Origin of the sequence: Gimesia aquarii, from assembly GCF_007748195.1 — a bacterium.
Lineage (GTDB): Bacteria > Planctomycetota > Planctomycetia > Planctomycetales > Planctomycetaceae > Gimesia > Gimesia aquarii.
In genome coordinates, this window is record NZ_CP037920.1 from 865,073 (window position 1) to 980,415 (window position 115,343).

At 45.5% G+C, this 115,343-nt stretch carries 92 protein-coding genes and 1 riboswitch (1 of these 93 cut by a window edge); of the genes, 55 read left to right on the forward strand and 37 right to left on the reverse strand.

All coding sequences use genetic code 11. From position 1 onward, the window contains the following. Both V144x_RS03575 and V144x_RS03580 read right to left on the reverse strand, forming a co-directional pair. Positions 1–1,729 carry the 5' portion of a redoxin family protein gene (locus V144x_RS03575; RefSeq protein ID WP_144981488.1) on the reverse strand. It extends 1,379 nt beyond the left edge of the window, so only the first 1,729 of its 3,108 coding nucleotides appear in the window; its start codon is at positions 1,727–1,729; the stop codon falls past the left edge of the window. Between the two features lie 376 nt (positions 1,730–2,105). Continuing rightward, on the reverse strand, positions 2,106–5,411 hold the full coding sequence (locus V144x_RS03580; RefSeq protein WP_197998740.1) for a DUF4838 domain-containing protein: 3,306 nt from the start codon (positions 5,409–5,411) through the stop codon (positions 2,106–2,108). A gap of 402 nt (positions 5,412–5,813) precedes the next feature. On the opposite strand from V144x_RS03580, the gene V144x_RS03585 reads away from it, so the two are divergent. The 3 genes from V144x_RS03585 (at position 5,814) to V144x_RS03595 (ending at position 10,587) form a co-directional block, all read left to right on the forward strand. Then, the gene (locus V144x_RS03585; RefSeq protein WP_144981494.1) at positions 5,814–6,896 is read left to right on the forward strand and encodes a class I SAM-dependent methyltransferase; all 1,083 of its coding nucleotides are present in this window, start codon (positions 5,814–5,816) and stop codon (positions 6,894–6,896) included. 737 nt (positions 6,897–7,633) lie between these two features. After that, a complete protein-coding gene (locus V144x_RS03590; protein ID WP_144981497.1) occupies positions 7,634–9,505 on the forward strand; it encodes a 2-oxoacid:acceptor oxidoreductase subunit alpha in 1,872 nt (623 codons plus the stop codon). Positions 9,506–9,564: 59 nt separating this feature from the next. Beyond that, a complete protein-coding gene (locus V144x_RS03595; protein WP_144981500.1) occupies positions 9,565–10,587 on the forward strand; it encodes a 2-oxoacid:ferredoxin oxidoreductase subunit beta in 1,023 nt (340 codons plus the stop codon). 135 nt (positions 10,588–10,722) lie between these two features. On the opposite strand, the gene dcd is transcribed toward V144x_RS03595, so the two are convergent. Both dcd and nth read right to left on the reverse strand, forming a co-directional pair. Then, entirely contained in the window at positions 10,723–11,295 is a 573-nt protein-coding gene (dcd, locus tag V144x_RS03600; protein ID WP_144981504.1) for a dCTP deaminase, read from the reverse strand. Between the two features lie 143 nt (positions 11,296–11,438). Then, entirely contained in the window at positions 11,439–12,134 is a 696-nt protein-coding gene (nth, locus tag V144x_RS03605; protein WP_144981507.1) for an endonuclease III, read from the reverse strand. Between the two features lie 136 nt (positions 12,135–12,270). On the opposite strand from nth, the gene V144x_RS03610 reads away from it, so the two are divergent. Both V144x_RS03610 and V144x_RS03615 read left to right on the forward strand, forming a co-directional pair. Next, the gene (locus tag V144x_RS03610) at positions 12,271–12,978 is read left to right on the forward strand and encodes an LON peptidase substrate-binding domain-containing protein (RefSeq protein WP_144981510.1); all 708 of its coding nucleotides are present in this window, start codon (positions 12,271–12,273) and stop codon (positions 12,976–12,978) included. A 271-nt stretch (positions 12,979–13,249) separates the two neighbouring features. Further along, a complete protein-coding gene (locus V144x_RS03615) occupies positions 13,250–14,845 on the forward strand; it encodes a sulfatase family protein (protein ID WP_144981513.1) in 1,596 nt (531 codons plus the stop codon). Between the two features lie 19 nt (positions 14,846–14,864). On the opposite strand, the gene V144x_RS03620 is transcribed toward V144x_RS03615, so the two are convergent. After that, the gene (locus V144x_RS03620; protein ID WP_144981516.1) at positions 14,865–15,290 is read right to left on the reverse strand and encodes an anti-sigma factor; all 426 of its coding nucleotides are present in this window, start codon (positions 15,288–15,290) and stop codon (positions 14,865–14,867) included. Positions 15,291–15,756: 466 nt separating this feature from the next. Here V144x_RS03620 and V144x_RS03625 point away from each other — a divergent pair, with 466 nt between their 5' ends. From V144x_RS03625 to V144x_RS03640, 4 genes are all read left to right on the forward strand, one after another. Further along, positions 15,757–16,599: a transketolase gene (locus tag V144x_RS03625; protein WP_144981519.1), complete on the forward strand. Its 843-nt coding sequence runs from the start codon at positions 15,757–15,759 to the stop codon at positions 16,597–16,599. Between the two features lie 105 nt (positions 16,600–16,704). Then, the gene (locus V144x_RS03630; protein WP_144981522.1) at positions 16,705–17,658 is read left to right on the forward strand and encodes a transketolase family protein; all 954 of its coding nucleotides are present in this window, start codon (positions 16,705–16,707) and stop codon (positions 17,656–17,658) included. Positions 17,659–17,759: 101 nt separating this feature from the next. Beyond that, entirely contained in the window at positions 17,760–18,716 is a 957-nt protein-coding gene (locus V144x_RS03635; RefSeq protein ID WP_144981524.1) for a GNAT family N-acetyltransferase, read from the forward strand. Positions 18,717–18,814: 98 nt separating this feature from the next. Next, positions 18,815–19,771, forward strand: a complete 957-nt coding sequence (locus V144x_RS03640; protein WP_144981527.1) for an ornithine cyclodeaminase family protein — start codon at positions 18,815–18,817, stop codon at positions 19,769–19,771. Positions 19,772–19,797: 26 nt separating this feature from the next. Here V144x_RS03640 and mazG read toward each other — a convergent pair whose 3' ends face one another. Then, positions 19,798–20,838: a nucleoside triphosphate pyrophosphohydrolase gene (gene mazG / locus V144x_RS03645; protein WP_232102703.1), complete on the reverse strand. Its 1,041-nt coding sequence runs from the start codon at positions 20,836–20,838 to the stop codon at positions 19,798–19,800. A gap of 29 nt (positions 20,839–20,867) precedes the next feature. On the opposite strand from mazG, the gene V144x_RS03650 reads away from it, so the two are divergent. The 21 genes from V144x_RS03650 (at position 20,868) to V144x_RS03750 (ending at position 50,801) form a co-directional block, all read left to right on the forward strand. Then, entirely contained in the window at positions 20,868–21,335 is a 468-nt protein-coding gene (locus tag V144x_RS03650; protein ID WP_144990663.1) for a hypothetical protein, read from the forward strand. A gap of 36 nt (positions 21,336–21,371) precedes the next feature. After that, positions 21,372–22,403, forward strand: a complete 1,032-nt coding sequence (locus tag V144x_RS03655; RefSeq protein ID WP_144981530.1) for an alpha/beta hydrolase family protein — start codon at positions 21,372–21,374, stop codon at positions 22,401–22,403. Between the two features lie 296 nt (positions 22,404–22,699). Continuing rightward, entirely contained in the window at positions 22,700–25,684 is a 2,985-nt protein-coding gene (locus tag V144x_RS03660; RefSeq protein WP_144981534.1) for an anaerobic glycerol-3-phosphate dehydrogenase subunit C, read from the forward strand. Then, on the forward strand, positions 25,681–25,935 hold the full coding sequence (locus V144x_RS03665) for a MoaD/ThiS family protein (RefSeq protein WP_144981537.1): 255 nt from the start codon (positions 25,681–25,683) through the stop codon (positions 25,933–25,935). The genes V144x_RS03660 and V144x_RS03665 overlap by 4 nt, the downstream gene beginning before the upstream one ends. A gap of 41 nt (positions 25,936–25,976) precedes the next feature. Next, on the forward strand, positions 25,977–26,411 hold the full coding sequence (locus V144x_RS03670) for a molybdenum cofactor biosynthesis protein MoaE (RefSeq protein ID WP_144990665.1): 435 nt from the start codon (positions 25,977–25,979) through the stop codon (positions 26,409–26,411). Between the two features lie 99 nt (positions 26,412–26,510). Further along, the gene (moaA, locus tag V144x_RS03675) at positions 26,511–27,512 is read left to right on the forward strand and encodes a GTP 3',8-cyclase MoaA (RefSeq protein WP_144981540.1); all 1,002 of its coding nucleotides are present in this window, start codon (positions 26,511–26,513) and stop codon (positions 27,510–27,512) included. A 130-nt stretch (positions 27,513–27,642) separates the two neighbouring features. After that, positions 27,643–28,818: an aminotransferase class V-fold PLP-dependent enzyme gene (locus tag V144x_RS03680; protein WP_144981543.1), complete on the forward strand. Its 1,176-nt coding sequence runs from the start codon at positions 27,643–27,645 to the stop codon at positions 28,816–28,818. 394 nt (positions 28,819–29,212) lie between these two features. Continuing rightward, a complete protein-coding gene (locus tag V144x_RS03685; protein ID WP_144981546.1) occupies positions 29,213–30,910 on the forward strand; it encodes a GspE/PulE family protein in 1,698 nt (565 codons plus the stop codon). Positions 30,911–31,317: 407 nt separating this feature from the next. Then, on the forward strand, positions 31,318–32,433 hold the full coding sequence (locus tag V144x_RS03690) for a type IV pilus twitching motility protein PilT (RefSeq protein ID WP_144981549.1): 1,116 nt from the start codon (positions 31,318–31,320) through the stop codon (positions 32,431–32,433). 80 nt (positions 32,434–32,513) lie between these two features. Further along, the gene (locus tag V144x_RS03695) at positions 32,514–34,220 is read left to right on the forward strand and encodes a GspE/PulE family protein (RefSeq protein WP_144981552.1); all 1,707 of its coding nucleotides are present in this window, start codon (positions 32,514–32,516) and stop codon (positions 34,218–34,220) included. Between the two features lie 67 nt (positions 34,221–34,287). Continuing rightward, positions 34,288–35,547: a type II secretion system F family protein gene (locus V144x_RS03700; RefSeq protein ID WP_144981554.1), complete on the forward strand. Its 1,260-nt coding sequence runs from the start codon at positions 34,288–34,290 to the stop codon at positions 35,545–35,547. Between the two features lie 239 nt (positions 35,548–35,786). Next, positions 35,787–36,662, forward strand: a complete 876-nt coding sequence (locus V144x_RS03705; protein ID WP_144981557.1) for a type II secretion system protein — start codon at positions 35,787–35,789, stop codon at positions 36,660–36,662. Positions 36,663–36,699: 37 nt separating this feature from the next. After that, a complete protein-coding gene (locus V144x_RS03710; RefSeq protein ID WP_144981560.1) occupies positions 36,700–37,770 on the forward strand; it encodes a type II secretion system protein in 1,071 nt (356 codons plus the stop codon). A 4-nt stretch (positions 37,771–37,774) separates the two neighbouring features. Next, positions 37,775–39,103, forward strand: coding sequence for a pilus assembly FimT family protein (locus V144x_RS03715; RefSeq protein ID WP_144981562.1), 1,329 nt, complete (start codon positions 37,775–37,777; stop codon positions 39,101–39,103). Beyond that, on the forward strand, positions 39,100–40,428 hold the full coding sequence (locus tag V144x_RS03720; RefSeq protein ID WP_144981565.1) for a type IV pilus modification PilV family protein: 1,329 nt from the start codon (positions 39,100–39,102) through the stop codon (positions 40,426–40,428). The genes V144x_RS03715 and V144x_RS03720 overlap by 4 nt, the downstream gene beginning before the upstream one ends. Before the next feature lie 59 nt (positions 40,429–40,487). Continuing rightward, the gene (locus V144x_RS03725) at positions 40,488–41,948 is read left to right on the forward strand and encodes a prepilin-type N-terminal cleavage/methylation domain-containing protein (RefSeq protein WP_144981567.1); all 1,461 of its coding nucleotides are present in this window, start codon (positions 40,488–40,490) and stop codon (positions 41,946–41,948) included. An 82-nt stretch (positions 41,949–42,030) separates the two neighbouring features. Beyond that, the gene (locus V144x_RS03730; protein WP_144981570.1) at positions 42,031–46,734 is read left to right on the forward strand and encodes a hypothetical protein; all 4,704 of its coding nucleotides are present in this window, start codon (positions 42,031–42,033) and stop codon (positions 46,732–46,734) included. Between the two features lie 299 nt (positions 46,735–47,033). Then, positions 47,034–48,122, forward strand: coding sequence for a DUF1559 family PulG-like putative transporter (locus tag V144x_RS03735; RefSeq protein WP_232102705.1), 1,089 nt, complete (start codon positions 47,034–47,036; stop codon positions 48,120–48,122). Between the two features lie 474 nt (positions 48,123–48,596). Then, positions 48,597–49,238 (forward strand): ClpP family protease, encoded by a 642-nt coding sequence (locus V144x_RS03740; protein ID WP_144981576.1) that lies wholly within the window; start codon positions 48,597–48,599, stop codon positions 49,236–49,238. Positions 49,239–49,318: 80 nt separating this feature from the next. Further along, on the forward strand, positions 49,319–49,930 hold the full coding sequence (clpP, locus tag V144x_RS03745) for an ATP-dependent Clp endopeptidase proteolytic subunit ClpP (RefSeq protein WP_144981579.1): 612 nt from the start codon (positions 49,319–49,321) through the stop codon (positions 49,928–49,930). 52 nt (positions 49,931–49,982) lie between these two features. Beyond that, positions 49,983–50,801 carry a hypothetical protein gene (locus tag V144x_RS03750; protein ID WP_144981582.1) on the forward strand — a complete coding sequence of 273 codons (819 nt, stop codon included), beginning with the start codon at positions 49,983–49,985 and terminating at the stop codon, positions 50,799–50,801. Between the two features lie 92 nt (positions 50,802–50,893). Here V144x_RS03750 and V144x_RS03755 read toward each other — a convergent pair whose 3' ends face one another. Next, on the reverse strand, positions 50,894–51,211 hold the full coding sequence (locus tag V144x_RS03755; protein ID WP_144981585.1) for a tetratricopeptide repeat protein: 318 nt from the start codon (positions 51,209–51,211) through the stop codon (positions 50,894–50,896). Positions 51,212–51,482: 271 nt separating this feature from the next. Between V144x_RS03755 and V144x_RS03760 the strand changes: the two genes are divergently transcribed. Together V144x_RS03760 and V144x_RS03765 are read left to right on the forward strand one after the other, a co-directional pair. Beyond that, positions 51,483–53,279 (forward strand): glycosyltransferase family 39 protein, encoded by a 1,797-nt coding sequence (locus tag V144x_RS03760; protein ID WP_144981588.1) that lies wholly within the window; start codon positions 51,483–51,485, stop codon positions 53,277–53,279. 163 nt (positions 53,280–53,442) lie between these two features. Then, a complete protein-coding gene (locus V144x_RS03765; protein ID WP_144981593.1) occupies positions 53,443–54,429 on the forward strand; it encodes a ParB/RepB/Spo0J family partition protein in 987 nt (328 codons plus the stop codon). A 48-nt stretch (positions 54,430–54,477) separates the two neighbouring features. On the opposite strand, the gene V144x_RS03770 is transcribed toward V144x_RS03765, so the two are convergent. From V144x_RS03770 to V144x_RS03790, 5 genes are all read right to left on the reverse strand, one after another. Further along, positions 54,478–56,664, reverse strand: coding sequence for a tetratricopeptide repeat protein (locus V144x_RS03770; protein WP_144981596.1), 2,187 nt, complete (start codon positions 56,662–56,664; stop codon positions 54,478–54,480). A gap of 124 nt (positions 56,665–56,788) precedes the next feature. Then, entirely contained in the window at positions 56,789–58,141 is a 1,353-nt protein-coding gene (gene hflX / locus V144x_RS03775; protein WP_144981600.1) for a GTPase HflX, read from the reverse strand. A 203-nt stretch (positions 58,142–58,344) separates the two neighbouring features. Next, complete coding sequence (locus V144x_RS03780; protein WP_144981603.1) at positions 58,345–60,246, reverse strand: transglutaminase domain-containing protein; 1,902 nt, start codon at positions 60,244–60,246, stop codon at positions 58,345–58,347. A gap of 239 nt (positions 60,247–60,485) precedes the next feature. Next, entirely contained in the window at positions 60,486–60,728 is a 243-nt protein-coding gene (locus V144x_RS03785) for a hypothetical protein (protein WP_197998742.1), read from the reverse strand. Positions 60,729–61,283: 555 nt separating this feature from the next. Beyond that, a complete protein-coding gene (locus V144x_RS03790; protein WP_144981606.1) occupies positions 61,284–62,105 on the reverse strand; it encodes a sugar phosphate isomerase/epimerase family protein in 822 nt (273 codons plus the stop codon). 391 nt (positions 62,106–62,496) lie between these two features. Between V144x_RS03790 and V144x_RS03795 the strand changes: the two genes are divergently transcribed. Then, positions 62,497–63,858 carry a hypothetical protein gene (locus tag V144x_RS03795; protein WP_144981609.1) on the forward strand — a complete coding sequence of 454 codons (1,362 nt, stop codon included), beginning with the start codon at positions 62,497–62,499 and terminating at the stop codon, positions 63,856–63,858. Positions 63,859–64,128: 270 nt separating this feature from the next. Here the strand turns inward: V144x_RS03795 and V144x_RS03800 are convergent, their stop codons facing one another. From V144x_RS03800 to V144x_RS03840, 9 genes are all read right to left on the reverse strand, one after another. Further along, a complete protein-coding gene (locus V144x_RS03800; protein ID WP_144981612.1) occupies positions 64,129–64,554 on the reverse strand; it encodes a transthyretin-like family protein in 426 nt (141 codons plus the stop codon). Positions 64,555–64,734: 180 nt separating this feature from the next. Further along, a complete protein-coding gene (locus V144x_RS03805) occupies positions 64,735–65,733 on the reverse strand; it encodes a DUF1559 domain-containing protein (protein WP_144981615.1) in 999 nt (332 codons plus the stop codon). Between the two features lie 123 nt (positions 65,734–65,856). Next, positions 65,857–67,224 (reverse strand): FecR domain-containing protein, encoded by a 1,368-nt coding sequence (locus V144x_RS03810; protein WP_144981618.1) that lies wholly within the window; start codon positions 67,222–67,224, stop codon positions 65,857–65,859. After that, positions 67,224–67,751: a sigma-70 family RNA polymerase sigma factor gene (locus V144x_RS03815; protein WP_144981622.1), complete on the reverse strand. Its 528-nt coding sequence runs from the start codon at positions 67,749–67,751 to the stop codon at positions 67,224–67,226. Before V144x_RS03815 ends, V144x_RS03810 begins: the two co-directional genes overlap by 1 nt. A gap of 531 nt (positions 67,752–68,282) precedes the next feature. Beyond that, entirely contained in the window at positions 68,283–68,720 is a 438-nt protein-coding gene (locus tag V144x_RS03820) for a hypothetical protein (RefSeq protein WP_197998743.1), read from the reverse strand. Between the two features lie 112 nt (positions 68,721–68,832). Further along, entirely contained in the window at positions 68,833–69,894 is a 1,062-nt protein-coding gene (locus V144x_RS03825; protein ID WP_144981625.1) for a BPSS1187 family protein, read from the reverse strand. 233 nt (positions 69,895–70,127) lie between these two features. Next, positions 70,128–71,630, reverse strand: a complete 1,503-nt coding sequence (locus V144x_RS03830; RefSeq protein ID WP_144981628.1) for a hypothetical protein — start codon at positions 71,628–71,630, stop codon at positions 70,128–70,130. A 443-nt stretch (positions 71,631–72,073) separates the two neighbouring features. After that, on the reverse strand, positions 72,074–72,631 hold the full coding sequence (locus V144x_RS03835) for a PspA/IM30 family protein (RefSeq protein WP_197998744.1): 558 nt from the start codon (positions 72,629–72,631) through the stop codon (positions 72,074–72,076). Positions 72,632–72,747: 116 nt separating this feature from the next. Further along, positions 72,748–73,341, reverse strand: a complete 594-nt coding sequence (locus V144x_RS03840) for an RNA polymerase sigma factor (protein WP_144981634.1) — start codon at positions 73,339–73,341, stop codon at positions 72,748–72,750. Between the two features lie 298 nt (positions 73,342–73,639). Here V144x_RS03840 and V144x_RS03845 point away from each other — a divergent pair, with 298 nt between their 5' ends. Then, a complete protein-coding gene (locus tag V144x_RS03845) occupies positions 73,640–74,881 on the forward strand; it encodes a lactate racemase domain-containing protein (RefSeq protein ID WP_197998745.1) in 1,242 nt (413 codons plus the stop codon). A 23-nt stretch (positions 74,882–74,904) separates the two neighbouring features. Here the strand turns inward: V144x_RS03845 and V144x_RS03850 are convergent, their stop codons facing one another. Then, positions 74,905–75,888, reverse strand: coding sequence for a Gfo/Idh/MocA family protein (locus tag V144x_RS03850; protein WP_144981640.1), 984 nt, complete (start codon positions 75,886–75,888; stop codon positions 74,905–74,907). Positions 75,889–76,088: 200 nt separating this feature from the next. Here V144x_RS03850 and V144x_RS03855 point away from each other — a divergent pair, with 200 nt between their 5' ends. Continuing rightward, positions 76,089–77,489, forward strand: coding sequence for a sulfatase (locus V144x_RS03855; RefSeq protein ID WP_144981643.1), 1,401 nt, complete (start codon positions 76,089–76,091; stop codon positions 77,487–77,489). Between the two features lie 37 nt (positions 77,490–77,526). Continuing rightward, positions 77,527–78,150, forward strand: coding sequence for a MarC family protein (locus V144x_RS03860; protein WP_144981646.1), 624 nt, complete (start codon positions 77,527–77,529; stop codon positions 78,148–78,150). Between the two features lie 27 nt (positions 78,151–78,177). Here the strand turns inward: V144x_RS03860 and V144x_RS03865 are convergent, their stop codons facing one another. Together V144x_RS03865 and V144x_RS28935 are read right to left on the reverse strand one after the other, a co-directional pair. Further along, positions 78,178–79,014, reverse strand: a complete 837-nt coding sequence (locus V144x_RS03865; RefSeq protein WP_144981649.1) for an OmpA/MotB family protein — start codon at positions 79,012–79,014, stop codon at positions 78,178–78,180. Between the two features lie 496 nt (positions 79,015–79,510). Next, positions 79,511–80,017: a type II secretion system protein gene (locus tag V144x_RS28935; protein ID WP_315852410.1), complete on the reverse strand. Its 507-nt coding sequence runs from the start codon at positions 80,015–80,017 to the stop codon at positions 79,511–79,513. Positions 80,018–80,602: 585 nt separating this feature from the next. Between V144x_RS28935 and V144x_RS03875 the strand changes: the two genes are divergently transcribed. The 5 genes from V144x_RS03875 (at position 80,603) to V144x_RS03895 (ending at position 86,450) form a co-directional block, all read left to right on the forward strand. Continuing rightward, a complete protein-coding gene (locus V144x_RS03875) occupies positions 80,603–81,736 on the forward strand; it encodes an HlyD family secretion protein (RefSeq protein WP_144981655.1) in 1,134 nt (377 codons plus the stop codon). Next, entirely contained in the window at positions 81,733–83,952 is a 2,220-nt protein-coding gene (locus V144x_RS03880) for an ABC transporter permease (protein WP_144981658.1), read from the forward strand. The genes V144x_RS03875 and V144x_RS03880 overlap by 4 nt, the downstream gene beginning before the upstream one ends. Positions 83,953–84,053: 101 nt before the next feature. Continuing rightward, positions 84,054–84,986 (forward strand): fumarylacetoacetate hydrolase family protein, encoded by a 933-nt coding sequence (locus V144x_RS03885; protein WP_144981661.1) that lies wholly within the window; start codon positions 84,054–84,056, stop codon positions 84,984–84,986. A gap of 321 nt (positions 84,987–85,307) precedes the next feature. Further along, the gene (locus tag V144x_RS03890) at positions 85,308–85,586 is read left to right on the forward strand and encodes a hypothetical protein (protein WP_144981664.1); all 279 of its coding nucleotides are present in this window, start codon (positions 85,308–85,310) and stop codon (positions 85,584–85,586) included. A 486-nt stretch (positions 85,587–86,072) separates the two neighbouring features. Then, positions 86,073–86,450, forward strand: a complete 378-nt coding sequence (locus V144x_RS03895) for a hypothetical protein (RefSeq protein ID WP_144981666.1) — start codon at positions 86,073–86,075, stop codon at positions 86,448–86,450. Between the two features lie 95 nt (positions 86,451–86,545). Here the strand turns inward: V144x_RS03895 and V144x_RS03900 are convergent, their stop codons facing one another. The 3 genes from V144x_RS03900 to V144x_RS03910 form a co-directional block, all read right to left on the reverse strand. Next, positions 86,546–87,757: a multidrug effflux MFS transporter gene (locus tag V144x_RS03900; RefSeq protein ID WP_232102706.1), complete on the reverse strand. Its 1,212-nt coding sequence runs from the start codon at positions 87,755–87,757 to the stop codon at positions 86,546–86,548. Positions 87,758–87,947: 190 nt separating this feature from the next. Next, a complete protein-coding gene (locus V144x_RS03905; protein WP_144981674.1) occupies positions 87,948–89,627 on the reverse strand; it encodes an SPFH domain-containing protein in 1,680 nt (559 codons plus the stop codon). 46 nt (positions 89,628–89,673) lie between these two features. Then, a complete protein-coding gene (locus tag V144x_RS03910) occupies positions 89,674–91,299 on the reverse strand; it encodes an SPFH domain-containing protein (protein WP_144981679.1) in 1,626 nt (541 codons plus the stop codon). Between the two features lie 304 nt (positions 91,300–91,603). Between V144x_RS03910 and V144x_RS03915 the strand changes: the two genes are divergently transcribed. Beyond that, the gene (locus tag V144x_RS03915) at positions 91,604–92,098 is read left to right on the forward strand and encodes a hypothetical protein (protein ID WP_144981682.1); all 495 of its coding nucleotides are present in this window, start codon (positions 91,604–91,606) and stop codon (positions 92,096–92,098) included. Positions 92,099–92,402: 304 nt separating this feature from the next. Next, complete coding sequence (locus V144x_RS03920) at positions 92,403–92,894, forward strand: hypothetical protein (RefSeq protein WP_144981685.1); 492 nt, start codon at positions 92,403–92,405, stop codon at positions 92,892–92,894. On the opposite strand, the gene V144x_RS03925 is transcribed toward V144x_RS03920, so the two are convergent. From V144x_RS03925 to V144x_RS03935, 3 genes are all read right to left on the reverse strand, one after another. Next, positions 92,877–93,158, reverse strand: coding sequence for a hypothetical protein (locus V144x_RS03925; RefSeq protein ID WP_144981689.1), 282 nt, complete (start codon positions 93,156–93,158; stop codon positions 92,877–92,879). The genes V144x_RS03920 and V144x_RS03925 overlap by 18 nt on opposite strands. 181 nt (positions 93,159–93,339) lie before the next feature. Further along, the gene (locus V144x_RS03930; protein ID WP_144981691.1) at positions 93,340–93,786 is read right to left on the reverse strand and encodes a RusA family crossover junction endodeoxyribonuclease; all 447 of its coding nucleotides are present in this window, start codon (positions 93,784–93,786) and stop codon (positions 93,340–93,342) included. Further along, entirely contained in the window at positions 93,783–94,652 is an 870-nt protein-coding gene (locus V144x_RS03935; protein ID WP_144981697.1) for an HNH endonuclease, read from the reverse strand. The genes V144x_RS03930 and V144x_RS03935 overlap by 4 nt, the downstream gene beginning before the upstream one ends. Positions 94,653–94,907: 255 nt before the next feature. Here V144x_RS03935 and V144x_RS03940 point away from each other — a divergent pair, with 255 nt between their 5' ends. Both V144x_RS03940 and V144x_RS03945 read left to right on the forward strand, forming a co-directional pair. After that, on the forward strand, positions 94,908–95,690 hold the full coding sequence (locus V144x_RS03940; RefSeq protein WP_144981700.1) for a hypothetical protein: 783 nt from the start codon (positions 94,908–94,910) through the stop codon (positions 95,688–95,690). Between the two features lie 104 nt (positions 95,691–95,794). Continuing rightward, on the forward strand, positions 95,795–96,697 hold the full coding sequence (locus V144x_RS03945; RefSeq protein WP_144981703.1) for a hypothetical protein: 903 nt from the start codon (positions 95,795–95,797) through the stop codon (positions 96,695–96,697). 139 nt (positions 96,698–96,836) lie between these two features. Here V144x_RS03945 and V144x_RS03950 read toward each other — a convergent pair whose 3' ends face one another. Next, complete coding sequence (locus V144x_RS03950) at positions 96,837–97,184, reverse strand: hypothetical protein (protein ID WP_144981706.1); 348 nt, start codon at positions 97,182–97,184, stop codon at positions 96,837–96,839. A 710-nt stretch (positions 97,185–97,894) separates the two neighbouring features. On the opposite strand from V144x_RS03950, the gene V144x_RS03955 reads away from it, so the two are divergent. Together V144x_RS03955 and V144x_RS03960 are read left to right on the forward strand one after the other, a co-directional pair. Then, a complete protein-coding gene (locus tag V144x_RS03955; protein WP_144981709.1) occupies positions 97,895–98,551 on the forward strand; it encodes an FMN-dependent NADH-azoreductase in 657 nt (218 codons plus the stop codon). 516 nt (positions 98,552–99,067) lie between these two features. Continuing rightward, a complete protein-coding gene (locus V144x_RS03960) occupies positions 99,068–99,463 on the forward strand; it encodes a hypothetical protein (protein ID WP_144981711.1) in 396 nt (131 codons plus the stop codon). Between the two features lie 15 nt (positions 99,464–99,478). Here V144x_RS03960 and V144x_RS03965 read toward each other — a convergent pair whose 3' ends face one another. Further along, entirely contained in the window at positions 99,479–100,192 is a 714-nt protein-coding gene (locus V144x_RS03965; RefSeq protein ID WP_144981714.1) for a hypothetical protein, read from the reverse strand. A 408-nt stretch (positions 100,193–100,600) separates the two neighbouring features. On the opposite strand from V144x_RS03965, the gene V144x_RS03970 reads away from it, so the two are divergent. Then, positions 100,601–101,440 (forward strand): hypothetical protein, encoded by an 840-nt coding sequence (locus V144x_RS03970; RefSeq protein ID WP_144981717.1) that lies wholly within the window; start codon positions 100,601–100,603, stop codon positions 101,438–101,440. A 247-nt stretch (positions 101,441–101,687) separates the two neighbouring features. On the opposite strand, the gene V144x_RS03975 is transcribed toward V144x_RS03970, so the two are convergent. The 4 genes from V144x_RS03975 to V144x_RS03990 form a co-directional block, all read right to left on the reverse strand. Then, the gene (locus tag V144x_RS03975; RefSeq protein WP_144981721.1) at positions 101,688–102,869 is read right to left on the reverse strand and encodes an acyl-CoA dehydrogenase family protein; all 1,182 of its coding nucleotides are present in this window, start codon (positions 102,867–102,869) and stop codon (positions 101,688–101,690) included. Positions 102,870–103,168: 299 nt separating this feature from the next. Next, positions 103,169–104,176 carry a DUF4003 family protein gene (locus tag V144x_RS03980; RefSeq protein WP_144981723.1) on the reverse strand — a complete coding sequence of 336 codons (1,008 nt, stop codon included), beginning with the start codon at positions 104,174–104,176 and terminating at the stop codon, positions 103,169–103,171. 382 nt (positions 104,177–104,558) lie between these two features. Next, a complete protein-coding gene (locus V144x_RS03985; protein WP_144981726.1) occupies positions 104,559–106,151 on the reverse strand; it encodes a TlpA family protein disulfide reductase in 1,593 nt (530 codons plus the stop codon). 334 nt (positions 106,152–106,485) lie between these two features. Further along, on the reverse strand, positions 106,486–107,487 hold the full coding sequence (locus tag V144x_RS03990; RefSeq protein ID WP_144981729.1) for a DUF1559 domain-containing protein: 1,002 nt from the start codon (positions 107,485–107,487) through the stop codon (positions 106,486–106,488). Positions 107,488–107,592: 105 nt separating this feature from the next. After that, a riboswitch (cobalamin riboswitch) is annotated at positions 107,593–107,781 on the reverse strand. Positions 107,782–108,106: 325 nt separating this feature from the next. On the opposite strand from V144x_RS03990, the gene V144x_RS03995 reads away from it, so the two are divergent. From V144x_RS03995 to V144x_RS04020, 7 genes are all read left to right on the forward strand, one after another. Further along, the gene (locus V144x_RS03995) at positions 108,107–108,520 is read left to right on the forward strand and encodes a hypothetical protein (RefSeq protein WP_144981732.1); all 414 of its coding nucleotides are present in this window, start codon (positions 108,107–108,109) and stop codon (positions 108,518–108,520) included. 50 nt (positions 108,521–108,570) lie between these two features. Then, complete coding sequence (locus V144x_RS04000; RefSeq protein WP_144981735.1) at positions 108,571–109,662, forward strand: hypothetical protein; 1,092 nt, start codon at positions 108,571–108,573, stop codon at positions 109,660–109,662. 208 nt (positions 109,663–109,870) lie between these two features. Then, positions 109,871–110,416, forward strand: coding sequence for a DUF6924 domain-containing protein (locus tag V144x_RS04005; RefSeq protein WP_144981738.1), 546 nt, complete (start codon positions 109,871–109,873; stop codon positions 110,414–110,416). A 62-nt stretch (positions 110,417–110,478) separates the two neighbouring features. Then, entirely contained in the window at positions 110,479–111,054 is a 576-nt protein-coding gene (locus V144x_RS04010) for a hypothetical protein (RefSeq protein WP_144981741.1), read from the forward strand. A 55-nt stretch (positions 111,055–111,109) separates the two neighbouring features. Beyond that, on the forward strand, positions 111,110–111,274 hold the full coding sequence (locus V144x_RS28265; RefSeq protein WP_197998746.1) for a hypothetical protein: 165 nt from the start codon (positions 111,110–111,112) through the stop codon (positions 111,272–111,274). A gap of 225 nt (positions 111,275–111,499) precedes the next feature. Beyond that, entirely contained in the window at positions 111,500–113,335 is a 1,836-nt protein-coding gene (locus tag V144x_RS04015; RefSeq protein WP_144981744.1) for a M48 family metallopeptidase, read from the forward strand. A gap of 309 nt (positions 113,336–113,644) precedes the next feature. Then, the gene (locus V144x_RS04020; RefSeq protein ID WP_144981747.1) at positions 113,645–114,133 is read left to right on the forward strand and encodes a hypothetical protein; all 489 of its coding nucleotides are present in this window, start codon (positions 113,645–113,647) and stop codon (positions 114,131–114,133) included. Between the two features lie 38 nt (positions 114,134–114,171). Here the strand turns inward: V144x_RS04020 and V144x_RS04025 are convergent, their stop codons facing one another. Next, entirely contained in the window at positions 114,172–115,020 is an 849-nt protein-coding gene (locus V144x_RS04025; protein ID WP_144981750.1) for a class I SAM-dependent methyltransferase, read from the reverse strand. Positions 115,021–115,343 lie beyond the last annotated feature (323 nt).

Consider the following 115,343-nt stretch of genomic DNA (forward strand, 5'->3'; position numbering starts at 1 on the left):
TGAGTTGTAGCTCTTCGGGATAGATTGATGATTTATCTGGTTGCAGGTTATCAGTTTTAATCTCAGCAGGTAAAAATTGCGGTTTCGAGAGTCGAAACAGAATTTCGGCAGTCTGGCCTCCCGACAACTTGACCAGCTTACCCCGACTGGAATCGGCGTATGCTAAATTCTGTGGTTCGGTGACGATGAATCGGCGCATGCCCGGTTCCATGAATATCTGCAGTTCGCCAGCAGTATTTGTTTTGGGATAGTCGACATAGACTGTCTGAGTCGAAACCGGAATTTGTCTGCTTGATGTATCGGTTTCGTAGTCAAATCGCACACCAGAAATTGGTTTATTGGTATCTGCATCGACCACTTTCAATTTCACGACCGCAGCCGGGCTAAGTTTAAGAGTGACCGCTACATCGTCTTTCGTTTGAGGTATCGTCTGCTTTTGACTCAAAAACACAAACGGTTGATCGGGCGTTGGTTCTGCCTTCAAGGTGTATTTACCAGGTAACAGTTTTAACATCGCATTTCCCTGACTGTCGGAACGCGCTTGGATCCCTCCGCGCCGAATCTTGCGGCTGTCTTCAGCCGTAATCAGTACATTAGGAACAGGTCGATCTGATTTACTTTGCACAACGCGGACCCTCACATTCCGCGGTGCAATAAATTCACGATCGAGCTTACCATCATAGCCTACTCTGACAATCCTTTTATTCTTCTTAGCGGAGTTTGTCGTCTCTAACCTGAATTGCCAGGGATCATACTCCGGACCTGGATCGATGTTAGCAAGATAACTGGTATCACGGCGGAGATGATTAAATTCATAGTAACCATTGGGGTCAGTCCGCGTTTCACGGAACTCAGCAGGTAGTGATAATATTCCATCGAAGGCAACTGGCTTGAGGACAGAGTTAGATTTATTTCCCAGAAAAAGACATGAGTATAATCCCCAACCTCCTGGGTCTCGAAGATTGTCAACCAGGCCAAATTGTACTTTTGCCCCCGCGAGCGGCTGCCCTAAATCGTCTGTGATGTGGCCACGTAATTTCACTGCGGGTTCAAACATCAGATCCACGCTAATTGGTTCACTTTGGTAAAAGGCACGTGCTGTGATTTGCTCATTTTTGTCCCCCTTGTCGATTCCTGTGGGGCGTTTGTAAGGGCGGTAATTGCGAGTAGGATGCCAGGTAAAGCCATACTTATCCTTGGTTCCAAAAATAATAAAACCGCCCTCGACTGGTTTGGGCAAGGGGTTGGCTCGCTGTCGAATGACGAGCAGTTGAATGTCCTTTAATTCGAAACGCCCGCTGGCATCACTTTTCGTTCGGCTACGTAAGCGTTCAAAATTTCCGGGCATACGACTTGCATAACTGGCTACATAAATGTCTGCATCTTTAACAGGATCCCCGGCTGTTGTGCGCGCGATACCTTTAATCGTCACACGATGTAACTCCTTTCCATAGCCTCCTCCTTCCTTCACCGTACTGAGAATTTTGATTTCAGGAGGCCGCTTTGATGGTATTTGATGCTTTTCTGGCTTTGCCGTATTGGGCTTCTTTTTATCGGATGCTTGAGCGAGTTGATTTGATGCATGCGGTGTTTTGTTTTGTTGCGTTTCCGTAGCCCATAATTGAGTCTGCCAGAGATTGGCCGCGAGCATGCTCAATAAAAGAATCAAGAGTTGAACGCTCTGTGAAAAATTCAGAGTCGACTTCCATGCGATACAATTACAACTCATTGATCTCTCCCGGGACAATCTTGATTTAACACTATTTTTGTGATGCACTTCCCATGGTCTAATTTGAGTATGGGGATGATAGGCTGGTTGTGTGCATAGGGGCGTCAGAGAATTAGTATACAATGATGAACTTTAGAGATGCAAAGACGTTCCGCGTAACAACAGAAAAAACTGGAAACGTTGATGTGAAGTAATCATTACAAATAAGGTTTGAATATTCTGAACACAGATATTGAATATGAAGGCTAAGTAAGGGCATATTCTCTGGATGAGTTTGTTTTTGCATAGATTGAAACCCATTCCCTGCTCATAATTCGCCTGTCTGATCAGCCTGCATGAATTCAAAAGTAATGATATAAAAAAACATAATTGAAAGCTATTTCTTTTTCAGTCGCTCAATCTGCTTCTGAGCTTCACGCCGATGTCCTGCCGAAATTGATTCTTCTTGCAACACTTTTTCATACGTTTGCAGAGCCTGTTTCTTTTGATCGTTAGCTGCCAAAGTATCGCCGAGCGCTAACAGCATCGAATGACGCCAGAATCCGTTGAGTTTTTCGATATTCGTTCGGCGTAGTGTTTTCAGGGCTTCATCGAATTTGCCTTGTCGTGTCAGAATTCGTGCCGCGGCCTGAACTGACTGAAATTGATCTGCAGAACCAATTCTTGTGACAGACTCGAAGTTTTGTCGATAGGCTTCTAGTGCAGTAGCATCGTTCTGTAAATTCGTTTCACGATTGCCACCCATTGTGAGCAGGATTCTCGTCAGCATGCGACTGTCAGATGTTAATTCCAGAGCGGTTTTCAGATCTGATTCTGCTTTGTCTCCCGCTTTCGTGCTGACAAAAGCTCTCGCACGCGCAAAAGCACCTGCACCCGTTTGCCAGAATGGCCACTTGTGAAAATTCTCTTCGCTAAACTGATTAATGATTTCACCAAATTTTCGTTGGGCTAGAAGATTCTCCATCCGGACCGTTTTCGCTACGGCCTCAAGAGGAATCTGATTTGCAATTTCTTCAGCTTGATCAAAATTTTTGAGTCTTCGCGTGCAATTCGCTGCACGCTGCAGAGTGTCTGATTTCTGGAAGTCAGTGAGTCGCTCATCCATTGCCAGTGCGAGAAAGGCAGACAACGCCTCTGTTATTTTTCTCTGGCGCAATAACTTTTCTGCGGCCCGGCTCGCAATCAGGTAGTCAGTGACTGTAGAGTCAGCTTCAAATTGATGAGACAGTCCACGATAAAAGTGTGCGAACTTCAAGGGCTCATGGAAGCCCGGCTTTCCTGTTGGGGAAAATGCGGAATACTCTGAACCATTTTCTCGGATTCGTTGGCGGCAGACATTGATGAACCAGGGAAGACTGACGGTTGGTTTATGCCCGATTACTTGATGCAAGGGGTCATTTTTATCTTGGATGATGGGAATACGGATTTCCGCTGTCCAATGATCGTCGGCGATGTGTGTGGCAACTTCAGCTTGTGAGTCCCAGCGGAACCAGTTGTTCTTGTCAGTGCCACGATCGAGGTCGACCAGTGCACCAGCCGGGTTGACGACGATCTGGTAATAACTGTGAGACTCTGTTTCCAGCAGAATTTCGATTGCATCACCGTACCATATCGCCTGATCTTCATTTTTTGTCGACGTAATATTCGGTTTTTCACCAGGCGCTTCATCACAGCGGATTGCGAAATAAAGATTCCCGCCGACCCAGGTGGATTTGATCGAGGTACCATAGATAGGCTGTCGACCGGTTTGCAGCTCTCGCAGTTGACCGGTCGAAGCGGTGGGGCACTTCTGCCAGATGAGATCGTCGAGCTTCCCATCTACTACGATTTTGCCCCGGGGATCACCCACAAGCCGCAGAGTGGGAACCGGCCCCCGTTTCTGTGCCAGCTGCTTACTCTTGTTGCGTAGTCCATTGAGGTAGTTGTCGATCAATTGTACCCGCCGGCCGTAAACCGAGCCCTTGCTGACTTTGGTCTTGGCGATAGTAAACAATTTCAGTGCGCGATTGGCTTTGTCACCGTCTTTTTCCATTTCGCGCCAGTGTTCCTCGCAGTATTGGAAAAAAGCCCGCATCTCTTTCGCGGCAGGACCATAAAAAAGCTGACAGTACTCATCGAACATCTCGACTGCGTTTTGCTTTGTTCCACCCCAATACATTCGCGCGGTGAAGTAAATTAAGAAGTGATTATATCCAATGGCATTCTCTCGTAAGTTCATTGTGAGCCAGATGTCTTCACCACGCGAAGTTCCCTTGGTCGCGTTGATGCTCTCACCCAGAACATGTGGAATATAGGCTGGCAGATAGAAGCCACGACCCGTAAAAGGATAGTTTTCGAAAACGATAATGGGGTTGTCGGTCTTCTGACTCCAGTTCTCACGCAGCTTACGAATTTCGTCCCGTGCTTCGCTGGTAGGACGACGGCCACCTACGATAATCACTTGCACATTTGGCTCCAGCTTATCAATGGTTTCTGGAGGCTGAGTATAAGTTCCGTAGGCACAGTTGGAAATTTTCTTGTCGGGGTGTGTTTTACGTACTTCTTTCGCAACACGGTTAACAAATTCCCAGACATAATCAGAAAGTGCCCCACGATAACCTCGTTGCGGTGTGTCCTTTCCTTCACAGAGTTGGCACTGACAAATTGCCGTGTAACCATCGGGGGGCATCACAGAAACCACGTCCATGTCAAAATGATCAAACTGTGCGCGAACATAGCGAACTGTTTCCTGAAATAGTTGCTCGTTCGAATAACAGAGTTGGTTGAGTCGCTTCCCGAGTTGGGTATCTCGTTTACCACCATAGAGCGCAAACCAGTCAGGGTGTTTTTTCAAAGTCTGCTCATTATGAGTCATGTGGTCCAGTCCATGCGCAGCTTGTCTGCCATAAGGCTGGCGTACACCCAGTCGCATCGCCCACATCGCTGCATCTCGTCCATATACCCTGAAACGAAAATTAATGGTTCGCAATGGAAAGTCAGGATGAACGATTTGATCAATTTTTGGTAGAGCGATCGTTTTCATCTTTGGAACGATCTCCCCCAGATCACCCGGCAGATACCAGCGAACACCCAGGCTGCGCAAAAAACCACATACCCCATTGAATGATCCACGTTCGTCAAAACCCCACGTATTCACATTGCCATTCTTGTCGACGTGTTGTTCGTTCGGAGTTCCGAACAGTCCAGTGGAACCTGTGTAATGCTTGTATAATTGGGAATGTGGATATCCCCAGTGCTCCCCGGTAATTGCATCCCAGGCCTTTTGCATTTTTCCGCTTGCAATATCATTATTGCTTCGTGGCCAAGGTTCGATGGGGACAAAATCTGTGTCGTCGCCGATTAGCACGAGCCAGTTCTCACCAGAAACTATACGATATGCGCCATACTTCAGCCCCAGATCGGTGATGCCCCGTTTGTCAGTATGCGAACTTCGACCAATGAAAATACTGACGGGAACCTTACCACTCGGTTCGGTTACAATGGGCAACTTTGTACCTGAAATTTTTTCAATATAGTTCTGCAGCTCCTGTGCCGCGAGTCGCGTAGTTCGTGGAGATTTTGGGGCAATGACAATTTCAGAACGGGCTTGTCCTTCCTCAACAAGAAAGTGGTCTTCAGCAAAGGTCTGAACTACCTGGAGACAAAAACAACAAAGGATGCTGGCCAGCAGAGTGTTTTTCATGATGGTGTACCTCATTCCTGTTGCGGAAAGCTTTTGGGGAGGAGGAAAATTTGTGCCGTTTATTTTGAAGAACAGCCAGGATAAACACAAGATATGAGTTGAGAAAAGAGTCTTCCAGTCTGGTGAGCATCTTCTGAAATCGATTCCCAAAGCGATGAAGGTGTTAGCATCCTACAGCACTGGGGCTGACCTGCTTGCATAGGGAAGTGCAGCTGACCCTGATGTCTTAAGTATTATACAATCCATCGTTTATGGTGTTTCTTTCAGCGTGCTTCGAATTTTTTTCAAAAAAAATGGTAACATTTGGGCGCGTTTTTCGCTCTGAAGTTCAGATAGGGGCCAAATCGTTTTTGAAAATGAAAATTGCAGTATTAACACAAAGTAGGGAGAAAAGCTTGAGCCATGTGTAACAATTGTAATCTAAATATTGATGCGGAACAGACGGATGAATTTGGCCAGAAGTTGCTGGAGATTGTCAACCATAGTAGCCTTTCTTTGATGATATCGATCGGCCATCGCGCTCGATTGTTTGACATCATGAGTGACATGGAACACGCCAGCAGTAGTGAAATTGCTGAGCAGACCAGCTTAAACGAACGCTATGTCAGGGAATGGCTGGGCGCGATGGTGACTGGGGGGATCATTCAATATGACCCTGCTTTGAAGACCTATTTCTTGCCCGCTGAACATGCGGCTTTGCTGACACGTGCTGCCGGATCAAATAATTTTGCCACTACGATGCAATGGTTTTCGGTACTAGGCTCGGTAGAAGACAAAATTGTCGATTGTTTTCGAGAAGGAGGGGGTGTTCCTTATACTGAATTTTCTCGTTTTCACGAAGTCATGGCAGAAGAGAGTTATAACTCAGTCGTCTGTGGATTATTTGAACATATTCTGCCTCTCGTACCAGGTTTGGAGGAAAAATTGAAAGCCAGTATTGATGTATTGGATATCGGTTGTGGAAGTGGTCTGGCGCTGATAGAGATGGCTGCCGCTTATCCCGAAAGTCGTTTTACAGGATATGATTTTTCGCAGGAGTCCATCGGACGGGCAAAACAGACTGCTGAGGAACGCGGTATCTCTAATGTATCTTTCAAGGTTCAGGATGTTTCACAAATGAACTCTGCCAATTCGTTCGATTTGATTACTGCATTCGATGTCATTCACGATCAGGCTAACCCAACTCAGGTTTTGAGTGAAGTGAATGCCGCCTTGCGAACGGGGGGAACATTCCTGATGCAGGACATAGCAGCTTCAAGCAATGTAGAAATGAATATTTCCAATCCTCTGGGACCGATGTTTTATACGATTTCAACGATGCACTGCATGACCGTTTCGCTGGCTCAGGGGGGGGCTGGTTTGGGAACCTGTTGGGGAAAAGAACTGGCATGCCAGATGCTGAAAGAGGCAGGCTTTAATGACATCGATGTACATGAGCTGCCTCATGACATCATGAATTACTTTTATATCATGACAAAAACGTAATATTCGAAGCGTTTTAGTTCATGCTGTATCAGAGAGCAGAAATCACCTGATTTTTGCTCTCTGACTTTATTATAAATGTGTCAAAAATCCCTGTGATGATTGATGTTACCAGCTTCTTTGAGGTCAAATTAGATGTTTTTGTGGACTTTAGATAGGATAGCCGCAATTGCTGCCTATAATTTTTTAAGGCAGGAACGATTTTACATCAATAGCGAAAAATCTTAAGAATCACAGAAGAATGTGTTGTTTAAGACCTTTCCCTGTGTCGAAATTGGTGTAAGAATGCCGATTGTAAGGAATAATTCTATTGCGTAGAGTTTACCGCTTGACGGAGCGATGGTGAACAGGCTTTGATTGAAAGTATGGATGTCTGAAGCCAGAACTTCAATGCTCTAAAGGTATTGAAAGGGGTCGCCTCCCAAACTGAATGTTTCATGGAATTATGAAAACCAAGCGAGAAAACCTCCGTCTTTCCCTCCTTGTGGGCAATGTAAGTCGGCCCGATTCATGCCAGAGAGACCCAATAATGTTATTCCATTAACTCGGTATTATCTGTGATTGATGGATCAGATTTCCCGTTATAAGTAATACGATCCAGCCGTTGGTTGTGACCTGGAATTTGATTTATGGTTGCTACCATCTGGAATATAAAATATTAACCAACTATCAATTATTTTCTCACACAACAAAGACGCTACCGCCTGACCTAAGGCGATAACTGGGGAGTAAAAATCAGAATGGCGACCACAGACGTGCCCGGTTCAAATGGCAAAATCAGTGAACAACTCGATGCTGTTGTTATCCGATTTTGCGGAGACAGTGGTGATGGAATGCAGTTGGCAGGCACACAATTTACAAACGTGTCAGCTGTCTTTGGGAATGATGTCAGTACTTTGCCTGACTTTCCCGCTGAAATTCGCGCACCCGCCGGGACCTTGGGCGGTGTAAGTGGATTCCAGATCTGTTTCTCCAGTTCTGATATTTTTACGCCCGGTGATGAAGTCGATACTTTGATCGCGATGAATCCCGCAGCTTTGAAGACGAATGTGGCTGACTTAAGACGGGGCGGTACGCTGATCGTCAATGAAGACGCATTTGAAAAGAGTAATCTTTCCAAAGCAGGCTATGAAGGCAATCCACTGGAAGATGATGTTTCACTGGCCGCTTATCAGGTTCAGAGAGTTCCAATGACCAGCCTCACGCGCGATGCTGTGGCAGACTTAGGGCTTTCACCTCGTGAAGCGGAACGCTGCAAAAACTTTTTCGCGATGGGGCTTGTCTACTGGCTCTATCAACGCGATGCAACACCAACTGAAGAGTGGGTGAAATCCAAGTTCGCCAAGAAACCTGAGCTGGTGGAAGCAAACCTGAAAGCCTTACAGGCTGGTTATAATTATGGCATCACGACTGAAGCGATCACTGTACATTATCGAGTTGATCCAGCGGAACTTCCTCCCGGCAAGTATCGAAAGGTCACAGGCAACGAAGCACTGGCGTTTGGCTTTGTGACAGCCGCGAAACTCTCTGGCAAACAATTGTTCTACGGCGGTTATCCGATTACCCCCGCCAGCGATATTTTGCATGAACTTTCCAAACTGAAGAATTTCAACGTCGTTACATTCCAGGCTGAAGACGAAATTGCGGCGATCACAAGTGTGGTTGGTGCTGCCTACGCAGGAGACCTGGCGATTACCGCCAGTAGTGGTCCCGGAATTGCCCTCAAGGGGGAAGGGATGGGATTGGCTGCAATTACCGAACTGCCTCTGGTTGTGATTGACGTACAGCGCGGCGGTCCCAGTACAGGACTACCAACAAAAACAGAACAGTCTGATTTATATATGTGTATGTATGGCCGTAACGGAGATTGCCCGCTTCCTTTGGTGGCACCCGCTTCACCGGCTGATTGTTTTGAGATGGCACAGGAAGCGATGCGAATTGCCGTGGAGTTTATGACTCCCGTTATTCTGCTCAGCGATGGTTATATCGCTAACGGAGCAGAGCCGTGGCAGATTCCCGATGTTTCTCAACTGAAGCCATTCAATGTTTCAAACGAGAATACCCAGGATGGCGATGAATTTATGCCTTACCTGAGGAATGAAAAGAAAACGCGTCCCTGGGTTCTTCCGGGAACTCCCGGTTGTGAACACCGTGTCGGTGGACTGGAAAAATCAGATGTCACCGGAAACGTGGACTATTCTCCAGAGAACCATCAGTTTATGACCACTCTTCGTGCCAATAAAATTGCCGGTATCGCGGACTACATTCCCGAACAGACTGTGGAAGGACCCGAATCAGGAGATTTGCTGGTGATTAGCTGGGGTGGGACGTATGGTGCGGTTCGAACTGCGGTGAAGCAGTCTGTTCAGGAAGGTTTGTCAGTAGCACATGCCCATATTCGCTACCTGAATCCCTTCCCTAAAAACCTGGGTGATGTCATCAAGCGATATAAGAAGGTCTTGATTCCTGAATTAAACACGGGACAATTGAGAATGATCATTCGAGGTACTTATTTGGCTGACGCTGTTGGTTTGAATAAGGTCCAGGGAAAGCCGTTCTTGATCAGTGAAGTCAAACACAAAATTAAAGAACTGATTAACGAAGAAAACTAGTTCATCAACTTAATTTAATCATATTAGAAATAAGCAATAGCGTTTAAGGATAGAAAATAATGAGCGTCGATGTCACCCTGCCTGTCCTCTCGCCGAAAGACTTTGCCAGCGATCAGGAAATTCGCTGGTGTCCACGTTGCGGCGATTATTCGATTCTGGCTCAGATGAAAAAAGTACTGCCGACTCTGGGCATTCCCAAAGAGAAATTTGTATTTGTCTCGGGGATTGGGTGTTCAAGCCGTTTTCCGTATTACATGGATACGTATGGCATGCACAGTATTCATGGCCGGGCGCCAGCTGTGGCTACAGGTGTGAAACTTGCCAATCCTGATCTGCAGGTCTGGGTGATCACAGGTGATGGTGATTCCCTCTCAATTGGCGGAAATCATTTCATGCACGTGCTCAGACGCAACGTGGACCTGAAAGTGATTATGTTCAATAATCAGATTTACGGATTAACCAAAGGCCAATATTCACCGACTAGCCCTACAGGAACCAAAACCAAGAGTACTCCTTTCGGATCGGTTGATCGTCCCTTGAATCCTCTGTCTGTGGCGATTGGTGCGCGAGCGACTTTTGCTGCCCGCTCGGTTGATGTTGATATTAAGCATCTTTGTAGCGTGCTCGAGCGAGCAGCCAATCATAAAGGGGCTGCCTTTGTCGAAGTCTATCAAGACTGCAATGTCTTTAATTCAGGTGCATTTGAATTTGCTTCTAAAAAGGGCAAAAAAGAAGAGAATGTAATCTATCTCGAACATGGTAAGCCGTTAATCTTTGGGAAGGATCGCGATAAAGGAGTTCGCTTGAATAGCCATGGTCAACCAGAAGTGGTGGAATTGGGCAAAGGAGTTACGGCGGACGATCTCCTGTTCCACGATGAAAAGGCAGAGGATATGAATCTGGCGTTCCTACTGGCGAGCATGCGACATCCTGAAATGCCAGAGCCAATGGGAGTCTTCCGTTGTGTCGACCATCCCACGTACAACGATGCCGTCTATCAGCAGGTGGAATCAGCGACAGAACGAAGTGGAGAAGGCGACCTCGAAGCGTTGTTTAATACCGGTGATACCTGGAACGTTTAGTCTTTCGCTAGCTGAAGAACCAAAAACCAAAGGCGTTACAGATCAGACTGTAACGCCTTTTTATTTGCGCGAAGATTGCTGTCAACGTAATTGAAATTTGACCGAAACATATTCTCTTTGACTGTGTTTTTAATTCTATTGATTAGTTTCGTCTTCGCCGAAGGAAAGTCGCATCTGTCGCGTTTCAGCAGGGTCCAGTTCCTTAAACAGCAGACTGGGCTGAATGCCTTTGTTATTCTGATATTTATCACTGTTGTATTCGACGATCTCACCGACGACAGTATTGTAGATGATCTGGCAGATTGCGACCCCTGCATAAATGCGTACCGGTTGCGCTACGGTAATTTCCAGGGTCCAGTAACCACAAAACCCGATATCGCCAACCCCGGCAGTTGCATGTACAGAAATTCCCAGTCGTCCAATAGAGGAACGTCCCTCTAGTAGAGGGACAAGATTATGTGTTTCCGTTCGTTCGACGGTGCGTCCAAGATAGAGTTGACCGGGATAAAGCACCATCCCTTCTTCGGGAATGACATATTTTCCCAGGCGATTTGGTCGCGCCATATCCAGCACGATTTCTTCATAGACCATTAACTCGTCATGCAGGCAGAGGTTATAGCTGTTGGGGTTCAGATATTTCTCATGATAGGGTTCAATGATAATATCTTCTCCCAAGCGTGCTTTGATTTCTTTACCAGTAAGAATCATGGGCGTCTCATTAACTTGGATTTGGGGAAGAGAACTCTGTTACACGAAACATAAACCGCTGAGATGCGGCTTTCAACAGTCATGACTTGAGTTTTCTGAAACAGTACCAAGTACCACAATGTGCCTGAACAGAAAATGTATGATTATAGGGGTTTCAGTCCGATGCGAGGGCAAATTTTTAAGAGACTGCATTCTGTGCACTGGGGACGGCGGGCAATGCATGTGGCGCGGCCATGCAGAATCACGCGATGTGAAAATGTGATCCATTCTTTTTTGGGCAGGACTTCGATTAAATCGCGTTCGATAATGTCCGGATTTTTGCTTGTGGTAAAACCAAAGATGTTCGTGATGCGTTTGACGTGTGTGTCGACGACCACCCCGCTGGGAATTCCAAACGCCGTTCCTAGCACGACATTCGCTGTTTTTCTGCCCACGCCGGGCAGTGCCACCAGCTCTTTCAGTGTTTGAGGAACTTCCCCAGCATATTGTTCGGATAAGGTTTGTGCCATCTTGCGGATATTCGTTGCCTTGGCACGAAAGAAACCGAGCGGATGCACAATCTTTTCTACATCAGCCTGCTTGCTGGCTGCCAGTTTCTCAGCGGTTGGATATTTCTTGAACAGCGTTGGCGTTGTTGCATTGACACGCTCGTCCGTGCATTGAGCAGACAATATGGTGGCGACCAGTAACTGGAATGGTGAATCGTGTGTTAATGCACACTCCGGATCGGGAAACAGACGGGCAAGTCCGCGTACAATTTTGCGGGCATGTTTCTTTTTGTCATCAAGCGAGGCGTCATAATTGGAAGTCTTTGCGGGCTTTGATTGTTTTTTCGCCATGTTTTTCGTGACATTTCCCAAAATGTGGTGCTAATCTGAGTGACATAAATTGCGCCATTCGGCGATGGTCTCACAAGCGTTTCAGTATGCGAGACCGAGAATTGTTTTTCAATAGATTTGGGTCTAGAAATATACAATGTCTTCTCACAGTGATCTGACAGAACAGCATCTTAAGGACTTTTCCGGAGTCGCTCCGATTTTGAAATTGGAAGATCATGTTCTTCTGCCTCATTCTCTGTTACAGATACGAGTGACCTCTGTCGCTGATTGCCAGTTAATTACTGCTGCCTTAGCTGAGAACACTTTAGTGGCTGTGTTATTCAAAACATCTCATCTGGACCCTGGTGAGGATCGCCATCGCAATGCGAACATGGACTCTGTTTGCCTGGCATCGATTGTGACTTCTTATGAACTGGAATCAGGGGGATATTCGATACTGTTGTGCGGTGTCTGTCGCGCGCATGCTGTTATGTTGAAAGAATCAGATCAACTATATGGCATGGCGACACTCGAATTGAAACGCGATTATTACGCGAGCCAACCTATGATTCATCGTGAACATCGTCATCTCGAATTATTAAACTTCTATTCCAGAATTTTCTCTCCACATGTTTCTGATCCGATTCATTACAATGTGCTACATCAGGAAATATCTTTAGGTCATCTTTGTGATACTCTGGCGAGCACAAGCAGCCTGGAACCAACTTTATGTCAGTTGATTTTAGAAGAGTACGATGTTGATCTTCGTAGCGATCTCTTATTGAAGTTTCTCAAAAGCAAACAGCATGATCTTCGCAGTAAGCCTTCTCCATACGCTCAGCCAATCGAGTTCAGCCAGAACTAGACTGTATCCGAGTTTATTGTAACACCTGCAAGGTCATTGGGGACGTGTCTAATTGTGTTGTAGTCGCTAAAGTGGCATTGGCTCCGCTCTAGAGGATATCTCTGTTTACGTAACACTCCATTTTGTTTGACGGATCTTGAATCTGTCCGGTTGAAACTTCTTGTGGCTGATCACTGTGTGTCCTAAGATAAAGTTCTATGTTGAGTTGTCCCTTTGACTCTCAACCGGAAAATGCTTTCGTCTGCGAGCTCTTTTATGGAGACGTGTGGAAATGGATCAGCGTGATATTCGTGTACTTTTTTTTGTATTTTTATGCTTAATTATTGCGGGAAGCGTTACTGCTGAAGTGGCTGAAGCACAGCAGAGCCGTCCCAATATTCTGTTTTGTATTGCCGATGATGCCTCGTTTCCTCACATGGGAGCCTATGGTTGTTCGTGGGTGAAGACACCAGGATTTGACCGCGTGGCGCGGGAAGGTTTGTTGTTTACGAATGCGTATACGCCCAATGCCAAGTGTGCTCCCTCACGTGCTTGCATTCTAACGGGCAGGAATTCGTGGCAATTGAAACAGGCTGGGAATCATATGGCCTTTTTTCCGCCAGAATTCAAAACGTACGTCGAAGCGTTAACTGATACAGGATATTTTGTAGGCAGGACGGCGAAAGGCTGGGCGCCGGGGGTCGCCGTCGATGCCACAGGCAAACGTCGCAATCCTGCGGGACCCGCTTATAATCGTTCAAAGGCTAAGCCGCCAGCGAAAGGGATTTCGGCCATTGATTATGCCGCGAACTTCGAACAGTTTCTTGAAGATTGTCCCAAAGAAAAATCGTGGTGTTTCTGGTACGGCGGGCTGGAACCACATCGACGATATGAATATGGCTCCGGTGTCAGCAAGGCGGGTAAAAAATTAACAGACATCGACCGGGTTCCCGCATATTGGCCCGACACGGAAGTGATTCGAAATGACATGCTCGACTATGCCTATGAAATTGAACACTTTGACCGGCACCTTGTGCGTATGTTGGAAGTGTTGGAGCAACAGAATCAATTAGAGAATACAATTGTGGTGGTCACTGCAGATAACGGAATGCCGTTTCCCCGTGTGAAAGGACAGGAGTACGAACGTTCGAATCATTTGCCATTAGCGATCATGTGGAAAAAAGGAATCAATGGTAAAAATCGGACGGTTGACGACTATGTGAGTTTCATTGACTTTGCCCCTACTTTTATTGAGGCAGCAGGGTTACAGTGGGAACAGACGGGAATGCAACCTACGGCAGGTCGATCTCTTTCGGATATTTTTCATTCAAATCAATCGGGAGTGATTAACCCCAGGCGTGACCACGTATTGATTGGTAAAGAGCGGCACGATATCGGTAGGCCCTTTGATCAAGGGTATCCGATTCGTGGTATTGTGAAGGGAGGCATGCTCTATCTCAAGAATGATGAACCTGGACGTTGGCCCGCCGGTAATCCGGAAACGGGATACCTCAACTGTGACGGGAGTCCGACGAAGACTGCGATTTTAAACCTACGCAGAACAGGGAAACAGGAATCGTTCTGGACGTGGGCCTTTGGCAGACGAAAAGCAGAAGAACTCTATTCCATTCAGGATGACCCGGAGTGTTTGCAGAATCTAGCTGCTTTGCCAAAATTCCAGGATATCAAAAATGCCTTGAAGCAACAGTTGCAGGAAGAGTTGATCGCGCAAAAGGATCCTCGTGCTTTGGGGAAAGGGGCTGTATTCGAAGGTTATCAATATTCGGATGCGCGTACCCGTAACTTTTATCAACGGTTTATGAAAGGTGAAAAAGTCAAAGCGGGTTGGGTCAACGAAACTGATTTTGAGGCTGGGCCCCTTGATTGAATCTGATCAGATTCTGTTTCTATGATTTGTCTTCACTTTTGGCAGAGAGATATCCGGCTGAAGACTGAAAATATTTTTGTCTTCTGCGCTCTGTCTCGGCTGTAGCTGCTGACATACTTGATTTGAGGTCTTCGAGATTCGCTCCGCAGTAGCGACAACCTGTCTGATTCAAGTGGAATTCCACATAGCTTTGATAATCAGGCGGGAGTGTTTCGAGTAAATAGCCTCCCAATTGACTGCGCGAAGGGCAGCTCAGGCGATTTCTTCTCCAAATTTCTCCAACAGAATGCGCACCGTGATCACGTTGCTGAGAGAGTTGAGCCAGACGAACACGTAGTGAATCAGATTGCCTTAATGCAGTTTCAACCTGAGACATCAGTTCGACCGAAAGGGATTCATCCAGATATGCCAGCAATTCCTGGTCTGTAAATAGGCTGTCAGCCATTACTGGGGAGCCTCTGTAAAATTTGAGAAGAAATCATGTTCATTTTGAATCAGCGTGTTCTATTATTGTCAAAGAATGACAGGCTTTAAAGACTTTTCGGGTAAACAGTTGTGTATTTTACATAGATAACGTGAAATGCCCGATCATGTATGAAAATTTTTTGATTGATTTATGAAATTAAGAAAAATAGACAATCTAATGACCGCGGCTTTTCCTGTTCCGCAAAATGGTTTCTATTGCTTACATGGTTGTCGCTGAACGCTTTGCTCGTTAGCATACCTTTATTAAATTGATGCGCTTAGTTTGCGCCTCGTGGCGCCTGAATGCTGTCACTGCTCGAATCAAACATACCAGATCGGTAACTCACTTCTTCCAATCATGCGAAGTCAGCGGGGCAAATGTAATTGATGGATGATGTTTCAGAGCGTGGCGAGTTTGTTTGTTTAGAAGAATTGAAGGAAACAACGTGGCTGCTCAAGCAAATGCCTTATCGATTGAAGAGTTGAAGGAAAAAGGGAAAGTCCTTCGTCGTCTGATTATCCGAATGACAACCGAAGCTGGTAGCGGACACCCCAGCAGTAGCTTGTCTGCTGTTGAAGTGGTAAATGCACTCTGGTTCGGTGGTTTTATGAAATACGATCCACAGAATCCGACTTGGGATGCACGGGATCGTTTCATTTTAAGTAAAGGCCATGCGGTACCTGTACTGTATGCCGCCATGGCCGAAGCGGGTTACTTCTCAACCGACGATGTTATGACACTCCGAAAATTGGGGAGTCCCTTTGAAGGCCATCCCAATATGAAACGCCTTCCTGGAATCGAAGCTTCAACAGGTTCGCTCGGACAGGGGCTGTCACTGGGTATTGGGCAAGCTTTGGGAGCGCGTTTGAATAAGAACGGGTCCAATGTGTTTGTCGTGATTGGTGATGGCGAAATGGGAGAAGGTCAGGTCTGGGAAGCATTAGCTGCTGCTGAAAAGTACAAGTTGGGTAACCTGACTGCGATTATCGACCAGAACACCTACCAGCAGACCGGCGCTACGAAAGATGTGCTCGATCTGGGTTCCTTTGAAGAAAAGATCGCAGCCTTTGGCTGGCATACGCAGACGATCGATGGCAACTGCCAGAAATCCGTTGTTGAAGCTCTGGAAGTTGCGTCCAAAGTAACGGATCGCCCCAAGGCCATCATTTCGAAGACAAAGAAAGGGTTTGGGATTCTACCCGTGCTGGAAGAAACGGGAGATTTAAACTATCACGGTAAACCGCTTTCACCAGAGTTGGCAGAAAAAGCACTGGCATTTATTGCTTAGGGTCAGAGCTTTCTGATTTTCTATGAACGGAATCAGATCCAAAACAGAAAATTCCTGATAGCAGTTCGAATCAAATCAACATACAAATAAAAGAGACGTATTATTATGTATTTAGGTGAAATTAGTGGATTGAAAGTAGGACAAGCCACCCGCGATGCATTTGGAGATGCTTTAAAAGATCTGGGTGATAAGCATCCTGAAATTGTGACCGTGGATGGCGACGTCGGGAACTCGACTCGCACGGAAGTCTTTGCGAAAGCTTTTCCTGAACGTGGTTTTAATGTTGGTATTGCAGAAAGTAATATGGTCAGCGTTGCAGGAGGTCTGGCCTCCACCGGACATATTCCGGTTGTTGCCAGCTTTGCCGCATTTCTCTTATGCAACGCCTATGACCAAATCAGAATGTCAATTGCGTTCCCTGGCATGAATGTGAAGATGGTCGGAACACATGCGGGGATTTCCATCGGCGAAGATGGTCCTTCACAGATGGGAATAGAAGATGTCTCATTAGCCTGTAGTCTCCCTGGTGTGGTTGTGATGGTTACCGCTGATGCCGTTTCTACCAAAGCAGCAACAGCAGCGATGGTTGAACATGATGGTCCCGTCTATCTAAGACTCGGTCGACCGAATGTGGCAGAAATTTATTCAGAAGGTGATACATTTGAGATCGGCAAAGCAAACACAATTCGTGAAGGTGACGATGTAACCATTATCGCCAATGGTCTGATGGTAGCAGGTGCCGTTGATGCCGCGACCAAACTGGCAGAAGAAGGAATTTCAGCACGTGTGATCGATATGCATACTGTAAAACCAATTGATGTGGATGCGATCCAAAAAGCAGCCCGAGAAACCGGTGCGATTGTTGTTGCAGAAGAGCATCTGGCGCATGGTGGATTAGGCTCGGCCGTATCTATGGTTGTTTCACAATCAACTCCGGTTCCCATGGCCTATGTCAATGTTGGCGACTGTTTTGCAGAAAGTGGTGACCCTCAGGGACTCCTCGATAAATATGGTTTGACTGCAGAAGCGATTGTAGAAGCTGTCAAGAAAGTAAAATAGTGGATCTGATAAGGCCCTCTTCTACTCCAGAGAGGGCTTTATTTATTGTTGCTTTAGAAAACTAATTTTTAAGTCCCATTCACATGTTGTGAGAAAACTTTGTGACTGAGTTTCGCGCCTTTCATAATGCTGACCCACCGCAGTTGCTGAGATTATGGCATTCTGCAGGACTGGGAAGAGGAGCAGCGGAATGCCTTAACAATGACGCCTTTGAAGTATTGATCTTTTCTCAGCCTTATTTCGATCCAAATGGATTGATCGTTGCTGAAGACAATGGTGAAATTGTTGGTTTTGTTCTGGCGGGATTTGGTACGAATGCAGAAAGTTCTGCGCTCGATTATTCCAAAGGTGTGATCTGCGCGGTGATTGTACATCCTAATGACCGCCGAAAAGGGATTGGTCGTGAACTGGTCCGCCGGGCAGAAGAATATCTTCGGTCAAAAGGTGCAACCGAAATTACCGCAGGGGCTTCTGGTTTACTATCGCCATTTTTGGTGGGCCTCTATGGTGGAACCCGTCCTTCAGGTTTCCTGTTGTCTGATCCAATCGCAGGTCCGTTTTTTGAAGCGATTGGCTACGAAGCTAAGGGGTCGATTCGAATTTATCAACGCGACCTGCTCGGGCAGAAGCCTAAAATCAAGTTTCATCTGGTAAATATACGTCGCAAGATGCAATTGATGATTTCCGATGACTATCAGGCTCCAAATTGGTGGTGGCTGACTCGCATGGGAAGACTGGAAACGCTACATTTTGAACTCGTTCCCAAATCGGGAGATGCAGCAGTCGCCTCTGCAACAGTTGTTGGACTGGATTTATACATTCCTAAGTGGGAAGAGCGGGTGATTGGACTGACTGATGTCTTTGTCAAAGAAGAGATACGCTCCCAAGGCTATGGACAGTCACTGTTATTGGAAATCGCGCGTCGTCTACAGGATGAGCTGATTACCAAGCTGGAATGGCATGTAGAAGAGTCCAACATTGTTGCCAGGCACGTTGCCGAAGCCGTCGGTTACCATCAGATCGATACTGGTATTGTATATCAGCCGGTTTCACGTTAGCGTGTAAAAAATAAGAGAATGATTTTCTCTTCCGAAGAATCGTTTCCTCTCACTACTAGTCATTAATCCTGATTCAATGATGAAATAGGCAATCATTTATGGCCGCATTATATATCACTGAAGATGATGTTCGTTCTGTAATGGATATGGAAAAATCCTTACTGATTATCCATAAAGTCTTCAAAGAAATGGCCTCTGAGAGAGCCACCAATTTGCCGCGTCAGCGCGTTCGCGCACCAGGAATTATGCTACATACTATGTCAGCCGCCAATGAATACCTGGGTTATGTTGGTTGGAAAGCATATACGTCAACTAAAGAAGGGGCTCAGTTTCACGTTGCTATTTACGATCAGGAAACGGGTCAGATGCGCGCCTTGATTGAGGGTGATTTTCTTGGTCAATTGCGAACAGGTGCAGCCAGTGGCGTGGCGACAGAGTACATGGCGAGACCAGATTCAAAAGTGGTTGGTTTATTCGGCTCCGGATTGCAGGCACGCACGCAATTGCAAGCGGTTTGTCAAACACGAAAAATTGAGTTTGTGTCGGTTTACTCCCGCAATCATGAAAACTGCAGTGAATTTGCCGAAGAAATGACGGAGCTTTGTAATGTGGAAGTCAAAGCCTCCCATTCTCCAGATGAAACAGCAGCTGAGAAAGATATTGTCATTTGTGCTTCCACAAGTAAAACTCCTTTGTTTGATGGTCGTGTCCTCGATGAGGGAACACATTTGAATGTAATTGGCTCGAACCACCGTTCAAAGCGGGAAATAGATCGTACTACAATCAAACGTGCTGACGTGATTGTCTGTGATGATATAACGCAGTGCAGGCAAGAAGCAGGAGATTTCATTCAGCCTGTAGAGGAAGGGATTACCGATTGGCGATTGATGCATAATTTGTGTGAAATCGTGGCAGAACGCCAGACAGGACGCGCGACCGACGACCAGGTGACATTATTCAAATCAGTGGGTTTGGCTGTAGAAGATGTGGCAATGGGAGCTGAGATTTACCAATTGGCGCTCGAAGAAGGTCTGGGTGTCGAATTACCTTTTTAAGATCAGGAGAGAGATACAAAATCCTTCTATGAAGTTTGCTTTTCCTGTACTTTAATATTTTGGTAGATGGTTTCCATTTCCTGCAATGAAGCGCTTTGAATCGAGCGGCCCGCTTTTTCCAGTTCCTGTTCAATTTTTTGTACGCGTTGTTGAAATTTACGATTACTTATACGCAGTGCTTCTTCGGGATTGATCTTCCAGCGTCGCGAGATGTTGGCCACTACGAATAAGATATCGCCTAACTCGCCTTCAACCCGCTCGCGTAGTTTTGGATCATCAATTTGCGTGTCTGTGATAATTTCTGCTTCGACCGTTGCAGGGGTATCGGGTATTTTTCCCTCAGGATAAATTTCGTCTGCCAATTCCTGAATCTCTTCACGAAGTTTATCAAACAACATATCCCGATGGGGAAAATCATATCCGACTTTTGCTGCTTTCTCTGCTATCCGTGCTGCGCGTGCGAGCGCAGGTAAATCTTGAGGCAGGCCATCAAAAATAGATCGGCGCTGTTTTTCCTGTTCTTTGATTTGATCCCAGTTCTTGCGGACCTCTGCTGGGGATTCTGCAGTCACATCACCGAATACATGAGGGTGGCGATCGATCATCTTTTGAGTCAGACGATTGACAACATGTGTCAAATCAAAGCGGCCTTCATCAGCGGCGATCTGAGCATCGAGCACGATTTGCAACAGAAGATCTCCCAGTTCTTCAATAATATGCTGATCGTTGCCAGAATCGATGGCTTCTAAAAGCTCGTAGGTTTCTTCCAATGTATACGGTTTGATGGATTCCAGTGTCTGTTCACGATCCCAGGGACAACCCTCGGGTGACCGTAGGCGGGCAATCACATCACAAAGCTTTTCAAAAGCAGGGGTTAATACATTATAATCAGGGGGAACGCCGGAAGCGCGGGCTGAATCAGATTCAGATGGTTCAGAAAGAGATTGATGATCAGAGTCTGTCATTGTACTACCGTATGATTCACCTGTAAGCAATAATGGTGTAGGATAGTTGTATCGTAGCGAATTCAATTCGCTCTGAAAATTCACACGTAATTCATGAGGCATAAAAGATGAGTTTTCTAAAGAAAAGTTTAATGTGCAGTATGGTCTTATTGTTGTCCCTGGGCTCGGGAATGGCTGCGGATTCCACTCAACGGGAAATGCTCGAAAAGAAATTTGAACAGCAAATGTCTGGTGCCACTCTGGTAGGACATTTTTCCGTTGATGGCAAAAATAATGGGAAGCCACCACGTGAGGAACGTTATGAGATTGCCTCAGCAAAAAAAATATCCGGCGATCAATGGATGATTACCGCACGCATTAAATATGGCGAACATGACGTCAGTGTACCAATGCCTTTAAATGTGTATTGGGCGGGAGACACACCAGTTATTTCATTGACAAATTTAACCATTCCTGGATTGGGAAATGCCTTTACTTCTCGTGTGATGTTTTTTGAAGGACGTTATGCAGGTACCTGGCAGCACGGTAAAGTGGGCGGAAACCTCTGGGGAAAAATTGAATATGCAAAGCAGAAGACCGATGAGTCTCCAGAAAAGTAAGAGATAATCAGTATTTAAAATTTGCGGAGTAGATTTATGAGTCAGAGATTAAATGTCAGTCTATGTTGCCTCATTTTGTGTATTGCAAACAATGGAGATCTCATTGCATCTGAGAAGATTTCTCAAATCAAGAAACCACAGACAATCAAAAGACCTCCACTGAGTTTAATCAAAGTCAAAAGCACTCTGGATCAAAGTCTGCAGCCTTCCTTGATCTGGGTACCGGATTCGGCAAAGACAACTCCGACTCCCCTCTTCGTGTTTCTACACTCCTGGAGCGGAAACTATAAGCAGAGTAATACGAAATGGCAGGATGAAGCCGTGAAGCGCGGTTGGATTTATCTGCATCCCAATTTCCGAGGTGTAAATCAACAGCCGGAAGCCTGTGGTTCTAAATTGGCACGACAGGATATTCTGGATGCAATTGATTATATGATTGAGCATTACCAAGTCGATCAATCGCGGATTTATCTGGCGGGGTCGTCAGGAGGGGGCCACATGACGATGTTAATGGCAGGGCATCATCCTGGTCGGTTTTCAGCAGCTTCGGCTTGGGTTGGTATCAGCGATTTATCAGACTGGTACCATTTTCATGTTAAGGAGGGAGTTCCTCAGAACTACGCGCGCATGATTTTGAAGTCGCTTACTGCTAAACCGGGCACTTCGTCTGAAATTGATGCAGAGTACCGCGATCGTTCTCCCCTGTATTGGATTGAGAACGCAACGGACTTGCCTCTTGATCTGAACGCAGGAGTTACTGATGGCAAGACCGGCTCTGTACCCTTTGCACATACCTTGCGTGCGTTTAATGCGATTGCAAAAAGAAATCGAACGACACTGATTACAAAAGAGGAGATGCAACAACTTTGGGACTATAGTAAATTGAAAACTCCTCAGCCTACTGATCAGGCGACAGATAAAACCTATGGTCGAGACATTCATTTAAGAAGGAATTCCGGTTTAGCACGTGTCACCATCTTCGAGGGAGGACACGAAGGTTTGCCTCAACCTGCCTGCGAATGGTTATCGAAACAGAGACGTGATACTTCAGATTTTCAAAAAAAATAGAGGGTCAGAAATCTATCGATGAAGCGTTGAATCGGTCGATATGTTGAGTGTGTTTTGGATTCCCAGGATCTCAGAGATTCGCTTTGTGGTCAAATTGAGCTGAAATGGCAGTTTTGGGGAAGATTATCGAATTCTCATATTATAGGGGTTCTTTCATAGGAGTTCCTGATTTCCTTATACAAAGCCTGATTCGGTGAATTGACAGTTCAAACCATGTACTTTGATCGCATAGAATAGAATCAAAGCCAAGCCTCACCAATACGCGTGCAAGAAATTCAACCCGAGAGTGAATCACTTTGGACCGCCAACAGCAAAGAATTGCAGAAGATCTTTCCAGCCTGATTACAGGTGATGTGCGATGCGATCCGGTGGCGTTGTCTATTTATGCCAGTGATGCAAGTCTCTATCAGGTTCCTCCTTTATGTATTACTTATCCCCGCGAGCGCGACGATATCATTGCGATCGCCAGATATGCTAATGAGATGAATGTTCCTCTCATTCCGCGAGGAGCAGGAACAGGATTAGTTGGTGACGCCATAGGCAGTGGTATTGTTGTCGATTGTTCACGCTATCTGACAGGCTTTGAGTTGATGGATGATAACCTGGTGCGTGTTCAACCGGGAGTCGTACATGCGCAACTCAATCGATTTTTAAAACCACTTGGATTGTATTTTCCACCAGATCCTTCCAACACGGAAGTCACAACCATTGGCAGTATGTTGGCGATTGATGCCGCTGGTTCGCGTGCCATACGTGTTGGTTCCACCCGTGATCATGTTAACCAACTAGAGGTAGTGCTTTCAGATGGAACTTGTTTTGAAGCAGGAAATGAAAGTCTCTCAATTCTCAATCAGCCTCTCACGACTTCTTTAACGAGTACCCCTTTATTGGGTGAAGTACCCGCTGAAGCGCGTGCAGAGCAAGTCAAACGAACGATTTTGAGTAAGCTTTCCCAACTCCTGACTGAAAATCGACATTTGATACAGGAAAAACAAAATTCCGGTATTCCTAATTGCAGTGGGTATTTTTTAAAAGGAATCAAGACACGAAATCATCTGAATCTGGCGCGCTTACTGGTCGGCTCAGAAGGTACATTGGGATTTTTTTCTTCTGCGGTATTGCATGTTTCGCCTTTACCTGCACATCGTGGTGTTGCGCTGTTGTTATTTGGAGATTTGGCATCAGCAATTCGTGCCGTGCAAACGATTACTTACTTACAGCCTTCCGCCTGTGATTTGCTGGATCGACGCTTGTTGTCATTAGCAAGAGATGCCGACCCTCGTTTTACCTCACTAATTTCAACGGCAGCAGAAGCCGCTTTATTAGTGGAGCAGGTAGGCTTTAGTGATTCACAAGTCCAGAGTCGATTGCATAACGTGGTCCTGGCTGTGAAAAACGTGAACTCGCGCGTTGTTGTAGCGATGGAGACACATCAGGCTGATGAAGTGGAATTTCTCTGGTCATTACCTCAAAAGGTAGTGCCTTCACTGAGTCGATTACCGGGCGAAGCGCGTCCTCAGCCCTTTGTCGAAGATATCGCTGTTCCTCCAGATTGCCTTTATGAGTTTTCGCAGAAGGCGCAGAAAGTATTTCAACGTCACCAGGTCACAGCCACGTTATATGCACACGCGGCTTCAGGGCAAATTCATCTACGACCTTTTCTTCCCGCGTTGACTCAGCAGAACGCACCGATCCTGGAGAGTATTGCCCGTGACTTATATCAGACTGTCTTTTCTGTAAATGGTACAATCAGCGGAGAGCACGGAGACGGTTTGGCCAGAACCGCCTTTATTCGTTCTCAGTATGGCGATTTGTATCGAGTATTTCGCCAAGTCAAAGATACATTCGACCCACATAATCTCCTCAATCCCGGAAAAGTCATCAATGATGATCCGCATGTGACAATTCGAAATCTCAGGCCAGTTCCTGAAACGCTTCCGGAACTGCTTGATTTACAATTGGATTGGTCACCACAAGAACTACAAATTGAGGCTTCCCGTTGCAACGGTTGTGGATCATGTCGCAGACAGGATCCCGGATCTCGCATGTGCCCGGTTTTTCGTATTGAACCGTTAGAAGAAGCGTCGCCTCGCGCGAAGGCGAATTTGTTTCGAGGCTTGTTATCTGGCGAAATTCAACCCAATCAGCTCTCTTCCACAGAAACCAAGAGGCTGGCCGATACCTGTTTTAACTGCAAACAGTGCCAGCTGGATTGTCCTTCCACAGTCAATATTCCTCAGATGGCGATTGAAGCAAAAGCAGCCTACGTGTCAACCAACGGCTTGGATCGAACCGATTGGATTTTATCACGTGCACATTCCTTTGGAGCCTTAGGCAGTACGCTGTCGATGGCAGCGAACTGGGCCATCAATAATTCCACGGCACGCTGGGTGATGGAAAAAATGATGGGCATTCATCGTGATCGAAAGTTGCCTTTATTTTCGAGACGTTCATTCTTGCGATCCGTGCCGAAAAGATTCACAAAACGTCCCCGGCCCGGTGGAGACCCTGATTTAGTAATCTTTTTTGTTGACTATTTTGCCAATTATCATGATCCCGAATTAGCGCATGCGTTATTGGCAATCTTGCAACATAATCAAATTTCCGTTTATGTGCCCTTGGATCAATTGGCTTCCGGCATGGCAATGGTTTCTGCCGGGGATTTGATAGCGGCTCGTAGTCTGGCGAGGGAAAATATTCAAATTCTGAATGAATTTGCCAAGGAAGGGCATCAAATTATCTGTTCGGAGCCAGCTGCTGCCATATGCCTCAAGCAGGAATATCCGATGTTAGTTCGGAATGAAGAAAGCACAGCCATTGCATCGCAAGTGACAGAAGCAGGAGACTTCTTGCTGCAATTGCATAAATCGGGGCGTTTACGGACGGATTTTGGGCCGCTCGATTTTGAATTGGACTATCATACACCCTGTCACACCAAAGCATTATCGTCCCGATCCCCGCTTATGGATCTACTCGCTTTGATTCCTGAGCTCAGGGTGAATACAATTGAGAAAGGTTGTTCGGGAATGGCAGGAACTTATGGTCTTGCCAGGGACACCTTTGAAACATCAAAGCAGATCGGTCGGGAGTTGATCGATCATATGAAGACAACAAGAGTGAGAGCGGGTGCTACTGAGTGTAGTAGTTGCAAAATGCAGATGGAGCAGGAAACCCGGATTCCGACCATTCATCCAATCAAGCTGCTGGCACTTTCGTATGGCCTGATGCCGGAAATTGAGCGGAAGCTGCACCCACAGAAGAAAAAACTGGTCGTTTCATGACAGTGCAACAGATTCACGTTAAGTTATTTGCCCGTGCTAAGGAGTTGGTAAACAGCGAATTAATATCCGTGACGATTTCCGAAGGAATGACCGTTGAAGAGTTGCGGCTGGCGATTGCAAAGCAATATCCAGAGTTGCAATCATTGAGCAACCAGTTACTGATTGCCATCGATAATGCCTATGCAGGGGAAGGTCAGATTCTGAATCCAGAGCAGGAAGTCGCCTGTTTTCCTCCGGTTAGTGGTGGTTGAACTCTCTAATTACTGACTCCAGATTAGTAAATTCAAAAATGATGACTCCAGATTATATTTCCATTTCAGATCAGCCTATCGATTATACCGCGACGACCGAACGGGTTCGTTCCAATGAGTGTGGGGCTGTGGTGTTATTCCTGGGCACAGTCCGTGAAATGACAGCCGGTCGTCAGACGGTTGCTCTGGATTATGAGGCTTATCCCGAAATGGCGCAAAAGACCATGCAACAATTAATTACAGAAGCACGCGCACAATGGCCCGTGCATGCGGTTGCCATCGAACATCGAGTCGGTCACCTGCCTTTAGGAGAGATCAGTGTGGCGATTGCCGTTAGTTCGGCTCATCGAAAACAGGCGTTTGAAGCAGGTCGCTTCTTGATTGATCGTTTGAAGGAAATCGTACCTATTTGGAAGAAAGAAAACTGGTCAGATGGAACATCTGAATGGGAACATCGAGAATTCAAGACGAATTAGGCAGTGAAGATACCTTCAACTGGCTATAATAAATATGAGAGCTGGCTGAAAGTAGAGATTTGAGAGACGTAGTGAGTGCGTTTAGTTTGTGAGGCTTTAATGGAAAACCAAAATCAGCTTATCGATTCGTTCGGGCGCGTGCATAATAATTTGCGAATTAGCGTCACGGATCGTTGTAATATTCGCTGTTTTTACTGTATGCCCTCTGAAAATGTTCAATTTGTGCATCGGAGCAAGATTTTATCATTTGAAGAGATTATCAGATTTGTACGTCTCGTCGTCCCCATGGGAGTGAATAAAATACGTTTAACTGGCGGCGAACCTCTAGTCAGAAGACAGATTCCCGAACTGGTTAAAATGCTTTCAGAAATCCCGGGTATCGATGATATCGGGATTACGACAAACGGAATTCTTCTGCCACAATACGCACAGGAATTATACGATGCTGGATTAAGGCGCATTAATATTAGCTTGGACGCCTTGAATGCGAAGAAATTCGAAGAGATTACTCGTCGTGACGACTTTGAGAAGGTAATAGAGGGGATTCAATCAGCTCACGCAGCTGGCTTTGATCCAGTAAAAATCAACGCGGTTTCGATTCGTAATATGTCGGAAGAGGAAATTGTTCCGTTTGGACGTTTGGCACGTGAAACCGGTGCAGAAATTCGTTTTATTGAATTTATGCCCCTGGATGCAGACAATCAGTGGGAGCGGGAAAAGGTCTTATTTGCACATGAGATTCAAGAAATTCTCACACAGGGAATTATGCCTCTGGTTGCAGAGAAGCAGTCCGACCAAAGTGCACCCGCTTCTAATTTCGTCTTTGAAGATGGAGTGGGACGAATTGGTTTTATTGCCTCCATCAGTAATCCCTTCTGCATGAGTTGTAATCGTTTTCGTTTGACCGCCGATGGTAAGCTTCGGAATTGTTTATTCAGCCTGGAAGAGACAGATATACGGGAGTTATTCCAATCGAATGCTTCGGATGAACAAATAATTGAAGCGGTACGAAATAGCATTGCGGCTAAAAAAGAAGGGCATGAGATCAATACGGCACGATTTATTCAGCCAGATCGCCCAATGTACTCTATCGGCGGTTAAGCTCTATATCACGTCCAATTTGAGCATAGCAGCTTCAAAGGGTGATACGAGGTTCAAACAGTCCTGGAGACGCTACAATAAACCTGGTACAGGCTAACGCGTAGTTTAGAGTCTGGTTGGTAAAAGTAAAATGAGTGAGCAGCAGTCGATTTATTTAGATAACGCAGCAACCAGCTTTCCCAAACCGGAATCTGTCTATTCAGCCGTAGATCACTATAACCGGTGTGTGGGAGCCCCCGTTGGTCGTGGTGCTTATCGGACTTCAATCGAGTTACAGTCCTCGATTGATCAGTGTCGAAAGCTAGCAGCCCAGATATTGGGAGCATCTCGGCCTGAAGAAGTGGCGTTCAGTTTTAATGGGACGGACAGTCTGAATATCATTATTCATGGAGTTCTCAAGCCCGGCGATCATGTGATTACGTCAGATGTGGAACACAATTCTGTTTTCAGACCTCTGCAGACGCTCAAAGAACGATGGGGGTTGGAAACGACCTATGTTCCGGCAAATCAGCAAGGCATAGTGGATGCGGTTTCTTTTCGTGAAGCGATTCGAGAGAACACGCGGTTGATGATTCTGAATCATGCCTCTAATGTGACCGGTTCCATACAACCGGTATGCGAAGTCGGAGAGCTCGCTCAAAAAGCAGGAGTTTTATTTCTTGTAGATGCCGCACAAACGGCAGGGCATCTGCCAATGGACGTTTCCCGGATGCCGATTGATTTTCTAGCTTGCTCGGGCCATAAGGGGCTGATGGGGCCATTAGGAACAGGGTTAATTTATCTTCGTTCCGAGAGTGCTGAGCGAGTGAGGAGCTTCCGCCAGGGAGGTACGGGAACTCGTAGCGAGGAAGAAACACAACCACTTAGTTTACCTGATAAATTTGAATCAGGAAATCATAATGCCCCCGGTCTGGTCGGATTAAAGGCCGCTCTCGAATACATTCTGGAAAAAGGTGTCGTACAACTACGCCAGCATGAACAAGAATTAACGTCTCGCCTTCTGGAAGGTTTTCGCCAGCTTCCTGACTTCGAGGTGCCGGGGCCTGAACAGGTTGAGTCGCGAGTTGGAGTCGTCAGTTTAGTGAGTCAAATGGTTGAACCACAGATACTGGCATCAGTCCTGGACGAAAATTTTGGTATCCAGACGAGAGCAGGTTTACACTGTGCACCACGGATCCATCGTGCAATTCAGTCGTTAGATTATGGAGGGACTTTACGGTTCAGTCCTGGGGCTTTTAATTCTCTCTCACAAATTGAATCCACCATTTCTGCTATGGAAGATTTGCTTCATTCCTTTCGACTTTGAACAATGCTCATGTTCTGAGGTCTTGATCTCGTTACCGGGGGCATTTTCCTTTGATCAGAGAAAACTCTCTCAAGTATTTTTTGTATATCGATTTACATCCTTGACACTCTTTGAGATCTACCTCAAAATTAAAAATAGGCAATTCTTGCTCTACATATCTTAAGTCTCTTTCACTAATGATTATTTGAAAATTCGGAGATCAGTCAACTCAATAGAGATAGGAGTAACAAGTATTTTCATTAGGCAGGAGGAGCTTACTGAAGGTCTGCCAACAGCCCTCAGTTCCTATTAATTTTATCAACCAGATTTAACCTGAGAATTGATTCCCTGGCTTTGATATGGGAAAACAGATTCTCTTGAGGTTGAAACTGATTCTATTCCGTGGAGAAATTGAATGTCCGATGATTGGATGCAACAGTTAGTAGATGATGGGTTTCTAGGTCCAGCTCAGTTGGATGAAGCCTCAAGTCTAGCCAGCTCAATGGGAATTTCTCCCGGTGAAGCTCTGGTCAAGCTGGGATACGTCGGTGCGGAGGTCATTGCGCAGGCACAAGCCTCCCTGTATGGATACGAATTTGTCGATTTGGAGTCAGTTGAGATTCCCCAATCAGTGATCGAATTGGTTCCCGAATCAATGGCACGGGAAAATACAGTCATTCCAGTTGGAATGAAGGGAGATTCGCTGCAAATAGCGCTGCATGATCCTATGAAATACGAGGTTTTGGATAAGCTGCGTTTTATCATTAATCGTGACATCGATGTTGTGATGGCTCCCATCGAGTCGATTCAGGCAGCGATCAACAGACACTACGGTCAAAGTGAAACTGAGTCTGTTGATACAATGTTGAAAGAGTTTACAGAAACGGCCATTGATATTACAGCTACAGAGTTGGCCACCTCTGCCAATGTAGAGGAAGAAGATGATAGCGCCCCTGTAATTCGGCTGGCGAATCTGATTATCAGCGAAGCGGTAAACATGCGGGCCAGTGATATCCACGTTGAACCGTTCGAAGATCGCATCCGCATTCGATATCGAATCGATGGAGTTCTGATTGAGCGGGATAGTCCTCCTCGACGATTGTTGATGGCATTAGTTTCACGTTTCAAGATCATGGCTTCCATGGATATCGCTGAAAAACGTCGTCCACAGGACGGTCGAATTAAAACGTCCTTTGGAGGAAAAGACTTTGACTTGCGTGTGAGTATTCTTCCCACGAATCACGGGCAGGCAGTCGTGATGCGTATTTTGGATCGAGATAATATTAAAGTGGGGATTCGGAACCTCGGATTTTCAGAAGAGAACTATCGACGATTCCAAACCATCATTCGCAGGCCCAATGGTATCTTCCTGGTCACAGGCCCGACGGGAAGTGGGAAAACTACAACTTTGTATAGTGCTTTGGGTGAGTTAAACAGGCCTGACCGAAAGATTATTACAGCGGAAGACCCAGTAGAATACTATTTACCTGGGATCAATCAGGTGGAAGTAAAGCATAATATTGGCTTGGATTTTTCCCGAATTATTCGTGCAATGTTGCGTCAGGCACCCAATGTGATTCTAGTGGGAGAGATTCGGGATGTTGAAACAGCTGAGATGGCGATTCAAGCTTCTTTGACAGGACACTTGGTATTCAGTACTCTTCATACGAACGATGCGCCCGGTTCTATTACACGATTGATCGACATGGGGGTACAACCGTTCCTCGTCGCATCGAGTGTCATGGCGGTCATGGCTCAGCGTTTGGTTCGTGTTGTCTGTGGTAAATGTGTGGAGACTTATACGCCAGATCCGGGGGAATTGGAGTACCTTGGTTTGGGACCCAGTCAGCTCGAATCCGCGATCTTCAATCGAGGCAAAGGTTGTAACACGTGTTCACATACTGGCTACAAAGGTCGAAAGGCAGTCTTTGAGCTGATGATGATGAATTCCGCTATACGTGAAATGACTTTTCGAAGTGAGCCTTCACAAAATATTCGAAGGCAGGCACGTTTGTTCGGTATGAAATCGTTAGCAGAAGATGCTGCAGAAAAGGCACTTTTGGGAATTACCACGCTTTCCGAAGCGATGAAATTAGCTAAGGGATTGGAGTGATCAACTTAGTGCCATGGCTTCAAAATTCGCTGGATAGATTGGGGCATTTTATCGGTTTTTCGTTTGAAAAGCTCACCAGCTTTCATGCGAAGAATTTGATCTATTTTAAAGGCTTTTGTTGAGTTTTGAGTTTGTTTACCGGATAATTCAATAACGTTCGCTGATTTGGCGTGCGATTTCATTTTACATATCTAAACTGTCTTATCTAAAGTTTAATCGTTTTAATTTTCAGATTCCTAATTCGGGCCATTTGTATCACAAAAGAAGACTCAGAAGTTAATGATTGTTCAAGGAGAGGGAACAAAGTAAATCAAAGGATGATCAATACTTCTGTGTCAGACTTCAGTTTGGATCGCAATTGGTTCTAGCTCACTTTTCAGACAAAAAGTTTTCAGAAAGTACTTTGGATGGCAACAGTTCAGATTGATAAGCTGCTGGAGACGGTAGTTAAAGAGAGAGTGAGCGACTTACATATCACGACAGGCCAGCCACCCGTTGTTCGAGTTGGAGGACGTATGGTCCGACTCGAAACAAAAAGCCTGGAGCCAGATGATACTGTTGCATTAATGAAGAGTATCACGCCCGAGCGAAATCAGCAGGAACTGCAGGAGGTTGGAGGGACCGACTTCGGATTTGCGTTTGGTGACAAAGCACGATTCCGTGTGTCTGTATTCAAGCAGCGTGGCCATATTGCGATGGTACTGAGGCGTATTCCGAATGAGTTCCTCACTTTTGAGCAGCTCGGACTGCCCACAGTCATTGGCGATCTGCTAGAACGCCCCCGTGGTCTTTTTCTGGTGACAGGTCCTACTGGTAGCGGTAAAACGACCAGTCTGGCCAGTATGATCAATCATATGAATGATACGATGGATCACCACATCATCACGATGGAAGATCCCATTGAATATTATCATGACCATAAAAAATCGACCATTAATCAACGTGAAATTGGGGTTGATGTTCCTACTTTCCCCGAAGCATTGCGGCGTGCCTTACGGCAAGATCCCGATGTGATTCTGGTGGGGGAAATGCGTGACCTCGAAACAATTTCTGCTGCGATTACAGCTGCGGAAACAGGGCATGTTGTCTTTGGAACATTGCATACGACAGGGGCTCAAGGAACCGTGGATCGAATTATCGATGTGTTTCCTACCAACCAGCAAGACCAGATTCGAACCCAGTTGTCAACGTCCATTATCGGTATTCTCAGTCAGGCACTAATGCCTAAAAAGCCAAAAGGTCTGGTTGCCGCTTATGAGATGCTGGTGGTTACGCCGGCGATTGCCAACTTGATTCGTGAGGCCAAGACCTATCGAATTAATTCTAGTATTCAGACCGGGCGAAAATTTGGAATGCAATTATTGGATGATGCTCTATTCAATCTTTGGCGTGACGGACTTTGTGAGGAAAAAGACGTTGTCATGCGATCTAACAATCCGGGTGAACTCAAAGCCAAGATTGCGATGGCCAAGAAAGGCTTGTTGGAAGACGAAGATGAAGATGAAGATGATTTTGAAGATTAGCCAGGAAATGTTACTTCAGGAATAATAATTGATCCTTCATTTTAGAAGGAAATGAAAGCGTAAATCAAAGGTAGGCACACATGGCAGCAAGACGCCTTGGTCAAATTATGGTCGATCTGGGATACATCTCAGAAGATCAGTTATGGGATATTCTGGAAGAACAAAAACAGAGTCCGGGTGAAGTCATTGGCCAGGTCGGGATTCGGATGGGACTGGTTACCGATGAGCAAGTTACGCAGGCTCTGGCCGAGCAGTGGGGCATGCCGGTCGTCGAGTTGGCCGAAACCAATATCTCACCCAAAGTACTTGAACTTGTTCCCGAAACGATGGCATCGATTTACAAAATTATGCCTGTTTCGTTGAAAGATGATGTGCTGACGGTCGCTATGGCTGACCCTCAAAATGTGGCAGCACTGGATGACCTGAGAAACTTCCTGGGGTACGACGTACGTGGGGCGGTTTCGAATCTGCAAGATGTTGAAGAAGCAATCGCCCGCCACTATTCGGAGCATGAAGATAGCATCGAAGATGTGATTGGAACTATTGAAGATGAACTAGGTGAAGATAATAGTAAGAACGTTTATGACCTTTCGTCTTCTGAAGAAATTGCCGATGCCGCGCCTATTCGGAAACTGCTGAATATGGTCATGTTGCTGGCCATTAAAGACCAGGCGAGTGACATTCATTTGGAACCGTTTGAGGATGAATTCAAGATCCGTGTTCGCGCAGATGGTGTCTTGTATGAAATGGTGCCTCCCCCTCGTCACTTGGCGAACGCAATCGTCTCACGTGTCAAAATTATGGCGGATCTGGATATTGCAGAACGACGTTTGCCTCAGGATGGTCGTATTGAACTAAACGTGGGCGGGAATCCCGTCGACTTGCGCGTGAGTGTGCTACCCACGCTGTTTGGTGAGGCCGTAGTTATGCGGGTTCTTGACCGAACTGTCGTGCAGTTGGACTTAAATAAGATCGGTATGGACCCTGTTACGCTCACACGTTTTCGTGAAATGATCCACCGACCCAATGGAATTGTGCTGGTTACCGGGCCGACTGGAAGTGGAAAAACGACGACTTTGTATTCGGCTTTGAACGAACTGAACGTGATCGAAGAAAAAATCATCACAACCGAAGATCCGATCGAATATGACATTGATGGTCTGATTCAGGTTCCCGTAAATCCTGATATCGAAGTCACGTTCGCTTCGGTATTGCGGGCAATCTTGCGTCACGACCCTGATCAGATTCTGATTGGCGAAATTCGCGATTACGAGACAGCTGAAATTGCTGTGCAGAGTGCACTGACCGGTCACCTGGTGTTTAGCACGTTGCATACTAACGATGCACCTTCGGCGATCACACGTTTGCGTGATATGGGGGTTCCAACCTTCCTGATTACGGCGACAGTGGAAGCCATTCAGGCGCAACGTCTGGTACGAACGATTTGCAAGGAATGTCGTACAGAGTTTGAACCTAGTGACGAATTGTTAATGGAATTGCAGCTCCCCATAGAACAGGCCCGCCAATACAGCTTCTATTACGGGAAAGGTTGTGCGACCTGTAATAACTCGGGGTATAAGGGGCGAACTGGTCTCTATGAATTAATGGATGTAACTGATGAAATTCGCGATTTGATTACCGCAGATGCTTCAACGGATGACATTCGAAATGTGGCCCGTAGTCAGGGGATGACCACATTGCGAGAAGCAGGATTGAAATTGATTTTTGACGGAGTTACCACGATCGACGAAGTCGTTCGCGAAACTGTGATGGAAGATATTGAGTAACGTCGAGCTTTAAGGCTTGCTACAGAATACAAACACTTTTTTAGATGATTTTTGATGGAGTAACGCCATGCCGGTTTATCAATATGAGGCAATGGATAATACAGGACTCGAGGTGAAAGACACCATCGAAGCGCCTACTGAAGCAGATGCCCAGACTCTCATTAAAGAGAAGGGGTTTTTCGTTACGAAAATCGCCGAAAAAGGCCGTGGCAAGAAACAGAAAAAAGGTGCCGCCGCAAAGGGTGGAGGGGGCAAGAAAGCCAGTCCCAAAAAAGGTGGTTTTTCCATTGGTGGGGTTCGTCCGAAGCAGTTGACTACCTTTACTCGACAGCTTTCTACTCTCCAGGATGCAGGTCTGCCGATTTTGAGAAGTCTTCGTATTCTGGAAGCGCAGGCAAAACCGGGGCCCTTAAAAGCATCTCTGGATGGAGTGATTGAAGACATTGAATCTGGTAATACTCTTTCCGAAGCGATGGGCAAACAACCTAAGTGTTTTGACAACCTTTATGTCAACATGGTGAAAGCCGGTGAAGCCGGTGGTGCTTTGGAAGTCATCCTCCAACGACTGGCTGAGTTTAAAGAACGCGCCCAAAGTTTAAAGAAGAAAGTCCAGGGAGCCATGATCTACCCGGTGGCGGTGATCACCGTTGCCAGTTTGATCGTCGGTTTCATTATGTACTGGATTATTCCGAAGTTCAAAAAGATCTTCCTCGACTTCGGTACAGAATTGCCTGGTATTACGCTTTTGTTGATGAGCATCAGTGATATCGTGGTTTCCTACTTTTACCTCTTTCCGGCGATTCCTCTTGCTTTGTGGATCTTTATCAAAATTGTCAAGAAGAACAAGAAAGGGGCGTTTGTCGTCGACTGGATATCCCTGCGCATACCGTTATTAGGGAAGATTATCAGTAAGTCGGTGACCGCTCGGACGTGTCGTACCTTGGGAACACTCATTGCCTCCGGGGTGCCGATTCTAGAGGCGATTATCATCGCCCGTGATACAGCCGGGAACATGGTATTTCAAAGAGCATTCGACACGATTTATGCAGCGATCCGCGAAGGGGAAACAATGGCGGTTCCTTTAAGAGAAGCACGGATTGTGGATGATATCGTGGTCAATATGGTAGATGTGGGTGAAGAAACAGGGGCACTCGATAATATGCTCTACAAAGTTGCCGACGTCTATGATGAAGAGGTTGCCGTTCTCGTGGATGCTTTAGTGAGTTTGCTGGAACCTCTAATGGTGATCGTTCTTGGTTTAATCGTGGGCTTTATTGTGATTGCGCTCTTTATGCCCTTGATTAAACTATTGAATGACCTTTCGTAGTATTTTAGAGGGAGTGTAGCAAAATAATACAGTTTTTCTCTCTTATTTAAGTGGGTATTTCAAGTTTAAAAAATCGTAAAGCATTTGATATAATAGTGTTACAGTTTTACGAGATTTCCGGGCACGAAATTTGCCCTTATAATTAGTTAGAGAATTCTCTCTCGATTTTATGCTCCGCACAAAGTGAAGAGGCTTCTCTATATTCAAACTGTTATTTCGAAAAGAGTTAGGAGTTAACAATGAAACGTCGGTCGCCAATAGCCCTTACGGCGTCACAACGAAACAGACGTGCTTTCACGCTGATCGAACTCATGGTCGCCATTGTGATTATCCTGATTCTACTTGGGTTACTAATTCCTGCCATAGGTGCTGTGCGGCTGCGAGCACAACAAGCACAAGTTCGTACGGAAATTACCAACTTGGAAGCGGCAATCACTGCTTTCAAGGCAGATTTCGGCATGGATCCTCCGAGTTTTATCAATTTGTATGAGGATGGTAGCGCTACCTGGGATCAGCACAGCAAGTCGTTGATTCGCAAGATGTGGCCTCAGTTTCAATTCGGTATCAACAGAGATATTAACAATGATGGTGACACCTCAGACACATTCGAGCTCAGTGCTGGTGAATGTCTGGTGTTTTTCCTGGGAGGGGTCTTTGATTCAACGGGTAAGGCTCCGAATGGATTCTCAAAAAACCCTGCCAACCCATTTTCGATTGCTTCGGGTGGGACAAATCGACAGGGGCCTTACTTTGAATTTGATACATCACGTTTCACGGATATCGATTCAGATAACGCCGCTGAATATAAAGATGCATTCCCCAGTCAGCAGTTGCCCTATTTGTATCTCAGCAGTTATGGCGGACGTGGTTATCGTACTGCTGAATTACCATCCATTCCTGCTTTAGGCGTAAATGTCACTAATGTGTATCATCAGGGTACGCCTGGCGATCCACTCGGTCCAGCTTACAAACCCAAATCATTCCAGATTATTTCTCCAGGCGCAGACTCTCAGTATGGCAGCGGTGGAAATTATGACCCAGATAAAAACTTTCCGTCGGGACGCACCGTAGAGGCGGATAACATGACCAATTTTACTAACGGATCACTCAAGTAATTCAGTCGGGCCTTGTTTTTCAGAAGTCAGGTTTTTTATGCGTCGTTTACAAACACATCAAGCTATTCGAGCCATACGAGGCGGTTTTACGATCGTGGAATTGATGATGGTTGTTGGCATCTTGCTGTTTTTGATCGCGACATCAGCATTCGTGGTGCGTAACATCGGTAATAAAGGCCGTGAAAAAGCCACGATGGCGACGATTGTCAAAGTGAATGGCTTGCTTAGCCAGCGGATTCAGTCTTTTCAGAAACTCCTGGAATCCAAGCGATCTGAGAAACTGATTCAGCCCCGGTTGAGCAGTAAACGGGGGCAGCTGGTTTCAGAACTGGGGAATAAAAAATATTACTCCTTGACAGACCCTATCGTAGAAATTTTGGTAAAGAAGGATCTCTTTCGGGAAAGCTTCCCGCAGTTTATTGGAGATAGTCAAACAATCAACAATGCCATGGATGCGATCACAGCGCCTGGCACGGCTGGAAATCTGGGCGCTGATGGTGGTATCAGCATCAGTTCCGAATATCTTTATTTTGTACTGACAAAATATAATGGCCTTGGTATTGCTCCGGTGGGAGAAGATGTTTTTTCCGCTTCCGAAGTGAAAGACACCGATGGTGATGGGTTGAAAGAATTTGTCGATGGCTGGGGCAGGCCTCTGCGGTTCTATCGCTGGCCGACACGTCTATTTCGTCCTTACGGTATTGGCACAATTCGTCGCGATGTTGCAGGTCCCTTTTTCAGTGGTCTGTCTCCGTTACCTACTTCAACAAATGAACGGGATCCTCTGACTGTAGATGCAGACGATCCTCTGGGGCGGTTGGCTAACGAGGACACCCGCTCGGGTGGTCTGGTTGGTACGCTCTTTAATGACTCAGCTAATTACTATTATGACTCTGATCCGCTCACTCTCTTCCCCTGTGAATACGGGGTAATGGATACATACTGGCTGCCTCTGATTGTTTCCGCTGGGGAGGATGGAATCTTGGGGCTATACGAACCTTATGACTTCACCAACAATGGTGTACTAGCACAACCTATTGCTGTGCCCGTTGTGGAAGGAGTTTTTGATAATATTACCAATCACAATCAACGAGCCGGAGGAAGGTAAGCCGATGCCAGCCTTTCACAGGAACAATCAGTTTACACTGCAGTCTTCAACACGAGCTGGTTTTACGCTTGTGGAGTTACTGGTCGTGATCTCCATCCTGGCGATCTTGGTTGTGATGACGGTAACATCGATTAATTTCGCGCTTTCCACCGATCTAACTCGTAGCGCTTCCCGTCAGGTACAGTCCTACCTTGCGGGAGCCCGTGATCGGGCCATCTATGCCAAGGCACCCCGTGGTGTCCGCTTTATACTCGATCCCAATAATCCGACCGCCGTCACCAGCATGGTCTATATCGCTCCCAGTCCCCACTGGGAACAGGGGATTATTCGGATGGAACGCACTGACAGTAGTCCTTCGGATGGTGTCGCTGATTCTCCGGAAATCTTTTATGTGCGTGGCGATGGAACCGACTGGGCTACGCTGTATTTGCGTGGGATGATTCAAGAAAATGCACGCATCAAGATTCCCGGTGATGACAGCGGGACTTGGTATGTGATTGATGTGAATGGTTCGGGCGTTTCTGGCGGAACAGAACTCTTCAGGCTGACAACCGCCTATCGTGATGCCGGAACTTCGGAACCGGATGAAGTTGTCGCTTTCTCGCCCGGCAGTGGTCCATCCACTTATCTTCTGGAGCTGCCCCCGGTAGTACTCTCAGGCGTAGAGCCGACTCTGTTGCCAAACAACACAGGGATTGACCTGGATCGTTCCCTTCTGCCTGCCAGCTGGCGGCCTCCTGTTGATGTTGACCACGTAGATTTGGGCCCCGATGGGAGTCCCGGGAAACATTCGATTGACGATGATTCCAGCGGTGGTGCTGACGATAACGGCGAACTGCTCTGGCCGGGAACCGACGACTATCGTCTCTATTCCAGCCAACTGGATTTGATGTTTTCACCCCGTGGTTCGATACTTGGTAGCGAAGCTGGCAGTGGAAAAATTCATTTTGTCATTGATACTCTTGAAAACATTCAGTCTTCCTGGCAGAGGAATACCGACTATGCCGAGGGCGCTGTGGTACAGCTTCCCGCGCGTGGCATTTATGAATATATGCCTTACGACAGGACCTATATTTGTACCACTGCAGGAACCAGTGGTGGCAATGCTGCAGTATTTACAAGTACGGCGCCAGGCGAAGCACGGGATACGGGTTCAAAATTTACGACCGATGGTACGGTCGAGTGGGAAGTCCTTTTAAATACGACTCCATCGCTACTGACGATATTTACTCGTACGGGGAGTGTCAATGCGTACCCGATGGCCTTTGATGTCAGAACGAATACTCCACCAAATGTCTTTCATTATGCGGAAACCGGGGAGACAGCCAAATGAGATCGCTTAATCCAACAACCGGTCAAAACGCTGTTAAGACTGTCGTCAGTAGCCGCCGTGGTGCAACTTTGATGGAAGTCTTGATGTCTGTGATGATCATGGGATTAGGAGTGATTCCACTCGCAACATTGTTCCCGATCTCCGTGAAGCGGAGTGCGCAGGCTACCCAACTGACGAATGCGACAATTTTACGTTATAACGCCGAAGCCATGCTGGATGCGTTTCCAGGTCGGCTGTTACATGATCCGGACAACGACGGAAATCGCAACGAGCACCGTTATACTAACCGGAAATATGTCGTCGATCCTATCGGCTATCTACTGGCTGATGCACCCGCTTATCAGGGGCGTTTTGGAAACGATGGTCAGGGGGCTGCCCACGGGAGTGTACTACGTTTTGATGCCGGCTTTAGTGCGATGGGAACCGGTCCGAATTTCTTTGCACAGCAGGACAGTTGGCGTCTCCAGTTTGAAGGGATCCCGACTTCGAATACGCTGACCGAGCTCTTTTTTGATCCGGCAGACCTGTCAACCGAACTGTTGACAGAGATTGACCAAAACGCGCGTGATGGTTTTTCGCAGGGGATCTGGTCTCGTATTGTAATCTTTGATGAAAATGGCAAGCAGGCCCAGGTACGACCACTGACTTCCATTTCCCCGGTTGATATCACCAACAATTCTATAACAGGCCTTACCAGTCTCCCTGACAACTTGCGTTACGTCGATTCAGTGGGATTAGGGATCGTCTCCAAGGTACGGATTGAAATTCAGGAACAGCGTTATACCTATCTGCTTTCTGTCCGGCATCAGCCTACCCGGGTGGCCGCCGTCGATGTAGTTGTATTTTTCAAACGGGACTTTTCCCCCCTCAATGAAGTCGTACACAGTGTCAGTAATTTTGTGAGATATACACCCGGTCCTGACGGTTCGCCTGGGGTTCACGACGTAGATGATAACCAAGATGGAACCAAAGATGACCGCGGTGAACTCGGTTGGAAAGGTTCGGATGACATACCAAATTATGCGTTCACGCTGCATTACAATAACAATATTACAGGACCTCCCTTGAATATGTCAGTTGACGATGTCAGGCCACCACTCAAGAAAGGGGGGCATATTTTTGATGTCAGAAACGCGCGCTGGTATCGCATTCAGAACTATGTTGAGAACAGCGCTGGAACAGAAGCTGTGGTGACACTGGATCAACCGATCACTCAGGATATTCGCACCTCAAGTGGAGGGACCGCGAATGCAGATGGCGTTATCGTACGACCAGATGTCATTCAGGTTTATGCCCTGGGGAACAAACTGGATCCCATCCCTTAAACTAATTCATTACATCGGTCAGAAGAAATTATTTGTCGATTTGGAATTGAGAATTCAGTATGAAATACTCAGTAGGTAACAGAAAGCTCACTGCCCGACGACAGGACAGGCAGTACCTGACGAAAGCTCAGGACGGATTCACACTAGTTGAGTTGCTGGTGTCTGTTGCGCTAGTTCTACTGATGATGGTGATGTTTACCGAAATCTTTCAGATTGCTTCCAACTCGATCACGGCGCAGCGCGGTCTCTCAGAAAATGATCAGCGGGCGCGGATGATAACGACACTGATTCAGTCAGATCTGAATAAGCGAACGTTTCAAAATATTATTCCTTTTTCTCCTTCTGAGAAAGCATTTGCATTCAGACTCAGCGATTACACTGATCGTCGTGGGTATCTGGTTATTTCGGAGAACGATCCAAATAACGATAGTGACGACGTGATTCAATTCACAACCGATTCCAATATTACGTCTAAACTTCTGGATACGACCCCATATTACGGGAAAGCATCGGTGTTGGGGGGAGATATTTTTGCACATCCTAATCAGCCGGAAACGGATGACGCCAGGATCAGCCCTGATGGCACATCTGTTTCTCCCTATGCTGAAATTTGTTATTTCATGCGGGGTGGAAATCTCTATCGTAGGACTCTGTTGATTCGCAAACCGCTGGATCTAGAAACCACTAATTCTTCCCAACCACAGACGGCGGGAGGGGCTGAGTTCTTTGATCCGGCCAATTCACTTTATTCTGGCAACTTCTGGAATGACTTTGACTTTTCTGTCTACCGTTCTGGAACACCAACGGCCTATGCGAACTTTCACGATGTGAAATCTTTAGATAATACAACACTTGAATCACCGAATTTTTCGCTGGGTCGTACCCGTTTCCGGTTTGGCTATGATCATGCTACTGGCTTGCCACGTGAGTATGTGAATGATGTCGATGGAATCGCTCAATTTATTGGTCGGTTTACGCATCAGGAAACATCGCATCCTGATTTCCAATATCCACAGGCTCCCTCTAACGTCAGTGGTAGTGCGAATCCGATGAATCCAACTAGTTCAAGCCTGATTTTGGACCGTAATACTAATGTGGTCAATCAGTATGCTTCCACCACCGGTTCACGGCGTTCTGAAGACCTGGTGCTTTCGAACGTGATTACCTTTGACATCAAACTTTTCGATGAGGGGTTGGGTCAGTTTACGGATATCGGGAGTTCCATCGCTGTGGACTACGCAAGCAGTGCAACCCCTGCTTACCGGAACAATAACCCAGACAGCACATTTGCCACCAACATTTACGATACCTGGCATATCGAATATGACGTTGACAATGCCGATGGGGATAACAATCATGCCACAGGCCAGGATGAACCTCCTTTCAGGCCAGACGATGGTTCCGGGAACCTCAGAGCCTTAAAAGCGATTCAGATTACGATTCGATATGTAGATATTTCATCGCAACAGTTACGACAAATGACGATCATTCACCCGCTAACCAATCTGCTGGCGGATTGAAACTTGAAATTTTGAAACATAAACAACGTTTTCCTAGTGCCGGTCCGGGTCACGGTCATCAGACACTTCGGGGGGTATGGAAATGAAATCCATCTCAATAAAACAGACAGACAACTACCTGAATCAGGTCTCTTCACGACGTCGCGGGTCGACATTGTTGGTCGTGATCGCGCTGTTGGCTATTTTAGCCTTAATGGCTGTGGTGTTCTATACCTTTTCCGCGCAGGAACAGACCAGCGCTGAAAACTTTGCCGATGCTGCCATCAACGAAGCCGACCCCGGTCTGCAGGCTGATGTCTTGTTTAATTGGGGCCTCGAACAATTGATCAAAGGACCGGACCCTTACCGCAAGAATAGTGCTCTCTGGGGCGGTGACTACCCCCGCCATTCCCTGATCTACAACATGTTGGGGAGTGACCAGATTCCCTTTAACGGCCAGGGAATAAATGTTGTTCTTGATGGTTCAAATATTGACGTAGATCAAAACTATGATGCTAACCCTGACGGAAATGCAACGTTGGTGCAGGCAAATACATCCCCTGTTGCCTACGGTGGTCAAGCTGGTGCGAATTCCCATATCAGCAACCTCCCTGAACCCGACGTTGATTATTCTGCTCCCGATATCAATTCGTTTTTCTTGGCGTATAAAGGTTATGTACCTGGTCCCAATTGGCCCACCGATCTAACCGATGTGCAACTGGTAATTATTCCCTCATTTCATCGGCCTCAATACATGAGAACAGGCGGAAGTCCTATTTCTGACCCTTATAATAATGCGGTAGCTGCGACAAGGGCTTTACGACCACATAATAATCATAATTTTATCCATCGTGAAGGCTCTGGTGCCGATTCAGGTTCTTCACGGTTTAGTACCAATGTCTTTGATAATTCTGGGTTTACTCACCCTGGTGCCTTGGGGATCTGGACAGCTAATAGTCTGGGAAACTCAGAAACAGATTATTCACTCGACGTCGACAATGACGGTGATACGATCCCGGAAGGAGTCTGGTTAGATCTCGATTTTCCACCCATTGAAGACCCACAGAATCCGGGTGATTATATTATCCCCATGTTTTCATTCACCGTGTATGATACTAATGGCCTGATCAATCTGAATACTGCTGGAAATATGCGACAACCGGGTAGTATTGATCTGAATTACGCGCCAACAGGCAGTTTTGGGAACAATACGTCAGGTTTAGGTTCGAATCAATTTATTTTCCTGTCCCGATCTCATCAAGGGCTTTCTTCTCCGGGTGAGATTAATCCACAGTGGGCGTTGACGGCACTGATTCCGAGTCCCGTTGTAGCGGAATTCAACCAGCATCGCATGTTTTTTGGAGCGGAACCGACCACTTGGCCGGAACTATCCAACATGGAATATTTCTTCTTGAATTACGGTCGCCCTGATTTTACGGTTCCTTCTACAATTGCCAACGGCACTAAGTCTGACATCCGCGATTTATTTTCGGGTCGCTGGGGTGAACCTAGCCGCCTGTTTGCAGCGCAGCGAAATTCAACTTCCGATAATCTGGTAACTGGTCAGTTTTCCCGACCGGGGCAAAGCGGCGTAGACGATAATGCCGACCGCTACGAAGGTAGTACCCTGAGTGGTTCACTGCAGGGCTCACGCGCTGGTGCGATTGCATTTAAACACCCGCTCGCCCATAACGGGGCAGGCAGTACCTGGAGATCAGGGGGGGCTCCCAATTATAAACTCGTTAACTTACAGGCTCCAACTGGGGGTCCGGCAACGTGGCCTTCCTACTCGAATTACGAAATCGCCGGTCCTACCTTGTCATCTTCTGATTCGATTCGTTGGCCAGCTGGCCTCTTTAATAATTTTGCTAGTGTCGCTAGCGAGAACTATTTGGTCGACGATTCGGATGAAATTGTCGTTGATATGGAAAAAGTTCAGCGTCCCTACGACGATCCCTTCGGCCCGGAAGAGATGGCTCATCTACAGCTTTCCGGCACCGATATCGTGAGGTCCGGTGTGACTTCCCGATTAAGTACATTGATGCCGCTTAACTTTGGCACCACTGACGGCTCAGACTTTGACCGCCGTAAACGGTTTACTACCATGAGCTGGGATCGGAAGCAGTTCTCGCGACCAGTATCTGTCAATGGAGCTCCAACTAATCAGTTCCCTCCCACTTTTTCTATAGGTGCCTTTCGTCCTGAATTGTTGGAGTTGCTGGGAGTAAGCTTACCAATTGGTGCTATTAATACCCCTCATCAACTCAAATTAAATTTGAATCAGTTACTCGTTTTTGAAAGCACTGGAACAGGCCGTACCATTTCCTATCGACCTTTAACCCCTCATCCCGGAGAAGATCGGAACGACAACGGCTCCTTGGATGCTGGTGAGGATTTAAACGGCAATGGTGTGTTGGATGCGTTGCCTGCTTCAAAGGTCGAGTTCTCATCTGGAGTAGATTGGGATCCATACTCGGATCCAGTTCGAATGCCAAATTATCCACCGCAAAATGTAACTGCTCAAGAAATCTGGGCTCGCTTTGATCGTCAACGAATGGCGCGTGATATTTACACATTACTTTACTCTTTGAACTCTCCATCAGCTACTACAGTTCGGACTTACTCTCCAGATGATTTACTTCAAATGGCTCAGTTTGCAGTCAACGTAGTAGATGCCCTAGATCCGGATGACGTACTGACTCGTTTTGAATATGACACGGATTTAAGTAATGGCTGGGGGTTGGATGATAACCCTTACACGAATACAGCTACCGAACAGGCAACAGGCGAACGTAAGGTGGTCTGGGGAGTGGAGGCCCAGCAGTTGACTCTCAGTGAGTTTTTGTTGGTTCAGTGTCAAGATCAAATGAGTGATCTTAACGTGACCCAGTTTCCCGATGATAAAGTAGATGGCGCTGATCGTGAGCGATTCTTTACCGCGATCGAGTTGCGAAATAATAGCCCTTATACTGTTCAATTCGGTACGCGTGGTAATTGGATGATTGGCCTGGAAGTGGATGGAGACATGGAGACCTATGCTATTCCCAAGAATAGCGAAGTAGACGCTGGTGAGCTGTTTACATTGTTGAGTACCAATTCCGCCGATAACTTAGAGATATCGGGTGGCGACCCCTATAGTGAATTTCGAGTCGATTTGGATGGTAATGGTGCTTTTAATGATCCTGATGAACGAATTATTCCTGCTGCTACCATTCCTGCTGCTAACAAAATTGATTTCGTGAAAGACCAGGCAACCAGTAATTCTCTCGTGACGATTCTGAACGATAGCTTTACGGATATCACAGGCAGCACAGGCAGTTTTTTAGATAATGCTCGTTCTGAGTTGAGCGGCACTTCTGCTGATATCAAAATCAAACTATTCCGCAAAGCCCATTTGGGACGCGACACATACTTAACCACTGGTTTACCTGTCCCGGATGAAGATAACCCATGGGTTCTGGTTGATGAAATATCCGTCAGGAAGAGTGAATTTAACCTCGCTACGGATACAGCGGCGGCTGCACAAGCACAACTGGATCGTGGCGATATGAGAAGCCAGGAACGCTCACAACCATTAGATAAACGTAATGGTGAGAGTCTGAGTAATGCCTCGGGTAATATTCGTAATACAATTGGTGATATAAATAGTTTGACTACTACATTACCTTCCAGTAGATTCAATTTATGGCAGCCCCATTTCGACCGTGATTTCTCTTCTCCCATTGAATTATTCTCTGTACCAATTGTTGGCCCTACTCAGGAAATCACTGCTGAGCAAATCCTTCCTGTTTCAGCTACAGGCCCTAGTGGAAGCAATTTAGATGGTTCATCTAATCCAACCAAAACAAGGGACCGTTTAATCACTTATGCGCTTGTGAATAATACCGGCCAGCAGACTGGGGACGATGTTCAAGTGGCCGGCATTCAGAAGTTTCTTAACCCGGATGGGGCTAATAATAATGGTCCAGATTCGGACGATAATTACTGGTATCGTTTATTTGAGTATGTAGAGGTACCTTCACGCATTCATCGTCAGCTTGCAAATCCACTAGAGAATTTTCGGGTTCCTGGAAAAATCAATCTCAACACAGTCAGACATCCTTCAGTATTGGCAGCTTTGATTGATGATATGGGAACTGCGAACAATGTCCTCGATGCTTCAACCTATAATATTGATGTCACAAACGCTCACAAAATTCTCCGTCTAAACGACAACAATGAAGGGGCCACACGCAACTGGTGGGCGGAGTTTATTAAATCACGCGATGCTATTGATCCTATTGCAAATCAAGAATTGCCGGGGACTCCTGGTTCACGACCTTTTCGCAGCTTCGACTTTTTCGGATCTCGAAATGTAGCATCAACAGGCGTTCGTGATTTGAGAGAGAATACTCTGTTTCGATCGCTGCCTAATGACATCTCAAATGGTCATCTTGATGATCCCCGACAATTATTCGAAGTTGCAAATAGGACAGAGCACGAGGGCAGTTCTGTTGATTTCCATTCACGGAACCGGATTCTGTCCAAAATTATGGGGAATACGACGACTCGCAGTAATACATTCACCGTATTTATGTCGGTGGCTTACTTTGAGGCTTCTGGGCCTGGCCTTACGGTCCACGATGGTCTGGTACAGATTGGCGATCGGGCGCATGGTAAAGCCGTGAATCAGCCCGATTACCGTGGGTTCTTTGTAATTGATCGCTCACGTATTGAAGAAGCGTATGAACCCACGACAAAAAAATTCGATAATTGGAAGAGGCTGGTTCGCTATCGTCATTTGATTCAGTCAATCCAAGAAGATTAGTTTGTGGGAACAAAAAATCGTACATTTGCTATAGTATACAAATTGGTCACTGTCATGAAACACATTACAGCAGAGAGGGGGAGAGCCATGTTACTGTAGTCGCAGGTTTTGGTTGCGGGCCGCTGGTGATCGGATAATGTCAGGCTTGGACGTTTAAATCGTCTATTCCTTTAAATTCGATTCAATTGTGATTCCTTAGGTTTCCTGAAGAATTAAACTGTTTTTGTGTTTGTTTTTGCTAGTTGTGTACAATTAATATATAATCTGTTTGAACCGTATTTTTAGTGAGGAGAATGACAATGAAAGCTCAAAGAATCAAACAAAAGTTACAGAAGCGTAAAGGGTTTACGCTGATCGAACTGCTGGTGGTCATTACCATTATCGGCATCCTGGTGTCACTGACCTTGCCAGCGATTAACGGTGCTCGTGCTGCCGCTCGGAAAGTTACGTGTCTGAACAATATGCGGAACGTGGGGTTGGCTGTAGTCAACTTCTCATCAGGTGCGAACTCTCAATTGCCCCTGTTGGTTGATCCAAATATTGAAAATGACGGAGCAAATCCCAATGCCAGCTTAGATAATCTACCTTGGTGCATTACGCTTCTGCCATTTTTAGATCAAGTTGGTTTCCGTCAACGGTGGGATGCCACTGCCAGTGCCGCTGCACAACCCACGGCGGGAGTGCCTGAAGCTAATGCACTGACAGCATTACATATTAACCGTTTTCCTGTTTTCACTTGCCCAGACGACCAATTCAGTACTGACCAAGGAGCATTGTCTTATGTTGTGAATGTGGGTTATGTTTCCGCCCTTTATAATACTACAGGAGTTGGCTACGATCCTTCACTAGCTGTTGGTTCTCAGGGACATCATCCTGTAGGTGATGGCGGACTTGACTTAGACGCAGCTACAACAGGCGATATTGCTTTTAAGTTTGGATCAGGAGTTTTCTGGCGACCTCATACCTCACGTATGACTTTGGACTTCATTTCTGCTGCTGATGGGTTGACTCAGACACTGATGTTGTCGGAGAACCTTCAGGCCGGTGAATGGTCTGATCAGGACACCGGAAGTTTGGGATTTGGTGTAGATATTGGAGGTCTTTATTCTAGTCCAGCAACATCACTGGCTTTGCCATCTGGTTTTAATTTGCTGAATCCGATTGCCGGAGGTGGAACTGATTCACGAATCGGTTCGAATTTGACTGCCGCAAAAGGAACAGCCTGGCGGCCCAGTTCCAACCATCCCAGTGGTGCAGTCAACGTCATTTTCTGCGATGGTAGTGGAAAGTCATTGACACCACAGATGGATGCTGGCGTGTATGCTCGTCTCTTGACACCCGCTGGTCTACGGCACGGTCAGGCTGTTGTTGACGGGACTGCTTACTAAGAGGAGACGTACTCGGAAACGACGTTTTTGAGTCATTGTTCTCAAATCGGTTCAAATTCTCGCACCAGAGATCGTAAGGTCTCTGGTGTTTTTTTATGGTTACAAATAGAATGTGATTCAATGTACACTTTTTGCTGAAGTGCAGAGATCCTAAGCTTCTACAAATGATGTTTGTAGAAAGTAAAGGTAAAGATGCTGGCCGAACTCAATAACATCTCTTGACGAATCACCGGCAAATAGGATAAGGAACGTTATAAACGCATCAAAGGAAATAGAGAATCTCTACACAACTATGGCTGAGGTATCAGAAAGAGTCCCTTCAAACCTCAGAGACGCCATAAAATCAATAAGTTACAACTTGACGGAAAATGAGAGAGCAACCATATTCAACAATTCAAATTTATGTGAGAGTTAGATCAGATTTAACCTCGTCACGAGCCACTCAATACAACTATTACATCTCAGGATAATATCATGTTCGACCCGATGTCAGGGCAAATGCCAACTCAGGCAAATCAACGCGCCCGAAGTTACTCTCAGCAGCGTCAGATGGGGATTGGTGATCTCCTGTTGGATAATCGGATTATCTTTCTGGATAGTGTCATCAACGATGCCAGCGCGAATTTAATCGTGATGAAACTGTTATACCTGCAATCGGAAAATCGACATCAGGATATTCATTTGTATGTTAATTCTCCTGGTGGTTCAGTCACCTCCACGATGGCCATCTATGATACGATGCAGTTCATAGAATGCGATGTGGCCACGTATTGTGTCGGTCTGTCTGCCAGTGGGGGTGCCATTCTGGTTGCCGGTGGTCAAAAGGGCAAACGATATATCTTACCTCACGCCAAAATGATGATTCATCAGCCTTATGGTGAAGTCGGTGGTCAGGTGTCCGACATTGAGATTCAGGCTAAAGACATTCTGGACACACGCGAGATTCTGAACAAAATTTTAGCTGAGCATACCGGGCAGTCCATTGAAAAAATTGCGGAAGATACTTCCCGCGATCGCTTTCTGACATCTGCCGAATCAGTCGAGTACGGGCTGGTTGATGAGGTCCTGGTTCGCGATAAGGGCGATTCAGACAAAGACAAAAAAGAAGACAAGTAAAAAGTAATAAATTGAGTCGGCATCGGTACTGTCGAGTGATTATCAACCATTAATTTAGCAACTATTGAAGTGAGTGTTATATGACGGTCCTTACTCCCTATGTGATCGAAAAGAATGGACGCGATGAGCGTGCCATGGATATTTACAGTCGTCTTCTGCAGGATCGTATCGTGATGATGGGATCGCAGGTGAATGATCAGGTGGCACAAAGTCTGGTAGCACAATTACTGTTTTTGCAGTTTGATGATCCAGAAGCAGACATTCATTTTTATATCAACTCGCCTGGGGGGTCTGTTACCGCGGGAATGGCAATCTATGATACCATGCAATATATCTCCTGTGATGTCGCCACCTATTGCATCGGCCAGGCTGCCAGTATGGGAGCTTTATTGCTGACGGCAGGTGCGCCGGGAAAACGGAATGCCTTGCCTAACAGCCGTATCATGATCCACCAGCCTTTGGCAGGTATGCAGGGAACAGCGACCGATTTGGACATTCATGCAAAAGAAGTTCTGAAGATGAAGAGGCGGTTGAATGAAATTCTGCTGCATCATACAGGTCAGACCTTGGAGAAAATTGAGCAGGATACAGACCGCGATAATTTCATGGATGCTCAGGAAGCGAAAGCTTATGGCTTAATTGATAATGTGCTGGAGCACCTCGAAGCACCTGGAGAAAAAGAGAATACCTAACTTTGATACTCAGGAGAGCAGAAGAGGATCCTTCTGCTGTAGTTGATTTCCGATGAAGCAATACCTTTCGACATGGACGTCGTTGTTGTTGGTGCTCACTCTTTGCGGGTGTGGTGGTCGGGGTTCTACGGATTTGCTGGAAGCCCGACTTCGTCAGCAGGAAGACAATATTTTTGCTTTGCAGCGCGATTTGAAAGAATCGCATCAGGCGCTGGAGACAGCCCGTCATCAAACAGAGGCAATGCAAAAGCAGCTTGCTAACGCATCGCAGGGGAAAATATTACCTGAGCAAACGCAGGCGCTTTACAAAGTCACCGGTGTCAAAGTCAATAGTCTCCTCACTGGTGGTGTGGATATTGATAATCAAGAAGGTGACGAACTCTGGACAACACTCGTCACTCCTCATGACGCTGATGGAGAGACTGTCAAACTTCCCGCCAACATTGAACTGGAGCTGGTCGATTTAAATCAACCAGAGGCAAATCGCAAGATTGGTATATGGAGCTTCAATAGCGAGGAAGTTCGCTCACACTGGTATTCCGGATTTGCCGGTTCCGGATTTCGATTTGAGCTTCCCTGGCAACAACAGCCTGCAAATGAAGAATTGACACTCGTGGTTCGCATGAAGTCACAGGATGGACGAACCTTTAATACGACTGCTCCATTGAAAATCAGTCCCTCTTTAAAACCTTCTATGATCCAGGCGGTTTCCAGAGAGAGGCTAGCGCCAGTTGAACCCGCGCGAATTTCATTTGAGGAAAAGCCCGGAACAGTTTCAGAAGTGACTGACAACCCTTTCAAGAATTCGTCAAAAGTTCAAGCCGAGGATGATTCTGAAATAGATTCACCATTCCGGATGATCAAAGAGTAATGATTTGAAGTTGTTGGAACCAGCATCAAAAAAGCTCTCACTAATAAATTCTTAGGAGAGCTTTATGTTGATTCAACGAAGCCATTGTTTCACTATTTTTTAGGTCCTACAGCGTGGGCCTTAGCCATGGCATCCTCTGCTTCGGGAATGCGTCCGCAGCGTTGGCAGATGACAGAGAGCTGAATGAATGAGAAATTATCATCTGGTTCCAACTCCGTAACCTTCGTTGCATGAGCAATTGCTTCATCGAAGTTGCCTAACTTTTGATTGTAAACTGCTAAAGCTGAAAGAGCCAGCACATAGTTTTCGTCAATTGCTAAGACTTCATTCAGCTTCTCAACAGCTTTTTCGATGTCTCCGCTCTCGTAGATTTTGACTGCTTCATCGTATAGCTTTGCTGGCGTGCTCATCCCATCTTCTCTCTAAATGTACGGTTAAAGTTTGAGGCTTCCATTTGATTGTTACTGCCATCTTAACAGGGATTCAGTAACGTCACTTTAATGATTATAGTCTAGCAAACAATTTTACAAACCACTATTCTCTGGTGAAATGCTATTCCAGAATGAAGTATTTATGATAGTGAACGAATCGCAAGAAGTCATAGGCATAGAGGTTCGGTTCCTGTAGAATTGATGAACTTCTATTGTTCTTATTTTTTGTCTCATTTGATGAAAGCGGGATGTGCCTCAGATCGAAATCAAAGAACTAGAATCGACACCGATTACCCGTCTGGAATTCATCACAGTTGTGATACTCTTTTTGTTAGGGGGCTCCTTCCGCTGTCTGTTTCTCTCTGAGACTGCTATCGAACATTTTGACGAAGGTGTCTATGCCTCTAACTTATGGTTTACTCCGGAGCAAGGCGCTGAATATCCAGGAAGGTACTTCTATGCACCTCCACTATTACCTTTCCTGATTGAGTGGTCGATGGTCTTCCTCGGCAGTGGTTCCTGGGGTACATTTCTCCCTTCGCTGTTATCGGGGATCTTGACTGTCCCTTTGGCATGGTGGGTCGCACGAAACTGGTTTGGTCCTGCGGCGGGATTGGTGGCTTTGACACTGGCCGGTTTAAGTGATCTCCATCTTGTCTACAGTCGAGCCGCTTTGACTGATGTTACACTAGGCTTTTTTTTATTACTAAGCGTATACCTGATCTGGAAGAGCTATCTCAGTCGAGACTGGAAGTGGCCTGTTCTGGCAGGTCTCACAATCGGAGCAGGGTGGGCTACCAAATATAATGGCTGGCTTCCTTTGGCGGTAGGGCTTTCCGGAATGCTTCCATGGCTCTTCATCTACCGCCGGCAACTCGATTCGAAAACAAGCTGTTTTTTACGCTGGAGCGTGATTGCGTGTATCGCATTTCTTGTTTGGTTACCGGTGCTGATGGGGCTTCAGAAGTGGGGTGGCTACTCTGTTGTTGCCGCCAATCACAGTCGCTATGTAGTTGGGTTTTCTGGTTGGCTTGATTCGTTTTCTCGTCAGGTGGATAACCACAAACTACTGGAGGGGACGCCAGGTTATATTGGAATTGGTCTGGTTTGTCTGGTTCTCTGCCTTCTATTACACATGCTCAAGGTGCAAAGACAACTAGTCCTCAACGCAAGGTCACAAACTGATCGTTCCACGTGGAATGTTATTATAGTCGGAGTATTGGCAGCGCTACCTCTCATTGCAGTTTACGTTTTGGGAGTGAGTCCGACACTTGCGGTGTTGGGATTCCTGGGAATTTTCTTGCAGTTGTTATTTGCCAGTAAGCATACGGGGCAAAAGCAGAGCGAAACTGACGAGCTTGATTCAGAATCTTTGAAGCGATCTTTAGCAGCCTGGTTATTGGCGGCCTGGTTTTGTGGATTGTTTCTGACGACTCCGCTTTACTATCCTTATCCTCGCTTGACGATTCCCTGGACGATCTCAGCCTGGTTAGGAACAGCCGCACTTGCTGGTTGGATCGAGCAGCGTAGTAGAAGTTCACTGTTCTCTTTCTTATCTGATAAAGAGAAAAAACGGTTCTCTTTCATTCCGGCAATCAGTGTGATTATGATATTGATCATCACACTCTGTATAATGCCCTGGTCAGTGGTTGCCTGGCAGCCTCGTAATGGGCTTGCTAAGGTTTCCCAGAATGTGCTCACAGACATACGCGCAGAGACCGGTGCTGGTGTTTCTGATTCGATTCTTTACATTTACGCTGAGCCCGGATTATTCTTTAATTTGAAGGCACAAGGACACTCATTAACCGGACCCGTGGCAGATTTTGAATTTCTGAATTCGCTTCCAAATTCGATGCCGGTCTATTTACTCACAGGTCCACATGCCGCTGCAGATGCTGACTTTCAAAAGAAGTTCCAACAAGTGCGTGATCACTTTGAGTTAGTCAAGTCGTATGATTATTCGCCGAGTCTGTTGGTAAGACTAAATCAGGCACATCTGAATAATGAGACTGAGATCGAACCCATAATATTATATCGGGCGAAATAACTCTGGCAAACTGGGTGTTCCACGTGAAACGGCCATTCAAGCTAACATTCGTCGAATACTTTCGAAAAGCCCTCTTGCTTCAAACTGGAATTCGAAATAGAATCCCGCGCCTCGTATGGTGCCCTTATTTTGTCAGGCAGTTTAATTGTAAGAAGAGAACGTTATGGACGAACAAAATCAAACAGAAGCTGATAACTCCTCTGAGCAATCTGAAGCTCCAGGTGCTCCTCGACGCAGATTAGGTCGTGGATTGAATGCCTTATTGGGGCGGGGTGGCTCTGATTCGGAATCAGAAAATCAGCCAGATCAAATGGGGGCAGACGGATCTGAAGCTTCTGTTCCTACTGAGCAGGATGAGATCGACATTGAGCTCATTGAACGGAACCCTTACCAGCCTCGCCAGGACTTTGCCTCTGAGTCGCTAAAGGAACTGGAAGGCAGTATCCGTCAGCACGGAATCCTGCAACCCTTACTTGTACGTCCCTTTGATGGAGCATACCAATTGATTGCCGGAGAGCGGCGATTGAAGGCAGCTCGCGAAGCAGGGTTGAAAACAGTTCCCTGCCGTGTGTTGAACCTGGAAGAGCGACAGGTTTGTGAAGTGGCGATTGAGGAAAACCTCAAACGTAAGGACCTGAATGTTCTGGAAAAAGCACAGGCTTTCAAAAATTACCTGAGTCAGTTCAACAGTACGATTGAGCAGCTCTCACAAAGATTAAGTCTGGATCGTTCCACAGTCAATAATATGATTCGTCTACTCGAACTGGCAGAGCCCGTCAAACAGGCTTTGCAGAATGAGAAGATCTCGGCCGGTCATGCGCGGGCACTTCTGAGTTTGGAAGAAGATCGACAGGTTGCCGTCTGTGAGCAGATTCAGGCGGAATCATTGTCGGTACGAAAGACTGAAGCTGAAGTTCGCAAAATCATCAAAGGAGAAGCTGATACGGTTCCCTTTGAGAATGCGAAGAAGTCTAAGGCAGTTCCTGAAATGACCAATCATCTGGTGGATCTACAGCAACAATTACGGGAAATCCTTGGAGCGAAAGTGGAGATCAAACTCAAGACAGATCATTCGGGACAAATCATGATTCCCTTCGATTCCAATGAGACGTTTGAACGGATTACCGGAGTATTACGAAAGAGCGCCTGACTGAGAGATTATGGTTTTAGATTAGTACGTCAGTGACCCGAAAGGCTATCACTTGTCTTTCGGGTTTGCTTTTTGTTGCAGGTTCAAAAGAATCTGTCGGAACGTGGGGTTCTCCGGCTGAAGGCGAATGAGTTTGTCGACCGACTCTAATGCTAACTTCCACTTTTCCTGTTTTTCATAAAGCAGGGTCAACATCAGTTGGAAATCGGCGGACTGTGGTTCCAGATCGCAGGCTTTAGTCAGCGCGGTTACCGCTTCGTCTTCTCGTCCTAAAAGATAATAGAGCAAACCGAGTCGGTATTGTAGTAGTGCGTTCTCGGGTAGCAACTTTGCATCACGGGCTAATAGCTCTGCTTCTTCAGTCCTCAATTTTTTAACCTCATCGGCTTTTCCCAACTGTTCGAGAAGTTGAGCCAGGTTAGATCGCGGGCCTGCTACCGCTGGTGAGAGTTTGATGGCCGTACGAAATTCCTGTTCGGCTTGTTTCATATCACCCTGATTGGCATAGAGAATCCCCAGACTCATGTGCGAGCCTGATTGATCTCCGTCAGTAAGTAACCCTGTCTTATACTCTTCCAAAGCGTTTTTCAGCGCCTGCTTGTTTTCTTTTGTATCCGGTAGAATGGGGAGTGAAGACAGAATGCGTCCAACCTCAGTTCGCACTCCACGCGAGGAATCTGTCAGTCCCTTGGCCAGTAATTTCCCGATCTCATTTGCTTCTTTTTCGGAACGGGGAGTCCATCCATCAAAACCACGCAAGGCAGCCAGCCGAACGAGTTCTTCTTTTGACTTCAATGCCTTTTCAACTACAGCTCGACTTTCCTGGGTTTGATACCGAGTTGCTAATATCGAAACAGCGGTCGCGCGAACTACAGGGCCAACTTCCTTATTGCGTGTCAGTTTGATGAGGGCTCGCTCCGCATCAGGACTTCCCGTTCGGCCTGCTGCCAGTATTTCGCCATAGTGTGGATCATCTCGCCGTTTGGGACCGTACCATTTCTCGATGCTTTTCGCCGCCCATTCCGGAGTTTCATCGGGCTTTGTGTGACATTGGTTGCAGGCATTTGGCGTGCCCAATTTGACTGTCAGATCGGGACGAGGAATACGCAGGCTATGGTCGCGTCTGGGGTCAACCACCATATAGGTTTTGGAAGGCATATGGCATTCAACACATGAAGCACCTGTACTACCGACTTTGTGATGATGGTGACCGGGAACATCATATTTCGCTTCCAGATGACACTGGGTGCAAAGTTTATTGCCTTGAAACTTGAGACGTGTCGAATGAGGATCATGACAGTCGGTGCAGCGAACACCTTTGCGATACATTTTACTCTGGGTAAACGATCCGAAGACGTAGACTTCTTCATCGATCTGACCATCGGGATGATAGAGATGATCTTCCAGCAACGAGAGTGCGTAATGATCATGAAAGCGATCAAGGGGTGTATGACCGGGCGCCACGTGCCGTCGATGAGAGTGACAGGGAGCACAACTTTCTAATTGTGCTGTGGCATCTTTACCCTTGAGTTTCGCCAAACCATAACCATAACGACGATCCCAGAACAGTGAGTTTGATTTGGCAAGTTTGACGTGAATCGATCCTGGGCCGTGGCAGGCCTCACAACTGACTCGCATTTCGGAGAATGAAAAGTGATGTGTGTCGGTCGCAATGTCATAGTTTTTAGACCAGTTTGTAGTGTGGCATTCTGCGCACATATGATTCCAGTTTTGGGCCGAGCCAGTCCAATGCAAGGGATCATCAGGGCCAAATGGTTCATCAGGACTGGCGTAATACCAACGCTTCTGTTTTGTATCCCAGGTGACTGGTAATACCTGAATTTTACCTCGGTCCAATTCCGCGAGGTACTGTTGTAATGGTCTCACGCCGATGACGTATTTCACTTCGAATCGAGCTGTCTTCCCATCGGGGCCCTGGGTGGTTACGTAGAATTTGTCATTCTCCCGTGTCATCGTAGATGTAATACCGAAGTGTTCGAGTTTGGTATCGTTGAAATCACCCAGTACAAATTCGGGAGTTGCCGGATTCATGGCAAGGTCGTGGTCGGAACCTTTCCAAAGTTCGGCTTCTTTCTGGTGGCATTGGAAGCAGGTTTGCCTACCGACATAAGTCGCCTGTTCGCCTTCCGGGAGGGCAGTCCACCAGTCGATGGCTAAACCGATTGATGTAATACTTAACAGTACGATCAAACCGTAAATCCATCGTTTCTTCATCACACTACTGCTTTATCAGTCTATCTTGAGAAGTCTATTTGATTAGTAGTTAGAGAATCATCTCTGTATCAATTATAGATCGGGTTTTAGGAGTGAACGAGAGCGTTATTGTGAGCAAATGGAATCAGAGCTTATTGACAGTTTCTTCAGGGACTCTGTCTGCAGTAAAAGTCTCTTCTTCTCCCTGAATTTTCAACTCTGTTTCTTCATTTAATTTTAACAGTGGTAAAAATCGTCGCGCAATGCGGGCTTGTAACGTGACTCGAGAGTCATCACTGGAATATTCACGAGATAAGATCAGTGAATGATCTTCCAGTTGAGAAAGTAACTTCCCATTTCCTACCGGTGTATCAATTTCTACAATGGCATAGCCGGATGCCAAACGGTCAATGACAGTTTGAGTTAGACGGTCCAAACCTTCTCCGGAAACAGCGCTGACACTGATAGCGTTATCATATTTTAAACGTAAAACATCAAGTTTAGATCTGTCTTCGATCTTGTCTGTTTTGTTAAAGACCAGGATTGCATCCTGGTGATCAATGCCGATTTCATCCAGGACTTGATAAACGGTTTTTATATGGTGTTCTACTTCAGGGTTGCTGGAGTCAACGACGTGTAGTAACAAGTCTGCTTGCCGCGCTTCTTCCAGTGTGGACCTGAAGGAAGCAACCAGATGATGCGGAAGGTCTCTTACGAATCCGACGGTGTCGCTGAGCAAAATTTCTCCCCAGTGTGGAAGTTCCCAGCGTCTCGTGCGCGTATCAAGCGTCGCAAATAATTTGTCGGCGATATAAACATCAGCGCCGGTGAGCGCATTCATTAGTGTGCTTTTGCCTGCGTTAGTATACCCAACAAGCGAAACAGTGAGATGATCGAACCGATGCGAGACGGTCCGCTCTCTACGACGTTCTACCTCGGAGAGTTTGCGTTTTAATTCTGAGACGCGTTTATCCAATAATCGTCGGTCTGTTTCGAGTTGCTTTTCACCAGGTCCACGGCCTGCACCCACACCCCCTTCAATTCGTTCCAAGTGAGTCCATAAGCGTTTCAAGCGAGGACGAAAATAAAGTAGCTGTGCTAACTCTACTTGTAGTTTCGCTTCGTATGTTTTTGCATGAGTCGCGAAGATATCAAGAATCAATTCGCTACGATCAACGATCACTGTTCCTGTCTCTTCTTCGATGTTCCTTCCTTGAGAAGGGGAGAGATTATTATCAAAAACAATGAGTTCGGCATCAACGTGCTTCACCATCTGCTTGAGTTCCGCAAGCTTCCCTTTACCCAAACATGTAGCAGGGTGAGGATGCTCACGACTCTGGACGAGCGTACCAACGACTTTGACGCCAGCAGTTTCGACTAAACCTCGTAATTCATCTAAAGCTTGCTCTTTATTAATATGGCTTGAAGGAGAAATGACGGCGGCCAGAATGGCCTTTTTTTCTTTGACTTGCAGCTCTTCGCGTTTAGGATCTGCCAAGGAGATTCAACCTTAATGTAATATAGTATAAACAGTCATGTGAGGACTGATTGTTGTCCCAACTCCTATCTCTCATTTTAACAGGTTGTTTATGAGAGAATAGGCTTTTTCTACACTACCGACACCAATTCCTGTTTGTAAGTTCATTTAGTAATTATCAGAGAGCCATACTAATTAAATTAACCAGAATGTATACATGTGTATCATGCGGATTTTTTCATTAAAACGATATCCAGAGCATCTGCGCGGGTACAGGCTTCCCAGTATTCTTTAAATTCCTGATATTGATTTTCAAACACAATACCCCCTCGATGGTCTACTTCGCGTTTACAAATGAGACATGAACCTTCGACAAATACGGATGCCTGATAACGCCCCCACTTACATTCCAGTTCATGTGAGTAAGGCAATCCATAACCTTGATATCCTGCTGGGATTTCAATTTTGTGATCATCGGTGAAACGAACAGGGTTGGGAGTTTGTAACGCTGAAGTTCTTTTTTGGACATTTACCAGACCAACGGTATGCATTGATCCAATCCAGGGGATACGAAAAAGAATGATATCTTCAATCTGTCGGGACCATTTCTCCAGTGTAGTCCGGTAGGTATAACTCACTTTTTTAGAAATATCTTTGAGGTTGATAAATCGAGGTGATTCAATTCTGGCTCCTGTCAGATGAGCCGCTAGTTCTTTTTCCAGGGTGAGTGCCGTAGATTCTTCATTTCGGTTCACATATTTCAAACGAAGTTCCATGGCGGTATCGCCGGTCGTTGTTACTTCAGCTGTGAACTGATAACTGCAATCTTCTGACAAAACACCGTGACAGACGCGATTGATTTGATGACTTTGAGAACCACGATCAGGAATCGTGGTCAGTTCGCCGCCATTGGAGTTCAGGAGTAGCGCCTGAGTACCTTGATCGTTTGTTGGCAGATCTTTAAATGTAACAGGTCCACCAGCAGGGTCTAACCAAAGACGCTTTCCATTTTCCAAGTCAACACAAACGATGGCGTGGTCAAATCGTGCTCCCGGTAAAAAAGAGACTGAGCCGTTCATACGCGTAAGAAGGATCGCGATGTTACATTTGATTCCCAGATGTCTCAGCATGGAAACCATCAGAGATGATTTATCTTTACAGTCGCCTCGCATGTCCTCCAGCATGGAACCTACTTCACGCGTCTTTTCCAGGTTCAGTTCATTAGGGTGTCGTCCATACCTGACGTCTTCAGAAGAGTACTTATATATCGAATAGAGTTTCTCTTCTTCGCTCTGATCTTCCTGCGTGAGTTCTTCGGACAATTTCTGAATTTGGGAAGGTGTTTTTTGAGGTGGATCCAGATCCTGCATGTAAAATTTTGTGACCGGTTCCCAGGAAGACAGTGTTGTAAAATCGACCCATGGTAAGACATCCCTTGGATGAGGAGTTCCATCATCTGTTTCATAACCGGGGACATCACGCATGTCCCACTGGTAGACATGATATTTTCCCTGTTTCCATTTCTCAGGTGCTTGTTCTGTGAGATGTAATTTAAACTCAAGCGAAAACGGCTCGGCGATGGCGACAGTAAAACGCAGTCTACGACAAGGAATTGCAAAGCGCAAAAACTCTTGCCCCCACATACAGGCTGCAATTCGGTCTGGAGTAAAAAAATCTTGTTGCTCTTCGAATTCAACCGTCACACCTGGTCGAAGTGGATAAAAGTTTAAATAAGTTTGCCCATAGGGTTGAACGACTTTTTTGGCTTTCTTGGAACTCCCATCGGGGAGATGGACTTTGGCTGTTTGAATTTTATAAAGTGAGGTTTGGCGATCATAAAAACGGTAGACCTCATCCCATTGTGCTAACGATTCATTTGCATGAAGTTTTGTCAGATTATGCGCGCGTCTTGTGATTGTTCCATCTCGATGTAACACACAAACGGAATCGGATAAGAGAATGTATTCTCCCCAATGTTGTAATTCTTCTTCAGAAACTTCCGGCTGACAGACTTCTTGATATGGGATGCGTGTTGCAAAGGAAAACGTGCTACGCGCCATTTTAAATCGGGTGCGCCAAAGCTTACGTTTTGGTTTCAAAGTCAATGCTTTACTGCTTTGATTCAATGCGAATGATTCTTTCAGTCTGCTGAAAATTGATAAGCGATGTCTGGGCAATTGTAGCGTTAAAGCAAGTCCAGGTGCCACTATAAGAGGAGTAGGGTTCTTTTCTGATTCTTATTCAGTAAAGTGGCTCAAGGTAAAGATTTTGAAATACGCGAGCAGTAGAAATAGAAGAAGCGATCGAAATTTCGATCGCTTCTTACTCGTTATGGCTTGTTGTCTCCAAATACTAAAATGGACGACTATCGTTTCCGTTTAGCAGCTTTTTTCTTCTTTGGAGCAGCTTTTTTCTTCTTCACTGCTTTTTTCTTAGCAGCTTTTTTCTTCTTTGGAGCGGCTTTTTTCTTAGCAGCTTTCTTTTTTACTGCTTTTTTCTTCTTTGGAGCAGCTTTTTTCTTAGCAGCTTTCTTCTTTACTGCTTTTTTCTTCTTTGGAGCAGCCTTTTTCTTTGGTGCTGCTTTTTTCTTTGCCTTTTTCTTTGCCACCGCAAATCCTCCTTTGAGAGTTAAACGAGGGCTGCCTTGCCGCTGGCTCCGGGCTATAAGTCGGCAAAGGTCTGCCACAACGAATAAGAATTGAGTTTGTCAACCTTGACAAACCCCGATGCTTACCCTTGTTGAAAATGAAGTATCATGAGATCAAACGATTTCTAAATTGACACTCATTACACAATAAGGACTTACATCCATTTAATGTGGATCATCGTAAATATTTCCTAAAATTCTGCAAGTCATTTATTTTGTGAAATGACTATTTTTGGCTTGTTGTAAAGGCGCGCGTACTTTGTGATTCCACTTGAAGTCGTAACGTTTAAGTAATGATTTCATAAAACGCAACGTATGAGTCATAAAAAGAGGGGTTGATTTAACACTACTATAATAGCGTAAAAACAACCTCTTTGATGTTTTTAAAATCAGTTTGTTTATAAAAAGTTGTTTGAAAAAAACAGCAGAAGCGTTTTCAAAAAAGCATAAAAAGTACGTCAAATTTTTTTTGCTGTTTTCTGAAATTTTTTTGCTTGATCGCTTTTTTTGAGCGTTTCAGACGCTTTCCCAGACATCTTTCATGTAACGAAAACTATCGCGCGCAATCAATTCTGCGCCTGGTTCATAATCAAAAACTTCAACAGAGATCCATCCTCGATAGCAACTTTCCTTCAGCGCTTTAAAGATGGGATGATAATCTGTCTCGCCCATTCCTGGTCCCAGGAGGTTAGAATCATTCACATGAAAGTGCCCTACTTTTGTATCATACTTCTGAATTAATTCAGGAATGGATTCTGTTTCAGCACCCAACATTGCTTTCACATCTTGATGTAAAACAAAATTATCGGCTTGAACCATATCAATCAGCTTCATTGCATCTTCACAGGTATTTATAAAATTGGTCTCTTTGGTTGTGAGTGGTTCCATGCAAATCCGCACACCCCGTTCTGCAATTAAAGGTAGGCAGTTTTGGAAAACTTCTGCGGCATTTTCGTATGCTTGCTCGGCTGACATGCCTTCTTCAATATCGCGTTGAAAAGGAGAACCAAACACCATTAAGTCACCACCAAGATCGGCACAAAGATTTCCCAGCTCAATGAGGTAGTCTGCAGTGTTTTTTCTGACCCCCGTATCGTTAGTGGTCAAATGTAACCCTTCTGTTTTTGCCAGAAGCCAATGCAGACCAATGATTTCCAAATCACGGTCTTCAGCAGTTTTGCGGATTGCAGCTCGTTGTTCTGCAGAAATATCTGAGGGGCGGTCTGCAAAAGCGAATGGCGCTAATTCAATTCCTTTGTAGCCAATTTCGGCAATCAGATTACATTGTTTTTCCCAGTCCCAATCAACAAACAATTCCTGACAAATCGCAAACTTCATGTAAGTATCTCACTTTACTATGGAAAAGATTTAAGAGTGAATTCATCCCTTTGAGGATAGCAGGCTGTCAATGTTTCATCGAGGTATAACAAGGTTTCTCTTAGATCAGTTTTGAAGATTGCTATCACAGGAGTTACATCACATTTCCAGTAACCGAGTTTTGAGTGCTGAATCGGTCGAGTGCACGATTTTATATCGAAGCAGAACTCAACAGTGTATCGATTGTAGTGATCGAACGGTTTGTGGTGACCACTGAGAAAAGAATGAGTAGTAAGACAAAGTGGAATAGGTGTATCGGTTAAGAGATGGCAAGTTTAGTGACGAAGTAGATTTTAACTGTATCCAGTTTTCAATTTTGTTTGCTGAAATGAATAAGTAGAGGAATAGACCAATGAAAAATACAACCTGGATTCCCCTTCTGGCGGCCGCAATGATAATGGCCTGCTTTGGAGAGAATGCCCAGGCAGGCTACCTGGGAGCAGGTAGTTATAACTGTTGTCCCACAGAAGCATGTGCATCCTGTGGTGATTATAGCGCTGCCAAACAATGTTCAAATACCTGTTACAAGACAGTCATTGATACTGTCTGGGAAAAGCAGAACTATACCTGTCAAAAAACAGTGTATGATACAATCTGCGAAAAAGTTCCTGTTCAATACACCAAGAATGTTTACAAGACCTGCTACCGTGATGAATGCTATACGGTTTGCAAGCCTGTCTACAAAACATGCTATCGAGACGTCTGCTACAAAGTCTGTCGTCCCGTTTACAAGACCTGTTATCGAACAGTAACCTGCAAACGCAGACGGCCCGTTTATAACACTTGCTACCGCGATGTATGCTACTCGGTATGTAAGCCTGTTTATAACACTTGCTATCGCGACGTTTGTTACACAGTAAGACGTCCAATTTGCGAAACTCACTATCGGGATGTCTGCTGCACGATTTACAAAACAAAATACAAAACCTGTTACCGGGATGTCTGCCGTACTGTTTGCAAGCCTGTTCATACCTGGCATAACGTTGAAGTTTGCTGTGGTGAATGGAAAACAACCACAGAACACTGCCCTGGACCAGTCGTTGAAAAATGTATCTGTGAACCAGGGACCTGGGAATATGATTGCAGCTCATGCTGCCCGATCTACAAGCCCGGTTGCTGCAAAAAAGTGAAAGTTCAATGTCCTGGAACAACAATTTGCCGACGTATCTGGTGTCCCAAGACGGTGACCAGAAAGGTTTGCTGCACAACTTACCAGCGCGAAGTAAAGCACGAGCGGGTTCCTTACACAGTATGTGAGCGAGTTCCTTGCACGATTACCAAAAAGGTGCCTTACACATGTGTTCGTTATGAGTGTGAAACACGAACCAAGAGAGTTCCTTACACAACCTGCAAGATGGTGCGTGAATGCCGCACTCGTAAAGTTCCTTACACGACTTGTTGCTGGAAGGAAGAATGTGTTACTAAACAGGTTCCTTATACAACTTGCACCATGGTTTCAGAATGCCGAACCAGAAAGGTTCCTTACACCACCTGTAGCTATGAGCAAAAGACCTGTACTCGAAAAGTTCCTTACACAACTTGCCAGCAAGTGTGCTGCACGAGATATGTAACGCGAACCAAATGTGTGCCACGAACTGTTTGTGTCACGAAAACACGATGTGTGCCAAGACAAGTCTGCCGTAAAGTGCCTGTCTGCTGCCCCGCGCCAAAGACATGCACTGCACCGGCTCCCAAGACTTGTGTCAGCAACTAGTCAAAGAGAAGCCAGAAGCGCTTTCAGTAATTGAAAATTGAAACTGCGAGAGGGCGGTTGATTTCTGATCAACCGCCCTTTTTGTATTAGGGAGGAGGGAGATCGTCTCTCAGATCGGCAGCATATAGTGGCTGCTCCGCCCCAGAAGAGGAATATTTCGAAGACAACCCAATACGGACTCTGATTTTTATTGCTGGGTTACGCTGTCACTAACCGCAGTCTACGCTTCGTGCCAGAATACTGCGAATTTCCGCCGCGAACTGGTTCCCGTTAGTTGGGCTGGCTGCTGAGTGAGAAATCAATCATATTTTCACCAGGTGTGACTTCCTCAGTTAAACTGCTTTTCGAATTGTAAATTGATGGGAGCAGTTCTTTGGAGCCGGGCACCAGCGGCTCGCCCCCTTCACCTCCTGTCGCCGCACGTTCCGTGGTGATTTTTATATTGTGTGAACCAATCACCGCTCCTGCTTTTTCGATTGAGTATTGTAATTCATAAACGCCTTCGGCATTTGTTGTACCGACTGATGTTCGTCCTTCCGATGGGGAAAACTCAACCCGCGCATTGGCTATTGGTTTACCGTCGAGAGTAACATGGCCTGTTACGGAAGCGAGTTCAGGGCCCGACTCCCCGCAGCCTGTCAACATCAAGAGGGTGAAACAATTTAACGCGCACATACTCAACAACCTGAGTGGCATGGTAATTATCCTTTCAATGCAATAGATTGCCCTGTGCAAAGTGTCTCCCGCGATTATCAAGGCAACGAAATCGTAGTGGACTGTCATCGTTGAAGATTCGAGTGTCGCTCATTGAAACGCCCGACAACTGAGAACGTTTCGACAAATCGAACCCGAATAACACTGAACTTGTGGAGGAGTTTAGAATTCACCAATGACTTGCCCATCGGCAACGCCAATCAGACTTTCCAGCGTACTGTTGACGGCATTATCTGTATTAAGGTCGATGTTTTCGCTGATGAATCGCACGGCACCATCCGCGAGGACAAAATGAGCTCCCCCGGTATGTTGACTGCTGAAAGCCTGACGAGTAGGAACGTTTGACGGATTCGCTGGGTTAATTGGATACGTCGAGCCTCCGAAGATTGCGATCAGCCCCTGGTTTCCACTCGCCTGCTCCGGACCATTCGTTCCACCAAATTCACGAGCAGCATAAAGAGTTCCTGCGAAATAATTGCTTGTACCCAACTTATATGACCGCTCACCGACCAAAATCGTATTACTCGCTCCGTCCGTGATATCGCGAAACCGCAATTTGCTGTCGCGCCAGAATGCGCCTGTGGCTCCCGAACCACCATTAGCACCGTTCGATGAACGAGACTGCCGCAAGGTACGGTTATTATTGGAAGCAATATAGTTTGACACAGGAAGCTCATAATTCGTTCCATTATCTGCCTGAATTCCCTGGCCGGCATTTCCATTCAGAGTTGGCCCGGTGTCGGAGGGACAGCGGAATGCGGCGAGCGGCTGTTGCATGCTTGTGCGGATGACTGCATCATTCAAAGCCGTTGATGCGGTTATTGGGCCTGGATTCATCTGATTATAGAGGGGAGCCTGATCAATATATGGCAAGATCATTGTGCTCCAGGCCCAATGTCCCTCGTTATCCGCAAGTGTTCCACCTGAGCCCCGTTCGTCAACATAACCGGGGGGGAATGTGGTGAATGCATCGTGATAGTTCTGGATCGCCAGACCAATCTGCTTCAGGTTATTTTTGCACTGGGAACGACGGGCAGCTTCTCGAGCCTGTTGGACCGCTGGCAGAAGCAGAGCGATCAAAATAGCAATAATGGCAATCACAACAAGAAGTTCTATTAAAGTAAACCCTTTTGATTGATTAGCTGTACGATGTAACTTCATGGTTCTCTCCTTCTTAAAAAATAAATAACGACATCAAGTTTAATTCAGCTCAGCTTTAAGAGAGCTATGTAATGATAATGGTCATATAAAACAGTAATGAATCAGTCTATTTCCAAAGAAAAATCAGGGCGCAGAAACAAGCACTCGCAATTCATCAACGTAAGCTGTCCCGGTGAATAACTTAACAGACAATTTTTTTCGGTCTGGCGAGAGGGTCACGATATCCTGAGTCTTTCCATCCTCAACTAGTCTAATTTCTATTTCCTGATGGTTAATCATTCTCTGGGGGTTCTTAATTAATAATGGATTGAATTGCGAATCCGATTGTATTAATAGCTTTTTGGTAGTAATTAATCCGAGCACAGGTTGGTCAAACTCAATCTCTCCCTCTGTCGGTATCAAATTCTCTTCATCATCGCTGGCAGGGTCGTAATAAAGTCGATAACAATCAACCTGTGTGCCACGAGGTATGAGATCAGTTTCTTTTTCGATTTGTTCGTAGGACCAATATCTTCCAGGTTGAGAGATTGAAACGTTAAGATCAGAATGAAGTTTTACATTTCGTGTTTCTGGGAAGAGGAAAATATGATTATCACGCTCAATCACCTGGAATGATCCGCTGGCAACTGAGTCCGGAATTTTTTCTTGAAAGATAATACTCTTTGAGAAATTCAGAACAGGATAATCACGAGAGATAAGTGGAATAAAATCGCTACTGGAATAAGGTCTGGTTACGATTTTTTTTGTGAGGGAATCAATCTGGATTGCTTCATTCGTTTTAATTTCTTGAATAGACGAGCTGTTGACATCTCCTACCACAACCTTGCCGCGAAAGACATTGATCTCGGTATTCTGATTTTCTATAACATTTACAGAAAAGGAAGTTCCTAGATCAACAATTCTGCCTGCAAGTGTTTCTACCTCGAAACCATGTCCCGATTCTGGAATGTCGGCGACAAGTTTTCCCTGATCCAGATAAACGGCATTTTTTCCGTTGGTTGTAAACGAGGCAGGGGCTTTTAGGCTGATAACGGAGCCTGACTCAAACTGTATTTCAATTGCTCCTCGGAGAAGATATCGCGTGGAGCCAGAGAACAAAGTCTCTTTCTGTTCGACAGGGCCAGTTTTCCAGAGACTGTCCGTTATGGGAAACACATGGGCAACAGGGGTTGTCAGGTGAATAAATAGCAGCCCGCCTAAGACGAGGCAGATACAGGTGGCGATATACATAACATGGCTCCAGTTCCACCTCTTCGATTGTATTGATGCAGGAAGGTGCATCATTTCCTGTGGAACTGTTGAATCAGTATAGACCCATTCCAGTTGTGTTTGTAAAGCTGAGAACTGTGCAAAAAAAACTCTGGCTTCCAAGTCCGATTTCAATCGAGTCTGTAGAATCCTTAGCTCTTTTTCGTTTAATTTATTATCAAAATAGAGCGCCACCAGCTTGGGGAGTGGATCTTCCCAATTGGTTGAACTTTCAGTAATCATTAGATTCGGGACCTTGCCGCAATTGTTTTTTGAATACAGTCCTGAAGTTGCAGTCTGATTCGTAAGAGCATTACCCCAATTGCTTTTTCTGATTTTCCCGCGTATTCTGCGATACTTTTGAGAGACATGAATTGACCATATCGTTGTTGCATTAGTCTTTGTTTGTCAGAAGGGAGAAGCGTAATGCAGGACCGAAGGGCTTCGATTTGCTCAGTGTATAAGTCGGGCATATTCTCAATCGTTTCTGACATGCTATTCAAAAGGTCATCGTCAAATAATAGCCGATTGCGATTTTTATCACGCCAGTACGATTGAACTTTGTAGAAGGCAACTTTACGTGACCAGGCGAGAAAATTTGTTCCGGGGGTGAAACTATCTCGCTTTTCTAACAAACATTGATTGATGTCCTGGAGCAGATCGCGTGCGTCTGTTGTATTTCCAACTAGTGAAAGTACGTAGGCATGAAGTGGTCCCTGGTTTTGAAGCAATTGCTGAAAAAAAACATTGTTTACGACGACTTCGTTCATCAAACTAGTCTTACTTTCTGGCCAGATTTGGGTTTAAACACGAATTGGCAGAATCCGTCCTAGTTAGATTCCAGATAGTGAGCTTAGACTACACAGAAAATTCAATTTAGGGAGATTATTTTCGATTTTGATCATTGTTAGATGATCCATGTCGAAATTGCTTTTTATTCTGGCTTTAAAGAGGAAGATATGCGGGTTACTTACTATTTTAGTACTGGTTTTTACTGCTTGACGTATCTGACACAGAACTAATGCTGAGCGAATGCATGTGTGTATAAAGTTTGAAAAGAATCAAGGAGGGCTGAGTTCTTGGTTCTCAGCAGTTAAATTTGTAACTGTGAGAGGGGGTGATCTTGGATTGATCGCTCTTTTTATATTTGGCTATATTGGTTCAATCAAAGCAAAATCAGTGGGACCGTTAAAAAGCCTGTATTAAATAGGTTGTCGTCTAATAAGTTTCACGCTAAAAGATCAAAAATTGATTCATGATGATTACATTACATCGTGTAACGATAACTTATTGAATAAAAACTAATGGGGTAAGATCTGAAACAGATAGGAAATTAAAATTAGACCTCTACCACTCCAGGCAAAAGTTCTAATCCAGTTCGTCACAACCAGGGCTCGGTGATGTACAGGATCAAAACCGGAAGATAATGCATGATGTCGAGGAACCTGTAATAGAGCAGTAGAGAACCAGACAACGAATAGTAATGCGACACCACCCCAAGTGAAATAAGGGCCCATTCCAGGAGGTGGCCAATATACGATCGCCACTGTTGTCGCTGCTTCGATCAGCATCATCGGACCTACTACCAGCGTTGTCCGCAGTTGGTGGGCTTGTTGGTACTTTACGAAACTTGATCTACCTACAAGGTCGTACATGGGATAGTGAACGATTTGAACAAACCAGATCAATCCAACCATGTAGAATGTGGAAATCAGTTGTAGTAAAAAAAGCGTTTTCAAAAAGTCATCCTCTCCTGTAATGAGTCTTTTAAGGGGAGTGCTTCCTGAGAATCATTTTATCTATATTGAAAAAATATCAATTCATTTCCACTTGTGTTTTATACTTCTTTCCTTAACTCTCGCGTTGATTCTTATTACACCGTGGATCCATAGGGACCGGTTTTCCTGTTTTTTCGATCGGGTGTGTAAAGAGATATTTCCAGACCTGTTCGTGAATGTATTTCCCTTTCGCATCTTTGCCGGCATTGCCGCCAGGAACAACAGACGAGTGGGCGCGGCGGGTATTTTTCTTCACATCAAAGTCCGTAATCAACCGTCGTGTGTTCGCATAAGGGGGCATTGCTTTATCGACGTTGACGATAGGACCATATTCATGCAGGCCAATCAGTTCCCAGGAACGGCAGTAATGATCTGCGGTCCAGCCGCCGTCCAGTACATGCGAAAAACCGAAATAGCGATTGGTGGGTGTTGCGGAAGGGAGTGTCTGCCAGTTCTGTAACTGATCTCGCGGGCCGCAAAACATCACCACGCGTCCGACCTTCTGATGTTTAGCAAAACGGGCAGCGGTTGTTGAACCATGAGAACTACCGGCCATGATGACATCTTCCCAGCGCAAATCGTTGCCGTCAGGCGTCAGATAAAAATCCCATTTACCTTGTGGGTTCTTTTTCGCTAGCCACTTCACAAACTGCAGTGCGCGTTCTTTCATGCCATCCGGTTTGGGAATGTCAACCTGATTGCTGAAGTTTTCGCCGGTTGCTGCTTCCAGTCGGACATTACCTCGGCAGGTTTCTCCCACTGGTTGTTCACGGCAGACTTTTGAAAACCAGCGGTTGGCGTAGTGTACTTGAATTGCGTGTAGACCATAGCTGGAGAGTCGATCAAAAAGTTGGCTGTTATAGCCCATCAGCCAGATAACCAGTTTGCCACGTGGTTTCACTCTAGTATCGACAACGGCATGCTCAAGATCCTGTACCTTACTACCAGATTTAAAAACGTAACCGAGTTCTGGATGTTCTTTCGTGCGCGGATCTATTTCGCTGGCGCGAGCTTCCAATTTGTATTCTTGTGGCTTGGGATCGGTATAATGTAGTTCCCGATCTTCCTCAGCCCCAAGGCTATTACTAAACAATTGCGTGAGTACTACGAATACAAGCAACGATTTCAAATTCATGTTCATGCACCAGAATAGAGACAGTTAATCAGGTGGGGCCACTCCCGTACTGAATATATTCCAGATTACTATGAATTCCTACTCTGTTACTTTGCTCTAGTCAAAACTTTAAAGAGAAAGAACGTTCTGATCATGAAGGCAAAGGAATCGTTTACGGATTAATACACGCGTACTTGAATCCAAAGATCATCCGAAATTTGAACCGAGGTTGCTCTACTGGCATCAGATGCTCTTTAGAACATCCCTCCGAATGTTTCTAAAAAGAATGAGCTAACGCTGGAAGGGTCATCGTAGTGCCACATCGTACGGATCAGATCATACATCATGATAGTACAGATCCCCAATAATAATGTGGAGATTCCAAGAGCGGCAAATGTACCTGCTCCCCATTCCGGTTCAGGTGCCATGGCTGCAGACCGACCACCACTAAAACCTGCGGGGGCGACAAATTCTGCATGACTTTCTCCACTTTGGAATGAGTCATCGAAATCGTTATCGTCTGCATCATAGATGTCATCAAAGTCGTCTTCGTCGTCATCGAAAGCGTCAGACAACATTGAATCATCGCTGGCAAATTCATCATCATCGTCGTCGTCGAAGAGGCCTGACTCACTGTCTTCATCATCGGAATCCAGAATTACTGAGCCAGATGATCCTCCGACATCGCCGTCCTCATTCAACATCAACACACTAGTGTCGGCACTGGAATCTGACAGGTCAAAATTGCTGTCTTCATCATCCTCGAGAGTGGGGATTTCCAGTGTTGCGTCTTTGTCACCACCGGACGTCATCATGGGGACAGTTTTATCAATATCTTCAACATCCATTGGCTCCAGCGAAATTCCACTGTCGGCAGTGATGGAAATATCTTCGTCATCTTCCAGAGATAATCCGCTGGAATCTTCATCAACGAGTGAAATGCCACTTTCGTCGGCGCCTTCTAGTGATATTCCACTATCAAGGGGGCCAGCCAAGGAAATGCCACTATCCGATGCAAGAGAGATACCACTATCTTCCGCCAGAATTGATGAGTCTCCGTCATCTTCCTGGATCAAAGCTACATCACTGTCACTACCGAGATCGAAATCATCGTTGCCTACCAGAGCAACATCACTTTCACTGTTAGCTAAATCTGAGTTGTCGGCTACCAGTTTGACATCACTGTCACTACCCTCTTCGAGGTCTAGAGTTTCAAAGTCCGGTTCAGAGTCAGCATCGACCAGTTTGACATCACTGTCGCTGCTGAGATCAATACTGGAATCATCTGTTAGTCTGACATCGCTGTCTGAATCTTCTCCTACGGCAACCAGCTCCGGTTCACTGTCTAGTTGTAGTTCGTCACCATCATCAACAACCAGCCGTACATCACTATCGGAACTGCTCAATTCGATGGGGGATTCCTCTTCATCATGTACACTCCCACGAATCACTGTCGCTTGTTCGCCGACCTCATCTTCGTCAATGACACTATCTGAGCCGCTCGTAATGTCCTCTTCTTCCATAATGGCTGAGCCAAACGGATCCTCATCCTCTTCACCCGACATTAGAGGAATCGCAGGATCGGAATCGGCCTGAAACGAACGTCCAAGTTCGTCAATATCCTCCATGCGAAACTTCCACGCGCCTCTATCTGCAAATCCACGAATTTCGCCATTCTCTCTGAGGCGATTTAATTCATCTGTTTCCATGCCAAGCTGAGCAGCAGCTTCTTCAAGATTGAGATATTTTTTGGCCATTGTGGCGCGACTCCGACATCAATGAAGTTAGTTGAAAATGGAAGTAACATTATTCGTCATCGGATCATTAACTGAGAAAGATCAGTAAGATCAAATCCGAAAACCAACAGGCGAATGCCTTTACGAAGAACTTATGGGTTCTTTTGATAATGTCAGTGACATCATTACCTTCTTCATGAAATCTGATTCGAAACAGTAATTGCCATAAAGAAGCCTATGTGAACTGCTCTACTTATCTATTTTTATTCTAAAATAGAACAGGTTGGTTGCAAGTACCAACTTGTTGTTTGGAACGATCTTCGCCAACAAATGTAAAATCGAATCGTTTGTTCACTTTTATCGCGTACGGATATTCTAAGACAAATCAATTAAACTGGTTATAGTGACTTTGATTCAACAGTCCTCTTGCTGGAAATCACGACAACTAAAGTTTTTATGTACGCTTAGGATTGATCTAATTCGCGCTTCAATGCCGCCAATTCCGATTCAATTTGCTCTGAACGTGATGGTGACAAGCTGGATGCAGATGCTGGCGCTTCAGAGGTAGTTTGTGCAGGAGATTCAGACAGTCCATCGGAGTCTGTTAACTCCAGTTGTTTTCGTTTTGCTTCAGCGAGTCTTGCTTCCAGAGCATGTAAGGTCGTTGTCAAATGTTCGCAAGTGGCTTGAGCTGCCTCATGTTGCTGCTCTAGTCCTGCCATTAAGTCTTCGATTTCCTTTTTTCGGACCAGCGAATTTCGTGCTTCTACTTCCTCACCGGCCGCTAACGCGTTCTTGGCGGCTTCTTTCCACTGTGAAATTTGCTCCTGGTGTTCCTGCAGTTCCTTCTGGATCGCCTGTTTATTGGTAATTGCTGTTTTTACGCTACGGTTAGCGCCCGCGATGCCCTCTTTCATCTCAGCAATAATCTGCTCAATTTCAATGACAGGATCTGCTGCATTTTTAAGTAATTGAGTTAAATTACAGGTAACGATGTCAGTGAGCCGACTAAAATAGCTCATTCTCCTCTTCTCCATACTGTATCAAATGGTTCACGAAAAGATTGCGATTTTGAAGGCCCTATCGAGTCAACGCAATTCCCTTCTTTCAGGTTCAATTATATTTCTAAAATCTCATATTATACTTCATTCTGCTGTGAGCCAGTCACACCCATAAGCTTTAATTTCTCGCGTAATTTTTCTCGTGCCAGTCGTAGGCGGCTTTTCGCTGTTGCCAGATTTGTATCCATTACTTCAGCCACTTCATTGAGGGTCAGCTCTGAATAATGGTGCAGAGTAAATGTTAAACGCTGGTCCTCTGGAATTGTTCCCAGCAGTTCATCCACAATCAATGCCAATTCTTTGATATTGGCTTTCTCTTCTGGTGAAACCACTTCGCTTGCCAGCCGGTTGAGGGAATCATCTTCATCTGTTTTCTTACCGGTGTAAGCTTTCACTAGTGCGTCATGTGATTGACGACGAATACTATCGATCATCAGGTTCCGAGCGACCCTGTACATCCAACCGCGAAATCGGCCTTGAGGTATATAATCCCACGATTGATTATAGACTCTAAGGAGCGTTTCCTGAGAAAGATCTTCTGAGAGTTGCGAATCTCGAATATTTCTAAAGAAAAAACCAATCAATGGTCCCTGATATTTATCCACTAGTTCATCGAACGCGCGCAGGTCACCACTTTGGATTCGGATCATTAATTGATCGTCTTCTGTCATGATGTTATTTCCTGAATAGAACAGGCTATAGTCTGGGAACAAAGCCTGTGTATCTAACTCTACTGAAACTTGTCAACCATTCAAATCTGCAATCGTCCGGTATTTCATTTTAACAGGACCAAGTTTTTATACTGTGATATTATGATATTGTGATCAGATATCCTGTAGAATTCACCTGTAAATCGCTAACATTTCAGCCTTGAGTCACTTTTAACTCAAATCAGTAGCAAAAATTGACAGAAACCCTTTACACTTTATTGATCATTATAAAAAGCTATTGAGCGAACAGGATATTGTTGTGTCGATCACGGAAACCGTCAAAGTCGAACTGAACTACGGGTATACTCGAGAGTTCCAATGCGAAATCTCGACAGAGAGGCTGATTTGGTACCAGCAGGCGCCTCCACCTTTGGAAGATGTTCCGCTGAAAACACAACATGTGTTAAATAATCCACTGGAGCTACCCCCACTTGATTTAGCAGTGATTCCCGGGGATAAAATCACGATTGTCGTTGACCATGAAACTCCAGTAGTCGATGAAATCATTAATTCCGTATGGGATTTTTTTTCAGACTGTGGAATCGAAGCCACCGATGTGACAATCTTACAAGCACAATCTGGCTCACTCAATCTGCAGCAAAAATTAATGGATACGGTGAATCCGGAGTTAAAGCAAGATGCACAATGGGTCATACATGACCCTGAGTCGAAAGAAGGGCTCGGCTACCTGGGAACCTCAGCAAGTGGGGAACGCATCTACCTCTCAAAGCATTTGCTGGAAGCGGACTTCATACTTCCGATTGAACTCATCAGCTACGACCCACTTATAGGATATGCAGGAGGCGGCAGTTTACTCTATCCCGAGTTCTCTTCACAAGAAGCCGTCATAAAGAGCAGAGGTCAATCACATCGTGAACTGACTCCTGCAGAGAGCAGGCCCCTGCGTCAGCTCATAGACGAAGTCGGTTGGATGCTGGGGCTGCAATATAGCTTGCAGGTCATTCCATCTGCTGGTCAGGGCGCCTCAGAAATCGTGTTCGGCGGTATCGAAGCCACTTTTCGAAAAGGCAAAGAACTTCTCGACCAATATTGGAAGTTAGAACCAAGTTACAAAGCAGAAGTGGTAGTGGTTGCCGTTGAGTGTGGACCAGCAGGCCATGCGTGGACTCAATTGGGGCGTGTTTTAGAAACCGCCAGAAATCTAGTATCTCAGGATGGGCGCATTGTACTGCTCACTGAGATTGATGAACCGTTCGGCGAAGGGATGCAAATTCTATCAGGTTGTCTTGAACCTCTCGATGCCATTAAACCGCTTCGTGATAGACAGTCCAAAGATCTCGTAACGGCTACTCAGATGGCGCTCGCCGCAGATTGGGCACTCATTTGTCTATTGAGTAAAGCCAATACCGATGATGTTGAGGATCTATTTATTATTCCACTCGAGGACGAAGCAGAAGTTCGGCGCCTTTTACAAACAGATGAAACCATTTCCATTATCGCCTCGGCCCAGCATGCCTATGGCCAACTCAAGCAAGAATAACCAAAACACGAATACTTAAAATCTTAACCGACTGGCAGCCCCGCTGATTTGAGCACACATTCCTGCACGAAGTAGTCATGTTGATAGGAAAAGTCTAAATCTTTTTCGCGACGAATCACTCGCGCCATATCAGCGACATCATCGATATAGCGAGTATAACGAGGAAATTCGATTGACTGTTGTCCTTTACGGTATTTTCCCCGCGCGTTTTCAAGAGTTAAACTGGCAGTCGGTCTTCCGAATGGTTGGAGATGGAACGTTCCCTCTGACCCGCACACGACAATATGTCTCCGATTGAAACCATTGACTTCATTACAACTGGATTTGACTGTTGCGATTGCCTTTGGATAAGTAAAGACAGCCAGCATATTATCCTGAAGCGTATCTTTGATGGCAGAGGCATGTTGTGAGAAAGGGGTTACCTGATCTGGCCTTCCCAAAATCTGGACGACAAGGTCAATCACATGGCAGCCCAGCTCAAACATCATACCACCTGGTTGTGGTTCTAATTTAGCGCGACTGACATTGTCCATTTTTTTGCTGATCACCGTATGGACTTCAAAAGGTTCGCCGAGCCAACCTTTTTTCAAGAGATCTCTTAATACTACAATCCCTGGGTTATAACGGTACATATACCCCATCTGAATCAGCAGATGTTTTTGTGCTGCCAGATCAAGAATTCGTTTAAAGTGGGGTAACGAGAATCCCGCTGGTTTATCAAGGTGAATGTGTTTACCTGCAGCAATACATGTTTCAGCCGTCTGTAACAGGTCGGGTACCTGTGTTTCTACTGCAACGGCTTGGAGCCCCTTGATGTTCAGCAGTTGTTCTTCCGTTAGAAAGGGCAGGTCTTTATAAATGCCCGTCGATTCAGCATACTTTCGCAGTTGTGCATTGGGTTCGACGACGCCAACCACATCATATTCCGCTGACTTACGTAAGGCCTGCATTTTTCCTCCGGCGTGAGGATGCCCCACGCCAATTTGTCCGACTTTAATTTTTTCCACTTCTACATCCTTTCTGGTGTTACGCAAGAGGGCTGCGCTATTTATTGTGTAAGAATCGGACCGGTAGAAAATTGGTGATTCGTAACATCAATCAACATACTGGAATGACAGGGGGCAAATAAGTGCCTAAAATATACACCTGATTTTATCGTAAACAACTACTAAATCAAAAACCACTCCGTTTCGCTGTGGGAGAGAACATGAAGAAACGTTTTCTAACTGTGTGCTGGCTCATTTGCTGGAATACATGCTTTCTCATCTCGACTGAAGCAGCGTCCGGCAAGCCGAATGTTATTCTGTTTTTTATCGATGATCTGGGGTGGAGAGATGTTGGTTTTATGGGAAGTGATTTTTATGAAACACCACACATAGATCGTCTGGCCCAACAGTCGATGCGATTTACATCTGCTTATGCAGCGGCACCTAATTGTGCGCCGAGCCGTGCTTGTCTCATGTCGGGACAATACACGCCACGTCATGGAGTCTATACGGTTGGCGATCCCGCACGAGGCAATGATCAATATCGCAAGTTAGTACCGGCGACGAATAAGACTGTCTTGGATGATCAGTTTATTACGATTGCTGATGTCCTTTCACAAGCAGGTTATCGCTGTGCCAGCATTGGTAAGTGGCATCTGGGGAAGTCTCCACGATCGCAGGGGTTTCAAACCAATATTGCGGGAAATCAATCGGGTAGTCCGCGCGGAGGGTATTTCAGTCCTTATCGAAACCCTCAACTGACTAATGGCACTAAGGGTGAATATTTAACGGACCGTCTGACTGATGAAGCCTGCTCATTCATCAAATCAAATGCCGATTCTCCTTTCTTTCTTTATTTGACACACTATGCAGTTCACACTCCACTGCAAGCAAAGCAGGAAGACATCAAACACTTCCAGACAAAACCGGCTGGGAAATTACACCAACATGCTACGTATGCTGCCATGATTAAAAGTATGGACGAGAGCATTGGCCGGGTTCTAAAAACCCTGAAAGAGCTGAAACTTGCTCAAAATACGGTCATCGTTTTCACGTCTGATAACGGCGGATATGGGCCGGCAACAACCATGCAACCTTTGCGCGGCTCGAAGGGAATGCTGTATGAAGGAGGCATCCGGGTTCCGCTGTTAGTCAAGTGGCCCGGGGTTACCAAAGCGGGAAGTTCCAGTGATGAACCCGTGATTAATGTCGATTTTTATCCGACTTTCCTGGAAATTACGGAAACCTCAAAGCCTGAAAATTATCAACTGGATGGCGTCAGCCTGGTTTCCTTATTAAAAGCGCCGCAAAGCAAACTCAAACCACGTTCTCTATTTTGGCACTTTCCTGCCTATTTACAAAAATATCAGGGTATGCAGCAGCGTTTTCGTACCACACCGGTTTCGGTCATTCGTCAGGGAGACTGGAAATTGTTAGAGTTCTTTGAAGACGGGCACCAGGAACTCTATAATACGCGCCTTGATATTAGTGAAATGATGGACCTGAGTAACAGTCATCCTGATAAAGCGAAAGAATTAGCAAAGACACTTCATCAATGGCAAAAACAGGTTCAAGCGGCAATCCCTTCCAAACCGAATCCCTTATATGATCCCGGGAAGTGATTTTAGTTTATAATAATAACGAAAGCCGAGACAGAGCATGCAGTGGGAAGACATTCTCAAGGATTTTATTTACCTCTGGGCTGTCATCGATCCCATCGGTTCCATTCCCGTATTTATGGCTGTCACTGCTGGATACAGCAAAGCTGCGCAGCGAAATATTGCATTGCGGGCAGTCATCACAGCCGGACTTGTCTTAATTCTGTTTGCTGTAGGTGGTCAGGTTCTGTTGGATGAACTGGAAATCCCGCTCTCTGCTTTTCAAATTGCCGGGGGCTTGGTGCTGTTTCTCTTTGCGCTGACAATGATTTTCGGGGAAAGTAAACCTGAAGCGGAAATAGAGGAGTCCAGTAAAGTGGACTCGCATCAGAGTAAAGCTGTTTACCCACTGGCGATTCCCTCCATTGCCTCTCCAGGAGCGATGATGGCCATCGTGCTCATCACAGACAATCATCGTTTTGATCTAGGGCAACAATTAACCGCTACAATAACGATGCTTGTCGTTTTGCTGATTACATTGCTCTTACTTTTGCTGGCTGGTCCCATTCAAAAGCTGATTGGTGCTTCGGGTGCTAGCGTTGTCAGCCGGATTGGTGGATTAATTCTCGCTTCCGTTGCCGTCGACAGTGTACTCAGTGGAATTAAGACCTACTTCGAACTTTGAGACACATCAGTATTCTGATGGTAGGATCTAGTTCAACAGGGTTGGGTTAGGGTCCCAGCCAGCCACGACGGCATCAGGTGCAAGCACGAATATCTCAACGCGACGATTTTTCTGTCGTGCAGAATTATTCTCATTCGGTACGACTGGTTGAAACATGCTGTAACCTGCAGCACCCATACGATCTTGTTTCACTCCATACTTTGAGAGTGAAAGTACAACTGAGTTAGCTCGGTTCGTCGATAAATGCCAGTTTGTTCTATGCAGACGTTGAGTGCTTGCTTTGGAGATCGCCTTGTCGTCCGTATGACCAACAACAAGTACATTCAAACGCTTCGCGTTACCGTCATTCATGATCGAAGCAAATTGAGTTAGGATTTCCGTAGCAGAAGACTTGATGACATCACTGCCAGAGTCAAATAAAATATCTGAGTGAAATTTGCTGACACCGGTATGGGGGTCAAATTCGAAATCAGGATATTTGTCCGCCAATTCCTGGAAGCGACGAGTTGCTTCACCATCCAACGGACTGGGTTGTCCTTTGGCTTTTTTCATCAAGCTCACATAACGCTGCTGCATTTCCGAGCGTTCAACATTCAAATTATCGAGTCGTTTGTTGGCAATATTCAAATTGGATTCCAGCGTCTGGGCGCGCATTGCCAGTTGATCACGTTCATGTTGCAGGGCGTTCGCTGACTGCTGAAACTGATCTCGTTGCATAGCCAGTTCTGCATTCTGATTATAAAGCTGTTGAGAACGATACATACTTTGCCGAACCTGGGCGCTGGGTCCACGATGGCAGGACGTCTGACTGAGAGTAAATAAACACGCTGCGCTAAGCAGGCATACCCGTACGATGATGGGCATCTTCGGTGCTCCTTTATCATTCTCTGAATAGAATCACATTTCCAATCGCGCAATTATTCATGGCAGGTTCCGCATTCATTGAGATGAGGCGGTCCATGAAAATGCACACTCTTGAAAAGCTAAGCTGATTCAAGGAAAGATGAATGGCATTTAAAAAATCAATTGTAATGGGTTTGGTAGGTTTTTTGAGAAATAATATGCGAATGCATATCCCGTTAATCAGATGAATCAGTAAGTGTGAAGTGAGAGAGGTTTACTCATTCAAAAGTCAACAGGCGTGGATTTATAACGCCTCTTTATTTTTATGCCAAGAGCAACATCACCAAAAAATGTTCCATTTTTTTAGATTGAAATATCTACAAAAAACAGACTAGTTCGAGGACCGGAGCACAACCAACTTAGATACGAAAACAGGTGGCACATAGCTATTTAAGCCAGGCACCACCTGTAATTGGGTGAAGCGGGTTGAAGAAGATTCGTTTTAATTTCAGCCACCTTATGGCTCTGATTCAAGTCTTTTCAAATCCTCAGTCAGTGATTCGATTGCTTCCATTAGATTTCTTCGAGCAACGAGGGAAGCCGTATTTTGCGATAAGTCGTATTTGAAGTTTTTCATCGCACGTTTGGCTCTTTTAATTTGTTCTTCTTTTGAGAGATTACTATTTTCAATCTCTGTATCCTGGTCAGAATTACTGGAACCAGCTTTTTCAGTTTCAGCGTCAGCGCGTAAATCTTGTGCAACTTGCATCTGTTGCTTTTTTAAGTTGATAGCATACATATCCAGAATCTCTTGCAACGAATGCGTATGGGAGCCGGATATCTCAGAGACGACAGGGCCGCCTGCATATTCATATTCTCGATAGACCCAATAAGGTCCCTCCTTTTTTTGTCCTTGAAGCGAAGCATCTTTCGCTGTCTGGATGTCTGGCAACAACAAAGCAACCAATACTGCAAGTGTTGCAATAACGACCATTAATTCGATGAGTGTAAATCCTCTTTTCATTCCTCTCTTCTTCGATGGGAAACTAATCACCATCGCTCCTTATTAAAACTGACTTTTACAATACGCTGCTCAAACAGAATCGAGCACACACTTTTAATGCCCCGGTTTATAGGGATACTTGTTTAAGAGAATGTTTCTGTTTGATGATTATTGTGATTTCCAATAAAGCGAATCATGTGCCAAATCATGCTGACAGCGCCCAGGTGGTGCTTTTGACTTTTCATATCTGGAGTAAGGGTAATGAGATAAGGCCATTGATCTAGCAAGCCATTAATAGAAAATTCTTTTTTGAGTCATCAAACAATTCCGGCCTGACTTTAGTGTTGCCTGATTCTTGGGCAAGGTATCAAACATGGAGGTTTTATCACTCATTCGTTCGTTCAGAGACAACTTGTAATAGTTCTTACCTCGGAAACAGGTCATGAGTTTCGCCTGAGTCACAAAATCAAAGTCAACCAGAATTTGAAGGATACGCTCTTAGATAAGGATAGGTTTACTACTGTATTATTACCTGTTCAAGTAAGATGAATTGAGACCAATGGTGTTTTGCTGGTTAGACTGGATACCAATTATGAGGGGAAAGATTTGAATAAAATTTTAGGACTCATTCTGCTGACGGCTGCACTCATTATTGCACTCATTTATAGCCAGAACCGGGACGAACCTTTGAAAGTCTCTGGCTTTATCGAGGCGGATGACATACGACCTGGCTCTCGTGTCGGAGGACGTGTAAAACGTGTGTTGATTGAAGAAGGGCAATCCGTTTCAGAAGGTGACTTACTGATTGAACTAGAGCCATATGATTTGTTAGAACGTCGTGCCGAAGCGGTCGCTAGTTTGGCTGAAGCCAAAGCAAATTATCAAAAATTAGTGGCCGGCTTCCGTGTGGAAGAAGTCGCTCAGGCTCAGGCGCGCGTCGATCAGTTAAAGGCACGTTTGACTTTATTAGTGAATGGACCCAGGCCACAGGAAATTGAATCTGCGATTGCGGAACTGCATTTAGCGGATGCAGAGTACCGACTTGCCAAAGCAAAACATTTGAGGATCGAATCCTTATTTGCCAAAAAATCGGCCTCGACCGATGAAATGGATACCGCGAATACGGAATTGCAAGTCGCCGCTTCCAAAAAAGAAGTAAAGCAGAAAACGGTTGATTTATTGAAAGAAGGGACTCGGAAAGAAGAAATCGACGAAGCAAAAGCCCAGTTGAAACAAGCAGAAGAGGCCTGGCAGTTGTTAAAAAATGGAAGTCGGCATGAAGATATCAAGCGTGCAGAGGCGAGCGTCAAAGCGGCAGAAGCAGGTTTACAGATTATCGATGAGCAGATTCAGGAGTTAAAAATCATTGCCCCCCTTGATGGAACGATTGAAGCAGTGACTTTACAACCGGGAGATCTGGTAAGAGGCAATGTTCCCGTTGTCTCCATCTTGGATTGGAACAACTTATGGGTGCGTTGTTATGTTCCAGAGAATCATTTGGATATACAAGTTGACCAGGAAGTGGATGTCACAATTGACAGTTATCCCAATCAGGTCTTTCAAGGACGAGTGACTTTTGTGTCTCGTCAAGCAGAGTTTGTTCCCCGAAATGTACAGACGCCCGAAGAACGATCAAAACAGGTTTTTCGCATTAAAGTCAGAATCAAAGATCAGGACAAATTGCTCAGACCTGGAATGTCAGCTGATGTCTGGTTAGATCGGAAGGACACCAGACCATGAGTCCTGTGATTCAGATTGATGAGTTAACGCGTGATTTTGGTAGTCTTCGGGCCGTTGATCATGTGAGTTTTGAAGTACAACGTGGATCTATCTTCGGCTTGCTGGGACCGAACGGTAGTGGAAAGTCGACGATTATTCGTATGCTATGTGGAGTTCTGGAACCCACGGAAGGCTCCGCGCATGTGTTAGGCTACAATGTTTCTCGTGATGCTGAATTGATCAAACGGCATATTGGCTACATGTCTCAGAAGTTCAGCCTGTATTCAGATTTAAGTGTGCAGGAAAATATTGAGTTCTACGGACGGATCTATGGTCTCGATTCAGAAAAATTAACACAGCGGTTTCAAGAGATCATCGAGTTGACTTCTTTGGGAGATCGGCTTGATCAACTGGCTGGTAACTTATCGGGAGGCTGGAAACAGCGCTTAGCCTTGGGATGCGCTCTCATCCACGAACCTGAGGTGGTTTTTTTAGACGAACCCACGGCTGGCATTGATCCTGTGGCACGACGGGATTTATGGGACTTACTTTTTGAATTAGCGGGGCAGGGGGTAACACTGTTTGTCACCACACACTATATGGATGAAGCGGAGCGTTGTAGTGATGTGGGATACATATATGATGCACGTCTGATTGTCTGCGGAAAACCAGACGAACTCAAACAGCTACCCAGAGTTACTCCCCTAGGAACAGCGCGGTGGGAAATTGAAACGGCACATCCGGCTACGAAACTGACGACTTTTCGCGAAATGGATGGTGTTCGAGATGCAACGCTGTTCGGTCAAACAATTCATGTGCTGGCTAGTCAACAGTTATCCGAAGCGGATTTTATTTCTTGTATTCCGGATCAACAGGAAGCAGTTCAAGTCAGACCCATTACCCCGTCACTGGAAGATGTATTTGTGACCTTGAGTCGGGCTGAGGAATTGAATAATCGAGTTTCTGAACAGTCAATCGACACTTCAGAGGGGCACAGCCCGTTTTTGTCAGCACCTGAAGCGATGGTCGAAGAATTACCTGTTGAGGATTTGGGAACGAAGACACAATCCTCTCAAAACATAACAGGAATTTTGGCAGGGTTCTGGGCCATTTTGGTGAAAGAATTCACTCATATCCGCCGTGAACCATCGACTCTGTTTTTTGTTTTTGCCGTACCTGTGCTACAAACGATTATTTTTGGTTTTGCCATTGATACACAAATCGAAAATATTCCAACGGTCATCTATGATCTGGACGGTCGGTCCAGTTCGCGCGAACTGAGAGATGCATTTGCCAATACGCGCACATTCCAGATTATCGAGCGCGTCTTTGATCAAGACACATTTCATAACGCGTTTGAATCTGGCAGAGCCAAAGTAGGTGTGATCATACCTCCCGACTATTCAGATCGTCTGCTAAAGGGAGAGCAGGTTTCTATCCAGGTTTTGATTGATGGTAGCGATTCTCAAGTTGCCACAACGGCATTGAATGCATCGAACTTACTGGGAATGAATCTTTCAATAAATATGACGAAACACTTCGCTGACACCCTGCCTGCGGTTCCCTCTCGTGATGCGCGTGGCGAAGCGGCACTTCCGATTGAGATTAGGCCTCGTCTTTTATATAACCCGGATCTTGAGAGTTCACATTTTTTTGTACCGGGATTAGTGGGAATCATCTTACAACTCGTCACACTTTTTTTAACCTCGTTTGCCATTGTCAGAGAACGTGAATTAGGAACTCTGGAGCAGTTGTTTGTCACACCAGTCAGTAAATCCGGTTTATTGTTGGGAAAGCTGGCTCCGTACGCTTTGATCGGGTTTGTGGAAACTCTGGTTGTTTTAACTGTCATGGTTTTCTTTTTCAGAGTGCCGATTCACGGCAGTTTGTGGGAACTGTTGCTGTTGTCTCTTTTATTCCTTGTATGTGGACTCGGATTGGGAATGTTGGTATCGACAATTGCCAGAACACAGTTGCAGGCGATTCAGTTTGCCTTTCTGGTGATGTTACCTTCCGTGCTATTGTCGGGATTTATGTTCCCACGATCACAGATGCCTTTACCCATTTATCTGTTTACATTTTTCATTCCCGTGACCTATTTTCTGGAAATACTCAGAGGAATCGTATTAAGAGGCGCGGATATCGCTGATTTATTGCCTTATGTATTGGGGCTCAGCTTATGTTGCATTGGAATCATCGGCATCAGTTTAAAGAGATTCCAGAAGCAGCTATCATAATAGATCCCTTGAATTGGTCTTCTATGAAATAATCGGTAGGATATAAGCTATTCAGGGCAATTCACTCCCAATATCTCCCCCCATTCAGGAGTCCTTAAGTTATGCGTTTATGTCGATTTCAATCGGAAAATAAAGTCGCACTTGGTTTCTATCAGGATGAGAATATCATTCCTTTAAGTGCTGCTGCGGAAATGGCGGGAGTGATGCTGGATGAGACTGAAGGGCTCATACCATTTCTGCCGGGAGGAGAACAGCGAGACACATTATTTAGGTTGGAAAAAGTTCTGAAACAGGCAATGGATGAGGAGCTGTTTCCGATTTCTATCATGACAGATGATGTGCAGTTACTGGTTCCCATTCCTGCTCCTTCTAAGTTGTTGCTTCTTGCCGGTAATTATTCCAAGCATATCGAAGAAGGGGGAGGCAAAGCAGAAGAAAGACAAAAAACCTTTCCTTATGTGTTTATGAAACCTCCACTAACCACACTGACGCATCCAGGACAGCCTGTCAAAATTCCTGAAGTCTCTCCCGATCATATAGACTGGGAATTGGAGTTGGGAATCGTGATGGGTAAAGCATGCAAAGGTGTTTCTGAAGCAGAGGCGCTTAATTATGTTGCCGGTTATACCATCATCAACGACATTTCTGACCGAAAATTTCGACCGAATCCGAATCGAACCGAACGTGAAAAAGATTCTTTCTTTGACTGGCAACATGGGAAATGGCACGACACATTTTGCCCCATGGGACCTTGCATCACACCGTCAGATGATATTCGAGATCCCCAGACTCTGAAAATGAGTCTTTCTGTGAATGGGAATGTTGAGCAAGATGCCTCAACAGCTGAAATGATTTTCCCGGTCGCAGCAATCATCGAATTCATATCGAGTTTTGTCCATCTTGAGCCGGGAGATATTATTTCTACTGGTACTCCGAGTGGTGTAGGAGCATCCAAAAATAAATTTCTTAAGCCCGGTGATCAGATGGAAGCCAAGATCGAAAAAATCGGTGTGTTAAAGAGTCCAGTTACCTAAACGAAGTTACTGCCTGAAGGAATTATTTGATTGTTTTGATGGATCGTCTTGGTCTCTGATTGAATTAACTGTCTTCTTTTCGACCACAGTTTTTTCACTTTTACAACAGTCGTTTGTAATACGTCTTTGTATGTCGAAAATTAATTTAATCCCAAATCTAATCTGAGTAATGATTTATAGTTATTAAATCAGATCCTTCCTAACTGGCACAGCTCTTGCAACTCTCCTGTTTATAAAATTGTTGAAAGATGATCACCGTTGGTTTTATTCAATGGAAAAACATAGTCAATCAACAAGGTTCTTATCAAGGAGACAAGACCAATGAAACGTGCACTGACCGTCGCCATGCTGGCGTCTAGTGTGTTATTTGTGGGTGCTATTGAATCGAGCGAGGCCAGGCCACCCGTTTGGAAGCAAATTCGAAGGCAGTCCCGTCAGCTCGAACGCAACTTCCGTCAAGCATCTCGTGATGTACAACGCTTTGATCGACAGCTAAATAACAATATTAATCGCTATCAGCGTCGGTATAACAACTACTATTACCGTGGAAGCGGGGCACGTTTTTACTCACCTGGATTTGGTTACTACTATGGATGGTGATCCATGTTTTTAATAGATCCGCCACGATCAGGACTTAACTGATCTTGTCGGGCCGGTTCCTGTTTACAGGTTCAATCTGGCACGTTTTTCAAGTCTCTCATTCATTTGGTTCGGCCCGATCATTTGAATGAGAGGCTTGTTTTTTTATCTCGATCGCTTCGGCAGATCCTGCCTAACTCTCCTCAAAACCTGCCATCATTTTGATACTCAAGGATGCGATATCGAGACGGTTTTTAGGGTTTCAATTTTCGATAGAGGAACAGCATGCATTACTTAAGTGTATATGAATAAATAATTTAAACGGTTATGAAGGCAAATTCGAGTCTTCGGCACGCTGATCGCGATATTTTGAATACAGCAAGCTGAGAGAGAAGGTAAACCTGAGAGTTCTCTACTGCGTTGCTATCGAGTGTCAGGCAATAAAGGGGAGACGTTTCAGAAATTCTGCTGCACTCATTTTTGGTTCTTTTTCCAAGGAGAGAAACGATGCGAAACAAAACAAACACAGTTGGCCAGGTGCAGTCAACTCCTCGAAAATCAAAAGCATTGAAGCTGGCACTTTGCATGGGACTCGTGATGGGGGGCGCGCTGTTGTTGACTCCCGCTCAAGAAGCTCAGGCCGGGGGATGTTACTCAGGCTACGGTTATGGAGGGTATGGTGGTTTTTATAATGCCTATCCTTCTTACCGCTCCAACTACTATTATGGAAGACCTTCATTCGGTTTTAGTATTTATGGTGGCAGAGGCTACTATGGTGGTAGTCGCTACTATAATGGATACCGTGGTGGTAACTGGGGATACCGAGGTTACGGAAACCGTGGCCATTGGAACCATGGACATCGAGGTCATCGTGGCCGTCGCTAAGTCCGTTCGCACTCTGGTGTGATTTCGATTTGATTACGTTAAGGCTCTGTTTCCAGGAACAGAGCCTTTTTATTTTCTATCACTGAAGAGATTATTCAGCGCACTTTGTAATCGAACTCTTGTTTGAGGAATCCTCGAAAGCAGACAAGTGTGGCGGTACAAACGAGGACATATAGTGACCACATTGGCCAGGCAGTTAGCGAATGCATAAACGAAGCAATTGCAGTAAAGAATGCGCTGACAATAATGAATAGCCCACTAACCAGTGCATTCGCACAGCCGCCTGCATCTGGAAATCGACCCAGGCATAAAGAATATCCGTTCGGCCAGATCATGGCCATCAGGAAATAAACGATTCCAGCAGGGACTACTATCGCCATCACGCTAAACACACCCGAGAGATCAAGCACGAGCATGAGTAGACTGACCAGTAATGAAATCCCGGCAGCAGCGGTGATGATTCGGATCACCTTAATGTGCGCACTAATAAAGCGGTTGAAGAAGTTGCCTGCCAGCCATAGGCATCCGAGGATCAACTGCAAATGACCGTAGAAGATAGGATTATGTTTCAGATCGGTTTGGATGTAAAAAGGTCCCATTGCCTCGAAGCCGAACATCACCGAAATTAAACAGGCCATACCCAGTGCGGTCGGAAGGTAGACACGGTCTGTGGCCATTTGCTTATAGAGTTTGAATGCTTCGAAGAACTGAGTATTAGAATTGTTGACCCGTGTCTCAGGTAAGATGAGTAACGAAACCAACACGACGATTGTTCCCCATCCGGACAGAAACCAGAAGGACGCCGTCCAGCCAAACCAGACCTGGAGATAACCACCCAGGGCGGGGGAGAGAATCGGACCTGTCGCCCAGGCGATCGTCATCCAGTTAGCGGCTTTGGTCCGTCCTGTGCCATCGTAACAGTCCGCTACAATGGCACGCGCTGCGACTGCAGAGGTCGCTCCAAAGAGCCCTTGTACTGCTCGTAATACGATCACCGCCCACAGGGGGGGAGACAAGGCGATACCGACAGAGGCAAGCACAAAAACAATTGTGCACAAGAGTGTTGGCATTTTGCGACCGAAAGTATCGGTCAGTGGCCCGGCGATAATCTGGCCGAGTCCATAAAATGCCATGAAGATCAGTAGAGTGCATTGAATTGCGAATCGAGAAGCATCGAAAGCATGCGCCATCGCTGGCAGAGAAGGAACGTAGATATCAGTCGCAGCCCCAGCCAGGGGAACCATGATTAACATCGAGAAGAAGGCGCGTTTACGCTGCCTGTTACTTAAGTGATCGCCATGAGCCAATAAAGGTGCCTCCAATACACAGTGCCTGACGACATTTCAATGCGCAAGTCGTCATGCGATTTTCTACTTGTTTAGAGATTAACTCGACCATCATCAAATGACTCAGGGAGGCACAATACCAATCATGTATTGGTGCCTCCCCAAAATATGAGCATATCCAGTGATGAGTCGCATGACAATGCAGAGAGAGCTATCGCGCCTTTTTAGCTGTAGACAATCGATTCACAGGTTTGATGGGTCCCCTCTGTTTGGGTAAAGATCGAGTTCGTTGTTTTTCAGTAGATCCTGATTTCAGCGGGACGGTTGCTCGGATACCGAATCCCGCATTTGCTGAATTCATATCGGTCCAGAGCGTTCCTTCGCCTGCATACAGGAAGTTGAGTTCCACGTTCTCTGGCAGATTGGTGGCAAAGAACCAGTCGTTGTAGGCTTTGGGTGATCCGAAGGCCTCAACGGCTAATTTAAATCGGTCCGCTTTCGCTTCTTCAACCATTTTTTTACCGTTGTTTGTGGCTTCTCCCAAAATGGTGACAGCCTGTGCTTTCAACTCTTCAGTTTCTTTGTCAATTGCGGCTACCAGTTTCTCTGTTTCAGCCCGAATCTTTGCTGCTTCTCGCTCACCTCCTGCCTTTGCTTCTTCGACTTGTTTTGCCGTGTCAGCGTCTACTGTGTCGGTTGCCAGTTCTACTTTGGTTTCTGCTTCACGCAGTTTGGCTTCTTCTTTCGCGGTAGTCTGTTCTTCTTCACGTGTCAGTGTTAGCTCATCTGCAATAAAAGCCAACTGAATAGGTTCACGTACCTGTTTGGGCACGTAAACATGACGTACCAACCCATACAGTAGCGTAATTGCTTTGTCGTCCAGCACACTATGGAATTGTTCCAGGCACGTTCGCTGGTAAACCTCACGGTCGCTGCCCACCAGTAACTGAACGGCCTTGTATTCCGAACCATTGTTTCGGCAGATCGATTCGATCTGAGGCAACACCACTTTCTTTTCGACCTGATCAACATTACCAAAAGTTCTGACAGCGTGTGGTGCTTGATCAGGCATCAGCCCCCAGATCCCCGTGAAGTCGATGTGCATCGGGAAACCGTCAGCACTTGGAAATGCGATTCCGCTGTTCATATCGGAAATCTGTGGTTCACCATTTTCGTCGACGACGATATTTCCATTCGCGTCATGTTTGACTTCAACCTGAATTGTACTGTGACGATAACCAATTTCCACAATGTCGATTTGTCGTTCACGTCCATTGATCGGGTAATTTCCAGGCGGCAGCACGTTTTTCTGAACGCCCTTTTTCGTACCCGTTGCCGGATTTTCTGACAACTGTGTGACAACGCCTACATAGCCTGTCGGAATTTCGACCCAACCTGCGACTTTATTTGTTTGGCCGGATGTAAAATCGACACGCTTTTTGACTTCAACTGTGTAGCCGTAAGGATTGATTCTGTACCGCCCGGGATGAAGTACCTTGCGGAGCACACCTTTGTGCTTGGTCGTTCCAATATCACCTTCTACGAGGAAGTTGGCCCCCTCTAGGTTTTTTCCGAGTTTGCAAGTCACCTCTCCAATCTCGCCGGGTTTGATGACGATGTCATCCACAATTTTGCGTTCCCACCAGATCGGACAGTAGAAGTGTCGTCCGGGACCTCGTAATTCGGCCTGTACCCCCATCTCACCATCTTGCGCCCACATCCCGGCTTCGGCTTTTTTTCGAGTTCCGAAGATGAGAGGCCCTTTGTAACGAAGCTGAAGGCTTTGTCCTTCTTCTACGTAAATACGATCAACGGTCCAGTGAAATCCGAGTCCGAGTAGCACTAGCAACAGTATTAAAATCGAGGTAATCGTGGTTAATATTTTTTTCATGAGTCTTCTCCTTGTGAGAGTTGTTTTATCTTGGCAACAGACGCGTTTAGTTGTCTGACAATTCCGGGGTGACAGGGCGCGGCGCAACCTGTGTCTCATCCACAAAATTGTCAAACACTCTCATCAATGGAGAGTCTGCTGTGTTCGTCATGATCTTTCGGAAGCCGGGAGCAAGCTTCTGATAAAGAACGTAACGACCAAATCCTGAACCATCACCTCCAAATGCATCCACAGACCGTTTCCAACCCGCTGCGTCTGCAACATTCTCAAACCCGATCACCGCTGCTTCAGCACGTGCTTTGGCAAGAATCGCCAGAGCCTGGTCTTTGGCGGCTTCGAGTTCCTCTTGAGCCACTTCTTTATCTCGCTCTGCTTGTTCCAGAGCCACTCCCTGTTCTTGCTTAGCCAGTGTGATCTTCTTGACGATCTCACGGTCCGCCGTCACAAGATCTTTTTTCTGTTCAATCAAAGCGGTCTCGGTGGCCAGTACAGCTTCTTGCTCTTTCTGTAGTGTTTCCTGTTTATATTGACCTTTCTTTTGAACAGCGATTTCTCGATCACGTAATGGCCCCGCGATGGCTTCGGGAGGTGTGATCGTCGTGATCAAAGCCTGTACAATTTCGATTCCTTGCTCTTTGCAAGTTTCTGTAATCTTTCTCTGAAACTCCTCCTGGAACGCGGCACGGGTTTCTCCGCCAATAAATTCACGAGCACTCGTATTGGAACCTCGCAGACGGCAAAACGCACGCGCATTAGGCATGATGACTTTGTTGATGATTTCCTCTGCGATGGCCGTTGAGCCAACCTGATCGTTGGAAACATCGTTGTAGGTCACATAAGTTTGAGCGGCGGTCTCAGGAATCACCCGAAATTCAATCACACCATCGAGGGTAATCGGGAAGCCATCCTTACTGGGAAACATCATGTCGCCCCCCTCAGACAAGTCAAATCTGAGAGATCGTGTGTCGATCGCGTTGATACGAATCGTATAGGGATTCAGGTAATAGGTACCTTCATCCAATGTCGCTTCTTGTGGTCCGCGATGATTGGCGGCGACGAGTAGTTGATTGGGATCTTCCGGCATGGGGCCCGCAAGATTTGTGACGATGCCTTTATATCCAGCTGGAATTACCTTCGGTTTCCAAAGTTCGATGATCTCGATGTAATCGCTTTTGGTTCGAGGTCTGCCAATCGTTTCTTTTGTGACTCTGTCAATGACGATGGCATTAATTGCATAGCGACCTGGTTTGAGGACTTCTTCAATGATGCCCTTGTGTTTTTCACTTGTTGACATGAAGTCGCCAGGCGGCAGATCTTCGCCGTACATGCGAATGCGAACTCCCATTGAGTCAGCCGGAATTTCGACCATGGGATAAATTTCCCAGTCCCAGTTGTAGCAGTTGTAAAAGTAACGTCCTTCCGGCAACACTTCACGCTGCAAACCTTTGTGAATCGCTTCCTTCAAGTTGGGGTCGGGTGAGATTTCCTGATCATTCGTGAGATCAATTCCGGTCTTTCTCGTTAAAACGGCAAAGTGTTTTGCGGGTACGTCGATTCGAAATTGCGAATACACAACGTAACCACTCACTACCAGAAATAACCCTGCCAGAAAAAGCCCGGTGATTCCAAATTTGATCAAAAGATTTTTGGCCTTTGGATCATACTCTTTCATATCTGGTCCTCTCTTCAAATTAGTGTCGGCTTCTACAATGAATCGTCAGCCATTGCTCTGCTGAGCCGTTGATCGTGAAGCGATCAAAGTTCTCGCCACTGGCGATATGGATGTTCAAAGTTCTCAATGTGTTTAACAACCAGGATGTTTGACCCTCTCAATGAATCGTGCTTTGAGTGAGTAACGACTCCAGGGGTAATTAGTATCATAATCGTATTTAGACTTACTGTACTCATCTATGGCTCTGAGTTGTAAAGTGGTCGATATAAGCGATTTCGCATTGTTTAAGCTAAAAAACGGTGAAATGATTACTCTTGAGAACGTAAACTGGCTCCGTGAGATCAAAAAAGATGACCAAATCTTAAGAGATTTGAGAGGGTTTATTGATGTACCGAGAGTGAGGAAACACGCGATTAATCACACCGCGATCGACGAGCGACCCCATTTTGGCGCGAAAACCGTTTTCTCAATACTGAATGTTTCTGCGCCTGCGGATCTGAGTACGATAAAACCCACTGGTTTCAGCAAGAATTCCACCGGCGACACTAAAACCGATTCCCAATCTTCACTGCTTTTTGTACCCAAACTGACCCTGCCAACGACAAAATCTGATCTCAATCGGTCACGAATGAACCAACTCTCAGACAAAACTGCGCAAATAAGAAACTCGCCCACCTCACCCCGTTTACAATGGTTACCAAAACTCAAACCACAAACCGTCCACCAACCAGAAAACAAACGCAACAACTTGCACATCAAACACCACATTACAGAACCCCCCGCCCTGACAATCAAATAAAATCCATCACGCAACAAGCACGAACACTCGCGCACAGACGATACAACCCCCGCCCGAAAAGATTCTAACCGATATCACCCGACAGCTAGCAGATGAAAATCGGGCAGCGGTGATGTAAGAACAGGGAGCAAAATGGCCAGGATGTCTGACTCGTTAATTTTATCTTGACTATTCTTATTTGGTTAAACAAAATTTCTCTAAGTTCTACCCTTAGTGAGTATTACTGAAACAATTTAGTCTTGTTCAAGTTATGTAGGTGATAGAATAACAAAAACAATGTGCCCGGTTTACGGTGTTGAAATGCATGTCAATACTGGCGACTCTGGGAATTACGAACGTAAGTTTTATTGATAGTGGGGTACGATTGCCGACGTTGTCCCCACTGACGCGAAAGAATCCAATGCACTCTGCCGCTTCCTTCTGGAATGGCCTGTTACTCTTCCTGGCCGCGATCAGTACGGTCGTTTATGGGGTTGGTGTCATGATCGCCTTGTTCTTCGGCATCTTCCGACGACGTGCGGCACTACTCACTTCATACGGTCTTTCCGCGATTGTGTCGGTTCCCTTTGTCCTTTACTGCGTGCTGATATTTAGTTCCGGATCATCACCGGAGTTCGATGAGATGTGGCTGCCCGATCCGATTGACGACTGGCCTATATTTCGGTTGCTCAGGTTGAGCATCGTCGTGATGCTTTTACTTTGTTTTGTCTGGGTCACACCAGCAATCCAATATTATTTGACGGGTAACAAAAATCAGAACGTTCCCAGCGAGTCGGAATCAAATAAAGGTTCCTGACACATTATTGCTATAAGTACGCAGGGCCGGATCAAAGCTGAGCCCGGCCTCGGTGGACCGTCGATTCTGATGACAGTCGATGCAATATTTTTTGATGAAAGGCTTGACCTGTTTGCTGAAAAACTGTTGCGCGTCCTCCTTCTGAGTCGCCAGCGTTTTGTCTGTTTGAGACTCCGCGAAACCGACGCACGGAAAGACCCCAAAGCCCCCCCAAATCAAAACGGCAAAAACACTGCGCACCCAATGTGCCTCTAAAACCGACATGCCAAAACTCCTCAAACAGCTATTGTCTCACGAACATATTATAGGTAGTGCATATGTTTATGTAAATGAGGGGGTGGGGAGGATTCCCAAGGGACAAAAGGAACTGAAACTCTTCTCACTTCAGGAAAAGTTTCTTCTTGCGTACCAATATCTCGAATAAAAGATTCTGCCCTGAATAATTTCAAATGATGTTTTTGAGAAAGCCAATTCTGACTTCGTAATGTTCTTTCTCAGAAATATGAAATGAGGTCTGACTACTACAGACTTGGCAGTCATCATTATACACGATGGGTAAATAATGGAAATGAGTACCATGTGATCCATCTAGTGTATCAAGAACTCCTCCAGTATAATCAGTTAATGATCGTCTAGGCTCTAGACTAGGGGCATGCATATCAAGATCGATACTAATAGGTCCATGTGACCAAGAATGCCCTTGCATGGCATCTATTGCGGCAATCCGAAGTTTTACAAAACGCGTATAAATTTTATGCTTTGGATTTCGGATAGAAAATGATGTATCTTTGAATGGAGGTAAACCATCAATACTAAAATTAATTAAAGTTCCAGGTATAGGTGCTGGTCGCGAAGGGATTTTCCCTGGATCATACGGAAGAAATTGATTCATCTTCGCGTTAGTCCTACTTGTAAATAGTCGGGAATTGAAGTAAAGGGATCGAGTTCATTTGCTTTCTTTTTGAGATTGCATTTATCACACATAAGCTGAAGATTAACAAGATCGTTAATTCCAGACTCCTTCAAGGGAATGATGTGATCTATATGCCTTGGAGCGGTAAATTCTCTCAATAAGTCTCTTTTGCACGAAACGCATAAACCATTATCTCGAGTTACAACTGCTCTTTCTGCCCATTTAGGTATTTTAGTTCTTTTGACCCAAGCCTCAAATGGTTCGTCATCAATCTGGCTGGAAATTCCAATATCTCTTATACGCTTATTGATATGAGTGCATAAAGGCAAGTCATTGAACGTTCGGTTTGAGAAATCATATGCATATGCCTCTCTAACATCAGATGTAATACTGCTCCTCGAACTGTTTAGATCGAAATATTGAGTCAAGAACCAGTTGTAAAATTTGTCAGATTCAAGAATTGTCCAATAGGCATGTTCATCGGATTCATATAGTTTGTCGATACGTGTCAGCTCTTCCGAAATAGCAGTTATCTGCTGTTTTTTTCTTCTCGGATAATGAAATTTGATGAACTCAATATGTTCTTCTAAGAACCACATTTTGTACTCACCCTCTAGTTTTTCTAAGTGTGAGTCATAGTCATGATATTCATCGAAAACAATCTTCCCCAAATGAAACAACACACCGTTTTTCAATATTTTGTGAAACAATTCTTTAGGTTCGCGTCGACCTCGCCACCACTGCTTAAGTTCGTCATATAATTCCATGCCTGTCCAATTGGGATCATGCAGTTTGTTAATGGCAAAAGCATGTATTCTTAATGACGTAGTGGTGTGAACATGCATCAAATTAAGCCCCTTTTATCTAGAATACTTTGCAATCGCTATTTCTTTGATTTTACAAACTACGTCACATAAAATAGGCAAACTAATACAAAAGCCGACTGGATGAATAGAAAAAAGGAGCATGACAATTTTATTTTTTAAAAGAGTACTTCACTTGTCAATACCGCCTACATGACTCGATCATGAACCATATCACTCTATGACATGTCTGAATGAGTGATTTCTATTATCTAGCAAAGGGACATGAGGGAAATCATGACACATTCGTTAACTTGTTATATGTGTGATGCAAAAAGTACATCAAAAGAACATGTACCTCCTAGATGTCTTTTTCCTGAAAGCAAAGATGTTGATGGGCAATTTCGAATAAATTTAATTACGGTGCCTTCATGTAACAAACATAATAGCGGCAAATCTTCAGACGACGAATTTTTGTTAGTAAGCTTAGCTGGCATACTAGGAAACAATTCAATTGGTTACAAACAAAAATTTTCTAAAGTAAATCGTGCGATTTATAGAAGTTCTTTCGAACTTCTCACCAACTCGATGAAAAATCGAAAATTATGTATTTATGAAGTAAGCTCCAATAAGTTTATAGATGTTATTTGGGGAACACCAGATTATGATCGACTTAACAACTGTTTCGACCGAATTGCACGCGGGCTGTTTTACCATGTATTTGATATAAAATTTAGCGGGAAAACAAAAACTATGCTGGGGTACATACAACATAAGGAATCAACCCCAAAAGAATTTCAGCGGTTTATCCGTGACAAGATCCTTCGTGAACTTAAAGGGAAACCCCGTCTTGGAGATAATCCAGAAGTATTTTCATTTCAATTCACGGATCTAGATCAATACGGGCTCTGCTCACTACATTTAGAATTCTATGGTGGTCTTGATTTTTATATCGCACTTATTCCTGAACAAATAAAATTTCCCAATAACATTACAATGGAGATGATTAACTTAGGGATTCAAACACATATCAAGCTTGGCGATGAAATATATCGATTCAATATGCATCGAAATGAATAAGATCAGATTGAAGGGAACTATGACGAGTTTTAGGATGCGAGAATCTTTAATTATTTAAGAGTCTTGCATCCTTAATAACCCCTTAATGAGGGCTTTAGCTAATTATGATTACGGATCTTCCAAGTGCACAAGATTTTTACGAATCGGGAAAAGATCTACTCGGATTAGCGTGGGATTCAGTCTCACAACTCCTTTTGAATCTAGATCAAGCTGGATACTATGGTGTTGATACTGAGGAAGTATCAGATGCCTACTGGGATGCTGCAAGACTGCGTCTAGCGACAGCACTCTCAACTACACAACAAGGGGTAGAATTTTTAATCAAAGGTCGAATTGCTGAAGTCTCGCCGTTCATTTTAATTGTAGACAATCCTTCAAAATGGCCATCACCTTATGCAGGCTCTCCTTTAAAGTTCTCTGAATTCCGAACACTGGATGCTCAGGACCTACCACGAGTTCACGATACAGTGGCACTAAAACCATTACCTGCGGATTTTGTGGAAAAGTTCGTGTGGTTGCGCGAAAGTAGAAACACAATCATGCACTCCGTGGATAACGAACTTACTGTTCCTGTAGTGGGCGTTCTTAAATCCATTTTGTTTGTTCATAACAAACTTTTTCCTGGTGAACATTGGCCGAGTGTTAGATTATGTCAACTCGAAAGAGCTCCAGATATTGAATTGGGTAGCATTGATTATGTTCGTAATCGTGTTTGCTGGGAAATGTCAGTAGTTCTCGATCTTCTCAGGCCAGCTGAAGTGAAACTTTACTTCAATATCGATAAGAAACAAAGGCGTTATACTTGTCCGGTTTGCTACTATGAAGCTAATAGGGGCGTTGGTTTTGAATATCAGCTGGCTGTATTGAGACCCAATAGCCCAAAATCCACCAGTCTCTACTGCCCAATTTGTAATCTTGTACATAAAGTTGTTCGGAAGAAGTGTGATTCAGACTGTCCAGGAAATGTTTTAGATGAAGAGGGGACCTGTTTGACTTGCGCAAGCTAAAATACAGTCAAAGTTACTCCCTTTACTCACAATGATAATAATTTCTATGTCGCATAGATGAAGCTGTTCAAAACCTTAAAAGGACGATTTAGAGGACGCAATAGTAAAAGGCAGGTCTCTTAAGTGATCACGCAGTTTATCAGGTTTGTTTGGAGAGGTGGTTAATACCTGATCGAATTAATTCAGTTACTTTATCTTCGGGTAATATTTTAGTCTCTAGTATTCCTGATTTGTTACCAAGTCTTAGAACAAGATCGTCATCGTCAGTAGGTCCGAGTGTGAAATAATTGTGATCAGCAAGTTCATCGTGACCATCGTCAAGCTCCACGTTTAATTGGATATACATTCCGACGCTGAATTGATAATGACCATTCTGGAATTCGCTTTCGTTGTCCGTAAGGACCCGTATCATTAAGTCTTGCTTCGAATGAGGGTAAGGACACTGCTTAAAAAAAGCAATCGCTTCAGATATTTTGGTTGATGCCATATAAAACTAACTCGTCTAAGGAAAGTAAAAGGGGGCAGGGCCAGTCAGTCCTGCGCATAAAAAGGTGTCAGGAACCTTAATCATTCAACAATACTCATCCGATAACCAAATCCCAAGTATTGGAGACAGACAAAGGTGTCCGGAACTTTAAAACGACGATCATACGCAATTCCGATTACTAAAACAGTCCTGGCCTGCTCTGTAGAAAACCTACCCTTATTTGCTATTTCCGAAATTAATAAGTCATGATACACCACGCTGCATGACACAGACAAGCAAATCTTCACGCATGGTATTGGCGACTGCTTACAAGATTGCAAAGTAATAGCTTCCTGAATACGCACACCGCTTTAGCCCTCGGAAGTTTACACAGCACCAACTATTTGCTTGGAACAGTTCAGTTTAGGGGGTCTGACCCCTTTGTTCTCCCCGAGAACTGTTTGCGTTTTAATATCTGTTCGAGTTGCTCAATGAGTTTCATGATCTTCTTACGCCTTGTTGTGTTTTCTATTTTCAATATCAGCAAGTAATTGATGTAAACAGAAAGTAAGAATAAAGTTACATATTGAAAATCTAATTTTGCTTAGTATCATATTCAGCATGCCGGCATTAGATCCAGCATCTATGTGTGATATGAAGCCGCTGGGGCATCATATCAGAACAAGTCCGTGCAGGTTAATAACAAGTTATCCGACTGAAATCCATCCACTATGACGACGATCCTTCAACTTAACGCGAGTGCCCGTGGTGAACGCTCCCTGTCGCGGAAGCTTTCCTCTCACTTCGTTCGCGAGTGGATAGCGCGTTGCCCGAACGATATTGTCATCGAACGAGACGTTGGGCGAAACGCTCCGTCGCCCGTATCCGAAGAATGGATTGCTAGTGCATTCACACCTCACGACGATAGGACCAAACAGCAGCGGGAGCTGCTAGCCGTTTCGGACAAACTGATTGCCGAGGTCGCCAATGCTGACATCATTTTGATCGGTACGCCGATGTACAACTACGGCATGCCTTCGTCGTTGAAAGCATGGTTCGACCAAGTCATACGAATCAACAAGACATTTTCGTTCGATCTAGAACGCGGGGACAATCCGCTTGAACCGATTTTCTCCGGCAAGACGCTCGTCATCCTTACTTCGACTGGTGAATTTGGATTCGCGACCGGGGGTGTACGCGCTCACATGAATCACTTGGTGCCCCATATCAAAACTTGCTCCTTCTATCTCGGCGTCAACGGGGACGATTCCATTCATCACGTCGGCATTGAGTATCAGGAATTTGGTGATGAACGCCACCGTAAATCAATCGACGACGCCCATGACGGTGTTGCTGCACTCGTCGAGTTACTTGTCAGCAACGGGTGACACTCTGAGGAGTCCCCAAACCGGAGGATAACAATGGCATGCACACGGAGCGGGGCTTGCACGCGTTTTGAAATTGACAACTTCATTCTCCCCGCCCGGTGATGCCGGACGTTATCCAATAAACTCATTCGTTTCTTCAGACGTCCTGTAATTCGACCCTTAAACTGCATGGGATTCCGCTCCAAATTTCGGTGTCCGAATCGCTCCATGAACAGTTTAGGGGGTCTGACCACTTTGTTCTCTACAGGAGGTCTGACTTGTAAATTTATCTTGACTATTCTTATTTGGTTAAACAAAATTTCTCTAAGTTCTACCCTTAGTGAGTATTACTGAAACAATTTAGTCTTGTTCAAGTTATGTAGGTGGTAGAATAACAAAAACAATGTGCCCGGTTTGTAGTGTTGAAATGCATGTCAATACTGGCGACACCATGAGTTACGAACGTAAGTTTCCCGAATTATTAGTAGTGGTGGGGCATGATTGCCGGATTTGTTCCCACTGACGCGGAAGAATCCAATGCACCCTGACGCTTCCTTCTGGAATGGCCTGTTACTCTTCCTGGCCGCGATCAGTACGGTCGTTTACGGAGTTGGTGTCATGCTCGCCTTGTTCTTCGGCATCTTCCGACGACGTGCGGCACTACTCACTTCATACGGTCTTTCCGCGATCGTGTCGGTGCCCTTTGTCCTTTACTGCGTACTGATATTTAGTTCCGGATCATCACCGGAGTTCGACGAGATGTGGCTGCCCGATCCGATTGACGACTGGCCTGTATTTCGGTTGCTCAGGTTGAGTATCGTCGTGATGCTCTTGCTATGTTTTGCTTGGGTTACACCGGCAATTCAATATTATTTGACGGGTAACAAAAATCAGAACGTTCCCAGCGAGTCGGAATCAAATAAAGGTTCCTGACACCTATACGGCTTCCTAATCCGTATTGCTGCTGTTATCGTCGAGTCCGTAACCCCTTTGGGTAATCTCCTTTATCTCTTCGTTGGTGAGATACGGTGGTCCGTAACCCCATTGTGAGATAATTTGCATTACATCTGCTTCAGAAAGAGATATCGCTGAGGCTGTACGATTCTTCAAATGTTCTTTGATGGTGTCGTTAGTTTTACGGATATATACAATCCTACTTTTGTTACTTTTTTGAAAACCGCTCATGTCATTGAGATCGTTTGCACCGGTTAGCCTAAAAGAGGATTTGGCCGAATAATCTTTGCTTCCTATAGATAATATTGAGTAGTAACAATCTGAATGCGGATATTGAGGAAGCCATTTAGTTAAATATGAACAATATTTTTTATTTTTCATGGTGTTGTTTACATATGATAAAGATTGACCAGAAAGCGCTCCAGTTACATAGTTTCGATTTTCATTGAGTAAAAACGTTCCGTTATCCCAGACTGCAAAGGTAATTTCGGGCCGAAACATATCGTCAGGATATGGTGCGCAACGAGTTTGAAAAACTGCTATCACTGGCTTATTGAAAAAATAAGCTGGAATATCAGACGCATCTGATAATTGTGGTAATTCCTCTGTCGGCCTGGAAGCACTAGTCGAAATCCCACGGTGACAACTAGAAAAACAAGCACAAAAGAATAATAATGAGATAGGTATTGCAATGTAACGAACATACATTCCGCACCTCTTCAGTGCCGCACTTCTTATTAAGTTATTAAGTGAATTATTATATTATATTTACTATTACGTGGACAACATGAAATTACTGAAGCACCAGACAAGCAAATAGTTGGTGCTGCGTAAACTTCCGAGGGCTAAAGCGGTGTGTGTATTCAGGAAGCGATTGCTTGGCAATCTCATAAGCAGTCACCAATACCATCCGTGGAGATTTACATGTCTGTGTCATGCAGCATGGTGTATCATGACTCGTTAGTTACAGATATAGCAATCGGAAGTAGGTTTTCTACAGAGCATTCCTGACACCTTTTTGCTCTAAGTGATTTTTTGCAAGGTTTTAACGCAATGTACTCAAAATCGATAGCTAGGTTATTAATTGCAGTTTGCCTTTTTTTTAATTGTGAATTAATGGCTGAGAACCCAATTGGAATCAATACGTATTTAGGTAAGTGGGTCTTTGTTCGCGATCCTTCTGAGATCGTGTATATAATTAAGAATGTTGACGGCCAGATAGGAATTGAAAAATTAGTCAAGGGTGAAGTCGTGAGCAACATAAAACTCAATACTCATTCATTGAGTTTCTTGACAACATCTTCAAAAGTCAATCCTCAAACCGGAATGCCGTATTCTTCAAATGTACATTTAATTCCGGACGTAAGATCAAATGCCAATATGTTTCGTGTAGTTACCCTCAAAGCTAAAGACCTACAAGAATCTGTAAACACACAAGTAACTGAAGACATACAGCTAGTCTACCTGATGTCTCGAGTAAAAAATGGAAACAATCAAGTTAAAGGAAAAACAGGTATATCAAAGGAACAATCGAAGCGTGCCTTGGAAAACATCTATACAAAGCAATGGGATTTCAGCGAATTACAAAACTTGGACGTGGACGATAAGGTAACAGTGCAAATCGTAGTGATGAAAAATAATGTTCAAGCTATCTTTAAATTTCGCAGTAATGAAGCTCAAGTACCCGCTAAAATCGTTGACAACACGGTTACCATATCAATTGATTCAAATGAATATGATGTCATAAAGAATATCCCAATTTTTGGAAGGGAAAGGGATTATTATTTTCAATTGATACCTCTATGCGGTAATAAAGACCATCTAATATTCAAGTCGTGTTCAATAAAAGGTAACAGCGCTGCATGCGTATATTTTATGGCTCCTTCTGTGGAGAAAAAAAAGGGACAGGAAAAAGTGTCAGACCCCGGGAATAAAGAGGTGTCAGGAACTTTTTAATTGTCTTTCCAGTCCAAAACGCGGAGTAGACAGCAAAAATCATTAAAAAACTCGATCTCGAAATCACTGAAAAAAAGAGGAAGACCCAAAAATACTAATAATGGTTCCTGACACCTTTTTGCTACTCTACTCAATGTCACTCAGCAACACAGAGATGAAAATTGGGCAGCGATGATGTAAGAATAGGTGGTGAAATGCGATATCGTTTCCCAAGCTGGATATGACATCTCAATCGCGCTGGTTAAGGTTACCGCATAGGATCTGCATCAGGTAGATTCAGGGCGAACTGCCCATGCGTCTCATAAGCAATGTCGCTTACGATTAAGTGCTGGGCTGCCACATTGATGTCGCGTAGACACCGCTGTAAACACTGCGTTCGATACACAGCCTTGCCTCCCCCATACCGAAAGGCTTGCGTTACTACATCGACAGCCACTTCAGTAGTAAAAACGGCAACGCTCCGCATCTCGGCATGCGATCGCGGTGACGGGATCTGATTGGCACAAAGTGTATCCCACGCTTCGGCGAAAATATCCATTACCAAGGCTCGTGCTGCTCGGAGCCTAAGATCACACTCGCCAACGGCGCGCTGGAATGTGGGCCGCATCTCAAGCGTGGAGGGAGAGAGTGCATAGTTACGTCGTTTCGAATTTGCCAACCCGATTATTGTATCGAGGGCACAGCGCCCGACCCCGAGCGCAAAGGCGGCATGTTCGTTGGCGACAAAACCCGGCAGCCCCAGACGATAAAGTGGCCCTCCGCGCTGTGGTTTGGCATGTAATGTATCCCAGGTGAATTCCTCGGGAATAAAATGCTCTGTGAGAGACACGTCACAACTCCCCGTACCTTCAAGCCCGGCCACCTGCCAATTGTCATGGATCTGAACAGCATCAACGGGAACCGCCATCATACGCAGTTCAGGTGGGGTGTCGCTAGAACGGACAACCTGGACCCCGGCAGTGACCCATTGCGCATGCCGTATACCGCTTGCAAACGCCCACTTCCCGCTCAGGCAATATCCCCCCTCTACCGGGACGGCATGACCAGTGGGCATGGCCACGTTGGCTGTCGTAGGAATGTGGCCCCCCTTGAAGATCTCTGAGATGGCCTTATCATCTAGAAACGCCGCCATAAGACTAACGGATGTGGCGCCATTCAACGTGCACCAGGCCGCTGATGGATCAATGGCACTCAGGGCTTCGATGACTTCAATCTGTGTCATCGGATCAGCCTCGGCTCCGCCAAGTACAGTTGGGAGCTTTAAAGTAAAAAGCCCTGACGCGATCAGTGCATCAACCGTGGCCTGCGGAAGCGTTCCTTTCTCTTCCGCCTCGTCTGCTCGGCTGGCAACGATTTCCCGCACACTCTCAACCGCTGCAAGCAATGCTTTCCGTTTTTCCTCACGCTCCATGGGAAACTGCTGATTCAACGTCTTCCTCCCTAAGCTCACTTAATGCTAAAAGTAATATAAAAAGTATCTGTGAGCGGCCTAACGAACAGCATACGAATTCCTCCTTAAACAAAGTAAAAACCCACAACAGAGCATAACACAGAAAAGCAAATTATTGCAGATCATTTTTCAATATGCTCTAGATGCTTCACTTCGGTGACACCTTTTTCTCGTTTGGTCTATTGGCACCGGAATCACTTTGGGCTGCAATCTGTTTGAGTTCGTCTAAGTGCTAGAGCGGAGCGACTTCACTAATTCCGATTTTCCATATGAGTCTTCTAAGAACCTGCACTTGCCGCAACTGAAGCACTGCTTGCGGCGGCAGCGGCGGCGGCCTGTTGAGCGTTGATGACAGCTTGCATATCCATCAATGCTTTGGCATCGCTGATCTCTTTCATCTCATTGTCGAGTTTGACGAGTTCTAAGAACGTGATGCCGGCGGCGAGATTGAATGTTAGTGATCGGTCCGGCTTGGGACGCAAATTCTTCATTTCGACACGATGGCTCAAAACACGTTCGATGATCGAATCTGGGTGATGATCTAGGAATGTGAGAATGGCCAATTCATCGTAATCGCTACGCCATATTGAAACTCCGTTTTGGCGGAACCCGATTGCCAAATCACGAAACCGCTCCGCTGTTTCAATCGGACCAAGCCGCGCCAGATACAGCAAATTGGATGCCGTCTGTAATTCGTTACCTGAGGTCAATCCGGCTGAATTCAAACTCTGGTAGATTTGCTCGATGTGTTCACCCATCTCACCGGGAGATTCCGGTTGCCCGACTAAAATCGCGCAGGCAGGAAAATCATCAGGACCAGTGAGCCACCAGTGGTGGCGTTTCATTTCCTCGTAGATCGCCTGAAAACGGTTGATTGCGTTTGGCTCAATAGGCTCTAAGTCATTCCGAATCCGCAAGATGAGTATCGCCATCATTTCATAGATCCCGCCTCTGCGCAACCCCGCAGACCGAAACATCGTGCGTACCCTCTTGACTTCGTCGAGGAATCCAGCTGCACCGTCACCATTTGCGTACAACATGGCGCTCACAATGAACCGTAGTGATGAATTGAGCTCGCCAAACCATCCAGATTGATCTTTGATGTCGTCCGCGATTTGTCGGATTTCCCTCGACAAATCGCGGGGTTCACCCGGAGAAACGGCAGCAGTCATCGCGGCGAACCGCAATGACGACGCATTGTTGCTAAACCAGCCGCTATCTGCGTTGAGAGTTTCGTAGATGGTGACGAAGCGAGACAGCGGGTCGGCAGGCAATACGAGAGTCATCGTGAAATTTCCTCAATCTGGACAATCAAAAAATATGCATTCTCTTGTAGTAACGTAAAATTGTCTGCTTCGGATCACTGAATAACTGAAAAACGATCCCATTTCGCGAACACTCTTTTTCAGTCAGATGAGACTGCATTCGATTCGCAGTGAAACGAACCAAAGCAGACAACTCAAGAAATTCATCAAAATTTGTTAGCAAAACTGATCGAATTCAGGACAGTAAACGAAAACCAACGTTACTCGGAACCATCTTTCGGTCGGTTCGACGCATCGGTCGATTCACCGAAGCGAGTTCACATCGACCTTCAAATTATCGAACGGTCTGGAGGAGCAGCTAGCATCATTCGTCAGATTCATGCTCAACTTCCGAATGTCCACGCTATTTTTTTAAAAGTCGTGGAATCAGGGTATCAAGTTGGCCCCGTGCCTCGGTCGAATAGAGATTGCCGCTTGGGTCAATCAGGAAGATGACTGGGATTCCATCGATTCCCCATAATTCTGAAAAATCGTTCTGCGGCGAACCTGTCCGCAATGTGCGGTCGTCGCGTCCTAGATAATACTGTGGCCAAGGAATTTGCTCCTTGTCTACGAATGACTTCAGTTTTTCCAATCCTCCTGCGTTTTCAGGTGGATCATGACTGACTCCGATGAATTCGACCCCCTGATCATGGTATTGGGCATACAGTTGCTTCAATTCAGGGATTTCACCAACGCACGGACCACACCAGGTCGCCCAGAAATTCACCACGACAACCTTCCCTCGCAAATTCTTCATCGAGACTACTTGACCAGAGATCGCGTCAGTGAACTCAAGCTCAAACGGCTCGCCGATTCGCTCGCGCTTTCTGGTTTCTCCTTGCGCTAATCGACCACGTAAAGAATTGGGGTATTCTTGAGCGATGCGCCGCGTTACCTCAGTGCTTTGACGACTGATGAGGTAAGTATCTACACTAAAGCACAAGGCCCCGGCTAAAGAGAAACCGAGAATCAGTTGTCGCATTTTGGAGAAACGTTGGAAGGGCGCTGCTTCCGAACGTTGCCGGACGGCCACAAGTAATAGAGCCGTTGTGCTGGCCGCCACAATGATGAGCCAAAAACGGTAAGTGCCAACAAAGCTTAGGATGTTTGCCTCGAGGATTCGATTCAATGGCAGAACTGCCTCTAAGGCAACGGCTTCGAATTTTCTTAGACCTGGGAAGTGCGGGTACGTGGTGTGTAGTAGAATGAACAACCCAATCCCCAGTAATCCGAAAAGAATGCCAAGTCTTAGCCACTTACGTGTGTTAGATGGTGGCCTGCATGCAGTCATTGCAACCACCGCACTGATCACGACAAATAGCGCAATGATCGCTACGCGCAGATACCACGCAGTATGAAGTTTCATGACTGCGATGTGGAGGACCTCGGCAGATCGGTTGTCTTTGGGCCACTCGCTGACGAACCTTTCAGCGAGTGCGACAGCGGCAGGTCCGTCAATCGGTCTGTTGATTTTGAAAATGGTTTGATAAAATAGCGCATCGCTTCTCAGTCTTGAATCCGTTGTTGTCTTGAGAACCTCGTCGAGTTCGGCGTTCAGTTCGCGCATCGAATCAAAGGTGCTTCTATCATTGGTCGAAGGTAAGCCTGCGAGGATTTTCAACGATAGCCAACGTTCTGGCAAAAACTGCGCGACGTGAGGGTCATCCGGGGAAACTTTACGGAGATCACCGATCAGCGTTGCGATATTGGTATGTGTTCTGGCGAATTCTTCCACTGAGAGTGGGCGATGGGACGTTCTCAGTTCGTTCTTGATCTGATCGATTAAGACATCCGTTGGTGTCACCGAGGATTCAACCGGACTTGGTTTGTTAGGGATTCTCTCGGTGGTGGGTGGTGGATCGTCCGGGCGCTCTTGAGCGACCGATGTCGCCGCGACAATGGTAAGTAAAACGAAAGCGGTGGCATTGGCACTACAGGGGATTCTTCTGAACATGTTCAGCTCGCTTTCAGTCGTAATATTGTCCGGAAGACTGCCGTTGATACCTCTCGCTGACCCTCCGAATTTTACACAACACTTAACGTGGCTGGACAGAAAAAGGTGTCAGGAATGCTCTGTAGAAAACCTGCCTTTGATTGCTATATCTGTAATTAACGAGTCATGATACACCATAGTGCATGACACAGACAACTAAATCTCCACGGATGGTATTGGTGACTGCTTATGAGATCGCAAAGCAATCACTTCAAAATTGTAGAAACAGACTAGGATCACCTCCTTTCAAAGCGTGGACGGTATCTATTGCTGGTTCAATCATTTTTATCACAGCTCAGAATTCGCCAATGACTTCCGCCCCTTTGCGGGATAGCAGAGCGGAGAAAGTCACGATATCGATGTTCTCGGATACAAAACGGACAGAGCCGTCTACCAGCAAGAATTGAGCACCGCCTGTGTGGAAGCTGTGAAACTCTTGTCCGAAATCACAACCGAGCTTTCCAGGTGGATTGGCTGTGCCACCAAAGGTGATGCACGATTGCCATTGCGTATCACCCGGAGACGCGTAGCGACCGTTTACCGGTGCACTCTGGTCAAAAACATTCTTATGGCCGATCCAGATGGAATGTAACCCATTGGGTGCTTCGCCTACTAAGATCGTGTTTGTGGTTCCATCGGTGACATCTCTCATACGGACACTGGGAGCCCCCAGCAACGGGAACATGCCCCGATAGGCATCCGCACCCGTACCTCCATAGTTATTCTGACAGTTGGTTGCTGGGAAGCAGCGAAGTCCCCGTTCTCCCCAGTTTCCGCCGTAGTCAGTGCGTGCGAACCTTTCGGGCGCTGATGTCTGGTCACCGTTAGGTTTGAGCATCTCTGGTGAAGGAACAGATGGGCACAGATAAACCGGCAGAACCGTCTGGCCGATTGGAACGTTGTCGGGGTGAACGTACCATTCGTTTTGATTGATCTTCTGGAACAGATTGGCCTGATCCAGGCCGGGAAGAATGGCCGCTCCCCAACTGAGTGTCAATCCGGTTTGCTTCAGCGCCGGATTGCTGGCATTGGCTGCTGACATAAAGCCCCCGTAGCCTCCCTTGGGAAAGACCCGATGCGTGTCGTGGTAGTTGTGCAGTGCGATTCCGATCTGTTTCAAATTGTTCTTGCACTGCAGGCGGCGTGCTGCTTCACGAGCCTGCTGTACCGCGGGCAACAATAATGCAATCAGTATTGCAATGATGGCAATGACGACTAGCAGTTCGATCAGCGTAAAGCCGGTGGTGAGCGCAGCATGAGCATGACGCCTGAGATGGCGCGGCTTGAGACGAAACATGAAAAAACCTTTCGGCGCAAGGCTTCGGGTCTTCGAGGCTGCCATGGAGACCGACACCGGATCTCAGGAACATAACACCTACTTCCAGATAAGATCGAAGCAGTGCTGGTGCGTTCCTGCCAGGCCGTATTCTGACTCACAAGTCAAACGATCTGACCAGCGCCTTCCCATGAAACGAATTCACAGTGACATCAATGCTGGCGATCTCCTCGCATACAGCGGCGGTCCCGTGCCGGATTCTCACCGGCTTCCTGTTCGATTGGATAATCGAACGCCCGACAGAACATCGCAGGTGTGAAGTGTATCTCCTGCTGATGGGAAATACAATCTTAAAGCGGACTTTGCACCCATGCGGAAAACTCACCGTTTTAAAAGACACCCTTTAAAATAATGATCGGGTAATAGCTGTTACCCGATCATTTTTAATGCACAGTCTTGATTCTTTTAATGTCTGGAACCTGTTATCTGCTTCGATTGCCTGTTGATATTGCGTTTTTATCACTAATCAAAGACAATCAATTACATTGATGAACGCCAATCATATTAACCTTGCATCAGGCTCAGGTTTTACGGCACATCGGCGGCACAAAGCTCGTTGCGCGAAAGGAATCCACACGACATGTTCATTTCCAGCTTGCTTCGACTCAGTCTTATTTTCTTCCTCACGATTATTAGTGCCTGCGCAGGAACATCCACGCAATTCCTGGGACATTCAAACGAAATCGAAAATACACCAACTCCGACTGGTTTTACGATCTCTCCGTCGGACGCAATGGTCATCAGGCGTTTGAATGATGGTCCGAGGATATTCGTCGATGAGGTGTACCACGATGGAGAGAACTATTACATTTGTAATAACACCATCGGATTTAAGTCATCCCAGCCTCTAAAAACTGGCAGAGTGATCAATGGGCAGACTGGTGAAATTTACAACCGTAAAACAAAATCGTGGGAACCAGATCCTCGCATTGAAAAACATACACAAGTAAATCAGACTGGAGCAGCCGCTACCGGATTAAACAAAGGTTCCTGACACTTTTTTAACTCTACGATATTTTTTACTTATCTACTGAGGAAAAGGTCATGTATCAAGGATGGATTGTAGGCATCAACAAATTGACTTCGCAAACTCGATCGGTCCAAATCAGGTTGCCGGTTTTTTATATTTTCGGATTCATTGCCATCATGCTCGCTCCGCTTTCAAAAAGTTGGAGCCAGCCGTGGGAGAACGATCCTCGTCCGACTCAGATCATTCCTGAAAAAAAAGAGACTTCTAATAGAACTTCACCGGGTTTTAAGGGAAGTTCTGCACCAACCCTTCCACCTAAAGTCAAATATATTAAGTATTCTCGGGTCGAGGTTCCCAGCAAAGATTATGTACCCATGAAGTCAATTGATGATCTTCCGCCAGAGAAAAGAAAGCAGTTCGATCAGGCTTACGATAATTGGCAATCCACCCTGAAACTTGAACGTGAATTGCAGCATAGGATTCTGGAAGAGAATCAACTCCTTGGAACAGCTGTCAATAAACTCAATGGTGAATTGTTAACGAGAGAATCTCAACTTAAACAAGAGATAAGTAAATTGCCTTCCGGCTGGAACACAATTCTCCAACCAAAGAATTCCCCAGAGAGACAGCGATGGGTGATGGCGTTCCATCGAGCTAATCTGGGCAAAGTGTACCAGGAATTAGCAGAAAATGAGTTATTTCGACCGCTGCTTGCCTGGTGGGCCAAATTAGTATTCACTGATAAGAATCTGCAATCATTTGTTTTTAAGGAAGACCTCAAAGGTTCGATTCTTGAGAATCAAAAAAACGATTCGACTCTCACAAACGAAGAATATCTAAACACTCTCCTGACGATGTATGAACGGCATAGCAATCGCCATGCAGAAGAATTGCATTCCGCTCAAAAAGACTTACAAGTTCCAGCCGAGTTACCGAAGTTGCTGACAGATTTAAGCCGAATCAATGCGCAGCATCTGATTTGCTCCACATACAAGCGGCTGAGTATTCAACCACCTGAGCTGGGTTTTGCCAAACAGAACACGGAACAGGCCACTCAAAAACTAACACAGATCTGGCCTCATTGGCATCTCTATCACAAAGAAAGATCACAACGTTTATTAGAAGAACTTGATAAAAAAAATAAGCAACTTGCAAGAGAAAAATGAAAAAGAATTTAAAGGGTCAGGAATCGATTATTCTATCCTGTTCCCTTTTTGTCCTTTTGACTCTGATATGTCTTGCTGTTAATGGTATTAAAGACATCTACAAGTTCTTATCTTCTCGCAAAATAAATAAAATGTTGCATGTTTTGATGTCCCGTGGTTATTATTTAGAGCATTGTATAGGTTGATAACACATTTTCCGACAAACCCAATGAAATACACTCACCGAGCATATGTCGTGATCATTGCCCTGTTAACCGGTTGCGGTGTTCCTCCAAATCAAATGACCGACCAAGACGAACAGAATCCATGGGTGATTCGTATTGACTTCACCGACAATGAAAAATGGGCGGTAGTGTGTGACTTGATTGCCGCTCCACAGATTGACATCGGCCAAAAAATTTACGCGTATGTGCAATACAAAGACGAAAAACGTTACGCTGATATGGATTGCCATGAACTCGTTCAATCGCTTCCCAATGACTACCCTGGATTCTTTTGCTTTATGGTGGATGCAACAACATTGAACGATGACGAACATCCGATTCTCGTTGTCGGGTTCTCGCCGAATAGTGTGGAAATGGAGGACTACCAGCGAACACCGAAGCAAACGCCTTTGTCCGAAATTAAGACGTTCCGAGCCATTCCAGCTACGATACAAAGCATTGAGAACAACCTGTCTATCGCAAATATGGACTTTGAAGACTTCGCTGATTCGGTTGACTCTGATGGAGTATTTCGAGGCTTTCCGCGATAAATTCGGACAACAGTCGCTGCACCTTTTTAACTGACACCTAAGTTATATTTGAGGAGAGACTCATGAACGCGATGCTGCTTCCTCTGTTCTTTATCTGCGGCGTCGGTGGTGCAGAGCCAAAGATCGTGTTTGACAATCGACCCGAAATGGGAGTGCCATTGGAAGCCCGGACTCAAACACGGGTGGATTCGGAAGAGTTAAAAAAACTTTATGCCACATTGACTGTTAAAGAAGGAGAGGATCAATGGCCGTATACATTTCATAACACAGTAAGCACAATCAAAACTGTTCGAATCCGATATTTCAACAAGGAGACATGGAAGTCAGAAAAACAGGCTCGCGAGTATGTTCGTGGCTTTCTCGCCAACAAGTCATCGGGCCTATACAGCTTTCAGATTTGGTCTCAGGGCGTCGGTGTGCCGGAGATCGAGTGTCTGGTTGATTTCACAGACGAATACCGAAATAAACTCCGCGATGAGCAAAAGCGGTGTGACACGGGCCGGCTGCTCATCTGGAATACTGAAGCGTGCTTTCGCGATGCCACCGGCAGATGGTGGTTTGTGAATGGATTTGATTACTATCACAGTTCTCATCCCAAAGGAGATCGCAGGCTCGCAAAGCCAAAGCAACCAAAATGAAGCGTAACAAGGAGATGGTTCTAAGTGGGCAACCTCCAGCGAAATGGAACGCGTATTGGCTAATCAGATTGCAACATGTGAAGTGGGTAACCGTCCCGGTCGCATTGAACCTCGCGTCATCAAACGCAGAAAGAGGTATCAGGAACAGAATGAACTACTAACAGCAATTCTGGGAATCGTGAATCTTCCCTGCGGATTTCGTGTGGTACGTGAAGTGTAATGATCCGGTGATGGGTTTTAAATGCTGAAGTTGATCAAGTACTGTCAAAAAACAGTCATACTTCAGAGGAGTCAATTTACACACCAGTCTTCAATCAAAAGCATTGAACAGTACACTGTCTGGCGGTATCATCAGTTAACTAGCAACCGGTGAGGTTGAAGCAAATTCCATTAGGGAAATTTCGACTCGTCTGGTTGGCGTCAACTTCACCGAAGGAGCATACTGATGAGCAACGCCCATGATGAATTTACCAAGATTGGATTTGCCAAGACATTCTTGCTTCCTGCTCTATTGATTTTTCTGATCCCGGTTATCTCTCTATTTTTATTTGTGTATATTCAAGGGCATTTTGACGATCTAGCCCGTGATGCATTTCTTAGAGAAATCCAAGATGATAAGAGTTTCACCGCAGAACAGAAAGCTGATGCCGAAGAGTTGTTCAAAACCGTTCCTGTTTCGCGTCTGATCACCATTCCTGGAAATGAGGACATGTTGAGTTCCCAGGCGGCCTTCGACTTTGCCACATTTCGTTGGGCAATTCGCCTTTCGTTCTATTCCATTATTGGTGGTATCGTGGTTTTCATACTCAGTGCGCTCTGCGTTGTTGCATCGCTTCGATCGCAGTGGGTCCAATATGTGAGTCTGTCAGTCAGTTGGCATGTGCTGCGCATTTATGGTGCTGCGCAGGTTCTGATCCAGGGTGTTTTGCTATTTGCTTTGTCCTACTGGATCACTGCATTCTTTTTTGAGATCTATATTCCCAAGTTGATCTTCATCATCGGACTACTCGCTTTGGTTGCGATCGCGGCCGTCATCAAGTCGATCTTTATGAAACTCCCCACCCAATCATTTGTCGAAGGGGCTGTGATCGAGAGGAACTCTTCACCTGCATTATGGCAGGAACTCAGCGATATCTGTCAGAAAGTCGATACAGAGTTGCCCGACCAGGTCATCGCTGGCATTGATGACAACTTCTTCGTCACAGAGCAGAGCTTGACGGTGGGAGAAGAGAAGTATAGTGGCCGATCTCTGTTTGTCAGCCTGTCGCTACTGAAACAAATGAATGGCAAGCAAGCAGACGCGGTGCTGGCTCACGAAATGGCTCACTTCAGTGGTAATGACACGCTTTATTCACAGAAGATTACCCCCTTACTCATTCGGTACAATAATTATCTACAAGGGCTCTACGAGGGGGGGCTGTCTCTGCCGATCTTCTATTTCATGAACTGTTTCCGCGCACTGTATGAAATCTCACTGCAGGGGCTTAGTCGTAAGCGTGAATTCCGTGCGGATCAAATTGCTACGGAAGTGACGTCTCCTAGAGACATGGCTGGTGCGTTATTAAAGATTATCGCCTACTCGAGTTACCGCGCGAAAGTTGAACAGGAGATCTTCCAGAAAGAAGAGGTTCTGGAAAACGCGAATGTGTCGCAGGAGATCGAGCAGGGGTTTGATAACTATGCTGAAAACTTTTTGTCGAACCCGGACATTGCGCATTTACAAACCTCGCATCCTTTTGACACGCATCCCTCTTTGGAAGACAGAATGAAAGCGGTTGGCTGTTCTCTGGAATCATCTGATTCGCAAGTCATGCTGTCCGACCGAGGCGATGGTCAGTGGTTTCAGAAAATTGAAGCAGCAGAGCAACTCGAAGACGAACAGTGGAAGAAATATGAAGAGAGATTCCGCGCCTACCATGAGGAAACTTTGCCTTATCGTTTTCTGCCCGAGACGGAGGACGAACTGGCGATCGTTGTCAAAGCATTTCCTGAAGTGCAACTTGAAGGAAAAGATGGCTTATTGACGATTGACCACGAAAGCATCAGGTTGCATTCCTGGGATACTCCCGTGAGGTTCAGCGACATCCAGGAGTGTCAAATGGATGAGGGCAAGTCGTTGAATTTCAGTTCTTCATCAGGTACTTCAAGAAAAATTAATCTCAAGAAGTTCACAGACCCTCAGAAAGTGATCGAGGCGGTCGAGCGTTATTACTCGCGCTATCTGGCCGCGAAAGCGTATCAGGAACAGACCAAGCAGTCTGAGACTAACAGAGACGAGTGAACTAGATTTGCCCGCTATTCTCTCAGCTTCACAGGACATTAAAAGGTGTCAGGAACTTTTTTACCTTCTCAATTCTAAGTCATTTATATTAATTTTTATTAATATTTGAGAGAAAGAGTTTGGGGCATCGTCCGGAATTTGGTCCTTTCCGATTCGATCATTCAACGTAACTTCATTTTCTTTGTACTTCGTAGTCCATTAATTTTCTATTGACTATTCATTTCTGTTTAGCAAGTATTTTACAAGTTCTATTACTAATAGGTTATTCTGAAGTAACTTAGCCTAATTTGAGAGAAATGGACGAAACTAATGAGTAACAAAAACATATCACATGATGAATTACAGTGGCGTGATAACGGTAACGGCACTGGTTCGTGGGAGGTTTACGTACGTTGCGATTTGCTAGGCTCGGTAAAGGTAGACATTCCAGCTCGGAATTCCGATGGACTAACTCCAACTCAAGAAAAATGCCTAGAGCTGGTCCGAAGTTTATCTTCAACAATGAAACCCGAACTCATCGCGGCCTTACGAAGATACGCGATTGAATATTCAGGTGCTGAACCAGACGAAGATGATCTTTCTTTCGAGTCGGAATCCGCTTCAGTGCCATGTCTGGAACATGCCGAAACGCCCTACGTGTTCCTTTATGCTGATTCACCTGTCGATGATGAACATGGCGTCTGCTTTTTGTTTCGCGATCGTGATGTCCTTTGCTGTTGTCACGGAGATGAATCACTAGAATTCTATGGTTGGGATAACACAGAAGCACTCGAAGAATTAGCAAACGCTGGCATATGAATAAAAAGGTTCCTGACACCTTTACGCTCATTTGTTTGTTATGTGATCTCCACTTTCCTCGCGACAACTGCCATGTCAGGAGAATCTGAGGAAAAAGCCGAGCCTGCGATATCAGAGTAAAACTCTACGATATCAAATCCGTTCTGTTCAAACTCCTCCCGTAGTGAATTTTGACTGTAATATTGTAGCCAATTATAGACAACGCGAGTTCTTTTCTCTTCAATTATTGTGTATTTATCAAGGGTTACTTTTTCGTTGTCATATTTGAAAGTGTTCAGGAATCCATAATAATTTTCAGGAGACCAAAAATGATCGAGTTGGTTATATTCGTATGTGACTACCTCATCCCTGTTATTGAACGTATTTAATGAGTGAACATCCAACAGAATTGATCCACTCGGCTTCAGAAATTTATGAAATTTTGCAAGCAGTATTTTCCTTTGGACAGAGCTCAATGCGCAAAAATCACAAAAAATCATGGTAATAAGGTCGAATCTTTTTTTAGTCTCAAATTCCAAATAGTTATGCTGAAAATAGTTAATGTCCAATCCTTCTTGATCAGCAACTTTTCTTGCGTACTGGATAGACCTCCTTGAAAAATCGATCCCGGTGACATCCGCATTATTTTTTGCAAACAGAGTTGTATACAGTCCTGGTCCACAACCAAAATCAGCAATACTTGTACTCGAGTCTATTCCAAAATGAGACACTATCCATTTTACAGAGCGGACAATGAAATCTTTGTTTCGGGATGAAAGGTCAACAGATTCGTTCAAATGATATTCAAGCATCTTCATTGATGTATGCTCATCGGTCCATAGTTCATCTGCTGTATAAAATTGAAAAGGTGTTGGACGTGAGTTTATTTCTTCTAGTTTATCAAACACTGATGTCTCCTATTTTTTACCTCTACACAACGACCCACATCACCGGGTTACGGGCAGCGACTTTGAATTCAGATTCAGATCGATCCACAATTACGGTCATTAAACGGAAATCCAGAATTGGGATAAATTATAAAAGGGGTCACAACTCTTAAGTGATCAATGTCTGCTCCTTTATTATCTTTCACGCTGGTTCCAATTGTTCTTCTTATTGTGAATGGAATGTCACAAGGCGGGCGGACACATGGGTCCCGCCCCTACGTTGGAGTGGGCGACGTCAATACATACACAGAAAGTGAAAAGCGGGCTGGGCTGATTGGCCCTGC

What these genes read in the sequence shown, in the direction of transcription:
- V144x_RS03580 (WP_197998740.1), bottom strand. Translation starts at nt 5,411, where the DNA reads ATGAAAAACACTCTGCTGGCCAGCATCCTTTGTTGTTTTTGTCTCCAG.
- V144x_RS03585 (WP_144981494.1), top strand. Translation starts at nt 5,814, where the DNA reads ATGTGTAACAATTGTAATCTAAATATTGATGCGGAACAGACGGATGAA.
- V144x_RS03590 (WP_144981497.1), top strand. Translation starts at nt 7,634, where the DNA reads ATGGCGACCACAGACGTGCCCGGTTCAAATGGCAAAATCAGTGAACAA.
- V144x_RS03595 (WP_144981500.1), top strand. Translation starts at nt 9,565, where the DNA reads ATGAGCGTCGATGTCACCCTGCCTGTCCTCTCGCCGAAAGACTTTGCC.
- dcd (WP_144981504.1), bottom strand. Translation starts at nt 11,295, where the DNA reads ATGATTCTTACTGGTAAAGAAATCAAAGCACGCTTGGGAGAAGATATT.
- nth (WP_144981507.1), bottom strand. Translation starts at nt 12,134, where the DNA reads ATGGCGAAAAAACAATCAAAGCCCGCAAAGACTTCCAATTATGACGCC.
- V144x_RS03610 (WP_144981510.1), top strand. Translation starts at nt 12,271, where the DNA reads ATGTCTTCTCACAGTGATCTGACAGAACAGCATCTTAAGGACTTTTCC.
- V144x_RS03615 (WP_144981513.1), top strand. Translation starts at nt 13,250, where the DNA reads ATGGATCAGCGTGATATTCGTGTACTTTTTTTTGTATTTTTATGCTTA.
- V144x_RS03620 (WP_144981516.1), bottom strand. Translation starts at nt 15,290, where the DNA reads ATGGCTGACAGCCTATTTACAGACCAGGAATTGCTGGCATATCTGGAT.
- V144x_RS03630 (WP_144981522.1), top strand. Translation starts at nt 16,705, where the DNA reads ATGTATTTAGGTGAAATTAGTGGATTGAAAGTAGGACAAGCCACCCGC.
- V144x_RS03640 (WP_144981527.1), top strand. Translation starts at nt 18,815, where the DNA reads ATGGCCGCATTATATATCACTGAAGATGATGTTCGTTCTGTAATGGAT.
- mazG (WP_232102703.1), bottom strand. Translation starts at nt 20,838, where the DNA reads ATGCCTCATGAATTACGTGTGAATTTTCAGAGCGAATTGAATTCGCTA.
- V144x_RS03650 (WP_144990663.1), top strand. Translation starts at nt 20,868, where the DNA reads ATGTGCAGTATGGTCTTATTGTTGTCCCTGGGCTCGGGAATGGCTGCG.
- V144x_RS03655 (WP_144981530.1), top strand. Translation starts at nt 21,372, where the DNA reads ATGAGTCAGAGATTAAATGTCAGTCTATGTTGCCTCATTTTGTGTATT.
- V144x_RS03665 (WP_144981537.1), top strand. Translation starts at nt 25,681, where the DNA reads ATGACAGTGCAACAGATTCACGTTAAGTTATTTGCCCGTGCTAAGGAG.
- V144x_RS03670 (WP_144990665.1), top strand. Translation starts at nt 25,977, where the DNA reads ATGACTCCAGATTATATTTCCATTTCAGATCAGCCTATCGATTATACC.
- moaA (WP_144981540.1), top strand. Translation starts at nt 26,511, where the DNA reads ATGGAAAACCAAAATCAGCTTATCGATTCGTTCGGGCGCGTGCATAAT.
- V144x_RS03680 (WP_144981543.1), top strand. Translation starts at nt 27,643, where the DNA reads ATGAGTGAGCAGCAGTCGATTTATTTAGATAACGCAGCAACCAGCTTT.
- V144x_RS03685 (WP_144981546.1), top strand. Translation starts at nt 29,213, where the DNA reads ATGTCCGATGATTGGATGCAACAGTTAGTAGATGATGGGTTTCTAGGT.
- V144x_RS03690 (WP_144981549.1), top strand. Translation starts at nt 31,318, where the DNA reads ATGGCAACAGTTCAGATTGATAAGCTGCTGGAGACGGTAGTTAAAGAG.
- V144x_RS03695 (WP_144981552.1), top strand. Translation starts at nt 32,514, where the DNA reads ATGGCAGCAAGACGCCTTGGTCAAATTATGGTCGATCTGGGATACATC.
- V144x_RS03700 (WP_144981554.1), top strand. Translation starts at nt 34,288, where the DNA reads ATGCCGGTTTATCAATATGAGGCAATGGATAATACAGGACTCGAGGTG.
- V144x_RS03705 (WP_144981557.1), top strand. Translation starts at nt 35,787, where the DNA reads ATGAAACGTCGGTCGCCAATAGCCCTTACGGCGTCACAACGAAACAGA.
- V144x_RS03710 (WP_144981560.1), top strand. Translation starts at nt 36,700, where the DNA reads ATGCGTCGTTTACAAACACATCAAGCTATTCGAGCCATACGAGGCGGT.
- V144x_RS03715 (WP_144981562.1), top strand. Translation starts at nt 37,775, where the DNA reads ATGCCAGCCTTTCACAGGAACAATCAGTTTACACTGCAGTCTTCAACA.
- V144x_RS03720 (WP_144981565.1), top strand. Translation starts at nt 39,100, where the DNA reads ATGAGATCGCTTAATCCAACAACCGGTCAAAACGCTGTTAAGACTGTC.
- V144x_RS03725 (WP_144981567.1), top strand. Translation starts at nt 40,488, where the DNA reads ATGAAATACTCAGTAGGTAACAGAAAGCTCACTGCCCGACGACAGGAC.
- V144x_RS03730 (WP_144981570.1), top strand. Translation starts at nt 42,031, where the DNA reads ATGAAATCCATCTCAATAAAACAGACAGACAACTACCTGAATCAGGTC.
- V144x_RS03735 (WP_232102705.1), top strand. Translation starts at nt 47,034, where the DNA reads ATGAAAGCTCAAAGAATCAAACAAAAGTTACAGAAGCGTAAAGGGTTT.
- V144x_RS03740 (WP_144981576.1), top strand. Translation starts at nt 48,597, where the DNA reads ATGTTCGACCCGATGTCAGGGCAAATGCCAACTCAGGCAAATCAACGC.
- clpP (WP_144981579.1), top strand. Translation starts at nt 49,319, where the DNA reads ATGACGGTCCTTACTCCCTATGTGATCGAAAAGAATGGACGCGATGAG.
- V144x_RS03750 (WP_144981582.1), top strand. Translation starts at nt 49,983, where the DNA reads ATGAAGCAATACCTTTCGACATGGACGTCGTTGTTGTTGGTGCTCACT.
- V144x_RS03755 (WP_144981585.1), bottom strand. Translation starts at nt 51,211, where the DNA reads ATGAGCACGCCAGCAAAGCTATACGATGAAGCAGTCAAAATCTACGAG.
- V144x_RS03765 (WP_144981593.1), top strand. Translation starts at nt 53,443, where the DNA reads ATGGACGAACAAAATCAAACAGAAGCTGATAACTCCTCTGAGCAATCT.
- V144x_RS03770 (WP_144981596.1), bottom strand. Translation starts at nt 56,664, where the DNA reads ATGAAGAAACGATGGATTTACGGTTTGATCGTACTGTTAAGTATTACA.
- V144x_RS03790 (WP_144981606.1), bottom strand. Translation starts at nt 62,105, where the DNA reads ATGAAGTTTGCGATTTGTCAGGAATTGTTTGTTGATTGGGACTGGGAA.
- V144x_RS03795 (WP_144981609.1), top strand. Translation starts at nt 62,497, where the DNA reads ATGAAAAATACAACCTGGATTCCCCTTCTGGCGGCCGCAATGATAATG.
- V144x_RS03800 (WP_144981612.1), bottom strand. Translation starts at nt 64,554, where the DNA reads ATGCCACTCAGGTTGTTGAGTATGTGCGCGTTAAATTGTTTCACCCTC.
- V144x_RS03805 (WP_144981615.1), bottom strand. Translation starts at nt 65,733, where the DNA reads ATGAAGTTACATCGTACAGCTAATCAATCAAAAGGGTTTACTTTAATA.
- V144x_RS03810 (WP_144981618.1), bottom strand. Translation starts at nt 67,224, where the DNA reads ATGATTACTGAAAGTTCAACCAATTGGGAAGATCCACTCCCCAAGCTG.
- V144x_RS03815 (WP_144981622.1), bottom strand. Translation starts at nt 67,751, where the DNA reads ATGAACGAAGTCGTCGTAAACAATGTTTTTTTTCAGCAATTGCTTCAA.
- V144x_RS03825 (WP_144981625.1), bottom strand. Translation starts at nt 69,894, where the DNA reads ATGAATTTGAAATCGTTGCTTGTATTCGTAGTACTCACGCAATTGTTT.
- V144x_RS03830 (WP_144981628.1), bottom strand. Translation starts at nt 71,630, where the DNA reads ATGGCCAAAAAATATCTCAATCTTGAAGAAGCTGCTGCTCAGCTTGGC.
- V144x_RS03835 (WP_197998744.1), bottom strand. Translation starts at nt 72,631, where the DNA reads ATGAGCTATTTTAGTCGGCTCACTGACATCGTTACCTGTAATTTAACT.
- V144x_RS03840 (WP_144981634.1), bottom strand. Translation starts at nt 73,341, where the DNA reads ATGACAGAAGACGATCAATTAATGATCCGAATCCAAAGTGGTGACCTG.
- V144x_RS03855 (WP_144981643.1), top strand. Translation starts at nt 76,089, where the DNA reads ATGAAGAAACGTTTTCTAACTGTGTGCTGGCTCATTTGCTGGAATACA.
- V144x_RS03860 (WP_144981646.1), top strand. Translation starts at nt 77,527, where the DNA reads ATGCAGTGGGAAGACATTCTCAAGGATTTTATTTACCTCTGGGCTGTC.
- V144x_RS03865 (WP_144981649.1), bottom strand. Translation starts at nt 79,014, where the DNA reads ATGCCCATCATCGTACGGGTATGCCTGCTTAGCGCAGCGTGTTTATTT.
- V144x_RS28935 (WP_315852410.1), bottom strand. Translation starts at nt 80,017, where the DNA reads ATGAAAAGAGGATTTACACTCATCGAATTAATGGTCGTTATTGCAACA.
- V144x_RS03880 (WP_144981658.1), top strand. Translation starts at nt 81,733, where the DNA reads ATGAGTCCTGTGATTCAGATTGATGAGTTAACGCGTGATTTTGGTAGT.
- V144x_RS03885 (WP_144981661.1), top strand. Translation starts at nt 84,054, where the DNA reads ATGCGTTTATGTCGATTTCAATCGGAAAATAAAGTCGCACTTGGTTTC.
- V144x_RS03890 (WP_144981664.1), top strand. Translation starts at nt 85,308, where the DNA reads ATGAAACGTGCACTGACCGTCGCCATGCTGGCGTCTAGTGTGTTATTT.
- V144x_RS03895 (WP_144981666.1), top strand. Translation starts at nt 86,073, where the DNA reads ATGCGAAACAAAACAAACACAGTTGGCCAGGTGCAGTCAACTCCTCGA.
- V144x_RS03905 (WP_144981674.1), bottom strand. Translation starts at nt 89,627, where the DNA reads ATGAAAAAAATATTAACCACGATTACCTCGATTTTAATACTGTTGCTA.
- V144x_RS03910 (WP_144981679.1), bottom strand. Translation starts at nt 91,299, where the DNA reads ATGAAAGAGTATGATCCAAAGGCCAAAAATCTTTTGATCAAATTTGGA.
- V144x_RS03915 (WP_144981682.1), top strand. Translation starts at nt 91,604, where the DNA reads ATGATTACTCTTGAGAACGTAAACTGGCTCCGTGAGATCAAAAAAGAT.
- V144x_RS03920 (WP_144981685.1), top strand. Translation starts at nt 92,403, where the DNA reads ATGTCAATACTGGCGACTCTGGGAATTACGAACGTAAGTTTTATTGAT.
- V144x_RS03925 (WP_144981689.1), bottom strand. Translation starts at nt 93,158, where the DNA reads ATGTCGGTTTTAGAGGCACATTGGGTGCGCAGTGTTTTTGCCGTTTTG.
- V144x_RS03930 (WP_144981691.1), bottom strand. Translation starts at nt 93,786, where the DNA reads ATGAATCAATTTCTTCCGTATGATCCAGGGAAAATCCCTTCGCGACCA.
- V144x_RS03935 (WP_144981697.1), bottom strand. Translation starts at nt 94,652, where the DNA reads ATGCATGTTCACACCACTACGTCATTAAGAATACATGCTTTTGCCATT.
- V144x_RS03940 (WP_144981700.1), top strand. Translation starts at nt 94,908, where the DNA reads ATGACACATTCGTTAACTTGTTATATGTGTGATGCAAAAAGTACATCA.
- V144x_RS03945 (WP_144981703.1), top strand. Translation starts at nt 95,795, where the DNA reads ATGATTACGGATCTTCCAAGTGCACAAGATTTTTACGAATCGGGAAAA.
- V144x_RS03950 (WP_144981706.1), bottom strand. Translation starts at nt 97,184, where the DNA reads ATGGCATCAACCAAAATATCTGAAGCGATTGCTTTTTTTAAGCAGTGT.
- V144x_RS03955 (WP_144981709.1), top strand. Translation starts at nt 97,895, where the DNA reads ATGACGACGATCCTTCAACTTAACGCGAGTGCCCGTGGTGAACGCTCC.
- V144x_RS03960 (WP_144981711.1), top strand. Translation starts at nt 99,068, where the DNA reads ATGCACCCTGACGCTTCCTTCTGGAATGGCCTGTTACTCTTCCTGGCC.
- V144x_RS03965 (WP_144981714.1), bottom strand. Translation starts at nt 100,192, where the DNA reads ATGTATGTTCGTTACATTGCAATACCTATCTCATTATTATTCTTTTGT.
- V144x_RS03970 (WP_144981717.1), top strand. Translation starts at nt 100,601, where the DNA reads ATGGCTGAGAACCCAATTGGAATCAATACGTATTTAGGTAAGTGGGTC.
- V144x_RS03980 (WP_144981723.1), bottom strand. Translation starts at nt 104,176, where the DNA reads ATGACTCTCGTATTGCCTGCCGACCCGCTGTCTCGCTTCGTCACCATC.
- V144x_RS03985 (WP_144981726.1), bottom strand. Translation starts at nt 106,151, where the DNA reads ATGTTCAGAAGAATCCCCTGTAGTGCCAATGCCACCGCTTTCGTTTTA.
- V144x_RS03990 (WP_144981729.1), bottom strand. Translation starts at nt 107,487, where the DNA reads ATGTTTCGTCTCAAGCCGCGCCATCTCAGGCGTCATGCTCATGCTGCG.
- V144x_RS03995 (WP_144981732.1), top strand. Translation starts at nt 108,107, where the DNA reads ATGTTCATTTCCAGCTTGCTTCGACTCAGTCTTATTTTCTTCCTCACG.
- V144x_RS04000 (WP_144981735.1), top strand. Translation starts at nt 108,571, where the DNA reads ATGTATCAAGGATGGATTGTAGGCATCAACAAATTGACTTCGCAAACT.
- V144x_RS04005 (WP_144981738.1), top strand. Translation starts at nt 109,871, where the DNA reads ATGAAATACACTCACCGAGCATATGTCGTGATCATTGCCCTGTTAACC.
- V144x_RS04010 (WP_144981741.1), top strand. Translation starts at nt 110,479, where the DNA reads ATGAACGCGATGCTGCTTCCTCTGTTCTTTATCTGCGGCGTCGGTGGT.
- V144x_RS04015 (WP_144981744.1), top strand. Translation starts at nt 111,500, where the DNA reads ATGAGCAACGCCCATGATGAATTTACCAAGATTGGATTTGCCAAGACA.
- V144x_RS04020 (WP_144981747.1), top strand. Translation starts at nt 113,645, where the DNA reads ATGAGTAACAAAAACATATCACATGATGAATTACAGTGGCGTGATAAC.